This window comes from Corynebacterium sp. MSK310 (genome assembly GCF_030227355.1).
Taxonomy (GTDB): Bacteria; Actinomycetota; Actinomycetes; order Mycobacteriales; family Mycobacteriaceae; genus Corynebacterium; species Corynebacterium rhinophilum.
In genome coordinates this window covers 1-115343 of sequence record NZ_JASPFZ010000006.1, presented here as the reverse complement: position 1 = coordinate 115343, position 115343 = coordinate 1, and the positions used below count along the sequence as shown (strand labels likewise).

Annotated in this window: 98 protein-coding genes, 1 tRNA gene and 1 pseudogene (1 of these 100 running past the window's edge); 42 read left to right on the top strand and 58 right to left on the bottom strand. The window is 60.6% G+C overall.

The window, feature by feature from the left end:
* Nucleotides 1-43: the start of a mycothiol synthase gene (mshD, locus tag QP891_RS06490; RefSeq protein WP_284770395.1), read on the bottom strand. 860 nt of this gene lie to the left of the window's left edge; the window shows 43 of its 903 coding nt (coding positions 1-43); it begins with the start codon at nt 41-43; its stop codon lies off the left edge, out of view.
* A 33-nt stretch (nt 44-76) separates the two neighbouring features.
* Between mshD and QP891_RS06485 the strand changes: the two genes are divergently transcribed.
* The gene (locus QP891_RS06485; protein ID WP_284770382.1) at nt 77-901 is read left to right on the top strand and encodes an LmeA family phospholipid-binding protein; all 825 of its coding nucleotides are present in this window, start codon (nt 77-79) and stop codon (nt 899-901) included.
* Here QP891_RS06485 and QP891_RS06480 read toward each other — a convergent pair.
* A complete protein-coding gene (locus tag QP891_RS06480) occupies nt 898-1923 on the bottom strand; it encodes a diacylglycerol/lipid kinase family protein (protein WP_410762446.1) in 1026 nt (341 codons plus the stop codon). The two genes, QP891_RS06485 and QP891_RS06480, sit on opposite strands and share 4 nt — an antisense overlap.
* 93 nt (nt 1924-2016) lie before the next feature.
* On the opposite strand from QP891_RS06480, the gene QP891_RS06475 reads away from it, so the two are divergent.
* Complete coding sequence (locus QP891_RS06475; RefSeq protein WP_023017914.1) at nt 2017-2712, top strand: heme-binding beta-barrel domain-containing protein; 696 nt, start codon at nt 2017-2019, stop codon at nt 2710-2712.
* Nucleotides 2713-2720: 8 nt separating this feature from the next.
* On the opposite strand, the gene QP891_RS06470 is transcribed toward QP891_RS06475, so the two are convergent.
* Nucleotides 2721-3590 (bottom strand): aminodeoxychorismate lyase, encoded by an 870-nt coding sequence (locus QP891_RS06470; protein WP_284770380.1) that lies wholly within the window; start codon nt 3588-3590, stop codon nt 2721-2723.
* Between the two features lie 30 nt (nt 3591-3620).
* Between QP891_RS06470 and ygfZ the strand changes: the two genes are divergently transcribed.
* Nucleotides 3621-4685, top strand: coding sequence for a CAF17-like 4Fe-4S cluster assembly/insertion protein YgfZ (ygfZ, locus tag QP891_RS06465; RefSeq protein ID WP_284770379.1), 1065 nt, complete (start codon nt 3621-3623; stop codon nt 4683-4685).
* A gap of 141 nt (nt 4686-4826) precedes the next feature.
* Nucleotides 4827-5024 (top strand): DUF3073 domain-containing protein, encoded by a 198-nt coding sequence (locus QP891_RS06460; RefSeq protein WP_023023830.1) that lies wholly within the window; start codon nt 4827-4829, stop codon nt 5022-5024.
* Nucleotides 5025-5089: 65 nt separating this feature from the next.
* Here QP891_RS06460 and purM read toward each other — a convergent pair whose 3' ends face one another.
* Genes purM through QP891_RS06445 form a run of 3 tightly spaced genes read right to left on the bottom strand, consistent with a single transcriptional unit; the run spans nt 5090 to nt 8080 of the window.
* On the bottom strand, nt 5090-6142 hold the full coding sequence (gene purM, locus QP891_RS06455) for a phosphoribosylformylglycinamidine cyclo-ligase (protein ID WP_284770378.1): 1053 nt from the start codon (nt 6140-6142) through the stop codon (nt 5090-5092).
* 26 nt (nt 6143-6168) lie between these two features.
* Nucleotides 6169-7665, bottom strand: a complete 1497-nt coding sequence (gene purF, locus QP891_RS06450; RefSeq protein ID WP_284770377.1) for an amidophosphoribosyltransferase — start codon at nt 7663-7665, stop codon at nt 6169-6171.
* A gap of 10 nt (nt 7666-7675) precedes the next feature.
* Entirely contained in the window at nt 7676-8080 is a 405-nt protein-coding gene (locus QP891_RS06445; RefSeq protein ID WP_284770376.1) for a sterol carrier family protein, read from the bottom strand.
* Between the two features lie 33 nt (nt 8081-8113).
* Here QP891_RS06445 and QP891_RS06440 point away from each other — a divergent pair, with 33 nt between their 5' ends.
* From QP891_RS06440 to QP891_RS06430, 3 genes are all read left to right on the top strand, one after another.
* Nucleotides 8114-9124, top strand: a complete 1011-nt coding sequence (locus QP891_RS06440; protein WP_284770375.1) for an acyl-CoA thioesterase — start codon at nt 8114-8116, stop codon at nt 9122-9124.
* 89 nt (nt 9125-9213) lie between these two features.
* Complete coding sequence (locus QP891_RS06435; RefSeq protein WP_284770374.1) at nt 9214-10443, top strand: asparaginase; 1230 nt, start codon at nt 9214-9216, stop codon at nt 10441-10443.
* A gap of 38 nt (nt 10444-10481) precedes the next feature.
* Nucleotides 10482-11030, top strand: a complete 549-nt coding sequence (locus QP891_RS06430; protein ID WP_284770373.1) for a Panacea domain-containing protein — start codon at nt 10482-10484, stop codon at nt 11028-11030.
* Between the two features lie 72 nt (nt 11031-11102).
* On the opposite strand, the gene trhA is transcribed toward QP891_RS06430, so the two are convergent.
* From trhA to QP891_RS06405, 5 genes are all read right to left on the bottom strand, one after another.
* Nucleotides 11103-11762: a PAQR family membrane homeostasis protein TrhA gene (trhA, locus tag QP891_RS06425; RefSeq protein ID WP_284770394.1), complete on the bottom strand. Its 660-nt coding sequence runs from the start codon at nt 11760-11762 to the stop codon at nt 11103-11105.
* A 213-nt stretch (nt 11763-11975) separates the two neighbouring features.
* Nucleotides 11976-15164 carry a Z1 domain-containing protein gene (locus tag QP891_RS06420; RefSeq protein ID WP_284770372.1) on the bottom strand — a complete coding sequence of 1063 codons (3189 nt, stop codon included), beginning with the start codon at nt 15162-15164 and terminating at the stop codon, nt 11976-11978.
* Nucleotides 15165-15313: 149 nt separating this feature from the next.
* Nucleotides 15314-16828, bottom strand: coding sequence for an ATP-binding protein (locus tag QP891_RS06415; protein WP_284770371.1), 1515 nt, complete (start codon nt 16826-16828; stop codon nt 15314-15316).
* A gap of 13 nt (nt 16829-16841) precedes the next feature.
* On the bottom strand, nt 16842-21809 hold the full coding sequence (locus tag QP891_RS06410; protein ID WP_284770370.1) for a DEAD/DEAH box helicase: 4968 nt from the start codon (nt 21807-21809) through the stop codon (nt 16842-16844).
* A 154-nt stretch (nt 21810-21963) separates the two neighbouring features.
* Nucleotides 21964-22869 carry a LysR family transcriptional regulator gene (locus QP891_RS06405; RefSeq protein ID WP_410762422.1) on the bottom strand — a complete coding sequence of 302 codons (906 nt, stop codon included), beginning with the start codon at nt 22867-22869 and terminating at the stop codon, nt 21964-21966.
* Nucleotides 22870-23050: 181 nt separating this feature from the next.
* Here QP891_RS06405 and QP891_RS06400 point away from each other — a divergent pair, with 181 nt between their 5' ends.
* Nucleotides 23051-24058, top strand: a complete 1008-nt coding sequence (locus QP891_RS06400) for a TDT family transporter (protein ID WP_284770368.1) — start codon at nt 23051-23053, stop codon at nt 24056-24058.
* Nucleotides 24059-24077: 19 nt separating this feature from the next.
* On the opposite strand, the gene QP891_RS06395 is transcribed toward QP891_RS06400, so the two are convergent.
* From QP891_RS06395 to purS, 7 genes are all read right to left on the bottom strand, one after another.
* Nucleotides 24078-25256, bottom strand: a complete 1179-nt coding sequence (locus QP891_RS06395; RefSeq protein ID WP_284770367.1) for an alpha/beta hydrolase family protein — start codon at nt 25254-25256, stop codon at nt 24078-24080.
* Nucleotides 25257-25546: 290 nt separating this feature from the next.
* On the bottom strand, nt 25547-26032 hold the full coding sequence (locus QP891_RS06390; RefSeq protein ID WP_284770366.1) for a DUF4411 family protein: 486 nt from the start codon (nt 26030-26032) through the stop codon (nt 25547-25549).
* 3 nt (nt 26033-26035) lie between these two features.
* Nucleotides 26036-27190 carry an ImmA/IrrE family metallo-endopeptidase gene (locus tag QP891_RS06385; protein ID WP_284770365.1) on the bottom strand — a complete coding sequence of 385 codons (1155 nt, stop codon included), beginning with the start codon at nt 27188-27190 and terminating at the stop codon, nt 26036-26038.
* Between the two features lie 233 nt (nt 27191-27423).
* Entirely contained in the window at nt 27424-28707 is a 1284-nt protein-coding gene (locus QP891_RS06380) for a glycosyltransferase family 87 protein (protein ID WP_284770364.1), read from the bottom strand.
* A gap of 145 nt (nt 28708-28852) precedes the next feature.
* Nucleotides 28853-31162 (bottom strand): phosphoribosylformylglycinamidine synthase subunit PurL, encoded by a 2310-nt coding sequence (gene purL / locus QP891_RS06375; RefSeq protein ID WP_284770363.1) that lies wholly within the window; start codon nt 31160-31162, stop codon nt 28853-28855.
* A 13-nt stretch (nt 31163-31175) separates the two neighbouring features.
* Nucleotides 31176-31859, bottom strand: coding sequence for a phosphoribosylformylglycinamidine synthase subunit PurQ (gene purQ / locus QP891_RS06370; RefSeq protein WP_023029203.1), 684 nt, complete (start codon nt 31857-31859; stop codon nt 31176-31178).
* Complete coding sequence (gene purS, locus QP891_RS06365) at nt 31860-32102, bottom strand: phosphoribosylformylglycinamidine synthase subunit PurS (RefSeq protein ID WP_005279580.1); 243 nt, start codon at nt 32100-32102, stop codon at nt 31860-31862.
* Nucleotides 32103-32381: 279 nt separating this feature from the next.
* On the opposite strand from purS, the gene QP891_RS06360 reads away from it, so the two are divergent.
* Nucleotides 32382-35120 (top strand): ExeM/NucH family extracellular endonuclease, encoded by a 2739-nt coding sequence (locus tag QP891_RS06360; RefSeq protein ID WP_284770362.1) that lies wholly within the window; start codon nt 32382-32384, stop codon nt 35118-35120.
* A 92-nt stretch (nt 35121-35212) separates the two neighbouring features.
* Here the strand turns inward: QP891_RS06360 and QP891_RS06355 are convergent, their stop codons facing one another.
* From QP891_RS06355 to purD, 7 genes are all read right to left on the bottom strand, one after another.
* Nucleotides 35213-35767: a PIN domain-containing protein gene (locus tag QP891_RS06355; RefSeq protein WP_284770361.1), complete on the bottom strand. Its 555-nt coding sequence runs from the start codon at nt 35765-35767 to the stop codon at nt 35213-35215.
* Nucleotides 35764-36213 carry an excisionase family DNA-binding protein gene (locus QP891_RS06350; RefSeq protein WP_284770360.1) on the bottom strand — a complete coding sequence of 150 codons (450 nt, stop codon included), beginning with the start codon at nt 36211-36213 and terminating at the stop codon, nt 35764-35766. Before QP891_RS06350 ends, QP891_RS06355 begins: the two co-directional genes overlap by 4 nt.
* Before the next feature lie 92 nt (nt 36214-36305).
* Nucleotides 36306-36989: a DUF2334 domain-containing protein gene (locus QP891_RS06345; protein ID WP_005279578.1), complete on the bottom strand. Its 684-nt coding sequence runs from the start codon at nt 36987-36989 to the stop codon at nt 36306-36308.
* Between the two features lie 89 nt (nt 36990-37078).
* Nucleotides 37079-39202: a S9 family peptidase gene (locus QP891_RS06340; RefSeq protein ID WP_284770358.1), complete on the bottom strand. Its 2124-nt coding sequence runs from the start codon at nt 39200-39202 to the stop codon at nt 37079-37081.
* 63 nt (nt 39203-39265) lie between these two features.
* Nucleotides 39266-40156, bottom strand: coding sequence for a phosphoribosylaminoimidazolesuccinocarboxamide synthase (locus QP891_RS06335; protein WP_284770357.1), 891 nt, complete (start codon nt 40154-40156; stop codon nt 39266-39268).
* A gap of 53 nt (nt 40157-40209) precedes the next feature.
* Entirely contained in the window at nt 40210-41649 is a 1440-nt protein-coding gene (gene purB, locus QP891_RS06330; RefSeq protein WP_284770393.1) for an adenylosuccinate lyase, read from the bottom strand.
* A 33-nt stretch (nt 41650-41682) separates the two neighbouring features.
* Nucleotides 41683-42957 carry a phosphoribosylamine--glycine ligase gene (purD, locus tag QP891_RS06325; RefSeq protein ID WP_284770356.1) on the bottom strand — a complete coding sequence of 425 codons (1275 nt, stop codon included), beginning with the start codon at nt 42955-42957 and terminating at the stop codon, nt 41683-41685.
* Between the two features lie 34 nt (nt 42958-42991).
* On the opposite strand from purD, the gene QP891_RS06320 reads away from it, so the two are divergent.
* Nucleotides 42992-43420: an HIT family protein gene (locus QP891_RS06320; RefSeq protein ID WP_284770355.1), complete on the top strand. Its 429-nt coding sequence runs from the start codon at nt 42992-42994 to the stop codon at nt 43418-43420.
* Here QP891_RS06320 and QP891_RS06315 read toward each other — a convergent pair.
* The 3 genes from QP891_RS06315 to QP891_RS06305 all read right to left on the bottom strand — a co-directional run bounded on the left by QP891_RS06315 (nt 43417) and on the right by QP891_RS06305 (nt 47608).
* Nucleotides 43417-44931, bottom strand: a complete 1515-nt coding sequence (locus QP891_RS06315; protein WP_284770354.1) for a sensor histidine kinase — start codon at nt 44929-44931, stop codon at nt 43417-43419. The genes QP891_RS06320 and QP891_RS06315 overlap by 4 nt on opposite strands.
* Before the next feature lie 14 nt (nt 44932-44945).
* Nucleotides 44946-45650, bottom strand: a complete 705-nt coding sequence (locus QP891_RS06310) for a response regulator transcription factor (RefSeq protein ID WP_005279568.1) — start codon at nt 45648-45650, stop codon at nt 44946-44948.
* A 212-nt stretch (nt 45651-45862) separates the two neighbouring features.
* On the bottom strand, nt 45863-47608 hold the full coding sequence (locus QP891_RS06305; RefSeq protein ID WP_284770353.1) for a pyruvate dehydrogenase: 1746 nt from the start codon (nt 47606-47608) through the stop codon (nt 45863-45865).
* Between the two features lie 159 nt (nt 47609-47767).
* Here QP891_RS06305 and QP891_RS06300 point away from each other — a divergent pair, with 159 nt between their 5' ends.
* Nucleotides 47768-49294: an MFS transporter gene (locus QP891_RS06300; protein WP_284770352.1), complete on the top strand. Its 1527-nt coding sequence runs from the start codon at nt 47768-47770 to the stop codon at nt 49292-49294.
* Between the two features lie 68 nt (nt 49295-49362).
* On the opposite strand, the gene QP891_RS06295 is transcribed toward QP891_RS06300, so the two are convergent.
* Nucleotides 49363-49435, bottom strand: a tRNA-Thr gene (locus QP891_RS06295).
* A gap of 152 nt (nt 49436-49587) precedes the next feature.
* Here QP891_RS06295 and thrE point away from each other — a divergent pair.
* The 5 genes from thrE to otsB all read left to right on the top strand — a co-directional run bounded on the left by thrE (nt 49588) and on the right by otsB (nt 54566).
* Nucleotides 49588-51318, top strand: a complete 1731-nt coding sequence (thrE, locus tag QP891_RS06290; RefSeq protein ID WP_284770351.1) for a threonine/serine exporter ThrE — start codon at nt 49588-49590, stop codon at nt 51316-51318.
* A 62-nt stretch (nt 51319-51380) separates the two neighbouring features.
* Nucleotides 51381-51737, top strand: a complete 357-nt coding sequence (locus QP891_RS06285) for a hypothetical protein (RefSeq protein WP_284770350.1) — start codon at nt 51381-51383, stop codon at nt 51735-51737.
* A gap of 14 nt (nt 51738-51751) precedes the next feature.
* Complete coding sequence (locus QP891_RS06280; protein ID WP_284770349.1) at nt 51752-53221, top strand: alpha,alpha-trehalose-phosphate synthase (UDP-forming); 1470 nt, start codon at nt 51752-51754, stop codon at nt 53219-53221.
* Nucleotides 53221-53796: an META domain-containing protein gene (locus QP891_RS06275; RefSeq protein WP_284770348.1), complete on the top strand. Its 576-nt coding sequence runs from the start codon at nt 53221-53223 to the stop codon at nt 53794-53796. The genes QP891_RS06280 and QP891_RS06275 overlap by 1 nt, the downstream gene beginning before the upstream one ends.
* 11 nt (nt 53797-53807) lie before the next feature.
* Nucleotides 53808-54566: a trehalose-phosphatase gene (gene otsB / locus QP891_RS06270; RefSeq protein ID WP_284770347.1), complete on the top strand. Its 759-nt coding sequence runs from the start codon at nt 53808-53810 to the stop codon at nt 54564-54566.
* Here otsB and QP891_RS06265 read toward each other — a convergent pair.
* Complete coding sequence (locus tag QP891_RS06265; protein WP_284770346.1) at nt 54538-55692, bottom strand: LacI family DNA-binding transcriptional regulator; 1155 nt, start codon at nt 55690-55692, stop codon at nt 54538-54540. The genes otsB and QP891_RS06265 overlap by 29 nt on opposite strands.
* 39 nt (nt 55693-55731) lie before the next feature.
* Here QP891_RS06265 and QP891_RS06260 point away from each other — a divergent pair, with 39 nt between their 5' ends.
* The 5 genes from QP891_RS06260 (at nt 55732) to QP891_RS06240 (ending at nt 60437) form a co-directional block, all read left to right on the top strand.
* Nucleotides 55732-56742 (top strand): metal ABC transporter solute-binding protein, Zn/Mn family, encoded by a 1011-nt coding sequence (locus QP891_RS06260; RefSeq protein WP_502869498.1) that lies wholly within the window; start codon nt 55732-55734, stop codon nt 56740-56742.
* Entirely contained in the window at nt 56742-57443 is a 702-nt protein-coding gene (locus QP891_RS06255; protein WP_284770344.1) for a metal ABC transporter ATP-binding protein, read from the top strand. Before QP891_RS06260 ends, QP891_RS06255 begins: the two co-directional genes overlap by 1 nt.
* Nucleotides 57436-58335 (top strand): metal ABC transporter permease, encoded by a 900-nt coding sequence (locus QP891_RS06250; RefSeq protein ID WP_284624692.1) that lies wholly within the window; start codon nt 57436-57438, stop codon nt 58333-58335. The genes QP891_RS06255 and QP891_RS06250 overlap by 8 nt, the downstream gene beginning before the upstream one ends.
* 11 nt (nt 58336-58346) lie before the next feature.
* Nucleotides 58347-59177, top strand: coding sequence for a CE1 family esterase (locus QP891_RS06245; RefSeq protein WP_284770343.1), 831 nt, complete (start codon nt 58347-58349; stop codon nt 59175-59177).
* A gap of 69 nt (nt 59178-59246) precedes the next feature.
* A complete protein-coding gene (locus QP891_RS06240) occupies nt 59247-60437 on the top strand; it encodes an HNH endonuclease signature motif containing protein (protein ID WP_284770342.1) in 1191 nt (396 codons plus the stop codon).
* Between the two features lie 169 nt (nt 60438-60606).
* Here the strand turns inward: QP891_RS06240 and rlmB are convergent, their stop codons facing one another.
* Genes rlmB through QP891_RS06215 form a run of 5 tightly spaced genes read right to left on the bottom strand, consistent with a single transcriptional unit; the run spans nt 60607 to nt 64860 of the window.
* The gene (rlmB, locus tag QP891_RS06235; protein ID WP_023023899.1) at nt 60607-61557 is read right to left on the bottom strand and encodes a 23S rRNA (guanosine(2251)-2'-O)-methyltransferase RlmB; all 951 of its coding nucleotides are present in this window, start codon (nt 61555-61557) and stop codon (nt 60607-60609) included.
* Between the two features lie 60 nt (nt 61558-61617).
* Nucleotides 61618-63066 carry a cysteine--tRNA ligase gene (cysS, locus tag QP891_RS06230; RefSeq protein ID WP_284770341.1) on the bottom strand — a complete coding sequence of 483 codons (1449 nt, stop codon included), beginning with the start codon at nt 63064-63066 and terminating at the stop codon, nt 61618-61620.
* Nucleotides 63067-63097: 31 nt separating this feature from the next.
* Nucleotides 63098-63586: a 2-C-methyl-D-erythritol 2,4-cyclodiphosphate synthase gene (gene ispF / locus QP891_RS06225; RefSeq protein ID WP_126319785.1), complete on the bottom strand. Its 489-nt coding sequence runs from the start codon at nt 63584-63586 to the stop codon at nt 63098-63100.
* Nucleotides 63579-64304 (bottom strand): 2-C-methyl-D-erythritol 4-phosphate cytidylyltransferase, encoded by a 726-nt coding sequence (gene ispD, locus QP891_RS06220; protein WP_284770340.1) that lies wholly within the window; start codon nt 64302-64304, stop codon nt 63579-63581. Before ispD ends, ispF begins: the two co-directional genes overlap by 8 nt.
* The gene (locus tag QP891_RS06215; RefSeq protein ID WP_005279544.1) at nt 64276-64860 is read right to left on the bottom strand and encodes a CarD family transcriptional regulator; all 585 of its coding nucleotides are present in this window, start codon (nt 64858-64860) and stop codon (nt 64276-64278) included. Before QP891_RS06215 ends, ispD begins: the two co-directional genes overlap by 29 nt.
* A gap of 192 nt (nt 64861-65052) precedes the next feature.
* On the opposite strand from QP891_RS06215, the gene QP891_RS06210 reads away from it, so the two are divergent.
* Both QP891_RS06210 and radA read left to right on the top strand, forming a co-directional pair.
* Entirely contained in the window at nt 65053-65652 is a 600-nt protein-coding gene (locus QP891_RS06210; RefSeq protein ID WP_284770339.1) for a hypothetical protein, read from the top strand.
* An 84-nt stretch (nt 65653-65736) separates the two neighbouring features.
* A complete protein-coding gene (gene radA, locus QP891_RS06205; protein ID WP_284770338.1) occupies nt 65737-67101 on the top strand; it encodes a DNA repair protein RadA in 1365 nt (454 codons plus the stop codon).
* Between the two features lie 147 nt (nt 67102-67248).
* Here radA and QP891_RS06200 read toward each other — a convergent pair whose 3' ends face one another.
* Nucleotides 67249-67956 carry a hypothetical protein gene (locus QP891_RS06200; RefSeq protein WP_284770337.1) on the bottom strand — a complete coding sequence of 236 codons (708 nt, stop codon included), beginning with the start codon at nt 67954-67956 and terminating at the stop codon, nt 67249-67251.
* A 10-nt stretch (nt 67957-67966) separates the two neighbouring features.
* Nucleotides 67967-68626, bottom strand: a complete 660-nt coding sequence (locus QP891_RS06195; RefSeq protein ID WP_284770336.1) for a carbonic anhydrase — start codon at nt 68624-68626, stop codon at nt 67967-67969.
* Nucleotides 68627-68661: 35 nt separating this feature from the next.
* Between QP891_RS06195 and QP891_RS06190 the strand changes: the two genes are divergently transcribed.
* Nucleotides 68662-69516, top strand: coding sequence for an HhH-GPD family protein (locus QP891_RS06190; protein ID WP_284770335.1), 855 nt, complete (start codon nt 68662-68664; stop codon nt 69514-69516).
* Nucleotides 69517-69588: 72 nt separating this feature from the next.
* Here the strand turns inward: QP891_RS06190 and QP891_RS06185 are convergent, their stop codons facing one another.
* Nucleotides 69589-69759 (bottom strand): DUF4236 domain-containing protein, encoded by a 171-nt coding sequence (locus QP891_RS06185; RefSeq protein WP_081443674.1) that lies wholly within the window; start codon nt 69757-69759, stop codon nt 69589-69591.
* 132 nt (nt 69760-69891) lie between these two features.
* The gene (locus QP891_RS06180) at nt 69892-72726 is read right to left on the bottom strand and encodes an ATP-dependent Clp protease ATP-binding subunit (RefSeq protein WP_284770334.1); all 2835 of its coding nucleotides are present in this window, start codon (nt 72724-72726) and stop codon (nt 69892-69894) included.
* 216 nt (nt 72727-72942) lie between these two features.
* Between QP891_RS06180 and QP891_RS06175 the strand changes: the two genes are divergently transcribed.
* Nucleotides 72943-74268, top strand: a complete 1326-nt coding sequence (locus tag QP891_RS06175) for a serine/threonine protein kinase (RefSeq protein WP_284770333.1) — start codon at nt 72943-72945, stop codon at nt 74266-74268.
* Nucleotides 74269-74350: 82 nt separating this feature from the next.
* Here the strand turns inward: QP891_RS06175 and QP891_RS06170 are convergent, their stop codons facing one another.
* A complete protein-coding gene (locus QP891_RS06170; protein WP_284770332.1) occupies nt 74351-75772 on the bottom strand; it encodes an MDR family MFS transporter in 1422 nt (473 codons plus the stop codon).
* A gap of 97 nt (nt 75773-75869) precedes the next feature.
* Between QP891_RS06170 and QP891_RS06165 the strand changes: the two genes are divergently transcribed.
* The 3 genes from QP891_RS06165 to crtI are packed head-to-tail and all read left to right on the top strand — an operon-like array spanning nt 75870 to nt 79789.
* Entirely contained in the window at nt 75870-77306 is a 1437-nt protein-coding gene (locus QP891_RS06165) for a GuaB1 family IMP dehydrogenase-related protein (protein ID WP_284770331.1), read from the top strand.
* 31 nt (nt 77307-77337) lie between these two features.
* Nucleotides 77338-78180, top strand: coding sequence for a phytoene/squalene synthase family protein (locus QP891_RS06160; RefSeq protein WP_284770330.1), 843 nt, complete (start codon nt 77338-77340; stop codon nt 78178-78180).
* Between the two features lie 25 nt (nt 78181-78205).
* The gene (gene crtI, locus QP891_RS06155) at nt 78206-79789 is read left to right on the top strand and encodes a phytoene desaturase family protein (protein WP_284817000.1); all 1584 of its coding nucleotides are present in this window, start codon (nt 78206-78208) and stop codon (nt 79787-79789) included.
* A 387-nt stretch (nt 79790-80176) separates the two neighbouring features.
* Here crtI and lysS read toward each other — a convergent pair whose 3' ends face one another.
* Complete coding sequence (gene lysS, locus QP891_RS06150; protein ID WP_284770328.1) at nt 80177-81754, bottom strand: lysine--tRNA ligase; 1578 nt, start codon at nt 81752-81754, stop codon at nt 80177-80179.
* Nucleotides 81755-81944: 190 nt separating this feature from the next.
* On the opposite strand from lysS, the gene QP891_RS06145 reads away from it, so the two are divergent.
* The 6 genes from QP891_RS06145 to QP891_RS06120 all read left to right on the top strand — a co-directional run bounded on the left by QP891_RS06145 (nt 81945) and on the right by QP891_RS06120 (nt 89873).
* Nucleotides 81945-84047 carry a PhoX family protein gene (locus QP891_RS06145; RefSeq protein ID WP_284770327.1) on the top strand — a complete coding sequence of 701 codons (2103 nt, stop codon included), beginning with the start codon at nt 81945-81947 and terminating at the stop codon, nt 84045-84047.
* A 227-nt stretch (nt 84048-84274) separates the two neighbouring features.
* The gene (locus QP891_RS06140; RefSeq protein ID WP_284770326.1) at nt 84275-85987 is read left to right on the top strand and encodes a carbon starvation CstA family protein; all 1713 of its coding nucleotides are present in this window, start codon (nt 84275-84277) and stop codon (nt 85985-85987) included.
* Entirely contained in the window at nt 85971-86228 is a 258-nt protein-coding gene (locus QP891_RS06135; protein ID WP_023029243.1) for a cory-CC-star protein, read from the top strand. Before QP891_RS06140 ends, QP891_RS06135 begins: the two co-directional genes overlap by 17 nt.
* Nucleotides 86219-87160 (top strand): ArsA family ATPase, encoded by a 942-nt coding sequence (locus QP891_RS06130; RefSeq protein WP_284770325.1) that lies wholly within the window; start codon nt 86219-86221, stop codon nt 87158-87160. The genes QP891_RS06135 and QP891_RS06130 overlap by 10 nt, the downstream gene beginning before the upstream one ends.
* 78 nt (nt 87161-87238) lie before the next feature.
* The gene (locus QP891_RS06125) at nt 87239-88558 is read left to right on the top strand and encodes a C1 family peptidase (RefSeq protein ID WP_284770324.1); all 1320 of its coding nucleotides are present in this window, start codon (nt 87239-87241) and stop codon (nt 88556-88558) included.
* Between the two features lie 13 nt (nt 88559-88571).
* Nucleotides 88572-89873: a C1 family peptidase gene (locus QP891_RS06120; protein WP_284805858.1), complete on the top strand. Its 1302-nt coding sequence runs from the start codon at nt 88572-88574 to the stop codon at nt 89871-89873.
* Between the two features lie 101 nt (nt 89874-89974).
* Here the strand turns inward: QP891_RS06120 and QP891_RS06115 are convergent, their stop codons facing one another.
* The 13 genes and pseudogenes from QP891_RS06115 to dacB all read right to left on the bottom strand — a co-directional run bounded on the left by QP891_RS06115 (nt 89975) and on the right by dacB (nt 101534).
* Nucleotides 89975-90586: a GNAT family N-acetyltransferase gene (locus QP891_RS06115; protein WP_284816998.1), complete on the bottom strand. Its 612-nt coding sequence runs from the start codon at nt 90584-90586 to the stop codon at nt 89975-89977.
* On the bottom strand, nt 90586-91473 hold the full coding sequence (locus QP891_RS06110) for a pantoate--beta-alanine ligase (protein WP_284770321.1): 888 nt from the start codon (nt 91471-91473) through the stop codon (nt 90586-90588). Before QP891_RS06110 ends, QP891_RS06115 begins: the two co-directional genes overlap by 1 nt.
* On the bottom strand, nt 91470-92144 hold the full coding sequence (locus tag QP891_RS06105) for a Rossmann-fold NAD(P)-binding domain-containing protein (RefSeq protein ID WP_284770320.1): 675 nt from the start codon (nt 92142-92144) through the stop codon (nt 91470-91472). The genes QP891_RS06110 and QP891_RS06105 overlap by 4 nt, the downstream gene beginning before the upstream one ends.
* Nucleotides 92145-93230 (bottom strand): DUF6779 domain-containing protein, encoded by a 1086-nt coding sequence (locus QP891_RS06100; RefSeq protein WP_284770319.1) that lies wholly within the window; start codon nt 93228-93230, stop codon nt 92145-92147.
* Between the two features lie 5 nt (nt 93231-93235).
* Nucleotides 93236-93709, bottom strand: coding sequence for a DUF3180 domain-containing protein (locus QP891_RS06095; RefSeq protein ID WP_284770318.1), 474 nt, complete (start codon nt 93707-93709; stop codon nt 93236-93238).
* The gene (gene folK / locus QP891_RS06090; protein ID WP_284770317.1) at nt 93709-94191 is read right to left on the bottom strand and encodes a 2-amino-4-hydroxy-6-hydroxymethyldihydropteridine diphosphokinase; all 483 of its coding nucleotides are present in this window, start codon (nt 94189-94191) and stop codon (nt 93709-93711) included. The genes QP891_RS06095 and folK overlap by 1 nt, the downstream gene beginning before the upstream one ends.
* Before the next feature lie 83 nt (nt 94192-94274).
* Nucleotides 94275-94649, bottom strand: a pseudogene (gene folB, locus QP891_RS06085) (dihydroneopterin aldolase); the annotation flags it as partial.
* A gap of 2 nt (nt 94650-94651) precedes the next feature.
* Nucleotides 94652-95611, bottom strand: coding sequence for a dihydropteroate synthase (folP, locus tag QP891_RS06080; protein WP_284770315.1), 960 nt, complete (start codon nt 95609-95611; stop codon nt 94652-94654).
* 41 nt (nt 95612-95652) lie between these two features.
* Nucleotides 95653-96261, bottom strand: coding sequence for a GTP cyclohydrolase I FolE (gene folE / locus QP891_RS06075; RefSeq protein ID WP_284770314.1), 609 nt, complete (start codon nt 96259-96261; stop codon nt 95653-95655).
* A gap of 11 nt (nt 96262-96272) precedes the next feature.
* Entirely contained in the window at nt 96273-98672 is a 2400-nt protein-coding gene (gene ftsH, locus QP891_RS06070; protein ID WP_284770313.1) for an ATP-dependent zinc metalloprotease FtsH, read from the bottom strand.
* A gap of 12 nt (nt 98673-98684) precedes the next feature.
* The gene (gene hpt / locus QP891_RS06065) at nt 98685-99272 is read right to left on the bottom strand and encodes a hypoxanthine phosphoribosyltransferase (RefSeq protein WP_005279498.1); all 588 of its coding nucleotides are present in this window, start codon (nt 99270-99272) and stop codon (nt 98685-98687) included.
* A 12-nt stretch (nt 99273-99284) separates the two neighbouring features.
* Nucleotides 99285-100247 carry a tRNA lysidine(34) synthetase TilS gene (gene tilS / locus QP891_RS06060; RefSeq protein WP_284770312.1) on the bottom strand — a complete coding sequence of 321 codons (963 nt, stop codon included), beginning with the start codon at nt 100245-100247 and terminating at the stop codon, nt 99285-99287.
* Nucleotides 100248-101534, bottom strand: coding sequence for a D-alanyl-D-alanine carboxypeptidase/D-alanyl-D-alanine endopeptidase (dacB, locus tag QP891_RS06055; protein WP_284770311.1), 1287 nt, complete (start codon nt 101532-101534; stop codon nt 100248-100250).
* A gap of 82 nt (nt 101535-101616) precedes the next feature.
* Here dacB and QP891_RS06050 point away from each other — a divergent pair, with 82 nt between their 5' ends.
* Entirely contained in the window at nt 101617-102090 is a 474-nt protein-coding gene (locus QP891_RS06050) for an inorganic diphosphatase (RefSeq protein ID WP_035108560.1), read from the top strand.
* Between the two features lie 379 nt (nt 102091-102469).
* Complete coding sequence (locus tag QP891_RS06045) at nt 102470-103183, top strand: putative endonuclease domain-containing protein (RefSeq protein ID WP_350309201.1); 714 nt, start codon at nt 102470-102472, stop codon at nt 103181-103183.
* 43 nt (nt 103184-103226) lie between these two features.
* Here the strand turns inward: QP891_RS06045 and QP891_RS06040 are convergent, their stop codons facing one another.
* Both QP891_RS06040 and QP891_RS06035 read right to left on the bottom strand, forming a co-directional pair.
* Nucleotides 103227-104627 carry an FtsX-like permease family protein gene (locus tag QP891_RS06040; protein ID WP_284770309.1) on the bottom strand — a complete coding sequence of 467 codons (1401 nt, stop codon included), beginning with the start codon at nt 104625-104627 and terminating at the stop codon, nt 103227-103229.
* Entirely contained in the window at nt 104624-105310 is a 687-nt protein-coding gene (locus QP891_RS06035) for an ABC transporter ATP-binding protein (protein WP_284770308.1), read from the bottom strand. The genes QP891_RS06040 and QP891_RS06035 overlap by 4 nt, the downstream gene beginning before the upstream one ends.
* Here QP891_RS06035 and QP891_RS06030 point away from each other — a divergent pair.
* The 6 genes from QP891_RS06030 (at nt 105309) to QP891_RS06005 (ending at nt 112517) form a co-directional block, all read left to right on the top strand.
* Nucleotides 105309-106118, top strand: coding sequence for a sensor histidine kinase (locus QP891_RS06030; RefSeq protein WP_284770307.1), 810 nt, complete (start codon nt 105309-105311; stop codon nt 106116-106118). The genes QP891_RS06035 and QP891_RS06030 overlap by 2 nt on opposite strands.
* Nucleotides 106115-106783, top strand: a complete 669-nt coding sequence (locus QP891_RS06025; protein WP_126319831.1) for a response regulator transcription factor — start codon at nt 106115-106117, stop codon at nt 106781-106783. The genes QP891_RS06030 and QP891_RS06025 overlap by 4 nt, the downstream gene beginning before the upstream one ends.
* 24 nt (nt 106784-106807) lie before the next feature.
* Nucleotides 106808-107104: a rhodanese-like domain-containing protein gene (locus tag QP891_RS06020; RefSeq protein ID WP_284770305.1), complete on the top strand. Its 297-nt coding sequence runs from the start codon at nt 106808-106810 to the stop codon at nt 107102-107104.
* A gap of 37 nt (nt 107105-107141) precedes the next feature.
* The gene (locus QP891_RS06015) at nt 107142-107600 is read left to right on the top strand and encodes a MarR family winged helix-turn-helix transcriptional regulator (RefSeq protein ID WP_284770304.1); all 459 of its coding nucleotides are present in this window, start codon (nt 107142-107144) and stop codon (nt 107598-107600) included.
* A 2-nt stretch (nt 107601-107602) separates the two neighbouring features.
* On the top strand, nt 107603-111526 hold the full coding sequence (locus tag QP891_RS06010) for a Pls/PosA family non-ribosomal peptide synthetase (RefSeq protein WP_284770303.1): 3924 nt from the start codon (nt 107603-107605) through the stop codon (nt 111524-111526).
* 199 nt (nt 111527-111725) lie between these two features.
* Complete coding sequence (locus QP891_RS06005; RefSeq protein ID WP_284771350.1) at nt 111726-112517, top strand: Abi family protein; 792 nt, start codon at nt 111726-111728, stop codon at nt 112515-112517.
* Nucleotides 112518-112620: 103 nt separating this feature from the next.
* Here the strand turns inward: QP891_RS06005 and QP891_RS06000 are convergent, their stop codons facing one another.
* Both QP891_RS06000 and ppk2 read right to left on the bottom strand, forming a co-directional pair.
* Nucleotides 112621-113769, bottom strand: a complete 1149-nt coding sequence (locus QP891_RS06000) for an alpha/beta hydrolase (RefSeq protein ID WP_284771351.1) — start codon at nt 113767-113769, stop codon at nt 112621-112623.
* A gap of 265 nt (nt 113770-114034) precedes the next feature.
* Nucleotides 114035-114934 (bottom strand): polyphosphate kinase 2, encoded by a 900-nt coding sequence (gene ppk2, locus QP891_RS05995; protein ID WP_023023989.1) that lies wholly within the window; start codon nt 114932-114934, stop codon nt 114035-114037.
* Between the last annotated feature and the right edge of the window lie 409 nt (nt 114935-115343).

Below are 115343 nucleotides of genomic sequence, written 5' to 3'. Positions count from 1 at the left end.
CCAACTCTGGGGAGGCGGGGAGGTTTTCTTCGGTGATATTCATGGTGTCCATGATACGTAGGCTAAATTTGAAGGTGTGAGTGTAGTCAAAGTCGACCGGCGCATTGTGCACGTCCTCATCCTGGTGGGCGTGGTCTTTGCTGGATGGGTGGCCGATGCCTGCGTGGCCATGCATTCTGAGCACAAGATTGCCCAGGAGGTAAAGGAGAACTCCCGGCTGGAAAACTCCCCTCAGGTGTATATCGGCGGCACCCCGTACCTGTTGGCGGCAGGCTCTAAAGAAATCCCCTATTTGCAGGTCAAGGCCCTCGACGTGGAGGTTCCCAAGCTGGGCATGGTCAATGCCTCGACCGTGCTGCGCGATATCACCGTTACCCCTGAGCAGGTAGTAAACGGCGATATTGAAGGCGCACCAGTATCCACGTATTCGCGCGGGATCTCCCTGGACGGCGTTGCGCTGGGACGCCTTTTGGGCATTACCGATCTCTCCATTGCCAACCCGGATGATATTTCGCCCTCCGGCGGCGTTTCTGCCGAGGCGGAGCTTACCGGCACTCTGCCCGGCGATAAGGAAAAATCCACCGCCATGGTCACGCTGCGGCTAGTGGGCCCGGAGTTTCGCATGGAGGTCTACGGCACCGATGATCCGCGCCTCAAGGAGGCGTTTTCCCTCAACTTCGATACGCGCGAGCTCCCCCTGCCGGCGCAGGCCACGATGGTAAGGCTGCAGGGCGGCACCATTTACTTTGAGGTCCAGCGCCGCAATATCAAGGTCCAGATGGCCCAGCTTTCCCCGCTGGAAATCGAGGGTTCGGAGCAACGGGCCGTGGAAGAGGCCGAAAAGAAGGCGGCCGATACCGCCAATAAGGTAGGTCCTGCCCCAGATGAGGACGAATCCTAACGAAGGCGAATAAAGTCCCGCAGCACTTCCTGCACGGAGCGCTGGGCCACCTGCCGCCTGTCTTGCGGCGCGTAGACCTCAATGGCATCGGCCACAGAGGTCAGCGTGACATGGCGGAAGGTCCCCTCGGATTCGCCATCGGCCTGGAAGCGCTGCGGGGTATGGCAATCGAGCTCGACGCGCTTGGCATCATCAAAGCCCAAGGTCTTTTCCTTCACCAGGCGTTTGAGCCAGCCGTGCTTATCGGCTCCAAAGAGGTGCAGCAGGCCAATGACCCCACGCACGCCGCTGAGCTTCTCCAGCCCAAAAAGGGCTAGGCCCTCATCGAAGGAATTGCGCGGGTTGGTCACCACCGGCAAGGGGCCCAAGAAAGTCCAGGGGTTGGTATTAGAGGTAAATAAGAGTGGGAAGTCCTTCTTATGGAGCGTCTGCCCCAAACGGGATTCTGCGTACACCGTGATCTGCGGCGGGTTGCGGCGCGCGCGCAGCCAAGCCCGAATAGCCACGTTGAGGTAGCGCAGCGGGGTGGCGGAAAAGCCTTGTTCGCGGGCGCGGTCCACGCGTGCGAGGACGTCCGCGTCCATGCCAAAACCGGCGTTGACGGCAAACCAGCGTTCGTTCCAGGTGCCCAGGTAAATGGTGCGGCGCAGATCGCGCTCTAGCATGCGGGCCAAGACGTGGGTGGTCTCAACCGGCGTATTGGGAAAGCCGAGGGCGCGGACGAAGACGTTCGCGGAGCCGGTGGGAATGACGGCGAGCGCCGGGACCTCGTGCGGGCTGGGGAGATCTTCACCGGCCGACCCCAGCAGGCCATTGACGATCTCATTGACGGTGCCATCGCCACCCACGGCAATGATGACATCATAATCATCCCTGGTCAGCCCCCGGACGATGTCTTCTGCATGCCCTGGGTAATGGGTGAATTTCACCAATAGGTGCATGCCTTCTACGGCCCGCAGGGCGGGTACGATTTGGCGAAAGAGCCCGTTGGATTGCGAGGTCGAATTGGGATTGGAAATCATCAGCGCATGCACAACTGACTAGTCTAGTAGTTAAAGCACCCCCAGCACGACTAGGTAGTTAAAGCACCCCCAGCACGACTAGGCTGGACGCCCATGAGCGAAAATACCGAGAACACCAATACCCCGAACGTCGAGACCGCCGCCGCGTCCCACCCGGAAAACACCTCCGGCGCGCTCAATGGCAATGACGCGGTCAACCAGGCCGCCGAGCAGTGGAAGGATGCGGCCAGCCACAATATCCCCGCCATCGAGCTTGGCGATGTCCCCGTTCCCGCAGATACCGCCAATCTGCGCCAGGGCCCGTCGCTGCACGATGGCCTGCTAGGCCTCCTTCCCCTCGTTGGCGTCTGGCAGGGCGAGGGACAGGCCCACGACACCGATGGCAGCGAATACACCTTTGGCCAGCAGTTAGTCGTTGCCCACGACGGCGAAAATTACCTGACCTTTAGCTCGCGCACCTGGAAGATCGATACCGAGGGCAAGCCACAAGGCCCATCTACCCGCGAGACCGGTTTCTGGCGCATCTCCGCCAAGGATGAAATCGAGGTCACCTACACCTCTTCTACCGGCATCGTGGAAATCTTCTACGGCGAGCCCTTCAACGAGCGCGCTTGGCAGCTCGAATCCGCCTCCACCATGGTCACGGAGACCGGCCCGAAGAACCTCGGCCCCGGCAAGCGCATGTACGGCCTCATGCCCAATAACAACCTGGGCTGGGTAGATGAGCGCATGGTCGATGGTGAAATGCGCCCCTACATGTCCGCCGAGCTCACCCGCATCGCAGGCTAAGCAGCTGGCTAAGCCCCTAGCGCGGCATCGATAAGGCCTCGGATTTCTTCCTCGTTATCCGGGGCTTTTAACGTTTTTTCATTCAGCTTGGTCACCCGCACCGCCACGCGCACGGAAGAGACCAACCACACCGAATCGGATTTTTCTAAGTACTCCACCGTCAGCGGCTTGGCCTTGCAGCGGTAACCGCGGTCCTGGGCGTAATCAAAGAGCGCTGCCTGCGTGGTGCCGGGCAAAATGCCGCGGCCGGCGGCGGTGCGCAGTTTCTTTCCCCGCACCGCCACCACGGTGGAGGTAGCGCCCTCTAAGATTTCGCCGGTATCTGGATCCGTCAAGATGAGATCGTCGTAGCCCTTGTCCTTGGCCATGCGCAGCATCGCCATCGTCGCGGCGTAGTTGAGCGTCTTGGCCGGTAGCTCTTCGGCCACGTGCCACAGGCGCGGGCTCGTCATGACGGTGACGCCGGTGGCGCGTTGGCGCAGCGGGACATCGCCAAGCGGCTGCACCGTCACCCACGCGGTGGGCACGCCGGTCGAGGCCCGGCCGCGGGTATAGGTCCAGGTGCATTTGGCATCGGCAAGCTCGGTATCGGCGCCGCAATAATCCGCAATTGCCAGCCGGGTCGCCTCTTCCCACTTATTCATCGGCGGCTCCGGCAGGTCGAGCGCCCGCGCCGAATCGCGGAAGCGCTGCGCGTGACGAGCAAGGTTGGCCGCCTTCCCGTCCCGGACCAACAGCGATTCAAAGATGCCATCGCCGCGGGTCACGGCGGCATCATCGGCATAGACCAGCGGCAGGGAGGGCGAATGCTTGCGCACCGACCCACCAAAAGGTTCCACGACGTAGATGACCGGCTCTTTTCGCGGGGAAGGTTTCATACGCTCGATTATGCCCTACCATCGGTAGATGTGAGTTATTCTTCGCCACTTCTTCAACGCGCCGGTGCCGCCGAGCACCAGGACGCGACTGTACTCGATGCCCAAGGTGTGGCCTGGCACTATGGCAATCCCCTCGGGGAACAGCGTGCGGCCGAGACCAGGACCATCGCCATCGACCGCTCGCAGCGCCGCGTGCTGCGTGTAAGCGGGGCTGATGCGCCGGGATTTCTTAATAACCTGCTTTCGCAGAAGCTTGACGATGCCCCCTCCGGCTTCTCCGCCGGCGCCCTCGACCTGGATATCCAAGGCCACATTTTGCACCACATGGATATCACCCGCGAGGGCGAGGACTTCTACCTCGATCTGCCCGCCGCGCAGTTCGAATCCGCCCAGGACTTTTTTACCAAGATGGTCTTTTGGTCTGAGGTCACGGTCGAGGAAGCAGACATCGCCATCGTGACTTTGCTGGGTGAGACCGATATTCCTACCCCACCCACCGTGGCTTTTTCCCGCGAGGTGCTATGGCCGGGAATCAAACGCATTGACCTGGGTATTCCGCGCGAAAAATTGGTGGAATCCATGGCTGACCTAGAGGCAGAGGGCGCGCGCTTGGCTGGGCTCATGGCCTTTACTGCCGAGCGCGTGCGCGCCCGCGAGCCGGAGCTGGCCGCCGACTTGGATAAGAAATCCATCCCGCACGAGGTTCCGCAGTGGATTAGCCGCAGCGATGCCGACCCCGCCCACGTGCACCTGAATAAGGGCTGCTACCGCGGCCAAGAAACCGTGGCGCGCGTGGAGAACCTGGGCCGCTCTCCCCGCCTCTTGGTGCTCCTCCACTTGGACGGTTCCGCGCCGGAGAGGCCAAATGTGGGCGATGACATTACATTCAATGGACGTAAGGTAGGTCGCATCGGCACCATCGTGGATGACTGCGATTTCGGCCCCATCGCCTTAGGCTTGGTCAAGCGTTCTGCGCTGGATGCAGGCACATTGGATATCGGCGATACCGCGGCGTCCATTGATGCCTCCTCCATCCCCGAAGATGAGGGCCCTAAGGCCGGGCGCGAGGCGGTAAACCGGCTGCGCGGGCGGTAGATTTTCCACTCATCGGGGGGCCGGTGCGGAATTTTTTCGTCACACGCGCTATTGTGTCTTACAGGAAGATACACAATTGACAAGCCGATGGGGCGCCCAAGAATCCCTGGAGCGCCCTACTAGCCCAAGGGGGTCATGCACATGGGACGCGGACGCGCTAAGGCAAAGCAGACCAAAGTTGCACGCCAGCTCAAGTACAACTCACCCGAGATGGATATCGAGTCCCTTCAGCGGGAACTCGCTGCTCAGCAGGAGGGTGACTCCCACGACTACGAAGAGGATGATCCCTACGCCGAGTATGTCGACGAATGGGATGAGGACAACGACGACGAGCGCTAATCTTCCGCTCGCCGGATAAATCCACAAAAGGCCTTAGGTTTTAACCTAAGGCCTTCCTCTTGTACCTAGAAGTTGGAGTGTTCGCCGTGCATGATAACGCGCGGTTCTTCGCCGTCTGCTTCGCGGACGCTGCCCAGCTCCCACGCATCGATGTGACGGGCAGTGAGCATGGCCAAGGCGCGGTCGCGGTCCTCAGGATTGACCACCGCAATCATGCCTACGCCCATGTTGAAGGTCTTTTCCATCTCCGCCAGTTCGACCTTGCCCATGGAAGAAATGAGCTTAAAGATCTGACCCGGATTCCACGTGGAGCGGTTGACCTCAGCGCTCAGGCCCTCTGGAATAACGCGCTCTAGGTTGCCGGCCAACCCGCCGCCAGTGACGTGGCAGAAGGTGGATACGGAGCATTCCTGCGCCAGTGCTAGGCATTCCTTGGCGTAGATGCGGGTGGGTTCCAAAAGCTCCTCGCCTAGCGGGCGGCCGAGCTCTTCCACATAACCATCTAGCGGCATGCCCGCCTGCTCCAGCAGGACGTGGCGCGCGAGCGAATAGCCGTTGGAGTGAAGCCCAGACGAGCCCATGGCGATGAGCACATCGCCCTCGCGCACGTTCTCTGGGCCCAACACGCCATCGGCCTCGACCACGCCGACGGCGGTGGCGGAGACGTCGTATTCGTTCTCCCCCATCATGCCTGGGTGTTCCGCGGTCTCGCCGCCGAGCAGCGCAGCGCCTGCCTGCACGCAGCCCTCTGCGATGCCCTTGACCACCTCGGCCACCTTTTCCGGCACGACTTTGCCCACGGCGATGTAGTCCTGCAGGAATAGCGGCTCGGCACCGCAGACGACTAAGTCATCGACGCACATGGCCACCAGATCGATGCCGATGGTGTCGTGCTTATCCATGGCCTGCGCCACGGCGAGCTTGGTACCCACGCCATCGGAGCCAGCCGCGAGAATCGGTTCCTTGTAATCGCCCAGCTTGAATAGCCCCGCAAAGCCGCCGAGGCCGCCCATGACCTCCGGGCGGGTGGCGCGCTTGGCGTGTGGGGCAAATAGGCTTACCGCGCGGTCGCCTTCTTCGATATTGACGCCGGCTGCGGCGTAGGTGTTGTCACTCATGTTTTTTAAAAGTTCCTTAAAAGTTTTTATTGGGTTCCGAGCAGGGTGCGCACGGCATCGGCATTGGGGTTTCCAGCGGGAAGACCAAGGGGATATTCGCCGGAGAAGCAGGCGGTGCACAGCTCGGAGCGGGGCTGCTCGGTGGCGGCGACCATTTCATCGATGGAGACAAAGCCCAAAGAGTCAGCGCCGATGGTCTCGCAGATGGTGGAGCAAATCTCGTCCGGATCATCGGACGGGCTGGCATTGGCAATGAGCTCGCCGGGCGAGGCAAAGTCGATGCCATAAAAGCACGGCCACTTCACCGGCGGGGAGGCGATGCGCACGTGGACCTCGGCGGCGCCGGCCTCGCGCAACATGCGGATAAGCGCGTGCTGGGTATTGCCGCGCACGATGGAATCATCCACCACGACGAGCTTCTTGCCGTCGATGACCTCGCGCAACGGGTTGAGCTTTAACCGGATGCCCAGCTGGCGCAGGGTCTGCGTGGGCTGAATAAAGGTGCGGCCCACATACGCGTTTTTCACCAAGCCGTGGGCGAAGGTGATGCCAGATTCGCGGGCGTAGCCCACCGCGGCCGGGTTGCCGGATTCCGGTACGGGGATGACCAGGTCTGCATCCTCAACCGGGTATTCGCGGGCCAGGCGGCGGCCGATCTCCACGCGGGAGGCGTTGACGGAGCGCCCCTTGATATCGCTATCCGGGCGGGCCAAGTACACGTACTCGAAAACGCAGCCGCTGCGCTTGGCGGGCGCGAAGTTTTCAGAGCGGATGCCGGCCTCATCGATGGCGACGAGCTCGCCCGGCTCGATTTCGCGAATAAATTGCGCGCCGCAGATATCTAGCGCGCAGGTTTCAGAGGCAACGACCCAGCCCTTGGCCAGTCGGCCCAGCACCAGCGGGCGCACGCCTTGCGGGTCGCGCGCGGCGTACATGGTGTGACCATCAGTAAAGGTCAAGCAGAATGCGCCCTTCACCCGCGGCAGGAGCTCGCGGGCGGAGTCGAAGACGGAGGTGGTGTCATCGACGCCATCGGCAAGCAGCATGGACAAACACATCGAGTCAGAAACCGATTCCTCGTGCGGCTTAATCAGGCCGCGCTCGACGGCCTCTGCACGCAGCTCGAGGTAATTGACTAGGTTGCCGTTGTGGCCCAAGGCAATGTCCACGCCCGTCGAGGAAGTGGAAAACATTGGCTGCACATTGGACCATTCCTTGCCGCCGGCCGTGGAATAGCGCGTGTGGCCCACCGCCACGTTGCCGGTTAAGGCAGAAAGGGTCGATTCATCGAAAATATTGGCCACCAGGCCCATGTCTTTGAAGACGACGATGCGGTCATCATCGCCCACCGCAATGCCGGCGGCTTCTTGGCCGCGGTGCTGGAGAGCAAAAAGGCCAAAGTAGGTAAGTTTGGAGACTTCCTCCCCGGGAGCCCAGACGCCAAAGACGCCACACTCTTCGCGGGGTTCCTCCTCGTTACGATCGTCAAGGTCAGTGATACTAGGAGTATGTACTTCTACCACGGCGTTTATATTAGCGCGTTGGGCCGTCGAAAACTAACGGAATGATGGGAAGCCACTGTGCAATCTCCCCTGAACGCGACCCGGAAGCATCGACGCGACCTGTGTTTTTGACCTCGTCCCAGGCCGTGACACCGGTGGCCAAACGCAGCCAGGTCTCCGCATCCATTTCCACCACATTGGGTGGGGTGCCGCGCGTGTGGCGGGGGCCTTCGATGCACTGCACCGCAACAAATGGGGGTACGCGCAGCTCCACCGAGTGCCCCGGCGCGTCGGCTTCGAGGGTGCGGGCGGTGCGACGGACGGCATCGGCAAGCAGGGCCCTGCCTGGCTTTTGTTGCCCGTCCGGGTCCTGAATCCAGTCCTTGATGGCGATTATGGCCGCGCGCGTGGCGGCGGGATCTACGGGTTTAGGCATAGCCACAGCATAGCTACTGTTATCTTATTGTTTATGTCACCTACTGACGCTGCTGCGGAAACCCAAAAGTCCCCTACCCTGACGCTGCGCTTTATGGCATCGCCAACCGATGTCACCATGGCCGGCGCCCCCGGCATCAATGGCGGGCGCGTGCTGGAGTGGATCGATAAGGCCGCCTACGCCTGCGCCGTGCAGTGGTCCGGGCAGTACTGCGTGACCGCCTATGTGGGCCATATCCACTTCACCCGGCCCATTCCCTCCGGGCACATCGTGGAGGTGCGCTCGCGCATCGCGATGACCGGCCGGTCTTCCATGCACATCATCAACGAGGTGCTGTCTGCTGATCCCCGCGAGGGCATTTTCACCCGCGCCTGCGATTGCCTGGTCATCTTCGTGGCCAAGGACCCCGAAAGCGATAAGACCACCCCGGTGCCCACCTTCGTGCCCGATACCGATGAGCACCTGCGCGTGGCCGAGGCCGCGAAATCCCGCATCGAGCTGCGCAAGGCCATCGAGCTCGAGATGGACAAGCAGAGCTACGATGGGCCTTCCGATGCCCCACGCATGGTCAATCGTTTCCTGGCCAAGCCCACCGACGTCAACTGGGGCGGCAAGGTACACGGCGGCACCGCGATGCAGTGGATCGATGAAGCCGGCACCGCCTGCACCATGGAGTGGTCCGGCGAGCGCACCGTTTCCGTCTATGCCGGTGGCATCCGCTTTTATAAGCCCATTTCCATCGGCGATCTCATTGAGGTCGATGCCCGCATGATGCGCACGGACCGCCGCTCCATGCAGATGTCCATCCACGTCCGCGCCGGCGATCCCCGCGGCGGCCGCGATAACCTCAAGACCGCCATCCACGCCACCGTGGCCTATATTGCCTTGGACCGCGACGGGCAGCCGCTGACCGCGCGCACCTTTACCCCACAGACGGAAGAAGATATCCGCCTAGCCGAGCACGCCAATATCTTGCGCGAGCTGCGCGGCGAATATTCCCCGAAGCCGCTCATCGTGGCGCCGCACTACCAGCACGTGGATTAAATTTTCAGCACAATTTCTTTTGCGCGGCGCCTGCGCACCAGCGTGGTATTAAATTGGTTACTGAGACCACGCTAGAGAAATGAGTTGATATGTCTAACCCACGCCTGCGCCGCAGGGTGCAGTACTCCGCCGCATTAGTTGCCTCCGCAGTGCTACTGGCCTCCTGCCAGAATCCGGCCAACCAGGAGGATAAAGATGAGGCTTCGGCTACACCGACGACTACCTCTTCTTCTACTTCCGCGGAAAAGACCTCAGAAGCATCTTCCACGGCATCGAGTTCTAGCTCCGCTACCAGCTCCAGTAGCGCCAGCAGCTCCGCCACAAGCTCTTCTACCACTTCCGCCAAGTCGAGCGGCTCCCACGCCAAGCAGCGCTCCGAAATCGAGGGACATGTGGTGGTGCTTTCTACCGGCGGCACCATCGCCAGCACCCACGATGACAAGGGCGCGGTGGTGCCCACCGTAAAGGGCTCTGACCTGGTGGACCCGCTGTACTCTGAATTCGACAAATCCAAGCTGGAGCTTGAGGTCAAAGACATTGCCAACCTGGATTCTTCTGCGATGACCTTGGCCGATACCGATAAAATCATCACCGCCGTACAAGAGCAGCTAGAGCGCGATGACGTCGATGGCGTAATCGTCACCCACGGCACCGATTCCATGGAAGAAACCGCCATTGCGCTCGATACTTTCTACGACAGCGATAAGCCCGTCGTACTCACCGGTGCGATGCGCCCGTTCGATGACGATGATCCAGACGGCCCAGAAAACCTCGCTACCGCGGTAGAGACTGTCACCAACCCGGACTATGCCGGCCAGGGCGCATTCATCGCCTTTGGCGGCAAGGTTATCCCCGCCCGCGGCGCGTTCAAATCTGATACGGAAAAGGCCGATGGCTTTGCTACCAACAGCCAGGAGAAATTCCCAGAACGCCCCGATCCGCTGAAGTACGCTCCGCTTGGCGATGTCCGCGTGGACATCGTCGCCGCCTACCCCGGCGCCCCAGCGGATCTCATTGAGCAATCCTTGGCCAAGGGTGCGCAGGCCATCGTCATTGAGGGCATGGGTTCAGGAAATATCGGCCCCGATCTGGCTAATGCCGCCATGGAAGCCGCCAAGTCCGTTCCCGTCGTGCTTACTACCCGCGTGGATCACGGGCCCGTTGAGGGCATCTACGGCGGCGCCGGTGGCGGTGCCACGCTTGCCGATGCCGGAGTTATCCCCTCCGGCAACCTCCGTGCACCCCAGGCCCGCATACTGCTCGCAGCCGCAGTTGCCACGGGAACGGATGCACAGAGGCTCTTTCCCACTGCAGAATGAGGCCGTATACTTTAGCGCGACGCTGAAAGGAGGAGAGCATGGCTGAAATTTTTGACGTTGGGCAGTACATAACTGAGCGCATTCCCAACGTGGACAAGCTCAAGCTGTACAAGCTGTGCTACTTCTCCCAAGGCTGGCATCTAGCGTGGACGGGTCGCCCATTATTCCAGGCGGAGTTTCAAGCGTGGCGACATGGCCCTGTTTCCCGCGAACTGCGCACTCAAACCTGGCAGGTAGCAGGGACCAAAGAGCCCTGGCCGGTCCCCTATGTTCCCGGTGGCCTGTCCGACAATCTCAGCACATACGAACATGCAGTAGTAGATAGCATCATCGCGTTTTACGGCGGAGCTGAATCGACCCGGCTTTCTGACTTAAGTCATGGCCTTGCCTGGAACGAGATCCTCCAAGAGTTCTCCCAGGCGATGATCTCTGGCACTCCCACCCCACGACCTCCGCTACAACCAGCAGAAACTCTCTTGCCTAATGTTGACCTCGACGGAGACGTGGATGAAATCTTATCCTCACCACAGGCCAAGGAAATCGAACAAGACTGGTGGGAGACTTTCCGACTTCTAGCTATTCGTTAACCAGGCGGGTTTACGGAACAGATTAGTCGTCCTAGCTAGTGCAGCCCTGTTCAGTAACACCACAATTGCGGTCTAGGCAGCGCCAACGACCACTTGCCACACCGCCACGAGGTGCACCACCGCCGCCGCAATGGTCGCGGTGTGGAAGTGCTCGTGATAGCCGTAGTAGCGCGCATTGCGCCCAGGCCACTTAAAGCCATAGACCAGCGCGCCTACGGAGTAAACCACACCGCCGGCCAGCAATAGCCAAACCACCGCTGCGCCGGCATCGCTCCACAGCGTGGGCAGCAGTGGCAATACCAACCAGCCCAGCGCTAGGTACACCACGACGTCGAGCCACCGTGGGTGTTCAATCCACACCAAGTTCAAAATCACGCCCAAGATCGCGCCCGCCCACGCAATGGCCAGCATCCACGCGGCCTGAACTGGGGATAACGCAATCAAACACAGCGGGGTGTATGTGGCGGCAATGAATACCGCAATCGTGGCGTGGTCTGCCCGCCGCCACCACTGCACCGCTCGGGGACTAGACCACGGATAGCGGTGGTACAGCGCCGAGACGCCAAAAAGCCCCACCAGCCCTAAGCCATAGACAGTCACGCCCAGACCTTGCCACCAGTGCAGCGTCATCCACGCATATGTGATGAGCACGGTGGAGGCGATCACCGATAGCAACGCCGCCAGCGCATGACCCCATCCACGAGTCAGCGGCCGCTCGCCGCGATCCGCCATCCAATAGGTGCGCTGCACCAAGCCTTCTTTCAAGGGATGCTCCCCCGCCTCTTTTGTTCCTTCAGCATGTATCTGAGCCACAGCGATACTTCTTTCTCCCACCAGAGCTAAGTTACGTTACCGTAAGTGTACTGAGAGGAGTAAAGAGCTTCAAGGGACAGTGGCGTGCATTTTAAGCAATGCACCCCACCGGTCCGACTTTTCTGCAGCCTGCTAGTTCTGAGCATCCATACTTTCGATGACGACGTCCTCGCCATCACCGTCGCCACGCAAGTGCACGCCCCACTCCACAACTTTGCCTGCACCATTTACAGCCTCATGCGGGGAGTTAAAGGCTAGAGCCAACCCTACTTCTCCTTTGTCCCAACGCGGCGGAGTGTAGGTGCCATCACGTTCGCTTTGTGCCACCTCGTCCTGGTTCCGATCATCAAATAAAGTAACGAGAACGGCTCCACGCTTCTTCGCATCAAAAGAGTCTAAATCAAATGGCTCTTTCCCCTTGATCTTTTTAAATTCTCCACGAAGGAATTGTGCGTTTTCTGCCATGTCAATAAACCGGGGTGTAAGAACGGACTTACCGCTAGCCACGCTTTGCATTATGTACGTATTCTTTCGGTCAGTACCGGTAATATCATGGCGTTCTTCACGGCGACTACGCTTTACAAGCGGCATTGGAAACGGCACACCTGGAACTTCAATGGTTTTGGGATTTTGCGACAAGATTGGCAACATAACTGCTACTTCACGAAAATCGGAACCCGAAACACTTGCGTGTTTGCCGTCTCCCATCAATCCGCGAAGATAGCGGACATGCGGGGCAACGATGTTCCCTTTGTAGTTCGATCCTTCGTACCACTGCATGGTCTCCAGAAGATCCACGAAGGCATCGGCCGCGATGGTTCCTACATGGAAGTTTTTGTAGCCCGCGTGTGCAAAAGGATTACCACTTCTCAAACCTTCTAAGCGGAAATATGCCATTTTCGCAATATCTGAGTCGAGGCTCTGCAACAAAGGTATACCGACTTCTTGGAAATTCCATTTCAAGGCCTTTTTCTCTTGACGGTCAGGAATGGAGTTCAACTCCACTACGTTCGGCGCAGCCGCAGTAGAACGAATATAAGCGTTAAACATTTTATTCGAACTTGTGGGCTTTAAGTCTGGCAACGATTGACGAACCAAGGGAGCGATACGGCTCGGGGTCAAACGCTTATCAGGGTCTTGAGGCTCTTCTGCATAAATCTTGATGTTGTCACGGAAAACCTCCTCATCATGCATCGCCGCCTCAAAAAGCTCCACAAGATCATCAGGCGCATAAAGGCGAACTAGGTCTTGATAACCCTTACGGAAGCCAAACCAACGCCCAGTTTGCATCAGCGTATCCGCGCTTCCTGCACGACGGCGGAAATAAGAAATCGTCAGACCCTCAACTGTATAGCCACGAGAAAGCTTTGCCCCTCCGACAAGAATCTTCCACACACGGCCAGATTCAAAGTTTGGGCTTTGCTTGCCTTCAGTATCAACCTGCAAAATTGGTGACTCTCCAGATTGAACCCCTACCATCATTTCTGCATAGGCTTCATTGATATACGGCAGGAGTTCTTCATAGGTCTGTGGGACCGCGAAACCTTCCCTGTAGCGCTCGATATTCATAACATCGAGAAGATCATCTTCAAATAGTCGCTTCATTTCTGGAATTGGTCGCGCAAGATTATATCCGCGCTCTCGCCAAATTTTTTCCAGTATTTTCTTTCCATCTCCGTGGATCGCAGTACCCGTACCCTCGTGCACCAGCATGGTGTGATGCTTAAACGTATGACCTGGATGCTTGGCTTCCCGGAATTTCTTAATCGCACCGGTTAAGACAAACATGTCAAGGGCTTCTTTTAGTTCTTCCGCTCGCTCTTGCTCAAATACATCGTCATCCAACCCCCTAGAATCAACGATGTCCCGAATAAACGCCTTACTCTGGGAGTTTTCACGAGTCGCTTCCTCGGGGGCATCGGCAAAGTCCATGCGGTCGTGAAACCACTTCGCACCGCGATACGCAGGCGGCTCGTTGAGCATCAAAACAAAATTCCGCGGGTAAAGATCTACCGGATCGGAAGGATCGACAAAGACGTTAGCGAAGGGCGTAGCCGTATAACCGACATACTGCGCGCGAGGACAGTTACTGAGCAGTTCAGTAATCTGCTCATTAACCGCAGTACGCTCACGTTCTTCTTTAGGCTCTTCCTTCTTTTGCTTTTTAGTATTGATAGACGCCTGATCGGACTCGTCATCGATAACCAAAACCGGCAAATGCTTCAAGTCCTCATTAAGACGGGCCGCGCGCCGCAAATCAGAATTAAGGTTTTTGAGCACCGAAGAATTCTTTTTGACCACCGCAACCAGACAAGGCATGTTATCCAGGTTGTCGGGATGATGCACAGGCTTCGATTTATCCGGGCGTTCAATTTCAATCGCGCTAGTACCAGTCCTGCGGTAATCACGAACTGAAGTTGTCACGCGTTTAATACGCGGGAATCCTTTGGAGCCATATGCAGGACCATGGCTCAGGAACGCGCCACCGATCTCATCCCAATCACGATCCCATTCTTCGTCACCATTGAAATAGGTCTCATCTTTGCGTTCTTTTGCAGTGAGGTTTTCTTCATCGAGGCCGCTCAGCACCGACTCTTTGCCGCACAACTCTTTATCCAAACGCCGTTGTGTTTGATCACGCAGATTGTCCATCGTGCCGGCAAGAATGATGATAAACCTGTAGCCAGCGTCAATAGCTTTAGCAGTAACAGCGGTAAAGTTTGCAGTCTTACCGCTTTGGACGTAACCAACCACCAGGCCGCGAGAAGACACATAGTGTGGCTTTTTAGGATCTTCTATGCGCCGAATAACCTCGGTAGCCTGCGTACCCACGGTATCGATAGATTCAGCATCCCAGCGGTTTCTGCTCAGTACCTTGCGGTAATCATCCCAGTAGTGAGTATTTTCTTGCTGCCTTTCCGGCGTATACCACTCGGTGAAGTCTTCTTCGACAATGACCGCAGGCTCGGGATCAGGCATACGCTGCTCCAATGCTGGAGCAAAATCAGACAGCCCTAGCTGCTCGATAACCCATTGAAGCCGCTCTTTACTTTCAGAAGGTGTCTGGGTCTCTGGCTTCAGAACAGCTTCATCAGCATCCTTGGCCGCGACAATAAACGTTATTAGGGGCTGGATATCGTTATCGTCGGCTTCCTCGATGTATTTAAGTATCGAAGCAGCATTAACGTCCATCCCTTCCATCAATTTGAGCCTGTCCTGCAACGAGGCATAGAGCTTTAAATCTGATGGATTAAGAACATTGCCTATAGCTTCCTTAAGGGACTGGAAGCCTACTGTCTGACTATCGTGACTGCTAGTCAAGAGATTTTCTCCTCAGGTTCGTGCATCTTTATTAATGCTTGACACAGGAAATAATGTGCCTCACATCAATTGAGATCTACAGTACAGCGTCACACAGACACCCATTGATAAATTCGACCCAAAAGCAAACACCCGTTCCATCGGTAGGGTCAGTCGAGCCCTAGGCGTAGGTTTTCTTGGCGCTCCTGCTCTCTGGCGGCGGTCGTTAGCAGCTCAGCCCACAAGGAAGTGTTTGCCTTGGATTTTCTAGTCTGCTTCGAAGTAGCGACATCATTGAACAGCAGATATAGAAGCGTTTTTAATAATGGTGCATCGTTGAGCGAGCCTCTGCCGGGGTTTACCATCTTTCGATATTTCCGATTGATCTTGATAGTGCTATCCCGCGGAGAAACCTCTACGAACTTATCGCCTTCCAGTTCTGTCCACACAACATTGACTGGGTCGCCCTTTTTTAAATTTGCCTCATCCTCGATCAATTCTTTGATGACCGGAGCAATTCCTTGCCCTGCCTCCGCCAGCACATCCGGGTTGCCAGATTTCTTATTGGACTTTCGGAGGACTGCGATGGCATCGCTACATACCGCATCAAAATTCTTTTCCGGCTCTCCACATACTCTTAGCCCATCGATAAACCGGTGAAATCCCTCACCTAATCTCACGGACCCTTTTTGCGGACTAATAGTGATGTACTCATTGATCACTCGTGGATCGTCAATGACCACCCGGAGCAATTTATAGTCTTTTCGGGGTTCCTGAAATCCACACCACCCGCCCTGGGTAATCAAGCGGTCTGCGATATATATGTAAAAACCCTGATGGCCTAGCTCATCCTTGCCTTCCAAAATAAATTCGTCCGACTTGGACCTGTTATTCCAGATGTGCGCAGTCACCCCAGGACCATCTTCTCGTCCATGTTCAGTTAAACGTAGGGGATATAAGCGGTCACCTGGTTTCCGGTAACCACATGGATCAATGGGTTTGATGGACGGGGCCGGCACTGGATCAAATGCGTCATAAAGCATAAACATTTTTATGCTTACCCGATTGTCCTGGAGGAAACGGTGATAGCGGATCCCTAAGTGGCGACGCAGTTTCTCAATTGTGCCAGACAAAAAGGCATCAGCTTCCCGCGTGTCACTCCCCTCATAAATTCCCGTCAGGTCATTCCAGAGAATAGAGGTACCCCGCTTGAGATCAACGAGCCGGTCTCTTAGGTTCCACGCCGCAGTTGTTGCTTGCTGCTTTAATACATCGGCAGTGAAGCTTTCCTTGTGTAACTGAATGCCTGCTGGAAATTGCCCTTTCACTCGGGACATCACTGTGACGGTATCGGCATTCGCATAAGAACCTTCCTTTAAGCCCATTCCGTAGATACCGATATTGCTGTGTGATTGAGACTCATGCCCTCCCAGCCGTAAAACACGTTCCATGGTTGCCGCATCCATGCCACGACCATCATCATGTACCGCAATTTGGGTCAGCTTGTTTCCATCAACGTGGAAGACAATGCAAATATTTTCTGCCTTTGCGTCAATGGAATTGTCCACTAGCTCATCGATACCCGAGCAAATATCGTGATTGGCTCCCAGCGCATGCTGAATAGATTCAGTCGGAGCTAAATGGATAGTCTTTTCAATCTCAAAAGAACTCTTACTCTGTGTCACTTGTTAACCAGACCTATTCCTCAATCTCCAGCCCATCAACAATTCGCACGGTTTCCATCGCCACGCGTGTGACCTTGCCAATCAAATCGACGATATAGCGTGGGTTGCCCACCTCATCGGCCCAATCGTTTGGGTCATTAATAATTCCAGAGGCTTTGTCCTTCTTCACTTGGTACCGGTCAATCAACCACGCCACCGCCGAGCGTGAGCCCAGCATGTACTGATCCGCTTCCGCCGGAATACCAGAAATGGTCACCTGCTTGTTGTAGATCAGCTTCGTCACATCGTTGACGTTCTTACCCGTTTCCGGATCCTTGCGCTTGGCCCACTTCATCTTGCGTACGCGCCAAGTCTCCCGGTCAGACTCATCACCCTTGACCTGAATATCCAGCGGCCATGGCTCAACGGACTCATAATCCACATGCAGCGCCATCAATTCTTTGCCGGCCGCGGCAAACTTATCGAACTCCGCACGCGAAGATGGCGTTTCAATATGCGGCAACATTTTCTTCAAATCCGCCGCATACTTTGTGCGGTAACCAGGGTCATGCAGCTTGCCATAGACAAAGTGGAAGATGTCATCACCAGAGACATCACTGCCCAGTGCATCTCGGTAGATCTGTTTAATCTCATCCGTGATGTTGTCCACGCGCACATACCCGTCAACGACTTCACCGATCTGACCATAAACACTGGCTTCGCCTTGCTTGACGACGTTCCCTTCACTGAACAGGCCTCCATCTTCGACCTCTACTGGGGACCAAGTGAAGCGGGAGAAGTATTGTCCTGGAACGCCCCAAAAATTAAGGTCGATCACTTGGGCCGATCCGAGAACTGCAAACTTTGCGCGATCGGCTGCCGCAGTGGAAACAATTCCAACATTCTGATGCCCTAGTGAAGGAAACATCGAAGGAAGTTGATACTGCCGGTGCATCAATCGGGGGTCCCGATACAGCTTTTGCTTAAAAAATGGTCGATAAAAACCGGTCGTAACAAAATCTGATCGATAATCGAGTATTTCGTTGTTTGCCACCCTACGCTGCAAAATGTCAGACCATTTTATTCCAGACGTGAACGTGGCGTTTTCACCCAGCCACTCGGTAAAAGACTGGTCTACTTGCCGGTTATTGAAAGCCTTCCTAGCCGCCTCATAAGTTGTAATGAATCGATTCAAGTTCTTTTCCAACTCGGACGGTGAGCTTGAATAAACCCAACTATCGCGGCTCGTTGCAATGCCTGCGGAAAAACGTGAAAAGACCCTTGTGAGATTCTCTTTCTTATCTCCTAGAACCGGCCATGTTTCAAATTCTTCCGAGCGCTGGTTCAACCAGTCACCTTCTTTATTCGGCTCGATAGACTGCCACTCGATCATGTCAAGAGAAGTGGAATCGACGATACCGAGCTTTTCTTCGGCGGTGAGATAGTCACCGATGTCTCGATAATGCAGCTGGAAACCAGACTTTGTTGGATCTTTGATGCCGATAGTGATGGCTACTGTGCTACGGGAACCTGAACCGAAGACTTTCCCGCCTTCTTTGCGGGATTGTTCACCAGCGGTGCGCTGATTACCTCGAAGATTAAAGATATAGATATCAGTGAAATCCTCGGCCATGGAAAGGCGCACGCCGTCGCCAGTATTACCATCGATCCAGCCGCCGTTTGAAACGAACGCGACAATGCCTTGGTCACCGATGCGGTCGGTGGCCCATCGGAAAGCGCGCAGGTAGGAGTCATACAGTGCCCCCTTTCGTTGAGCCGTGGACTTGGCCGCGTAGGTATCCGCAATGCGTTTATCCAGGCTGGGGTACTTCTGGTTGGCGTTGAGATCGTTCGCGGATTTTTGTCCCGCAGAATACGGTGGGTTGCCAATCACGACGTTGATGGGCGCGTTCTTCTGTCGCTCGATGGTGGCGTTGTTTTCGCGGAAAATGTTGAGGTCTGGAATATCGCCTTCTTCGTGGACCTGGAAGGTATCGGCAAGCGCGATATTCGTAAACGGTACATATTCTGGAGCCGGCTCGTCGTTGCGCTGTGCGGCCTCCTCACGCAGGGCGTTGTAGGTGGTCTCGATATTAACGGCGGAGACGTAGTATGCCAGCAGCATGATTTCGGTGGCGAATAGTTCGTTGGCATATTTGCGCGCCAAGTCTTCCGGTTTGATGAGGCCAGACTGCAGCAGGCGCACCATGAATGTCGAGGTACCGGCGAAGGGATCGAGGATGCTCACGCCTTCATCGCTAAGCCCCTTGCCAAAGTGCTTACGGGACACCTCATCAGCAGCGCGCAGGATGAAGTCCACAATTTCCACTGGGGTATAAACAATGCCGAGGGCCTCGGCCTGCTTCTTGAAGGCCTTGCGGAAGAAGCGCTCATACAGCTCCTTAATTACCTGCTGCTTACCGGACGCAGAGGTCACCTCAGAGGCACGAATGCGCACGGATTCGTAGAACTTCTCCAGCGATTCGGTTTCCGTGTCCAGGTTGGCCTTGGATAGTGCCGCCACCATCTTCTCCATGACCTGGGCTACCGGGTTATGGGTAATGAAGTCATGGTTTTCAAAGAGGGCGTTGAACACCGGTGCAGTAATCAGGTGTTGCGACAGCATAGAGATGGCATCATCAGCCGAAATACCATCGTTCAAGTTATTGCGCAGGCCCTCAACAAACTCATCAAATTCTTGGCGCAGGTCCTCATCGGCGTTTTCTACCAGCGCGGTAATGCGGGTGATTTGGTTTTCTGCAATAGTGGCAACATCATCGGCCCAGTCCTCCCAATAGGTGCGGGTGCCGACCTTATCCACCAGCTTGGTGTAGATGGCCTCTTGCCATTGCTCCAAAGAGAACAAGGCAATCTGCTGGGTCATTGCGGAAGAATCCTCAAAAGCCTCAGTGGACTTGGTGCGTTCTGCATCCTCCAGCTTTTCTTTATCGCTTTTCTCCTTGTCACCCGGGACATGGTTGACATCAATGGGTAGTTCTTCTTGTGCGTTGGCTCCATTGAGCGCGATGGAATTGATCTTGGCGTTAAAGCGATCATCGTGTGCACGCAGCGCGTTAAGGATCTGCCAGACCACCTTGAAGCGCTGGTTATCATTGAGCGCCTCCGAGGGCGAGACATCTTGCGCGACGGCAACCGGCAAGATGATGTAGCCATAGTCCTTGCCCGCAGATTTACGCATCACGCGGCCCACGGATTGGACCACATCAACCATGGAATTGCGCGGGTTGAAAAAGATCACCGAGTCCAGCGCCGGTACATCCACGCCTTCCGAAAGGCACCGCGCGTTGGTAAGTATCCGGGCTTCGTTTTCTGCAGCGGGCGATTCAATCCAGGACAGTTTGGTGCCGCGCTCCATGGCGTTCATGCCGCCATCGACGTGCTGGGCAGCAACTTGGAGATCAACGTTGGTCAAGGAGACATCATTCAACGCCGCCTTATCCTTCAGTAGCTCCTGGTGAGTCCTAATCAGGGAAGGAAAGCTTTCCGCAATCTGGGTAGAGGTCTTAATATCCTTAGCAAAGGCCACCGCGCGCTGCATGGGGTTGGCGTTTTCATCGAATCCACCCTTCTTTCCTTGCAGCTCACCGGAGCGCTTGGCCAGGCCATTCCACGCACCAATCATCGCGGAGGCGAGCGAGAGGTTGATCTGATTGTCTTCGCTATGGGCCATGGCGTTGGCAGCCACGGATTCATCGACGGTCATGACCAAGACCTTGTAATCCGTAAGCAGGCCCTTATCCACGGCCTCGCCAAAGCCCAGCCGGTAGAACTCGGGGCCATAAATACCCTCATCGTCCATAGAGGTCAGCTCAGCAGAGTGCTCGGCGGCCTTGCCTTTCACGGCGTCATCGAAAAGCCGCGGCGTTGCAGTCATGTACAAACGCTTGGCAGCCTTGATGTAGTCCGCATCATGCACGCGCACGAAGTTGCTGGAGTCCTCGCCGGCCAGGGTGATGCCGGTGGTGCGGTGGGCCTCATCACAAATGACGAGGTCAAACTCATCTAGGCCGTGCTGCTGTGCCTCGTGCACTGCCGGCAAGGATTGATAGGTGGAAAAGACAATACTGAGCCCCTTGGCGCGTTTTCCAGACTCAAAACGCCGCGCAATATCCGCGCCATCAGTAGAGACGGGAACTTCCAGGTCATAAACCGCAATGTCTTCGGCCTTCTTGGATACCTTCGAGTCCGAGCACACCGCGAAGGCGCGCATATCGAGGCGCCCTTGCGCCGTCCATTCCTTCAGCGTCTGCGAAAGCAGCGAGATAGAAGGAACCAGGAACAGGATGCGCGCCTTGCCTCCCCTATCTTCGGCCACGCGCTCTGCGAGGCGCAGCGCAGTAAACGTCTTGCCGGTACCGCAGGCCATGATGAGCTTGCCGCGGTCATGCGTCTGAAATCCCTCGATGGCCTTGTCGATGGCCGTTTGCTGGTGCGGGCGCGGCTCAAAGGTCTTGCGCTGCGAGAGGTTGATTTGAATGTTTTTATCCTGCACCTCGGAGCCTGGGAAGGCGACGTCCCAGTTAATGGGCGATTCCGCGATGGCAGAAATACCAATGCGGCTGGTGGGGATAATCTGGTTGGCCAATGCTTCCTCGGCGTGCGAGGACCAGTGGTCCGTTGTGGAAATGATCATCCGGCTGCCGAAGTGCTCGCGGCCATGTTCCGTTTCAAAGGAATGTCCCGAGGCCTCAAAGAAGGAATCCAAGTGCGACTTCTGGATGCGCGCGGTGGACGCATAGAACTTGCACTGGATAGCGGTCCACGTCCCGTCATCGCGGCGGCGAGCTACCAAATCAATCCCGGTATCGGCTTTGCCGCCGTTATAGCGCCAGTCAGTCCACCGGCTGACCTCATCAAACTGTGCTTTGAGAGTGGGATCAGTCTGAAAATAGTTGACCATCAGCTTTTCAAAAGCGATGCCATACTTCGCCTTTGGTTGGTTTTCGCGCAGCTGTTCCAGGACCTCAGAGAACTTTGACATAGGAACATTATGCCTGAGGGTGCTTCAGGTTTCCTTCGTTATTGCTGCATTTCGCTAGCTGTAGCCCGATGAAATGGCTTACTCAAGTGGTCAGCCCCGTTTACATAGGGAAATGATTGCCCAGGGTTGGATATATCTTGAGTCTTTACGCGTTTTAGTCCTTGCGCCCGTCCGCATAGTCCACAAGGAAGCGCAAAAAATGTTGGGCCGGATCAGAAAGACGATTCTGCGCACTCCACACCACCCGTAGCGGCCGGTCAAAGCTGATTCCCACCACCGGAACCTCTACGTATTCTCCTGTAGCGAGCTGTGACGCCACCGCTCTCCGCGCGATAACCCCCGGCGCACCCAGAGCTCCTATCGCAGTACGTTGAGCTCCCAGAGACCCGAACTCCCCTGCCGGCGGGGCGAGCACTCCCAGAACATCCGCCACCACCTCTCGTGTGCCGCTTCCCTGTTCACGCAGCACCAAGGGCGTAGATTGCAGCTCCTCCTTCGTCACTGGAGATACCTTCGTTTCCAATGTTGGTGCTGACGTTGATGCTGACGGGGTCACTGGCTGATTGTGGTTGCGCGGCTTCGCCCAGCGATGTTCTGCGGGGACAACAACCACGAGTTCATCGTGCCCGACCACACGCTCGTGCAGTTCGTGGGCCACCCAGTGGCCCTCAATAATCGCTAGTTCTGCCTGTCCTTGAACCACGTGGCGCTGCGCCTCCCGGCTGTTGAGCTGACGCATGTACAGATAAGTATGTGGGTGAGCGCGTTGGTAGGCCGCGGCCCAGCGGGGGTAGTCCACTTCGGCCACAGTATGAGAAACCACCAAGTTAATGTCCTCGGTGACCCCAACCCCAACGGCTGTTTCGAGGCCACGCGCGCATTCGTTCAGGGCGCCTTCTAGTCCCTCGAGTACACGGACGACTTGGCTGCCCACTTCTGTGACGGAACTACCCGCGGCTCCGCGCCAAAAAATGCGATTATTGAGGCGTTTTTCAAACTTGGCGATGCGCGTACTAACCGTTTGTTGGGAGACATTCAGATGTTTCGCAGCCTGGTTCATACCCCCATATCGAGCTACAGCAAGGACGGCATCAACTGTGAAAGCATCGGGAACGTAGCTGCGTCGAACGGGAGAGAATCCATCGTTACCATCTTCTCGTGAGGGGTACATTCATTTATTGTAACCCCGTTCGGATTATACGCTCTCCCGCACACATCAAGCAGTGCCTAGCCTGAAGAATATGTTAAAGATTCGCAATGAGATAGAGCTCCCTCCGCTAGGACCTGGCTGGGCCGGAGCAGTAATGGGACTCGGAATCTCCTCGTCTCTCATCGATGCTCACCTGAGCCCAATCCTGGGCCGCCTTCCAGCAGAAATCATGCTCGGCGTTGCAACGCTTGTCTTCTTGGCGTTCACAGCGGGATTTATTAAGCACCGCACTCCGGGATTCAACTCCAGCGACATGCCTGCATGGGGCATGGTCTCCATGGGCATCCTCGCTTTGGGTAGTGCCTACTCACTTATCTTTGACGCCTGGTTGATTCACACCGTGTGTTGGGCGGTAGGAACAATCCTGAGCGTCATTACCTGTTTAAAATATCTCAAGTTTCTTTTCTCCGACCGCCCTTCTAACCCCGCTTTTACCTGGGGATTACCCCTTGTTGCCCCCATGGTTTCCGCAACCTCGTCGGCGCAATTAGTACCGCATGCTGGTGAATGGGGCTCGGTCATCCACGGCATCGGCGTGTTCTGCTTCGTAGTGGCTTGGGTGACAGGACTGCCGACGTTTGCCGTCGTTTACCTGCGCACCTTTCCCAAGGTTCCCATTAGCTTCGCTGCCACCGCTTGGATCCCGATGGGGTTGGTCGGCCAGTCCACCGCCGCAGCACAGCTACTCGCCGGTGACCAATGGCATTTCCGCGCCATGGTCTATGGTGTAGCGATGCTGGGCTTGGGCGTGCCGCTGAGCATCTACGCTTTGGCCAAGCACTGGGGTACCGCCCTAGGAAATACCCCAATGTCCTATAACCCCAGCTGGTGGGCCAGTACCTTCCCCGTGGGCACGTGCTGCCTCGGCACCCATACCCTATCCACACAGCCCGCGGCGCTCGCGTGGGGTCTGGGCTGGATGGATACCGTGAGCGCCGCTCTGCTGGTTCTGCTCCTCCTTCACGTCACTTGGGCTGCCTTCGGAGCCATCAAAACCGTTTCCGAGCATTTCAAGGTCAGCCAAATGAGCCACGCATAACTTCAGGGTCTTCGGGTACTTAAGAACCTTGCGGATCGTGCTCGGCGAAGAACTGGGGCATCGCCTGGAGCAAGTGCTGGTTCCAGACTCCGTGAGCGCTAAGCGCCGATGCGTGGTCAGCGTGTGGGCGCACGTACTCGCTCAGGTCGATATTCTTTTCATGCGCTATGCGGCGAAAATCGTCATAGCTTTCCGGCGGGACGAGGCGATCGTTATCGCTACGGACAATCTTGATGGGTGGCATGTCCGAAGTAAGGTGCGTCGCCGAGGTAACAAAATCTGCACGGTCGGGATATTCCTCCGGCGTTCCACCCAGGTATTTCTGCACGGTATCGCGGGAGCCTGGCGCGGCATAGGCATCGTCGGAGTCATAGATGTGGCGGACATCGAGGGCCGGTGAATCCGCATACACGGCGCGGGGAACGGCCGGTGTGCCGGGGCAATCGGCGGAAGGTAGGTGGTTGGGGTGCGCGGCGGCATCGGCAGTCGCATTCAGCACCAACTGGCCGCCCGCAGATTCGCCGTACATAAAGAAGCGCTCCGGGTCGCCGTCATAATCCGCCGCGTGGGCATTGACCCAATTCATCGCGCAGCCCACCTGCCCTGCTGCCACCTTCCACGTGGGCTGATCCAAGCTGGACAGCGTGTAATCGATGGATAATACGAGGTAGCCACGCTGCGCCATCTGACGCATATTAAATGCCTGGGAGCGCTTGTTCATCTGATCCCAGCCGCCGCCGTGGACATACATCATCACCGGGTGGATGCCGCCATCATTGGGCTCATAGATATCCATGTCCAGGTCCTCGTCATGGAAGGAATCGTAGGCCACGGTGTGATCAGGGCCCTCGTCGGTGCTTTCCACACCAGCCCAGCTCAACGCGGCGCGAATATCCACGTCGGTCCCCTGCTCCTTCGCAGCATGAATCTGCGTCCCAAAAAGCGTTATGCCTGCAATGAGCGCAACCGCCGCGAACGCGCCTGGCACGTAAAAGCTGCGGGAGGCGAACCTTCCTAGTACCGCTAGGACCAGAAGGATAAGGGAAAAGATAACCACCGGCCCGACATACTGCGGGCCAATAAGCGCACCCGCGCCCCAATACGGAATATGCGGCGTAAACGGCGCCACCGCAAGCCACAACGCTAGGAAAGCTACAAGCGCAAGCGGGGCGGACAGCAGCCGGGCAACGATCTTCATACCGGCAACGGTAGTCCTCGCTTCTGGGAATGCGTGGTGATGATTCTGCTTTTAGTAAGAGGATCGGCGTCACGCCCACAGCCTGGCTAACTTGAACCAGACGAATAAAGTGGGAAAGAAATGAATAATCTCCGATTCAAAAGGGTCAAGTCCCATAAATTGGGACTCGGCCAAATGTGTAAGGGCACGACGATGTTTTCGAAGTACCATAGCGATGCTCTCGCGGACGAGATATTCACCTACATACACACGATTTTAGCTCCACAAAGTTCTATGCCACATGCAGGAGACTAAATACTAATATTAAGTTTTCTTAAGAAATCAATACCCTCCAAACACTCGACGTCAAAGTGCTGTGCTACATCCGGAATCTTCACTCGTGCTTTTCCATTTGGAGCGGGTTTCTCGTTGGTCACAATCTTCGCTTTATGCCGATACGCGGAGGCAACTAACCAAGAATCTGCAGCATCCAAAAATATATTTACTGCGTTTGGTTTGTATTTAGGCTCGCGCTCCGTACTGACCCAACGTGTCATTTCTTCATAAACTAGGATCTCTGCCTCATCAGGAGATAACCGCTGACTGGGACGGACAAGGTTTTCATACCACGCAAAGCGAGGATGCCCCCAGTTCTTCATTTCTTCGTGGACCTCATCATGGAAGTAAATACCCGGAACAAAAAGCTTCATCTCAAGCTCTTTCCACAGGCTGGGGAATATGTCTTCTGGATAAGTAGTCGTTAACTCACCAAGAAAACTCGTATCAATGATGTACATCGCTTATACCGCTTTTCTGCCCGAAGATCGTGCAGACGACACAAGCTTTTCAAAGGAATCATACGTAGTTGTTCCCAGAAGACTTGCAGCTTGTTTTTCAAGTAGGGCTCCTGATTCTGCGGCGCCTAATACTGTCTCAAAAAATCTCTCTCCCACCCTTGCTTTAATTAAAACATGGCGAGGAGGCGCACCTTTAGCATCTCGCGAAGTCTTAATTAGCGCCTGTTCTTTCCGGAACCGTGCCGCAAGTGGAATAGCTTCTTCTTGTGGGACCATTCCAAGTCCTACCAGCCGCCACAACAATGCTTCGCGGCTCATACCGTATATCTTGGATAGCGTTAAGACCTGTTCTTCTAGCTCGTCAGTGGGCTGCAATTTCTCCCGCAGAGAACGCCCTGGGCACAAGAAAGCCGCAGCAAATTGATTACACCATTGCTCGGTTTGTAGGCGCTCCGAGTGGTCAGAAATTCCGGGTTTGCCAAGCACAACGTGCGCCAATTCGTGCGCAAGACTGAAAAGCTGGGCTGTCTTGGCATCACGAGTATTGATGAAAACTAGGCAGTAGCCATCCTCCTCAAGGGTAAATCCACGAAATTCTTCTGTATTAAGTGCCCTGCGGGTGGAGTTTTCAGCAATGGAGTTTCGGGCAACGAGTATCCCAGCATCTTCCATCAAGGAAACCAATTCACGAACTTTGTCACGCCCAGGAAGAGGAGCTTCTTGCTTGAGGCGGAGTGCATCCCGAACGCTACTAGCGGCAACAGCTGCAGACTCAGAAATCGTCGCGCTACGGAAAAGTTCCGGCGGATCAATTCCTATGTCCCGTGCGTATTCGGCGTACCAATCGAGGCGCGTCTGGGAAGCGAACATGACTTCCTGCAGCTCTGGGCTGACCGTATCGAGCTGTTCATTGCGCACGGTTCTAAAGTCCGCGACCTCGACCTCATCGCCTGTAGGAACATCGAGAAGCAGCCTGCCGAAAGGAATGTGAGCTTTTTTCGCTAGGTCTTTCGCTTGTTTTAGAGTGGGACGCTCTTCACCAGTTTCCCATTCATGGATTTTGGGAAAATGCTTGAGTAGCGCGGATTCTGAGAGCCTAGTGCGGGATACCGCCCAAGCCAGCACAGCAGGTTGAATCGTCACTCGTACAGGTGCCATGACGATCCTCCTTCACTATCCGTAGATCTTAAATAGTAGCGTAAACCAAGCAAACGGCCCGGTCGAGGCCGGCGGCACCGGCAAGCGCGTTCAGCACCATATGACCGGCCGTGGGCATACATCATCACTGAGTGGGTACCAGAATCATTGGGTGGATAGCGGCCGAGCAACGATCTTCAAGTCCTCGGTTCCGGAGAGGCGCGGTGGTGGCTTTAGTGGAGAAAAGCCGCTTACTAACTCGCCTTTTTGAAGGAAAGGCGGCGATCCCGCAGAGGCAAGGCGTCCTTTCGGCTTAGCTCCGCGATGCACAGTGCGATTACAAAGCCCACCAAGACAATCAACGAGGACCATGACAACCACATTTCAGAATCTGCCCTGGCCAGCGGTGGGAACAAGAAGAGACCTAAGACCGGCACAACATAAATGATGCGATTCTGCCCGCGTGCCAGAACGCCTAGCAGTGGCAATACGGCGCACAAGACGTAATGATCCCACAAGATATTGCCGGTAGCCGTGAGAACCGTAAAGATGCCGACGGCAGCAATGCGCCACGGCTCCTGTGAGCGTAAAGCGGTAACAATAACCAGCGCAATTAATGCCAGGGTTACAAAAGGCGGAATAAGGCTGGCAGCCAGTGAAGGATCATGAACGATGGTGACAAGAATGCTGTCATCTTCAACGCGATTGGTGCTCAGTTGGGAAGCAATCGACCCGTTGACAGGAGCGACCATTATTGCCGCCTTGATGTCCTGCAGGGTATCCCACCAAGAGGTAAACACGTCCCAGCCAGAAACGACGATTGAGTAGAGCACAGCAACGGCTCCTGTCCCAAGTGCTACCAATCCCGCTTTGCGCGCCCGCGGAAAGACCACACAGATGAGCACGAGGATAATGGGGGTTAGCTTTACTGCAGATACAAGTCCTAGTGCAATTCCTGCGCGTACTGGGTGCACGCGAGCAGCAGCAAGGCCGTATGCAACGCCCGCAAAAATCAGTGGGCTCGTCTGGCCAAGAAATAACGATGATTGAAAAGCTATCGATGCCCAGCCCAAGAGGATTCCGAAAAGCAAGGTAATGGTCGCTATCTCTTCCTCAAACCACAAGAACCAGGCGGAGACTATCAGCACCACCAACGCCCAACCGGAAGCAATCGCGAGCAATATCACGGAGACATCAAAGCTGATGACTCGCACGACCAAGCTCATCACATCCGCGAGAAAGGGGACGTGAACATAAGGGTGCGGGAATTCAGTGACATCAGAGTGGGCGATGGTGTCTAACCACACATCACCACGTGGCAGTGCGAAATCGCGTTCATCGATTCTATATAAATGCTCCCGGTTTCCATCGCGGACGAGCAATCCAGCAATCCATAGCGCACCCCAGTCACCGTAATTCAGTTTTCCGGCGGAAATTACGGCAACCACGAGGCCAAACACCAGCCCAATACCATGGTGGTACCACCGCAGCACTGTTGTTGCGGGCGCGGAGGCTTGATGGCGGGAATGCGCGCTCATGTGACTCCTAATATAAAAATTACGATTCGAGACAGAGAGAAAGGGCGATGCTCATTGGGCAGCGACCCCGATCATCGAAGATAGTCTAAATGCTCCTCAAGCCCGGCCAAAGCCGGGCTTGAGCTAAGCGGTGACAGGGGCTGGCTTACTCCACAACGGAGTTAGCGCCCACGGCGTGACCGAAGAGGTCAGGCAAAGTAGCAGACCATGCCTCAACCAACTGAGAGATGGCCACGGATTCGCCACCCAAGGTAAGCGCACCAGTTTCGGTGGTCTCACCCACGATGACTGCTGGGATGCCAAACTCAGCGGCACGGGCGAGCACCTTATCGGCGCGGTCAGCGGTGGTGGCCACGAGCGCGCGGGAAGCGGACTCGGAGAAGGCCGCGGTGAAGGCGTCCTCGTGCACGGCAGTGAGATCGAGGTCGAGGCCGAGGCCGGCGGCATCGGCAGGCGCACCGGCACGCTTGGCCATCTCAAAGGCGGCAACGGCCAGGCCGCCCTCGGAGACATCGTGCGCGGCGGTGAGCAGATCGTTACCGTCGAAGAAATCCGCGAGGCGCTTCTCATTGGCCATGTCCACCTGCGGCGGCAAGCCGTTGAGGTTGTCCTTATCGGCGCCCTCGGCGCTCACCAGCTGCCAGATGGAACCGCCGAACTCATCCTTGGTCTCACCCAAGGCGATGAGGACTTCCTTCTCATTGACGGTTCCCAGGTTATTGCCAATGGCCTGGTGCACATCGTCGATAACACCGAGCACGCCAACGACCGGGGTGGGCAGGATGGGCTCGGAGCCGGTCTGATTGTAGAAGGAGACGTTGCCGCCGGAGACGGGGATGGAAAGTTCAACGGCGGCATCGGCAAGCCCATGCACGGATTCGCGGAACTGCCACATCACGTCCGGGTTTTCCGGCGAACCGTAGTTCAGGCAGTTGGTAATCGCAACGGGCTTCGCGCCGGTAACCGCGACGTTGCGGTAGGCCTCCGCCAAGGCCAAGCGCGCGCCCATGTTCGGATCCAGCTTGGTGTAGCGGCCGGAGGCATCGGCGGAAACGGCGACGCCGCGACCGGTCTCCTCATCGATGCGCAGCACACCCGCGTCCGCGTGGTGGGACTGGACGGTATTGCCGCGCACGTAGCGGTCATACTGATTCATGATGAAATCGCGCGAGCACAGCGAAGGCGAGGAAATGAGCTTCTGCAGAGATTCCACCAGGCCGCGCTTGTCCGTGCCCTGGTATTTCTGCAGATCATCCTGCCACACGGGGCGTGCGTAAGGGCGCTCGTAGACGGGTGCTTCATCCGCGATGGTGCCAGCCGGCGCATCGACAACGACCTCGCCCTGGTGGCGGATGACCAGGTGATCGCCCTCAGTAACCTCACCGATTTCGGCGCAGGTGACCTCCCAGTGCTCGCAGATTTCGCGGAACTTCTCCACGTTTTCCGGTGCCACGACGGCGCACATGCGCTCCTGGGACTCGGAGGCAAGGATTTCCGCTGCGGTCATGTTTTCCGCGCGCAGCGGTACCGCATCGAGGTTGACCTCCATGCCGCCATCGCCGGAAGCTGCCAGCTCAGAGGTGGCACAGGCCAGGCCAGCGCCGCCCAAGTCCTGGATGCCCACCACAACGCCGGCGTGGTAGAGGTCCAGGCAGCATTCGATGAGCACCTTTTCTGCGAAGGGGTCGCCCACCTGCACGGCCGGCAGCTTGCGCTCCGCGCCGTCCTCAAAGGTATCGGAGGCCAGCACGGATACGCCGCCGATGCCGTCCAGGCCGGTGCGGGAGCCAAAGAGCATGACCTTATTACCCTTGCCGGAGGCGAAGGCGAGTTTCAGGTCATCGACCTTGAGCGTACCCACACACAGGGCGTTGACCAGCGGGTTACCGGCATAGGTTTCATCAAAGACGGTCTCGCCGCCAATATTGGGCAGGCCCAAGGAGTTGCCGTAGCCGCCCACGCCGGATACGACGCCGGGTAGCACGCGCTTGGTATCGGGGGCATCGGCAGGCCCAAAGCGCAGCTGATCCATCACGGCGATGGGGCGCGCCCCCATGGCCATGATGTCGCGGACGATGCCGCCCACGCCGGTCGCCGCGCCCTGGTAGGGCTCCACGTAGGAGGGGTGGTTGTGCGATTCCACGCGGAAGGTCACCGCGTTGCCATCGCCGATGTCCACCACGCCGGCGTTTTCACCAATGCCGGCCAGGATCTTCTCCCCCATCTCCTCCGTCATGGTCTCACCAAAGTAGCGCAGGTGCGTCTTGGAGGACTTATAGGAGCAGTGTTCGGACCACATCACGGAGTACATGGTCAGCTCCGCGTCGGTGGGGCGCCGGCCCAAAATATCGTGGATGCGCTGGTATTCGTCATCCTTCAGGCCGAGCTCAACGTACGGCTGCTGCTCATCCGGGGTGGACTGCGCCTTGTCTACGGTGTCATTAGAAACGGTCATGTAGGTGGCCTCCTTAAACCGCCGGCGCTTCCGCGACGGCCTTGATGGCGGATACGAATAGTCCCAATCCGTCGGTGGATGGGCCGGTCAGCGGGTCAATGGCGTGTTCTGGGTGCGGCATGAGGCCTACGATGCGGCCGGACTCATCGCTTACCCCGGCAATGCCATTGATGGAGCCGTTGTAATTATCGGTATAGCGGAAGACCACGCGGCCTTCGCCCTCGATACGGGCGATATCGTCATCGCCTGCCTGGAAGCGGCCCTCGCCGTGCTTGGCGGGCACCAAAATCTTTTGGCCTTTTTCAAACTCGCTGGTCCAGGCCGTGGTGGAGTGCTCCACCTCCAGGTAAGTATCGGTGCAATGAAAATGCAGGCCCTTATTCCGGGTCAATGCGCCCGGCAAGAGGCCTGCTTCAGTCAAGATTTGGAAACCATTGCAAATGCCGAGTACCGGCATTCCCGCCTTAGCGCGGTCGATGACGCTGCGCATGACGGGGGCGAGCGCCGAAATAGCGCCCGAGCGCAGGTAGTCACCATAGGAAAATCCCCCCGGCACGACTACCGCGTCCACGCCGCGCAGATCAGCATCCGCGTGCCAGAGGTTTATGACCTCGGCGCCGGCGGTGCGGGCGGCGCGGGCGGCATCCACATCATCCAGGGTGCCGGGGAAGGTGATTACTCCGATTTTTGCGGTCACTTACTTGACCTCCAGCTGCGTAACCTCGTAGTCCTCGATGACGGTATTAGCCAGCAGCGTTTCTGCTACCTTATCCAGTTCCTCTGCGGTAACGGAATCATCTACCTCGAGTTCGAAGCGCTTTCCTTGGCGCACATCGCTGACACCGGATACTCCGATGCGACCCAATGCGCGGACGACAGCTTGGCCCTGCGGATCCAGAATTTCCGCCTTGGGCATGACATTGACAACTACACGAGCCATGAAATTTTTGCCTTACTGTATGGGGCTTAGGTCTGCCCGATTCAGTGTAGTCATACCCCCGCCCAATCCCTAGATATACCCCCACTGCAGGGTTTTCACCCCGGTAAAGCAAACTCCGCGTAAATTACCACCAACAGGAAAACGAATTTTGCGCGGCACCCAGGTTTCACTGCCTGCTCGCGCGAAACCCGCCCAAAGCGGTCCCGGGTACACCGATAGTTCAGCGAGTAAAAATAAAAGGCGTCCATGACAACTTTCTCTATGATTAAGGTGACTTCTATGGCTCTTCGCCGCCTTGGCAGGGTAGCCCTCGCTGCCGGTTTCTCCACCCTCTCCCTATCCATTGCGGTGCCTTCCGCCATGGCCGCCCCGGATAATTCCACCGCGGTCATCTCTGAGGTCTACGGCGGTGGCGGAAACAAGGGTGCGAGCTTTTCCAATGATTTCATCGAGCTTTATAACCCCACCGATGCCGCAATCGATCTCACCGGCTGGTCCGTGGAGTACTTTGCTTCCAACGGCAATAGCGGCGGCAAGATCACCCTGTCCGGCACCATCGCTCCCCACGGTTACTACCTGGTACAGGCTGCCGCCGGCAATGGCCAGGCCCAGGCTCTTCCCGCCCCGGATGCAGAAGGCAAGGTCAATATGTCCGGCACGAAGGGCTCGGTGCAGCTTGCCGATGCCACCGGTAATACCATCGACCTCATAGGTTACGGTGCCGCCTCCAAGTCTGAAGGAGCTGCCACCGGCGCGCTATCCAATGACACCTCCGCTTCCCGCAACGCGGCGGGCACCGATACCGATGACAACTCCGCGGACTTCACCGTCGGTAGGCCAAATCCCACCAATTCCGGCAACGAGTCCCCTGCCCCGCAGCCAGGCGGATCGGGTGACTCGGGCAGCTCCGATGATTCCGAGAACCTTCCCGCGCCCGAGGGCATTACCCCGATCGCTGAAATCCAAGGCACCGGCGATGCCTCCCCGCTCGAGGGCAAGAACGTTGCTACCCAGGGCGTTGTCACCGGCGTGTGGAGCGAGGGTGGCCTGAACGGCTTTACCATTCAGACCGGCGGCACCGGCCAAGAGGCCACCGATACCTCCCAGGCGCTTTTTGTCCACATGGGCAAAAAGGGCGCCGATAAATACCCCAGCATCGGCGATTCCGTAGAGGTCACCGGCCAGGTATCCGAGTACTTCGGCGCCACCCAGGTCAGCGCTTCTTCCGTCAAGCAGCTCGATACCGCGTTGGAGGAAGTCACCCCGCTCGCCGTGGACGAGCTGCCCCAAGGCGACGGCGCCCGCGAGCCCTTTGAGCACATGCTCATCCAACCCGGCACGCACACCGTGACCAATAACTACTCGCTCAACCAGTACGGCGAGGTCGGCCTCGCCCCGGGCGATGAAGCTTTCCGCCAGCCTTCCGATGTCCACTCCCCTTCCACCGACCCCAATTCCGAGCTGCAAAAACTGGCCAAGGATAATGCAGAAAAGCTCGTCACCTTGGATGATGGTCGCACCCGCGATTATTTGAGGACCGATAAGGACACCCCGCTGCCTTATATCGCCCAAGATGGCGGCAAGACCATCAAATCCCTGCGTACCACCGATACCGTCGAATTCCAGCACCCGGTCATCGTGGGCTACTCCCACGAGCAGTGGCGCTTCCAGCCCACCGAGCCGGTCACCGGTGAAACCGCCGGCGCCGATCTCCCCATTTCCTGGGAAGAATCCCGGGATGCGGAGCTGCACGCCGTTGATGATGTCAAGGGTGAATACACCATCGGTGCCTTTAACGTGCTGAATTACTTCACCTCCCTGGGCGAGGAATTCGGCGGCAGCGCCTATACCGACCGCGCGGGCAATAAAGTCACCGTCAACCGCGGCAAGACCCGCGGCGCCTATACCGAATCCGCGTTAAAGGACCAAGAGCGCAAGATAGTCGCCGCCATCAATGGCCTGGATGCCAATGTCATTGGTCTTTCCGAAATCGAAGATGGCTACGCGGTTACCGGGGACTTTGACCAGCGCGATAAAGCGTTGAAGCGCCTGACCGAAAAACTCAACGAGGCCGCGGGCTCAGAAAAGTGGGCCTTCGTTCCCTCCCCGTCCAAGGAACAAGTCCCTGAGCGCCCCGATGTTATCCGCACCGCGTTTATCTACCACAAGGGCGTGGTCAAGCCCATCGGCGAATCCCGCATCTTCCAAGATCCCCGCTTTTCCGGCACCGCCCGCGAGCCGCTGGCCCAGGAATTCCAGCCGCTCAATAGCGATGACGAGTCCTTCGTCGCCGTCGCCAACCACTTCAAGTCCAAGGGCTCGGTGGCCAAGGGCGATGAGGATTCCGGCGACGGCCAGGGCAATAACCCCAACGTCCGCAACGCCCAGGCCCAGGCCGTGCTCGATGCCCTGCACAAGCAGGAAAATTGGAAAGATAAGCCGCTTTTCGCCCTGGGTGATTTCAATACCTACACCCACGAAACCGCACTCGATGTCTTCCGCAACGATGGCTTCACCGTGCCTGCGGAAAAGTACGGCGCCGATACCTCTTACCAGTTCGGCGGCCTGCTCGGCACCTTGGACCATGTCCTGGCCAATGAGGTTGCTTCGGGCGCGCTTGCCGATGCCCAAGTGTGGAACATCAACGCCGACGAACCCGTCGCCTTTGAGTACTCCCGCCGCAACTACAACGCCGTGGATTTCTACGATGACTCCCCCTTCCGCGCCTCCGACCACGACCCCGTGAAGGTCGGTTTCACCCTGGGCGAGGATGAATCCACCGTTGCGCCGGGCGGCGACGACCAGGGCAACGATGACAACACCGATGGTCCAGGCTTCGGGTTCGGCTCCAGCTCACTTGGCACCGGCGCCATTATCGGCTTTGCCATCCTGGCCGGCCTTCTCGCCATCCCCGGCTTCATGGCGGCCACCGGCAACCTACAAAAGATCATCCCCGCTGGAATCTGGGGCATGCTCCCGCAGCAGGCGAAGGACTTCATTAACGGCCTGAATAAGTAATAATTAAATCCCAGTTCAAAGCCCTTTCTTTATGAAGGACAAGAACTGGGATTTTACTTTTGTAGGCTATCTCCTTGAAACAGATTCTTAGCCTAACGGCGAAGTAGCTCGGCAGCCTCAGGTGCTCCAGCCTTTGCCAGTGAATTAAGCACATCATTGATGGTTCTTGGCGGATTCTTAAGGGCCGCGGTTGCGTAGGTGATTGCTTGGTGCACCCGCGGGGCGTAGAGATCGATTTGATTACACAAAAACTCATCCGCTGATTGAGCTTCAATGTCGAACGGCATCAGGGCAGTCTTGGGAAAATCGCGCTTATTCTCAGTGACAATAACTTGTGCACCGCACCGAATCGCTGCAGCCAAGACATGCCGATCATCGCGGTCTGGCAGAGAAAGGGATTCAACCAAATCCTCATACCCGGTAACGAGGCAATCATCTACAGCCTGGCACATCAAAGTCCTAGTTCTAGCTAATTTTGTCGGATCAAGGTCCGGACGATTGCTTTTCAAGTTACGGAAGACTTCATCGAGTATCTTATCCGTCCAGCGGGCACGAAAATAGCCACTTCCCGCTAGCCGGACCAGGATATCGCGAAGCGTACTGGGATAAAGTACGTTCGCGTCATAGACCACCGTAAAACCACTCACTCGTACAAGCCCATCTCATCAGAAAGTACTGCGAGCTCATCTGCCGCAGCGCGCTGTTCAAGATCTCTATGACGCTTAAACTCCTGCACGCTGGAGGCATACAGGCGGCGGTGGGTGCCAACTTTATGCCCCTTCAGGATTCCTTCGTCCATGAGCTTGATGACATGCGGCCGAGAGACATTCAGGAGGTCTGCAGCCTGTTGCGTAGTCAGTTCCGCGTTCATGGGGATTACATTTACTGTCTGCCCAGCGGCCGTGTTTACAAGGATTTCACGAAGTAATTCAGCGACATCGCGTGATAACCGAATAGGTTCATCTGATCCTGGAGTTACTATATCGATTTCTCCGTGTTCGGGGCCACTAGCGAGCGTACGGTTAAGCTTTTGAAGGGCATCGCGCGCTGTGGCCTTGGCGCGGTCAATGCTTTTTTCTTGCGGGTTCGTCATAACCTACACATTAGCCCCTAAACGAAATAAACGAAAGGGGTAATTTGCTATACCTAGTTCTAGAGCTCGAAAACTCTATAGGCCCCGTGGATCTAACGCGGCAGGTAAATGCTGTAATCTGCGGGAGTAGCGCCCGCATCGAGGGCGCGGCGGGCTGCCTTGACAAAGTCCTTAATGACCTTGCGGTCATCCAGGTTGCGGGCGGAGATGGAAAGGCGCACGGTATTGCCGCGCTGGGCGGAGCGCTCTGCCGCGCGGATGATGTTCTTGCGCCACCACTTGGCAGAACCAAAGCCCTCACCAAAAGAAAGGTTGCGGGCTTGGTGGAATTTCCCGGTGGGTACCTCCAGGATGCCGCGGGTAGAAGCCGCCGCCTCAAAGGGGAATTTGGGCAGGACCTGCAATGTTCCAGGAGACATGCGCCAGCGCGGGGGCGCGAAGATGGTGGGTTCGAAACCAATTTGCGCCATCTGCCGGGTCGCACCGGCTAGGCGCAGCTTCGCCTCGTGAGAATTGAGGTTGGCAAACTCCGCGCGGCGGCCTTGGACTGCTTGGTCAAAGCCATTGAGGATAAGCGGACGGCCAGCGGCCGCCTGATCCTTGAGCCACTGTTGGGTGTCCTTGTCCTTGGCCAGGTGCCAATTGCCATCGATATGCGGGGCGATGAGCAGGGAGACGGGAATTTCCTCCCGGTCCAGAACCGACAGGAAGCTTGTAGCCTGCTTCCGAGTGTCCTCAAAAATACTGGAGATAGAAACCAGAAGGTGGCTAGTCATAGCTCAAATTATCGCACAGTACCGCCAGATCCGCGCGCTGGCCAGAACGCTGGCCAGGGTGCCGGCCAGCGCGCGACTTCGGTGTGCGGTTACTCCGTCAGGCCGGTGGCCTTATTGATGGTCCAGGCGTATTCGAAGGCGTTTTGGCGCCACTTATCGTAGCGGCCAGATACGCCACCGTGCCCGGCGGCCATTTCCGTCTTGAGCAGGAATTCGCCGCCGGTGGCCGTAGCGCGCAGCTGCGCAATCCACTTTGCCGGTTCCACGTACAGCACGCGGGTATCGTTCAGTGAGGTGATAGCCAAGATATCCGGATAGTCCTTGGCCTCGACATTCTCGTAGGGCGAGTAGGACTTCATGTAGTCGTAGTACTCAGGATCGTGGTACGGATCGCCCCACTCTTCCCACTCGGGAACGGTAAGGGGAAGCTCCGGCATGAGCATCGAGGTCAGCGGATCCACGAAGGGGACGACGGCTTGGATGGCGGTAAAGCGGTCAGGTGCCATATTCGCCACGGCGCCCATGAGCATGCCGCCGGCGGACCCGCCTTCAGCCACCATCTGGTCCGGGGTGGTCACGCGGCGCTCGATGAGGTCATCTGCCACAGCGATGAAATCGGTGAAGGTATTTTTCTTCTGCAGCATCTTGCCATCGTCGTACCACTTACGGCCCATCTCGCCGCCGCCGCGCACGTGGGCAACCGCATAAATCATGCCGCGGTCCATGAGCGATAGCCGGGTCGCGGAGAAGTACGGATCCATGCTGGCCTCGTAGGAGCCGTAGCCATACAACAGCGTCGGGTTGGGCTTGGTGCGGTCTAAGTCGGAACGGTGCACCACGGAGACTGGGATCTTGGTGCCATCGCTGGCAGTCGACCAGATGCGGTAGGCCACGTAATCATCCGGATCATAGCCACCGGGGACTTCTTGTTCCTTCAGTAGCGTGTACTCGCCGGTATCCACGCGGTAATCGAAAAGCTGCGCGGGCTGAATATAAGACACGTAGTTCACGCGCACTACCGGCGCATCCCATTCCGGGTTACCGGCCACGGCGACGGTAAAGAGTTCCTCGTTGAAATTGAGTTCTTCGAATTCTCCGAAGTCATCGCCAACGTGCATGATGGCGGCGCGGCCGATGCCACCGCGGCGGTAGCCCACCACCATGTGGTCACGGTAGGTATCCACGCCCTCGATGCGGGTGGTGTCATCGTGTGCTAGAAGCTCCGGCAGATCGCGCAGAGCGGGAAGTTCCGCATCCACTTTGGCATAGCCCACTGCGAAGTTCGGGCCGGTGGCGTTGTGGGTGACAATCCAGTAGTCCTCGCCGCCCACCACGGCATGGTCTACGTCGTAGTCCACACCGGTCTCGCGCTGCCACAGCGGGCGGAATTCGCCTTCGGGGTTCTCCGTATCCAATACCCAGGCTTCCGAGGTAATCTTCGACCCCACCCCGATGAAGAGGTACTTATCGGAGCGGGCACTGCCGATGCCCACGTTAAAGTGCTCATCTTCCTCGTGGAAGACGCGCACATCCGCGGACTGCTCGGTGCCTACCTTATGGCGCCACACCGCATCCGGGCGCCAGGCATCATCCACCGTAGAGTAGAAGATATAGCCATCGCCCGCCCAGGTAGCGCCGTAGAAAATTCCGGTGAGGTGATCTTCTAGAAGCTCTCCCGTTTCGAGGTCCTTAAGGGACAGCTCAAAGCGCTCGTCGCCGGCAAAGTCCACGGAATAGGCCAGGTAGCGGCCAGAATCTGAGATGGAGGCCGCACCAAGGGCGAAGAAATCCTTGCCCTCTGCCAAGGCATTGGCGTCCAAGATAATCTCTTCGCCCTCTGGGCTGCCTTCTTCTGGAATCACCGGCGCGGTCCAGGGATCGCTGCCTTCTTCTACCGGGATGCGGCAGGAATAGCCGTAGTTCTTCCCCTCTTCGGAGCGGCCGTAGTACCAGTACTTACCGCGGCGGGCTGGCACGGACATATCGGTTTGTTTAATGCGGGATTTAATCTCTTGGAAGATATTTTCCGTCATCGCATCCAAGTGCCCGGTATGCGCCTCGGTGTAATCATTTTCGGCGTTGAGGTAATCCAGGGTTTCCTGCGATTGCTTATCGCGCATCCACTCGTAATTATCCACGAATTCGCGGCCGTGAAATTCGCGTTTTACGGGGTGGACTGGGGCTACCGGTGCGGTCGTCTTTTCATCGCTCATGCCCTACTACTGTACGCGTCACCGCCGGTTCCCTAGCGGCGGGCAACAGCCGCAGGCAACCAGCTAACGCGGCGCAAGGAAGTCCGCGAAGCGCTCACCCGATAGCTTTTCGTAGGCCTCGATATAGCGCAGACGGGTGGCGGAAACGACGTCATCGGGAAGCGCGGGCGGGGTGGTCTCAGAGGACTTATCCCAGCCGGAGGCATCAGAAGTCAGCCAATCGCGCACGTACTGCTTATCAAAGGAGGGCTGTACCTCGCCTTCCACGTAAGAATCTGCGGGCCAGTAGCGGGAGGAATCGGGGGTGAGGACTTCATCGGCAAGCACGAGCGTGCCATCTGCATCGAGGCCGAACTCGAATTTGGTATCGGCCAAGATAATGCCCTTCTCTTCCGCCAGCTGGGCGGCCTTGGAATAAATGCGCAAGGTAGCCGCGCGCAGTTCCTCGGCGCGCTCGCGGCCGAGCTTGTCTGCCACGTGTTCGAAAGACACATTCTCATCGTGATCGCCCTGCTCAGCCTTCGTGGCTGGGGTGAAAATGGGCTCGGGCAAGCGGGAGGCCTCCACCAAGCCGGCGGGCAGCTCGATGCCGCACACGGTGCCGTCTGCCTGGTATTCCTTTAAGCCGGAGCCGGTGAGGAAACCGCGCGCCACGCACTCGAAGGGCAGCATGTCTAGCTTCTTGACCACCATGGCGCGACCCAAGCACTCTTCCGGAATGCGCTCATCATCGAGCGGTCCGGCGAGGTGGTTGGGAAAATCGATGGCATCAAAGAAGAACTTCGAGGTGGCCGTGAGAACCCGGCCCTTGTCCGGGATGGCCGGTTCCAAGGCAAAGTCGTAGGCGGAGATGCGGTCAGAGACCACCATCAGCAGGGTGGTGTCATCCACATCGTAAATATCGCGGACCTTGCCGGAGGCTACATGGGTATAAGAAGAAAGCTCAGGACGCATGGTCCTCATCATAACGCGCGGGTGTGCGCGGGCACGTAAGCCCGCGCGTGAGCTTAGAGAATCTCGCCCGGCGTATAGGCAGCGGCCTTGGGGTGCTCACCCACGAGGGCCTTGATGCGGTGCAGGACCTGAGAGACCTGGGATTCAGCGGCGCCGATGAAGGCGTGCTTATCCTCGAGGACCCTTTCGAGCTCGACCTCGTCCATGGGCAGGCGGTCATCTGCGGCAAGGCGCTGGACCAGGTCTTGGTTGCCACCGTTTTCGCGCATATTCAGCGCCACGGCCACGGCGTTTTCCTTGATGACCTCGTGGGCGGTCTCGCGGCCCACCCCGGCGCGCACCGCGGCCATGAGGATGCGGGTGGTGGCGAGGAAGGGCAGGTAGCGCTCCAGCTCGCGGTCAATCATGGCCGGGAAGGCACCGAATTCATCGAGCACGGTGAGGAAGGTTTCGAATTGGCCGTCGATGGCAAAGAAGGCATCGGGAAGCGCCACGCGTCGCACCACCGAGCAGGAGACATCGCCCTCGTTCCACTGGCTGCCGGCGAGGTCTGCGGCCATGGTGAGGTAGCCGCGCAGGATGACCTGCAGGCCGGTCACGCGTTCGCAGGAGCGGGCGTTCATCTTGTGCGGCATGGCGGACGAGCCGACCTGGCCTTCCTTGAAGCCCTCGGTGACGGTCTCGTTGCCGGCCATCAGGCGGATGGTGGTGGCCAGCGATGCCGGGGCGGTTCCCAGGGAGACGAGGCAGGAGATGGCATCGAAATCCAGCGAGCGCGGGTACACCTGGCCCACGGAGTTGAAGATGCGGCGAAAGCCCAGGTAATCCGCAATATTGGTCTCTAGGGAGGCGAGCTTATCTTCGGAACCGCCCATGAGATCGAGCATGTCCTGCGAGGTACCCATGGGGCCCTTGATGCCGCGCAGCGGGTAGTGCGAAAGCAGGTCTTCCACGCGTTCGATGGCCAGCAGCATTTCATCGCCGGCGGTGGCAAAGCGCTTGCCCAGCGTGGTGGCCTGTGCGGCCACGTTGTGTGAGCGCCCAGCCATGACTAGGGATTGGTACTCGGCGGCGTGACGGCCGATGCGCGAGACCACGGCGATGGCCTTATCCCGGATAATTTCCAGCGAGGTGTGGATCTGCAACTGCTCCACGTTCTCGGTGAGATCGCGGCTGGTCATGCCCTTGTGGATGTGCTCGTAGCCGGCCAGCGCATTGAATTCTTCGATGCGGGCCTTCACATCGTGGCGGGTGACGCGCTCGCGCTCAGCAATGGATTCGAGGTTTACGTCCTCGATAACGGCCTCATACGCGCTAATGGCCTTGGCGGGGATGTCCACGCCCAGGTTCTTCTGGGCGTGCATCACGGCGATCCATAGCTTGCGCTCGAGGATGATTTTATGCTCCGCGCTCCAGATATTGGCAAGCTCTGCGGAAGCATAACGGGAGGACAGGACGTTGGGGATATTCTTCTTCTCAGCCACGTGGCTTATTATTCCATGCCTGCCCTCCCCCGTGGCTACTTGCTAGATAGAAATTTCCCCGGCTGCTGCGCGCTTGCCGATGTCCCTCCGGACAAACCCGCCCGCAAACTCAATGCCCTGGGCGGTGACGTAGGCATTCTCGCGCGCGGCGTCTAGCGTTTCGCCCTTGCCCAGCACGTTGAGCACGCGGCCACCATTGCTCTGGAATACTCCATTGGAGCGTTTCGTGCCGGCGTGCAGCACGCGCTCTGGATCCTCGAGGCCCTCGCCCGTGATGGCATCGCCCTTGCGGGGCGAGGCGGGGTATCCTTCGGCGGCCATGACCACGGTGATGGCATAGCCGTCTTCCCACTGCAGCGGCTCAAGTTCTGCCAGGGTGCCGGTGGCGGTGGCGTTGAGCGCTTGCGCCAGCGGGGACTTTAGGAGTGAGAGCACCGCTTGGGTTTCTGGGTCACCAAAGCGGCAGTTAAATTCCACCACTGCCGGGCCCTCGTCGCCCCAGGCCAGCCCGGCATAGAGCAGGCCGGAATACGGGGTGCCGCGGCGCACCATTTCCTTGGCAACCGGGGTGCATACCTCGTCCACGATGCGCTGCACGTCGTCCTTGCCAAGCCACGGCAGCGGTGTGTACGCGCCCATGCCGCCGGTATTGGGGCCCTCGTCATTGTCGTAGGCGCGCTTGTGATCCTGGGCGGGCAAAAGCGGCACGACGGTCTCGCCATCGACAAGGCAGAATAGCGATACCTCGGGCCCGTCCAGGAAAGATTCCAGCAGCACGGGGTTGCCGGCGCCTAAGACCGCATCCACGTGGGCGCGGGCAGCGGCGCGCTCGCCGGTGACCACGACGCCCTTGCCGCCTGCCAGGCCATCGTCCTTGACCACAAACTGAGGACCAAAATTATCCAGCGCGGCTTCAATATCGGCCTCGCTAGCACCTGGTCGCACCTGCTGCGCGCGGGCGGTCTTCACCCCAGCTGCCTCCATGACTTCCTTGGCAAAGGCCTTGGAGCCTTCAATCTGGGCGGCGTCCTTATTCGGCCCGAAGACGGCGATGCCTTCTGCGCGCAGCGCATCCGCCACGCCGGCGACCAGCGGCACCTCAGGGCCGATGACCACGAGCTCGGCGGCGATCTCACGGGCCAGTTCCACCATGCGTTCTGGATCATCTACCTGGGAGTATTCCGGGTGCAGGGTAGCCAGCGGTTCCATGGCCGCGCTGCCGGGCGCGACGTGGATCTCCGCAGCCTGTGGATCAGCGTGCAGTCCTTTTACGAGGGCGTGTTCACGGCCGCCCGAACCAATTACGAGAATGCGCATGCCCACCATCATAGCTGGGGGTAGCCTGGCAGCTATGGCTTCTGTATTTAGCAAAATCATCACTGGTGACCTACCCGCCCGCTTTGTCTACCGCGATAAGAGCTGCGTGGCATTTTTATCCATCGAGCCGCTGCGCTACGGCCACACTTTGGTCGTTCCCGTCGAGGAAGTAGATAAGTGGACCGACCTGGATCCCCAGACCTGGACGCACCTGAACGAGGTGGCCCTAGAAATCGGTGAGGCCATCAAGAACGCGTACGATACCCCGCGCACCGGCTACGTCATCGCCGGCTTCGATGTGCCGCACACCCACATCCACCTCTTCCCCACCGAGAAGATGGAAGAGTACGACTTTGCCAAGGCCTATGCCGCCGAGGACACCGATGATGCCGCCATGGATGAGGCGGCGGCGCGCATCCGCCAGCACCTAGGCACCAACGAGGACGGCTACCGCGAGGATTAATCCTCCGGTTCCTCCAGCGCGGGCAGGCGCACCGTAAAGGTGGTGCCGTGGCCGAGCGTGGAATCCACGCTGATGCTGCCGCCGTGCTGTTCCACCAAGGAATGCACGATGGCAAGTCCCAAGCCGGATCCGCCGGTATCGCGCGTGCGCGAGGAATCCGCGCGGTAGAAGCGCTCGAAGATGTGGGCGGCGTCCTCAGAGGACATTCCCTTGCCGTCATCGATGACATCCACGAGGATGTCCTTGTTGTCGCGGCGCAACTGCAGGGTGACCGTGGCATCCTCGCCGCCGTGGCGCAGGCCATTGGAAATCAGGTTGAGTAGCACCTGGTGGAGGCGGTCTGCATCGCCATTGACCACGGGGATGGACTGCGCCTTATTGACCACCTTGACCTCGCGCTCGGGGAAGGCTGCGCGCGCAGACGAACCCACCGAGAGGGACAGCTCCAAAAGGTCCACCGGCCGCAGATCCAGGCGCGTTCCTTCCGCGCGGGTCAGCGCCAGCAGGTCCTCTACCAGCAGCGACATACGCTTGGATTCCTTATCGATCTTGGAAAAGACAAGATCCACATCGTTTGTCGCCCCAGAGCGGTAGAGCTCCGTGTAGCCGCGCAGGCTGGTCAGCGGGGTGCGCAGCTCGTGGGAGGCATCGCCGACAAAGCGGCGCATCTGTTCCTCTTTTTCCTGCGCGGTAACCACCGAGCGCTGCAGGTGGCCCAGCATAATGTTAAGCGCGGCAGCCAATTGGCCGACCTCCGTGTGCAGCGGCCACTCGGGCACGCGCTTATCCAGGTCACCGGCCGCGATTTCCGATGCCGTCGATTCCACCACCCGCAGCGGCCGTAACGCCCTGCGGATGAACCAGAAGCCGACGCCGGCCATGGCCGCCAAGGCGATCGCCGCAATGGATACCTGCACCATCGCTAGGCCGTGCAGGATCTCCTTTTCATGGGTCATGTCCTTGGCAATGACGGTGATAATGCCATTTGAATCCGCAAAGGCCAGCGCGCGCCACTTGGTGTTATTTTCAATCGAGCCCACCGTCGTGGGGAACCCGCCCAAGGGAACGCCCTCTACATCCGGGGTCGTAGACGTGGGCCCCGAATAGCGAATCGTGCCATCCGGAAGGTAATTGAGTACCACGTATTCCGTGGGCGGGCGCTTGGTGTGATCACCTAGGAAGAAGTCATTGCCCACATCGCGGGCCCAGGAAGACGACGCAGAGCGCAGTTCGCTGTCGACGTTGTTATAGAGCACGTTGCGCATGATCGAGTTCACGGCAAAGGACGAACCCGTCAACCCGAGGCCGGAGATAACCACGAGGAGAACCACCAGCCAGGTGCGCAGGGGCATCGCCTGCGGAATCTGCTTGATGTAGTCGCGCTTGGAGCGCTTCTTTTTCTTTCCCTGCTCCTGCTGCGGTAGCTGGTCCAGCTGCTCATGCCACTTCTTGGGCGGCTGCTGCGACTGCGCGGGCCTGCCCGAAGCGGGGTTCTCCTGTGAATCTGCCATTACGAAACGTCAGTTTAGGACCGCGGGGTGCGCAGCACATAGCCAACACCGCGCACGGTGTGAATAAGCTGCGTATCGCCGGTATCGATCTTGCGGCGCAGGTAAGAAATATAGGATTCCACGACGTTTCCATCGCCGCCGAAGTCGTAGTGCCAGACGTTATCCAGGATCTTGGACTTAGAGAGCACCACTTCCTTGTTTTGCATGAGGTAGCGCAGGAGGTTGAACTCCGTGGGAGACAGTTCGATGAGCTCACCGCCCTTGGTTACCTCGTGGGTATCGTCATTCAAGGTCAGATCGGCATAGCTCATGGTGGCGTCATTAGAAGACTCCTCGGCGGCACCGCCGCGGCGCATGATCACGCGCAGGCGGGTAATGACCTCTTCGAGGCTAAAGGGCTTGGTGACGTAATCGTCTGCACCGATGGTCAGGCCGTGGATGCGCTGATCCACGCCGTCCTTGGCGGTCAGGTACAGCACTGGGCCGTCTAGGCCTTCCTGGCGCAGCTTGCCCAAGAGCTCGAAGCCGTCCATGCCCGGCATCATGACGTCCAAAATATAGGCATCCGGGTTTACCTCGCGCGCCACGCGCAGCGCCTCGTTACCTGAGTTAGCGCTGTAGACCTCAAAATTTTGGAACTTCAACGATACCGTCAGTAGTTCCACGATATTCGGCTCGTCATCAACGACGAGGACTTTGGCAAGTTTATTGTCTTCCATGCGTCCTGTAGCTCCTATTACTTCCTGTTATCTGCACACCTGCGTGCGTGCAAGCTTCAGTAAGACATCATGGCAAACCCAGTTTCTAGCCTACTGATAAGTTTCTGGATGAAACCTGTGAAAGCAAAAAGCCACGCTCCCCCTCCCCACCCGGAACGAGATCCGGGGTAGGAAAAGAAAGCGTGGCTAGCAAGCCATAAGTAAGTTACGGCTTAAAAGTCCTGCGGGCGCGGGATATTGCGCAGGTTGGACTTGGCCATGGACAGCATGGAGCCCACGCCGCCGCCGAAGACGGTGCGGGTAGCTGCCTTGGAGAAGCCCAGGAGCTGATCGAAGGTCAGCGTCGGTGGCAGGGAAAGGGCGTTGGGGTCAGTGACGACATCGATAAGCGCAGGGCCGTTATAAGCCAAGGCCTTCTTGATCTGCTTAGGAGCCTGCTTCGGATCCTCGATGCGGAAGGTCTTGATGCCAGCGGCTTCTGCGATCTTGGAAAAGTCCACGGACTCGTGGTCGGTCTCGTGCTCCGGGATGCCGCCCACCAGCATCTCCAGCTTGACCATGCCCAGCGAGGAGTTATTGAACACGAACATCTTGACCGGCAGCTGGTGCAGCTTAACCGTCAGCAGCTCGCCCATGAGCATGGACAATCCGCCGTCGCCAGAGAAGGTGATGACCTGGCGGCCCGGGTTGGCCTGCTGCGCGCCGATGGCCTGCGGCAGGGCGTTTGCCATGGTGCCGTGGCGGAAGGAGCCGATCTGCTCGCGCTTGCCATTCGGGGTGATGTAGCGCGCGCCCCAGACGTTGCACATGCCGGTATCGACGGTGAAGATGGCGTCATCGTCGGCTTCTTGGTCAATGAGGTCCGCGATGTACTCAGGGTGGATCGGGGTGTGCTTTTCCACGTTGGAGGTATATGCCTCGACGACGTGCTCCAGCTTGTCGTAGTGCTTCTTGAGCATCTTGTCCAAGAAGGAGCGGTCCTTCTTCTCCTCCACGTGCGGCAAGATGTTGTCGATGGTGGCGGCAACGTCACCGGTCACGGGGTAGGAGATCTTGGTGCGGCGGCCGATGTGGGAACCGTTGATATCCACCTGCGCCACGTTGCCCTTAGGCAAGAAGTCGTTATATGGGAAGTCCGTGCCAAGGAGGATCAGCAGGTCCGCCTCGTGGGTGGCCTCGTGCGCGGCGCCGTAACCCAGTAGGCCGGACATGCCCACGTCAAACGGGTTATCGTACTGGATGTACATCTTGCCGCCGAGCGCGTGGCCAATGGGTGCCTTAACCTTTTCCGCCAGCTGCAGCACCTGCTCACGGGCATTTTTCGCACCGGCGCCCACGAAGAAAGCGACGGACTCGGCCTCATTGATGGCCTGGGTCAGCGCTGCGGCCTCAGCCGGGTCCGGGTAGACCACGGGGCGGCCGGTGGAGATCTTGGATTCTACGAAGGTGTCATCATCAACCTCTTCAGTAGAAACGTCACCGGGGATAACCAGCACGGATACGCCATTGCCGGCCATGGTGGACTGGATGGCGTGGTGGAGTACTACCCCGCCCTGGTCACCGGACATGACCATTTCGCAGTAGCCAGAGCACTCCTGGAAGATCCGCTCCGGGTGGGTTTCCTGGAAGAAGTGGGAGCCAATCTGGCGGGAAGGAATGTGCGATGCCAGGGCCAACACCTTGGCACCATTGCGGTTGGCATCATAAAGGCCCTGGATGAGGTGGGTATTGCCCGGGCCGCAGGAGGCCGCACACACTGCCAGCTTGCCGGTGGTCAGCGAGTCCGCCTCGGCGGCAAAGGCTGCGGCTTCCTCATTGCGCACGTGGATCCACTCGATAGAGGAGCGGCGCACCGCGTCCACGATCGGGTTGAGGGAGTCTCCCACGAGGCCATAAATGTGCTCGACACCCTGCTTTTCTAGCGTTTCAACGAGTTGTTCTGCGTAATTACGTGCCATTAAACATCATCCTTAACTCTTTAACTGTTCTAGTACCACTGTGCTACTAAACGTGCAGGAAAGTCCAGCAATTCCTGCATACTCACACCACCGGCCTATCTGTGAGGAAGGCAATACTAACCTGAAATATCACAGGCTTATTCGCTACGGTTTCTAGCGATGAGCATCGAGACACCTGATACAGCGACACAGCCCCCGCACCAGGCGGCCGCGACATCCTCCTCCACCCCAGCGCAGCGGTGGTCCTTCTTTGCCGTGGTGTCCCTGGGGCTGCTCATGGTGGGCTTGGATAATTCCATCCTATATACGGCACTGCCCCAACTAACGCAGCAGCTGCACGCCACAGATATGCAGCAATTGTGGATCATCAACGCCTATACGCTGGTCCTATCGGGTTTGCTCCTTGGCACCGGCACATTGGGCGACCGCATTGGCCACCGTCTGATGTTCCTCATTGGCTTAGCCACCTTCGGCACCGCCTCGCTCATGGCGGCTTATTCACCCAATGCCTGGCTGCTCATTTCCGGCCGGGCCTTATTGGGCTTAGGCGCTGCCATCATGCTGCCTTCCACCCTGGCGCTTATCCGCCTGACCTTCCCCAACGAAGTAGAGCGCAATAAAGCCATCGGCATCTGGAGTTCCGTCGCCGTCGTGGGCGCTGCCGCCGGGCCCACCGTGGGTGGATTCCTCTTAGAGCATTTTTGGTGGGGCTCGGTCTTTTTGATCAACGTGCCCATCGTGACCCTCGCCATTGTTCTTACCTTCCTCCTTGGCCCGCCCAACCTGCCGAATCCGCATAAGCACTGGGATTTCCCGTCCTCGTTCTATGCGCTTATTACCCTGTCCAGCCTGGTCCTGGCCATTAAAACTGCGGCGGCCACCAAAATCAATGTCATGCTGCTGGTCTGCTCCATTGCCGCTTTCTTGCTCGGCGCCGCAGCCTTTGCACACCGGCAAAGCCGACTTAGTGATCCGCTTTTAACCTTTGACATCTTCCACTCACCCACCTTTACCGGCGGCGTGCTCACCGCCGGCGGCGCCATGTTTGGCCTTACGGGCCTTGAGCTTTTAACCACCCAAAAGCTGCAGCTTGTCGATGCCCTCTCACCCCTCGACGCCGGCCTTTTCATCTCCGCCATGGCGCTTGCGGCCATCCCCACCGCCATTGCGGGCGGCAGCGTCTTGCACCGCGTGGGCTTTTTGCCCATCATCAGCGGCGGTTTCCTCAGCATGTCCGTTGGCATGCTGAGCATCATCTGGGCCGACCGCGCCGATAACCTCGCGGTATTTATTACCGGCCTCATCCTCACCGGCTTGGGCGCCGGCTCGTCGATGTCCGTTTCTTCTACCGCCATCATTAATGCCGCCCCCTCCCACCGGGCGGGCATGGCCTCTGGTGTGGAAGCCGTGTCCTACGAGTTCGGCACGCTGCTCTCCATCGCCATTACCGGCTCCCTCATGCCGCTACTGATGACGCACAAGCTTCCCGATGCCCTCGCCCCACAAGGCACCGACGCACTCTCATCGCCGGCTACGCATGACGCTGCCGCATCCGCCTACGATTCGGCGTATTTCCTCACCGTCGGCGGGCTCGCCTGCCTGGCCCTCATCTTCGCCGCACTGACCGCCTGGTGCTTCCGCGATAACCCGAAGTCTGGGGCGCTTACTGCGCAAAGTAGCGGATAAATAGCCACCTAGCTAAATTGTAAACTTTTACCCCCTAACTGTTTATGCAGCTAGGGGGTAGTTTTTTGAGCTGGAGACGAGACTTGAACTCGCAACCTACGCATTACAAGTGCGTTGCGCTACCAATTGCGCCACTCCAGCACCGCAGATTTTCTTCCGCTCGTTGCATGGTACCCGAGGACCTCGCCCAAGTGGAAAGCCGGTCCCCCTTGTATGCATTTGCGCCCCACAAGGGTTAGAGTTCAGGCTGAAATTATTACTAGTGTCCCACCGCTTTTTCGAGGGTTATTTTCGTGTCACTACTGTCCGCTATGCGGGAGCGCCTGCGCGTATCCGCAGGCCAAGTCGCCATCATTGACGCGGCCAAAGCCGCACCCCCACCATCGCCACTCGCCCCGGTCGATCTGACCGATTCCGCCCAAGTTACGGGCGTGATGGAGATTGCCGCGCGCATCGGCGAGCTGCTCATTAGCGCTGGTTCCGCCAACTCGGATGCCCGCGCGCAGGTGCACCTGGCGGCGTCGTCGTACGGCCTGCACTACTGCCACGTGGATATTTTGATGAATACCATCACCATCCACACCGCGATTGGCACGGGCGATAAGCGCCAGAACCTCCACGTCTTTCGCGTGGTGCCGGATGTGGGCGTGAACTTTTCCAAGCTTTCGGAAGTAGACCGCCTCATCCGCGATATCCACTCCGGTAGGGTGCCGCCCGCGATGGCGGAAAAGCGCCTGGATGACATCGACCGCATGCCAGCGCCGTATAAGCCGTCCACGGTGATGCTCGGCTGGGGCGGCATGGGTGGCCTGATTTCCATGATGCTTGGCGGCGATCTCCTCGTCGGCCTCATTGCCTTCGTGGTTTCCGCGTTGATTATGGGGCTTAATGACTGGTTGGCCAATTACCGCCTGCCACCCTTTTATCAAAACGTCGTCGGCGGCTTCTTGGCAGTCTTTCCAGCCGCGATTTTGTATAACGTTGCCGCCGCCTTTGGCATTAATATGTCCCCGGCGCAGATCATTGCCTCCGGGATCATCGTGCTGGTGGCAGGGCTGACGCTGGTGCAGTCGCTTGTCGATGGCATCACCCGCTCCCCCGTGACCTCTTCCGCGCGTTTTTTCTCCGCGCTGTTATCCACGGGCGCGATCATCGCCGGCGTGGGTGTGGGCATCCAGCTGGCCTCCGCCATGGGCTTTGACCTGCCGCCGATGGGCACGTTGGCGCCGCCGGTCTATCACAAGATTCCGCTTTTGGTGCTGCTCGGCGGCACGGGTTCGGCCGCATTCGCGCTGGCCTGCGGGGCTAATTGGATAGAAATTACCCTTTCAGGCCTCACCGCAGCCGCCGGTATGGTCTTCTACTACTTCGTGGTCGTGCCCTTCGGCGTCGGCCCGGTGATTGCCTCCGGTATATCCGCCATCGTGGTGGGCCTGGCCGGCGGTTTGATGTCGCGCCGGTGGGGCATCCCGCCGCTCATTACGATGATCGTGGGCTATACGCCCATGCTGCCGGGCCTCATGCTGTATCGCGGCATGTACGCCTCCATCAATGAGCAGATGATTACCGGCTTTACCAACCTGGCCACCGCGCTGGCCATCTCCGGCGCGCTGGCAGCCGGCGTCGTCTTTGGTGAGCGCGTCGCGCGCCGCCTGCGCCGCCCGAAGTACTTCCGCCCGTACTCCGCCTTCAAGCGCATCGGCCGGTTCTCCTTCCACAAGGCAACGAACCTGGCGCGCAAGGCCCCGCGCATTCCGCGCGTGCCGATGTCCCCCTTCGCCCCGCGCGTTAACCGCCCCGAATTGCCGCCCACGCTGGGGCCAAAGCCACCGCAACAGGCACAGCCCCAGCAGCACGCGCCAGGAACCACTCCAGCGGAGGAGTTGTGGCCGGCGGGCTCCCAATGGCCGGCCCAGCCGCAGGATACCGAGCGCACCACCTACACGGTGCCCGGCCAGAAATCGCCCGCGCCGAAAGAATCCGGATCCGCCAAGCCCGGCGGGGAGGAACCCGAAGAGCCCTAAACGCCGCCGGTAGCGTACAATATTTAGCCTGATAGCTTTCCCAACATTCAGGAGGACTCGCCGTGCCACCCAAGGTCCAAGACACGCACCCACAGGCAGAACAAGATATTGCCCTGGCAGAGGAAACTGCCCGCGCCGCCCGCCGCGTGGTGGCCACCTACTCCCAAGACTTCTTGGACGGCGTGACCTTGATGTCCATGCTGGGTGTCGAGCCCAAGGGCCTGGTGCACAAGAAGGTATTGGCTGAACAGGCCGATGCCGCGCCGAAGAAATCCACGAAGAAGTCCACCAAGAAGTCGACCTCCAAGGCATCGAAGAAGTCCACTAAGAAGTCGACCAAGAAGACCACCAAGGCGGCCAAAAAGTCCACTAAGAAGTCGACGAAGAAAGCAACAAAGAAGTCGACCAAGAAGTCTTAAGCTAGTCTTGGACTATGAGTGAGCGCGGCAATGACTTCGTAGTAGTGGCAAACCGCCTGCCGGTAGATTTAACCACCGCGTCCGATGGCAGTCAGACGTGGACGGCCTCGCCTGGCGGTCTGGTCACCGCGCTCTCGCCGGTGCTGGAAGCGCACCAGGGCTGCTGGGTGGGGTGGCCCGGCGTCGCCGATGCCGCGCCGGAGCCCTTCCGCACCGAGGCTGGGGTGCTCTTGCACCCGGTCAGGCTTACTGAGGCCGATTTTGAGGCCTTCTACGAGGGCTTTTCCAATGCCACGCTGTGGCCGCTCTACCACGATCTCATCGTCACCCCAACCTATGACCGCGACTGGTGGGATGCCTACCGCGAGGTCAACCTCCGCTTCGCGGACGAGGTAGCCCACGTGGCCGCAGAAGGCGCGACGGTCTGGGTGCAGGACTATCAGCTGCAATTATTGCCGGGCATCCTGCGGCAAATGCGCGCCGATCTCACCATCGGGTTCTTCCTGCACATCCCGTTCCCCTCCCCCGATCTTTTCCGGCAGCTGCCCTGGCGCGAGGAAACGGTGCGCGGCATCCTGGGAGCAGACCTGGTCGGCTTTCACTTGGAGGCCAATGCCCGCAATTTCTTGGAATTAGCCCGCCGCCAGGGCCTCGAGGTGCGCGGGGAGGCCACCACCCGCGATGTCACCGCCCATATCCGCCTCCCCGGCGGCCGCACCGTAGGCGTGGGCGCGTTCCCCATTTCCATCGCCGCGCAGGATTTCGGCCAATTTAGCGACGAGGATAAACGCCACGTGGCTCAATTGCGCAAGGATTTGGGCAGCCCCAAGCGCATCATTTTGGGCGTGGATCGCCTCGATTACACCAAGGGCATCTTACAGCGCCTGACCGCCTTCGAGGAGCTCTTGGAAACCGGCGCCCTGGACCCGGAAGAGGTCACCTTGGTGCAGCTGGCCACACCCTCGCGCGAGCGCCTCGACCACTACAAGGCCACCCGCTCCCAGGTCGAGGAGGCCGTCGGCCGCATCAATGGCCGCTTTTCCCGCATGGGCCACCCCGTGGTGCACTACCAGCACCGCGGCGTGCCCAAGGACGTGCTGCGCTGCTACTACCGCATGGCCGATATCATGCTGGTCACACCCTTTAAGGATGGCATGAACCTCGTGGCCAAGGAGTTCGTGGCCTGTCACGATGACGGTTCCGGCGCCCTGGTGCTCTCGGAATTCGCCGGCGCCGCCGCGGAGCTCGATGAGGCCTACCTGTGCAATCCCTTCGACATCGAGTCCGTCAAACGCGCCCTGCTCAACGCCGTGCGCGCGCTTTCCGATGCCCCCTCCACCATGACCCAGCGCATGCTCACCATGCACAAACAGGTCACCACGCACGATGTGCGGCTGTGGTCGCAGTCCTTTTTGGGCTGCCTGCGCGCCGTTCGGACCGAAACCGCCTCGCAAGCTCCTGACTCACACGGAAAGGACTCCTAATGCCTCCGTCCCTCCCCCGCGTACGCACGGCCGGAGCGGCCGGTGCGGGTACACCCGCTGTGCACAAAGGCATCGGCAAGCATGCCGCCGCCGTGGCCGCGCTGGGTGCCGTCACGCTGCTTGCTGCCTGCGGTTCCGAGGACGATGCCCCGCAGCCCGCGGGCGATGACCGGATTGTGGACAAACACTGGCAGGTCGTCTCCATCAATACCGCGCCGGATGCAGCATCCACCATCCCGGAGTCGATTCCTCACGCGCCGGAATTTAGCTTCGGCGAATCCACCATGGTGGGCACCACCGGCTGCACTCGGCTTGCGGCCCGGCTGACCTACACCGCCGATGACGAGCGTGAGAATATCCGCGATGGCAACAAGCTGCACTTCGATGAGGTCAAATACGACGACACCGATGAGGACTGCGAAGGCAGTTCCGTGTGGGCCGATAACCTGCTGCGCAACCTCATTACCTCGGATAATGATTTTATCTACACCGTAAATAGCAATAACCAGCTCATCCTGGAGCTCGATACCGATGAGGTAGATTCACCCTCCATCAAGCTGGTCTCCCGCGCGTAGCATGGGATACCATGACGCTTTCTACCACCATTAAAGCCTTGGCCGCGGCAGAAGAGCTCGCCGTGGTTTCTGATTTTGACGGCACGCTATCCCCGTTTGCCACAGCCATTTATGACGTGGAAATCAACGCCGATGCGGCCCGCGCCCTCAACAAATTAGCCCACCTGCCGCGTACCACGGCCGCGGTGTTGTCTGGGCGCCACCTCGAGGGCCTGCAGCGCGTGTGCCCCCTGCGCGAGCCCGTCCTCTTCGGCGGGTCCCACGGCGCCGAGTCCTCCTGGCAGCAGACCAAACTCACCGCCGCTATGCGCGAGCACCTTGCGCGCAAGGAGGAAGAAATCCGCGGCATCATAGACCGCTTCCCCGGCGCAGAGCTCGAGGTCAAGCCCTTCCAGCGCGTGCTGCACCTGCGCTCGCTCGAGCTTGAGAATCCGGAGCAGGCTGCGGCCGCCTATGCGGCAGGCTTGGCGCTAGATACCGCTGGTTTCCCGCGCACCGCCGGCAAGTCCGTCATTGAGTTTTCTGCCACCACCGCCACCAAGGGCACGTGGCTTGAAACCCTCCGCGAGCGCACCGGCGCCACCGCCATGGTCTTTCTTGGCGATGACGTCACCGATGAGGACGGATTCCGCGCCCTCCACCAGCCGCCGGACGTGGGCGTCAAGGTGGGCGAGGGCGATTCCATCGCCGCAGTGCAGCTTGCCGATGTCGACGCCGTCGCCCACTTCCTCTCCGAGCTCGCTACCGCCCGCGCGGCCGCGGTGCAGTAACCGATTTCCCCGGCGCGAATCGCGTCTGCAGGACCCGCCGCGGCACTTCCTCCGCCTCTTCAGCGCCTTGTGTCCCCGCACCAGCCTTCGCGCTGCCTGCACCTGCAGAATCACTTGTCGCGCCAGCGATGAGCTTTTCCAACATATGGCCGGCCGCGGCGCCCTTGGCCTTATTGGGCTGGATGACTGTGGCCAGGTCGAGGCGCTGCGCCGCATCGATGCCGTCAAAGCCGGTCACGGATAAATCCTTTGGCACGCTGAGCCCCCGCTCGCGGGCATAGGCCAGCACGCCGAGCGCCATGGAGTCGGTCGTGCACAGCACGGCCGTAAGCTCCGGGTGCGCCTCGAGCAGGAGCTCGGCGGCGGCGCGGGTGGTATGGGCATCGTTAATGTGCTGAGTGACCACGGGCACGGATTCGGGCGCGATACCCGCCTCGGCGAATACGTCGAGCGCGCCCATCACCCGCGAGCGCTGCACGTGCATCTCCGCATCCTGGACTTCCTGCCAGGAAATCGGGCCGTCGTGGCGCTGCAGGCGCAGGCGGATGGCGAGGATGCCGATGTGGCGGTGCCCGGCATCGATAAGCGCACGCGCCGCTGGGGCAATTGCCGCGCGATCATCAATGCCCACGAACGGCAGCTCCGCATCGGTGGGCTGATCGCAGACCACCAGCGGCAGTCCCCGGCCCCGCGCGGCCGCGAGGTAGGCATCGCCCGCGGCGACCGAATAGACCACGAAGCCATCGACCGCGGCCGAACCCACCAGGCTGGTCGCCTCCGCCTCGCCTTCTGGGCCGGCGGGAATCAGCGTCAGCGTGGTTTGCGCGCCTGCCGATGCCTCCGCCATACCCGCCAAGAAATCCACCGACGCCATGTCCTCGAAGGCGTAGGACAGATGCTCGGTTAGCAGCACGCCTACCGACCCGGCGCGGCGGGTGCGCAGGCTGCGGGCCGTGGGATCGGGGCCCGGGTAACCGCGTGCCTTGGCCGCGGCCAAAATGCGCTCCCTTGTCGCCGGGGAGAGCTGGTCAGGGCGGCTATAGGCGTTGGATACGGTTGTGCGCGAAACCCCCAGCTCCGCGGCGAGGGAGGCCAGTGTCTTCCGGGTGGGGCTGCGTTTAACCATGCCTGTTACCTTACCCTGCGCCCCGCCGCTAGATTTTCAATGCATATTCAATTGACAATGATTGCCAGCAAACGCACACTGGAGGGTATGCACACGTCACTACGCGCAACAACAGCCCTACTCGCAGCAAGTGGCCTCCTTTTCACCGCCGCGTGCTCCGCAGATTCTGGATCTGGCTCCGGATCCGACTCCGGCGAAAAGAAGCTTTCCATCGTCGCCTCCACATCCATCTGGGCCGATGTTGCCCAGGCGGTGGCCGATACCGCCTCCGGCATCGACATCGAGGTAAAACCCATCGTGGAAGGCAATGACACCGACCCCCACCACTTCGAGCCCACCGCGGCCGATGTAGCCAAGGCCAATGACGCCGATATGCTCGTGGTCAACGGCGGCGGCTACGATGCCTGGATTTACCAGGCCGTCGCCGATCAGGACAACATCATCTCCGCCCTGCCCCTGACGGACCACGGCAAGCTGGACGAGGACCCCGATGTCATGACCATCGATGCCGCGAAGGCCACCGCCAAGAATGACCCGGACAAGGTCACCAATATCGAGGGCAACGAGCACATCTGGTACGACCCCGCCGCCCTGGAGGAGGTAGCAGGCTCCATCGCGGACCAAATCAACGAGGAATACTCCGACGCCGGCGCCACCACCGAGAAGATCGACTCCCACGTGGATCAGCTGCGCGATAAGCTCAAGGAGCTTCCAGATGGCCTGAATTACGCGCAGACCGAGCCCATCGCCGATTACCTGATGAAGTACTCCGACACCAAGGACGTCACCCCCGAGGGCTTCCGCAAGGCCACCATCTCCGAGGGCGAGCCCGCTACTGCCGATGTCGCCGCCTTCATCAAGGCCATTGACGATGGCGAGGTCGATCTCCTCATCTTCAACCCCCAGACCGAAACCGATACCGCCAACCGCATCAAGTCCGCCGCAGAGGACAATGACGTCGATATCGTAGAAATCGGCGAAACTCCGCCGGACGGTAAGAAGTTCTGGGAATACTACGACGAAGTCACGAGCAAGCTGGGGAAGCACTAGTGCTCGTTGAATTCCATGAGGCCGCAGTAGACCCGCTGTGGTCACAGCTTAACCTCGCCGTGGACCGCGGCGAGTTTATCGCCGTTTTAGGCCCCAATGGCGTGGGCAAGTCCACCCTGCTGGGCACCATCCTCGGCACCCGCACGCTGACCAGCGGCCGCGTCGACGTCAACTGCCGGGTCGGGTTCATCCCCCAGCAGCGCATGTTCCCCGCTGACCTTCCCCTGCGCGCCCGCGACTTGGTCTCGCTCTCCGTGGCGCACGGGGTGTTCCGGCACCGGCACACACCCCGTGGACGGGTGGACGAACTGTTGGAAGAGGTGGGCGCCACGGGGCTGCGGGACCGGCGCGTCGGCCAGCTTTCCGGCGGCCAGCAACAGCTCATCCGCCAGGCCCAGGCCCTGGCTAATGACCCGGACCTCATTCTTGCCGATGAGCCCCTCCTCTCCCTCGACCCCGCCCGGCAAAACGCCACGGTTAACAAACTGGACTCGCTGCGCCGCGAGCGCGGGACCTCCATTATCTTTGTCACCCACGGCATTAACCCCGTGCTCGGGGTGACGGATAAGGTCCTCTACATCGCGCCCAATGGTCACACCTTCGGCCCGGTGGATGAGGTCATGCGCTCCGAGGTGCTTTCGGAGCTGTACGGTTCCAAGGTCAATGTCTTAAACGTCGACGGGAGGCTCATCGTTGTCTAGCTTCTGGGAAGATACCCAATACCTACTCAGCGTGGACTTCGTGCAGTCCTCGCTCATAGCCTCTGCGTTGCTGGGCATCCTGTCTGGCGTGATGACCTCGCTCATCGTGCTGCGCCAGATGTCCTTTTCCGTCCACGCCACCTCTGAGCTCGCACTCATGGGCGCCTCCGCGGCGCTGCTTTTCGGCCTCAACCTGGGCTTCGGTGCGGTTGCCGGCGCCATCGTCGCCGCCATCATCCTGGCCATGCTGGGCTTTAAGGGCCAGCAAGATAGCGCCATCGGCGTGGTCATGAGCTTTGGCCTGGGCCTCTCGGTGCTGTTCTTGCACCTCTACCCCGGCAATTCCAATACGGCGATGACGCTTCTGACCGGCCAAATCGTCGGCGTATCCTCCGCCTCGGTATGGCTGCTGGCCGCCACCACGGTCATCATCGTCGCCGCCGTCGGCTTCCTCTGGCGGCCCATGCTCTTTGCCTCCGCCGATCCTGATATGGCCCGCGCCGCCGGCGTGCCCACCCGCGCCATCTCCGTCGCCTTCGCCGTCCTCGTCGGCCTCGCCGCAGCGCAGTCGGTGCAAATCGTCGGCTCGCTGCTCGTCATGGCGCTGCTTATCACCCCCGGCGCGGCGGCGGTACAGATCACCTCCTCGCCCCTGCGCGCGGTGCTGTGGTCCACCATCTTCGCCGAGGTCTCCGCCGTGGGCGGTTTCATCCTTTCGCTGGCGCCAGGACTACCGGTCTCCGTCTTCGTGACCACCATTTCCTTTGTGATCTACCTGGTGTGCCGGTTCATCGGCTGGCGGCAGGGCAAGCGCGCCATCCGCGATGAGGTAGCGGCCAAGCATTTCCACGCCGATAACCGCAGCGCCGCAGAGGCCCACCACGCCGACTAAACTCGGCGGGCATGCATATTCATCGCCGCACCGCGGATGTGGCTGGCCACACCCGCCGCTTCATCGTCATCGAGCCCGAGCACCTCGAGCCCCAGCCGGACTTACTGCTGTTTTTCCACGGCTCCCACCAGTCCGCCAACGTCATTCGCCGCTTTACCAACGGCACGGTGGACGCGCTTGCCGATGCCACCAATACCCTCGTCGTCTACCCCGACGGCATCGACCACCACTTCAACGACACCCGCGCCGATCTGCCGGTCCGCGCCCGGGAGCTCGGGGTGGACGACGTTTCTTTTAGCACCTTCCTCATCGAGACCATGCAGCGCGAGTACTCCACCGCGCGCACCTTCGCCGCCGGCTATTCCAACGGCGGGCAGATGGTGCTGCGCCTGCTTTACGATGCCCCCTTTACCCTCACCCGTGCCTGCGTCTTCGCCTCCACGCTGGGCGAGGGTTCCAACCACGCGCCCACCCACCCCGATGGCTACCGGCCTACCCCGCTGCTTTTTATCCACGGCACCGAAGACCCGATTGCACCCTATGATGGCGGGCTTGCCGGCATCGATGGGCAGCAAACCCGCGGGTGTGTGCTTTCTGCTCCCGTCACCGCAGAACACTTCGCACTCGCCAATGGCTGCCGCCCGCCCCGCGAAAGCCAGCCCATTCCCGGGATAACGTCCACCTACTACGACGGCGACTTTCCCGTGGAATTGTGGACCATGGAGGGCCTCGGGCACGTGATCCCCTCTAGCAAAGAAACGCCGCCGAGCATAGGACCAAATACGGATTCCTTCAATGCTGTGGATAAAGTCCGTGATTTCTTCGGCTTAGGTGACGCTTAAGGGCAGTTGTCCACAGGGAGGTGGGGCATCGGCTAGCGCGGGCTTGCGAGGCTCTTTAATCTCTGGGGCATGAACGCGCTGCAGACATTTCTCAAGGGCCTGGCACCCGGCATGGATATCATCGCCAACTGCCACGGCATGTCTGTGCGCGCGCTGATTGCGGCCGGGTGCCCCGATACCACCGCCACCCGCCTGCTCACGCTTGCCGAAACCTACTTCGGCACCACCACCTTTCGCCGCCAACAACGCGAGTCCATCGCCGCGAGCCGCGCCAATGGGCACAGCCTCACGGCATTGCTTACCATCGAGCGCCACGCCGCCAAGCTGAAGAAAAAGCGCGATGCGTGGGCGCTGCGGCGCGAATTGTGTGGGATGAAGGGAAAGGTCTCGGATATCGATAAGCGGGGCCGCGCCCGCGTCAAAGAGCTCAAGGGCCCCGTGAAGCGCCAGCCCGGCGTGAAGATTTATCGCCGCGCTGACGGCCCCTGGACAATGTCCATTACCGGCCCGTCCGCCGATATCGCCGATATGCACGCCGCGATTGATAAGGACGCCCCGCTTGCCTCTGTGCAGAATATCTTCCACGGCGAGGCCGCCGCCCGCCCCAGCGTGACGACCAATGTCGTGCTCCGCCTCGACGAGCTCGACCGCATCGTCGATTTCGGCTCCGGCTCCCCTTCCGGTTCAAGCTCCAAGCCTGGCTCGAGCTCCAACGCCCGCGCCGGCTCATCCGCAGGCACAAACTCGAAACCCAGCACCGATTCCGGCTCAGCCGCCGGCTCGGGCTCCAACGCCGCTGCTGACCCTAGCGCGAACCTTGGCGCTGACTCTGCCCATGGTTCTGGCTCTGACGGCGATGTCGTGGTCCAGCTGACCAATGGCGCCACAATGACCGGTGCTGATCTGGTGCGACGGGCGTTTACCGAGCACGGCTACGTCACCCTCATTCATCCAGTGGAAGGTCCGGTAAACCTTTACCGCACCTCGCGCTTTGCCTCTGCAAAGCAACGCCTGATGGCAGCGGCCGAAAACCCGGTCTGCCCGTGGCCGGAGTGCCGCTACCCCGCCGATGAATGCCAGGTTCACCACCTCAATGCCTGGAAAAATGGTGGCGAGACCAACCCGCGAAACTTGACCATCGCCTGTCCGTACCACAATGGCGTGAATGACGACGATCCCAACGCCCCGCCATTGCGCGGGCACTTAGCCCGGGTCAACGGAACCATCCGATGGCTGCCGCCCTGGGCAGATAATGGTTAATCGTTGCGGCCCACAACGTTTCGCACTCAGAAGGTTGTGCCCGCAAAGGACCCAGCGTGCCTTTTGACGCTGGGCTTGCACCCGCGCCGGTGATTCTGAGCGCTCGAAACATGACCAGCATGGCCTCCGGCGATAGTCCAAGGCGGTGAGCCGGCAGGGTAAGAGCGGGTTATTTTGCGGCGGCGCGGCGTTGGCGCGCGAACTCGGATAGCACCGAGCCCGCGGCAACGGAGGCGTTGAGGGATTCAACCCACCCGGTCATGGGAATGGACATAAGGACATCGCAAGTTTCGCTGACCAAGCGCGAAATTCCCTTGCCCTCGGAGCCGATGACGATGACCACGGGGTCCGTGCCGCCTTCATAGGTATCCAACGTGTGATCCCCGCCGGCGTCGAGGCCGACGACTTGGTAGCCGTTTTTCTGGAATTCCTTCACGGTGCGCGTGATATTCGTTGCGCGGGCGACCGGCAAACGGGCAGCGGTACCAGCTGAGGTGCGCCAGGCCACCGCGGTGACAGAAGCCGAACGGCGCTCTGGAATGATCACGCCATCGCCGCCGAAAGCGGCCACGGAACGGATGACGGCACCCAGGTTGCGCGGATCGGTGATGTTATCCAGGATGACGAACATGCCGGGGCGCGGGTTCTCGGCGGCGTTGGCAATCAAATCCTCCACCGCGGCGTACTTGTACGGCGGAATCTGCAAGCCGATGCCCTGGTGCATGCCATTTCCCGTCATGCGGTCCATCTCGTGGCGCTGGACCTCGATGATGGGGATATTGCGGGTATTGCACATGGACACTGCCTCGGAAAGCCGCTTATCATTGCGAGTTCCGGCAGCGATGTAGAGCGTGGTGGCCGGCACCTTGGCGTGCAGACACTCGATGACCGGGTTGCGGCCCACCACCATCTCTGCGGTTTCTTTCTGGTGGCGCCCCGAGTTGCGGCGCTCACGCTCCAGCTTCGCCTTGTGCTTGGCGTGGTAGACGCGGTCCTCGGCCTTCGGGGTGGGGCCCTTGCCTTCTAGGCCCTTGCGGCGCTGGCCGCCGGAGCCTTTGGTAGCGCCCTTCTTATTCGTCTTGCGGATGCCCGCGCCACCGCGGCCATGGGTTCGTGCCATCGTTTCAGTCCTTTCGAGGAAACCGTTCAATAACCAGCGGAAATAACAGCGAAACGCTGCTTAACGCTGGGTCAACGACCACGTGGGGCCGTCTGGGGTATCGGTAATGGTAATGCCGGCGGTAGTGAGGCGGTCACGCACGGCATCGGCAGTAGCGAAGTCTTTTTCTGCGCGGGCCTGCGTGCGCCGTTCCAGTTCTGCCTGGACCAGCGCATCCAGCGCCGCGTCTGCCCCGCTAGCTTCGCCTCCATCTTCCCACTCCAGCGGGTCAAATCCAAGTACGTGCGCCATCCCGCGCACCTGGGCGGCCTTCGCGCGGGCGGCGTCCTCGTCCCCGGCGGCCAGGTCCTTATTACCCGCGCGCACGGTGGTGTGGATAGCGGCCAGCGCCTTGGGCACGGCGATATCGTCATTCATGGCGTCCTCGAAGTCCGGCGTCCACTCGCCGCGTTCGACGCCTGCAAAGCGCTTGACGAAGTCCTCAATCCGCCGGTAGCCCGCCGCCGCCTCCGTCAGGGCGGATTCGGAGTATTCCAGCACGGAGCGGTAACGCGCAGAGCCCAGGTAGTAGCGCAGCTCCACTGGGCGCACGAGCTCTAGCATGTTCGAGATGGAAAGCACGTTGCCGAGCGATTTCGACATCTTCTCGCCGGCCATCGTCACCCAGTGGTTATGCATCCAGTAATTGGCGAACTTATCGCCAGCCGCGTGCGATTGCGCGATCTCGTTTTCGTGGTGCGGGAATTGCAGGTCCAAGCCGCCGCAGTGGATATCGAAATTGGAACCCAGGTAGTACGTCGACATGGCAGAACACTCCAAGTGCCAGCCCGGGCGGCCACGCCCCCACGGGGTGGGCCAGCTCGGCTCGCCCGGCTTCGCGGCCTTCCACAGGGCGAAGTCGAGCGGGCTGCGCTTGCCCGCGTTGTCTGACTCGCCTTGTTCCATCTCCTCAACGCGGTTGCCGGACAGCGCGCCGTAGTCGGATCCTTCCGCCTTGGTCCAGGCCTCGACGTCAAAGTACACCGAGCCGGCCGCATCGGCAGGGGTCGATGCGCCATCGGTCTGCGCGGTGGCTTCGGCGTCTTGGGCGGGAACGGGATAGGCAAAGCCGGCATCGATAAGCCGCTGCATGTACTCGACCATCTGGGTGACAAAGCCCGTCGCGCGCGGCTCCACGGACGGCGGGAGCACGCCGAGCAGGTTATAGGCCTTGGTGAACTCGCGCTCGTAGGTAGACACCCACTCCCACCAGGGGCGATTATTCTCGGCGGCCTTGGTAAGGATCTTGTCATCGATATCGGTGACATTGCGCACGAGCGCGACGTCATAGCCTTGCGCGAGCAGCCAGCGGCGCAGGATGTCGAAAGCCACGCCGGAGCGCAGGTGGCCGATGTGCGGCTGCGCCTGCGGGGTGGCACCACACAAGTAGATGGAGGCATGGCCGGGGCGAATCGGCTCGAAGTCGCGTTGGCTGCGGGTGGCTGTGTCAAAAATGCGCAAAGTACTCACGCCACCCAGTCTAAATCACCCGTGCGCGGGGTTAGTGTTGGCGCCGCCAGACAACGGCCGTTGCTACCGCCGCGCGGCCCTCTTTGCGGCCGGTAAAGCCCAAATGGTCGGTCGTGGTGGCGGAAATAGAAACATCCGCGCCGAGGATTTCCGAAAGCACGGCCTCGGCCTCCTCGCGACGCGGGCCCATCTTCGGCGTCTGGCCAATGAGCTGGGCTGCGGCATTGCCGATGATAAAACCTTCCGATTCCAGCAGCTCGCGGCACTCGCGCAGGAGCTGGGCGCCGGAGACACCATCGTATTCGGGCCGGCCCACCCCCACGAAGGAGCCGAGATCGCCGAGGTGGGAGGCGGAGAGGAGGGCATCGACAAGCGCATGGGCTACGACGTCGCCGTCGGAGTGGCCCTCGCAGCCGGGGGCGTCATCGAAAAGCAGCCCGGCAATCCAGCAGGGCTTACCGGCTTCAATCTGGTGGGCGTCGGTCGCGATGCCGACGCGGGGGATGATGGGCTCAGTCATGCTGCTCCTCTGCAAGGGCGCGGGCCAGGGTCAGGTCCGTGGGGGTGGTGATTTTGAAGGCGAGGATATCGCCCGGCACGGTCTCCACGCGCTGGCCGTGCCATTCCATCAGGCTGGCATCGTCCGTGGCGGTGAAATCCGGCTGCTTGCGCCAATAATCCAGGTTGGCCTGGCGCAGCGCGGCGAGGCGGAACCCCTGCGGGGTCTGCACGGCGCGCAAGCGGGCGCGATCGGGGGTGCCAATGACGGTGTCACCGGCGACTTCCTTGATGGTATCGGTCACGGGAACCACCGGGATAACGGCGGGCGCACCGGCCAAGACGCGCCGCGCCACGCGCTCGACCATCGCGGTGGGGGTGAGCGCGCGGGCGGCATCGTGGATGAGCACCACGGCGTCCTCGTCCGGAATGGCCTGCAGCCCGGCCCAGATGGAATCGGCGCGCTCGCCACGCCCATGCACGAGGCGCACCGGGATATCTGCGCGCACGCGCTTGACGATGCCCCCAGCTTCCCCCTCCATAGCCGGGCTCACCACCGCAATGACCTCGTCCACGAGGCCGGAGTTGGCCATGGTGCGTATGGATCGCTCCAGCAGGGTGCGCCCGTGCAGTTCGACGTAGGCCTTGGGCACCTGCGCGCCGAGGCGGGTGCCTTGCCCGGCCGCGGCGATTAAGGCGATAACGCGGGGTTTAGTCTTCGTCGTCGAAGGAGAGGTCATCGAGATCGATGTCGTTGTCGATATCGGTGGTAATGGACTGATCATCGACCAAGCCGGCGGCGCGGTGGCGCTCGATGGTGGCGTCGATTTCTTCCATCATGGTATCGGCCTTTTTGTCATCGACCGGCTGCGCCAGCGCCAGCTCGCCCACCAGGATGGTGCGGGCCTTGCCCAGCATGCGCTTCTCGCCGGCGGACAGGCCGCGGTCCTGGTCGCGGCGCCAGAGATCACGCACCACTTCTGCCACCTTATTGATATCGCCGGATGCAAGGCGCTCCTGGTTGGCCTTGTAGCGACGGGACCAGTTACCGGCTTCTTCCACGTCTTCATCGCGCAGCACGGAGAAGACCTTTTCCAGGCCCTCCTTGCCCACGACATCGCGCACGCCGACGTTATCCGCATTCTTCTTAGGCACGCGGACGACGAGATCGGATTGGTTGATGTGCAGCACGAGGTATTCCAGCTCTTCGCCGCCCATTTCGCGGGTTTCGATATCCTCGATGACCGCCGCGCCGTGGTGCGGGTAGACGACGACCTCGCCGACCTTATATTCCATTGCCACTCCTTATAATCCCGTGAATATGCCGATAACTAAGGCCGCCATTTTATCACGCGCGCCATGCCCGCCACCGGATACCCCCGATTACCCCCACAGACTACCCGCTAGGTTAGCGAGAAACTGTGTACTTTATATCGAAAGGGACTAGGCTAAAGATTTGATAAGCCCTGAGATCGCAATTGATGGAGGATGCTCAACGTGCAGTCCCTGAAGTCCGCCGCCCGTCGCGGTGCCATTATTTCCGTTACCGCCGTCTCCGCTTTGGCGCTGGCTTCTTGCTCGGCAGGCCACGTCGCCCAGACGGCAGAGAAGGTAGCTGCGGTTGATGGCGCTTCTGCCAGCACCGATGACGAAAAGATTGCCGTCCGTGATGTCACCATCCTGACAGAGCCAGACGGTGGCGCCGCGTTGAAATTCAACGCCGTCAACCAGGGCTATGAAACCGATGTCATCACCTTGAAGTCCGTGAAGGTCGACGGTCAAACCGTCGAGATGAAGCAGACCCAGCCGCTCAAGCGCGATCACTCCATCGTGGCGGACTCCCAGGAGAACCTGGACGCCACTCCGGATCACGATTCCGAAACCGTGCAGTACGTAGCCACCCACCTGGATAACGATGACTTTGGCTACGCCGGCCACCGCCCGGTTACCTTCGAGTTTTCCAACGGCTCCATCGAGGTCGACGCCACCGTCGCCGCCTCCCAGATGGAGGCCGGTAAGTACGACCGCGACGTGGAATCCCCAGAGGGCTACACCACCGACGCGAACACCGGTAACTCCCACCACTAATAGCCCACCGCACGCGCGCCCTACTCTTTCCGCGGAGTACGGGCGCGTTCGTCGTTTTGGCCGCCACGTTCTAGGCTCTACATCATGGCCAAAAAATCTCGCCCCATCCACACCTGCTCCGAATGCGGTTATGTCTCCCCCAAGTGGCTCGGGCGCTGCCCGGATTGCGGTTCGTGGGGGACGATGGAGGAAAAGGCACCGGTGGTGGCGGGGGCATCGGCAAGCGGTGGGCATAAGGGCGTGGCGCCGACGAGCCCGGTGCAGCCCATCACACAGGTGGGCACGCAGGCGACGAAGACGGTGCGCACGGGCATCGGCGAGCTTGACCGCGTGCTGGGTTCCGGCATCGTGCCGGGATCGGTGGTGCTCATGGCCGGCGAGCCCGGCGTGGGCAAATCCACGCTGCTTCTCGAGGTCGCCTCCCGCTGGGCCCAGCTCGGCCGCACCGTCCTCTACGCCACCGCCGAGGAATCCGCCGGCCAGGTCCGCGCCCGCGCCGAGCGCACCGGGGCGCTGCAAGAATCGCTGTACCTCGCGGCCGAATCCAACCTGGACGCCGTCTTTGGGCATGTCGATGCCGTCAAACCCGGCCTCATCATCGTGGACTCCGTGCAAACCATGCATGCAGTGGGGGTAGAAGGCGTGCCCGGCGGCGTCGCGCAATCGCGCGCCGTGACCGCGGCGCTGACCTCCCTGGCGAAATCCACCGGCATCCCCGTGCTGCTGGTGGGGCACGTGACCAAGGACGGAAACGTGGCGGGACCGCGGGTTTTGGAGCATCTTGTCGATGTCGTCTTAAACTTCGAGGGCGACCGCCAGTCCAGCCTACGCATGCTGCGCGGGATGAAAAACCGCTTCGGCGCGACCGATGAGGTAGGTTGTTTCGAGCAAACCGCCGGGGGTATTCGGGAGGTCGCGGACCCGTCGGGGCTCTTCCTCTCCCACCGGGGCACGACGCCGGATGGCTCCGCGGTAACCGTTGCCATGGACGGCGTGCGGCCCATCCTCGCCGAGGTCCAGGCGCTGACTGTGGACCCCGTGGCGAAGAACCCGCGGCGCGTGGTCACGGGACTCGATGCCAACCGCGTGCCCATGGTGCTCGCCGTATTGCAGGCGCGCGCCGGCCAGCGCACGAACGATAAGGATGCTTATGTGGCCACGGTGGGCGGCATGCGGATTACCGAAACCGCAACCGACCTCGCGGTGGCGCTGGCTACCTGGTCCTCGCTGCACGAGCAGCCGCTGCCGGCGAAGACGGTGGTCATCGGCGAGGTGGGCTTGGCCGGCGAGCTGCGGCCGGTGCCCAATGTTGAGCGGCGCCTGCAGGAGGCGGCGCGGCTGGGATACAAGCGGGCGATTGTCCCGCGTGGGGAAATTAACCCCGTGGACGGCATGCAGGTGCGCCAAGTCGCAACGCTTGGCGAGGCCCTCGCCGCGGTCCAGCCGTAGTTCAATCGTAACCGGTGGCGGGTTCTTGCCGAGCTGTTGCCGAGGGGAGGGCGCTCCGGCGGCGCGGACTCCCACGCGGGATGCTTCCGCCCGAGCAGATAACGCGCGGGTTGGTTCCGCGCGGCCGACTGTAAGGAGGCCGCGCGCTTAGCGGAGGGTGAAGTCCTGCGGCGGGGAGGAATTATCGCCGATGACAGTGTGGGCGAAGTAGGCACCCGGCTCGGCGGTCGGGCGGTCGGTGCACTTGCCCGGTTCGGATGCCTGGCGGGACCATTCAGCCTCGAATTTCAGGTCCTTGCCCGCGGGGAAGGTCTGCTCACCGGTCTGCACGGAGGCGTAGCAATCGGTATCAGACCATACGCGCTGGTTATCGGTCATCTTGTAGACCTCGAAGCGCAGCGAGTTCTCATCTAGGTCGATTTTGCAATCCGCGGCGGTGGGGTTGGTGACGGTCATGAAGAACTTCGGCAGCTCGCCGTCCGGCACGGAGTAGTTGAGCATGGAGGTGCGCACCTCCAAGTCCTCAAGCGAGCAGGTGTCCTTCGCAGCGTGCACGGATTCCTCGGGCTCCTTGCTTTCCGATGCCCCCTCTTCCCCATCCTTGGCTTCCGACTCGGAGGCAGATTCGGATTCGCTCGTCGAATCCGTGGACGTGGTTGCGGATTCGCTGGTGGTTTCGGCGGACGTGGTTGCCGCCGAAGACTCTGAGGACGCGGCAACGGAATCGTCGCTATCGCCGCCAAAGGCGGCCACCGCCGCCCAGATCAGCACCACGGCCAGGACGATCACGATGATAAGCGCGGCAACCCGGCGGCGCTTATAGATCTCTTCTGGAAGGGGCTTATTCTGGTTCACGCACTCAATTTTAAGTGGTAGACGCGCCTGGATCCGCTAAGCCGGCACCGCGTGTCAACTCAACGCCGTAGGAGTGCAATGGCTCCACGCGCGATTCTTCGAGGAGGTAGCGGGCACCGACGATGCCGAAGGAGCCATCGTCAAGCTGCTTGCGCACATTAGGGATGCTGGCCACGACCTGGGTGACGGTTTGGAGGGTGTGTTGACGCTCGACATCGGCAAGCGTGGCGTCAGGGCCCGCAGTCCAAGCGGACGTCGCGACCTTCTCGATGATGGGCCGCTGCAGGCCGATGGGCAGCTCGCCGCCGCGGACAAAATCCACCGCGGCCGCCACCGCACCGCAGGACTGGTGACCCAAGACCACCAACAGGTTGGGGTGCAGGTGGTCGAGCGCATAATCCAAGGAAGCCAGCACGGAGGCGTCCAGGATGTGGCCGGCGGTGCGGATGACGAAGGCATCGCCGAAACCGATATTGAAGATGTGCTCGATGGGCGCGCGGGAATCGGAGCAGGCCAGGACCACCACGCGGGGATCCTGGCCCTTGGTGAGCCCGTCGCGCTCATAAATCTTGTTGAGATCCATGATGGTGCCGTCGATGACGCGCTGGTTTCCGGCCTGAAGGGCCTCCCAGACGGCTTGCGGATTATGGGCAACGTTACTTAATGGCATGAACTACATTTTAATGCCCTAGACTGTCCTGCGAGATGGATACGCACGCACTTCTTTCCTGGTTTGACGCCAATGAACGCGATTTGCCCTGGCGGCGCCCCGGTACCTCCGCCTGGGGAGTGCTCCTTTCCGAGGTCATGAGCCAGCAGACCCCCGTCGCCCGCGTCGCCCCCGTGTGGGAGGAATGGATGCGGCGCTGGCCCACCCCCACGGACTTCGCCCAAGCCTCCCGCGCCGAGGTTCTGCGCGCCTGGGGCAAGCTCGGCTACCCGCGGCGCGCGCTGCGGCTCTGGGAGTGCGCGGGGGTAATGGACGAGGTTCCATCAGACGTGGATGAGCTGCTCGCACTGCCTGGAATCGGCGACTACACTGCCCGCGCCGTGGCGTGCTTTCACTTTGGCCAGAACGTGCCGGTGGTCGATACCAACGTGCGCCGCGTCTATGCCCGCGCCGAGGACGGGAATTTCCTCGCCCCGTCGCCCTCCAAGCGCGAGCTCGCCGCTGTGGCCGCCCTCTTGCCCGAGCGCAACGGGCCGCGGTTTTCTGCCGCACTCATGGAGCTCGGCGCGCTGGTGTGTACGGCGAAAAATCCCGATTGTAAGCGCTGTCCCCTGCGCGCGACGTGTGCCTGGCAGCTCGCCGGGTGCCCCGAGCCTTCCGCCGCGGAACAATCCCGCGCAAAAAAGCGCGTGCAAAAATTTGCCGGGACCGACAGGCAGGTGCGCGGCAAGATTCTAGACGTGCTGCGCGCCGCCGATCACCCGGTGCCGCAGTCTGCTATCGACGTGGTTTGGCCCGATGCCGCGCAACGTTCCCGCGCGCTGGCTTCGCTGCTTGACGATGGCCTCGCCGAGCAAAACTCCGCCGGCCTCTTCCACCTGCCGGTTTAACCACCTGACGGTCTAACCACCTGCCGGTTTAACCTCCCGCCGGGCCTATCAGCGTTGAAGCACAGAGAATCGTTAACGCCAACGGCCGCGGAAGTTGAGCCCGCCAGGGAGGTTGACCCACATGCCGCCGCGAGAATTAAAGGTCACCGGGCCAATCTTCGTGGACATGGAAGCACCGGATCCGGAGATGTTAATCCAGCTATTCTTGCCGGTCTTTTTGCGCGAACGATATTGAAGTCCCATAACCGGCCATTTTAGCAATACCCCCGTGCATCACGCTGGGCACATACGAAAAACCACCCAGGGTTCGCGGTGGAACCGTGGGTGGTTATGCAGGCCCGAGCGGGCCGGGGCGGGGCGGGCCGAGCCGATTAGTTACATCGGCTGGCCAGCACCTGCTGGTGGCGGGTTCTTGCCATCGTCGTCGGAGTTACCAGGGCCCGGCTTTTCCGAAGGCACATCCGGGGAAATGACATCCGGCTCGCCGTTGGTGTCGATGCCGTCATTGTCGGAACCGGAACCGCCGTCCTTTGGACCGTTGCCGTCGCCGTTGTCGCCGTCGGAATCGGAATCGGAGTTATCCGAATCGGAACCGTCGGAGGGGTCGTTGTCGCGGACGGAGGCATCGGCAAGCGAAGGCTCATCGATGTCATCCGGCAGCGGCTTCGGGCGCGGGGTGAAGGTGAAGGTAGCGCCGGAGTCGTCCTTGGACTCGCCGTCCCAGCCTTCGACGTCGACCGAGATGATTTCGCCGGCGCCAATCTCGCCGAAGAGGATCTTCTCCGAGAGCTGGTCCTCGATATCGCGCTGAATGGTGCGGCGCAGCGGACGAGCACCAAGAACCGGGTCGAAGCCGCGCTGGGCCAGGAGGTTCTGGGCCTTATCGGTGAGCTCGATGCCCATATCGCGCTCCTCCAGCTGGGTACCCACGCGGTCAATGAGCAGGTTAACCATCTGCACGATCTGCTCGCGGGTGAGCTGGTGGAAGACCACGACGTCATCGATACGGTTCAGGAACTCGGGGCGGAAGTGCTTCTTCAGCTCGTCGTTGACCTTTGCCTTCATCCGCTCGTACTGGGCGTCCGAATCGTTCTCGCTGGCGCCGGTAAAGCCCAAGCCCACCGGCTTCGAGATGTCCTGGGTACCCAGGTTCGAGGTGAAGATGAGGACGGTGTTCTTGAAGTCGACGACGCGACCCTGGCCATCGGTAAGCCGGCCATCTTCCAGCACCTGCAGCAAGGTGTTGTAGATCTCCTTGTGGGCCTTTTCGATCTCATCAAAAAGCACCACGGAGAATGGCTTGCGGCGAACCTTCTCGGTCAGCTGGCCGCCCTCTTCGTAGCCAACGTATCCCGGAGGAGCACCGAAGAGGCGGGAGGCGGTGAAGCGGTCGTGGAACTCGCCCATATCGATCTGGATGAGGTCATCATCCGAACCGAAGAGGAAGTTAGCCAGCGACTTCGACAGCTCAGTCTTACCCACACCGGACGGGCCGGCGAAGATGAAAGAACCGGAAGGACGGCGTGGATCCTTAAGGCCTGCACGGGTGCGGCGGATGGCGCGGGAGACGGACTTGACCGCCTCGTCCTGGCCAATGATGCGCTTGTGCAGCTCTTCTTCCATGTTGAGCAGGCGGGAAGATTCCTTCTCCGTCAGCTTCAGCACGGGGATGCCGGTCCAGTGCGCCAGAACCTCAGCAATTTGGTCCTCGCCCACCTCGGCGATTTCCTCCAGGTCACCGGAGCGCCACTGCTTTTCCTTCTCGGAGCGCTCCTCGCCCAGCTTGCGCTCGTCATCGCGCAGGCCGGCGGCCTTTTCGAAGTCCTGGGCATCGATAGCCGCTTCCTTTTCCCGGCGAACCTCTGCGATGCGGTCATCGACCTCGCGCAGGCCCTTCGGGGCGGTCATGCGCTTGATGCGCATGCGGGCACCGGCCTCATCGAGGAGGTCGACGGCCTTATCCGGCAAGAAGCGGTCATTGATGTAGCGGTCCGCCAGCTGCGCGGCAGCGTGCAGTGCCTCATCGGTGTAGGACACGCGGTGGTGCGCCTCGTACTTATCGCGCAGGCCCTTCAGGATGAGGAAAGTATCATCCAGCGAAGGTTCATCGACCTGCACCGGCTGGAAACGACGCTCCAGCGCGGCATCCTTTTCGATGTGCTTGCGGTACTCATCCAGGGTGGTAGCACCGATGGTCTGTAGCTCACCGCGGGCAAGCTTGGGCTTGAGCAGCGAAGCAGCGTCGATGGCACCTTCGGCGGCACCGGCACCGACGAGGGTGTGAATCTCGTCGATGAATAAGATGATGTCACCGCGCTGGTTAATTTCCTTAAGAACCTTCTTCAGGCGTTCCTCAAAGTCACCGCGGTAGCGGGAACCGGCGACCAAAGAACCCAGGTCAAGCGAGTACAGCTGCTTGTCCTTAAGGGTTTCTGGGACCTTGCCGTTGACGATGTCCAGCGCCAAGCCCTCAACCACAGCGGTCTTACCAACGCCGGGCTCACCGATGAGCACCGGGTTGTTCTTGGTGCGGCGGGAGAGTACCTGCATGATGCGCTCAACCTCAGACTCGCGACCAACGACGGGGTCTAGCTTGCCGTCCTTGGCTGCCTGGGTGAGGTTGCGGCCGAACTGGTCCAGCACGAGCGAGTTGGAGCGCTCGCCCGAGCCGCCGGAACCACCGCGTCCGCCGGCACCGGCGCCGGAACCTGCGCCCGCGCCGATGGGGCCTGGGGCTTGGTTCGAGTCGCCGCCGCCTTCTTGCTGGCCGCCCTCGTAGCCGGACAGCAGCTGGATAACCTGCTGACGCACGCGCGGCAGATCAGCGCCGAGCTTCGTCAGCACCTGTGCGGCAACGCCGTCGCCCTCACGGATAAGTCCGAGCAGGAGGAACTCCGTGCCGATGTACTTGTGACCCATCTGCAGGCCCTCGCGCAAGGACAGCTCAAGGACCTTCTTAGCGCGCGGGGTAAAAGGAATGTGGCCGGTGTGCGGCTGGCTGCCCTGGCCGATGATCTCCTCTACCTCACGGCGCACGTCCTCCAAGGAAATGCCCATGGACTCTAGAGCCTTGGCAGCTACACCTTCTCCCTCGTGGATAAGGCCGAGCAGGATGTGCTCGGTTCCGATGTAGTTGTGGTTAAGCATGCGTGCTTCTTCTTGCGCCAAAACGATGACGCGACGAGCACGGTCTGTAAACCTCTCGAACATGACTCCCCTAAACTTTCGCTTCTAATGTGGTACCCACTGTAACGCCGCACGCCCCAAAGGATTTCCTCTTTTTGGCCCCCATCGCCCTATAAACGGCCCAAACCGCCCATACTCGCAGCTCACATGGGTGTACGCCGGTAGCGAACAGGGCCTTTTTGCCCTAGAATCTTCTTCATTCTCCCTGTCGTCTCGTAGATACAAAGGAATAAAATAGCCGTGCCGCACCTTCCCGAATTCTTTGCTTCCCAGCACAACCTGCACGAAAAGGCAGTGCTGGATGAGGGGCCCAACTCCACCCTTTTTGTCGTGGAGGATGGCTCCACGCACGAGGAATTTACGGTGGAGATCTTTGCGGCGGAGGCAAGGGGCATCGTCAAGGCCTCTACCGCCCTGCACGGCCTGCACCACCCCGCGCTCGCCGCCCTGGTGGGCTCTGGCACGACGGCGGATGGCCAGGAATTCTTAGTCCGCAAGGCCTGCCCGGGTACCGCTTTGCCCACGCTTGCCGATGCCCCCACCAAACCCCACGCCCAAGAAATCCTCACCCCCGTGGCAGGCGCGGTGGATTTCCTGATTAGCCGCAACCGCGCGGATTTCGCCGTCCATGGACTCAAGGCCGAGCGCGTTTTCGTGGATGAGGATAAAGAGGTCGCCGTCCTCGCCGCCGCTGGCCCAGGCGGTGCCAGCTCCGCGGAGACAACGGCGGAGAAGTCTGCACAGGAAACCGCCGAGAAAGATTCGGAAAAGGCGAAGAGCGCGACGGGTGCCGATGCGGTCCGCGCCTTCCAAAAACTCGTTACCGCCACGTGTCCTTCTTTTAGGCCGGACAAGGATTTCTCGAGCGCTAAAGAGGTCGTTAAGGCGCTGCGCCCCGAGCGGGATCTCGATACCTCACAATTCCCGCCGGTGCAGGTCGCAGAGCCCGAGTCCCAGCCGCAACAACAGTTCCCGCCACAACCGCAGCAACAGTTCCCACCGCAGAACCAGGCCGGGCCGCAGTATCAACAGCAATACCAGCAGCAGTACCAGCAACAGCCGGTACCGCCGATGAATGCGGCCCCGCCAAAGAAGAAGGGCAAGGGCGGGCTCATCGCGCTCATTTCTGTTTTGGCCGTCATCGCGGTGGCCGCCGCGGGCGCGTTGTGGTTCTTCCTGTCCTACCCCAGCTGGGATGACAAGGAAAAGAACCTAGCGGATGCTTATCCGAGCCTGATCGGCTCGCGCAGCGGCCAAGACGGCGCGCTCGGTGCAGAGTGTTCCTCCCGTCCTCCAGAAGATGGACAAGAAGCGAAGATCACCTGCTCGGGCGATGGTTTCAACTACACCGCCGCCTACTACCCCAGTGTGGAAGAACGCGATGCCGTCCTCCCAAACACTGACCCAGTAGAGCTGTCTAACGATAGGTGCACCATCCAAAGCTACGAGGCCTCAACGGATCCGCAGACCTACGTTATGGCCGTGGAAGGCACCCAGTCCATCTTCATGGTGTGGGGCGACGATGCCGAATCCGCGCGGCTAAAGCTACCTTTGTGCGCGCAGTAGGCGCCGGAGGAGAGCTGGCGAGGCTGACCGGTCCGCGCTCTCCCGGCAGGGGTTACTCCGCGCGGCGCTAGTCCGCGCGGCGTTAGTCGGCGGCGGGCACGCGCTTGAGCAGCGGCGCTAGCACGAGCACGAAAAGCGAGAGCACGCCGGCGAAAAGGAAGGCCCAGTGCGCGCCTTGGGCGGTGGCGGCGGCCTCGCTCATGCCCTCGGCTTGGCCGGATTTGGTGCCGCTAGTCAAAAAGGCCACGAGGAAGGCGGTGCCCGCCGCGCCGGCGAGCTGCTGCAGCGTATTCAAAATGGCGGAGCCGTGGGAGTAGAGGTCATCGGGAAGCGAGGACAGCGAGACCGTCATCAGCGGGGCCATCATGAGCGCGATGCCCACGGCGAACAGGATATGCATGCCAATAACCATCCACACCTCACTGTTTTCTGTCAGCAGGGTCATCAGCCAAATGCCGGTAGAAAACATGATGGCGCCGGGAATCAACAGGGGCCGGGGGCCAAGGGCGTCATAAATCCGCCCCACAATCGGGGATATCCCGCCCTGCAAGAGGCCGCCCGGCATGACCACGAGGCCGGTGACCAGCGAGGATACCGCCAGCGAGCTCTGCAGATAAATGGGCAGGATATTCACCGTGCCCAGCAGCAGGGCGAACATGAGCAGCATGGCGATAACCGCGAGGGTGAAATTGCGGACCTTGAACGGGCGCAGGTCCAATAGCGCGCGGTTTACCTTGGCCAGCCGGTGTTGGCGCACGGTAAAGGTAATGAGGGCGAGGATGCCGAGGAGGAGTAGGAGGGCATCGGCAAGCGAGCCGCCCTCCACCATCTTCTCGATGGACGATAGGCCATAAATGAGCCCGCCGAAGGCCAGGGCGGATAAGAATACCGACGGAATATCGAGCCGGGTATCCCTGCGCTCACCCACGTTGACCAGTCGGAAGTAGCCAGCGACGCTAATGGCGGCGATGAGCGGGACCATGGCCCAGAAGATGACGTGCCAGGTCGCCATGCTCAAAATGAACCCGCCGACGGTGGGGCCCAGGGCCGGCGCGACGGAGATAACCACGGTGATAATGCCCATGATGGTGCCGCGGCGCTGCGGAGGAACGAGCGTCATGGCCACGGTCATAAGGGTGGGAATCATCAGCGCGGTACCGGCAGCCTGCAGCACGCGGCCGGCCAGCAGTAACCCAAAGGCCGGGGCGAGCGCCGCTAGCACCGTGCCCGTCAGGAAGATGCCGGTGGAGGCGCCAAAAATCTGCCGGGTGGTGAATTTATCCATCAGGAACCCAGTGGTGGGAATGACCACGCCCATGGTGAGCAAGAAGCCGGTCAGCAGCCACTGCGCGGAGGTCGCCGGGATGGAGAAATCCGCCATGATGGTGGGCAGCGCCACCGAAAGCGCGGTTTCATTCAGGATCATCACCATCGCGGAGAGTACCAAGATGGTGAGGTTGGCTATGACCTCTGCGGAGATTTTCGGAGCGGGATTCTGAGACACCAAATCAGGATACTGAGTTGGCTTAACCGGCAAAACTTGGGGCGTATGATTTAGATGTCTTCTACCGCACCCTCGATTCACGTTAGGCAATCCCACAGTGCATTTCCTCAATGATTCCCGCCCGCCCTACGAGCTGACCTACTCGGATGTATTTATGGTGCCGAATCACTCGGATGTTGGCTCGCGACAGGCGGTCGACCTCACCGCAGCCGATGGCACGGGCAATACCATCCCGCTCATCGTGGCGAATATGACCGCAGTGGCCGGCCGCCGCATGGCAGAGACCATCGCCCGGCGCGGCGGCATGGCCATCCTGCCGCAGGATCTCAGCCTGGAGGCCGCGGCGGAGACGATGGCCTCGGTAAAGGCCGCTGACCTGGTCTATGACACCCCAATCACCATCAAGCCGCACCACACGGTGGGCTATGCCAGCAACCTTTTGCACAAGCGCGCCCACGGCGCGGCCATCGTGGTCGACGGCGCGCTGCCGGTGGGCATCATTACGCCAAAGGATCTGCGCGGGCAGGATAATTTCACCGCCGTGGGCGAGCTCATGACCACGGATTTGGTGACCCTGCCGGTGGGCATCGACCCGCAGGAGGCCTTTACCCGCCTGCGCGCAACCTCGCGCAAGCTCGCCCCAGTGGTCAATCCGGATGGCACGCTGGCGGGCATTTTGACGCGCAAGGGTGCGCTGCGGGCGACGATGTATAAGCCGGGCATCGACAAGCAGGGGCGCCTGCGCATCGGTGCCGCGGTGGGCATCAATGGTGACGTTGAGGGCAGGGCGCGGGCGCTTGCCGATGCCGGCGCTGACGTCCTCGTCATCGATACCGCCCACGGGCATCAAGACAGCATGCTGGCGGCGCTGCGCAAGGTCCGGGACCTGGATTTGGGTTTGCCGATTGCCGCCGGAAACGTGGTCACGGCCGCCGGCGTGCGCGAGTTGGCCGCGGCGGGCGCGGATATTATCAAGGTCGGCGTGGGCCCCGGCGCGATGTGCACCACCCGCATGCAAACCGGCGTGGGGCGCCCGCAATTTTCCGCCGTGCTGGAGTGTGCCGCCGCAGCCCGCGAGGTTGGCGCGCACGTATGGGCCGATGGTGGCGTGCGCGATCCCCGCGACGTGGCCCTGGCGCTGGCCGCGGGCGCGTCCAATGTGATGATTGGCTCCTGGTTCGCCGGCACCTTCGAATCCCCCGGTGACCTGCACAAGGATGCCGATGGCTCGTTCTACAAGGAATCGTTCGGCATGGCCTCGCGCCGGGCTGTGCGCGGCCGCAATTCCGCCACCGAGGCCTTTGAGCGCGCCCGCCGCGAGATGTTTGAGGAGGGCATTTCCACCTCCCGCATCTACCTCGATCCGGAACACGGCGGCGTGGAGTACTTGGTGGACCGCATCATCTCCGGCGTGCGCTCGTCCTGCACCTACGCCGGGGCCGATTCGCTGGCTAGCTTCCACGAGCGCGCCACCGTGGGCGTGCAATCGGCCGCCGGCTTTGCCGAGGGCCAGCCGCGGGCCACCAACCGCTAGGGCCCTTTGGGCCCGTGCTACTTTTGCAAGTATGTTGACTCGCTATGACCAGGCGGCCTCGCGCGCGGCCGCGCAGGTTATGGGGCAGTATTCCACCAGTTTTACCCTGGCCACGCGCCTTTTGCGCGGGCGGGTGCGCGAAGACATCCGCCACCTTTATGCCGTAGTGCGCATCGCAGACGAGCTTGTCGATGGCACCGCGCACCAAGCCAGCATCGATGCCGCCGCCGCGCTCGATGCCTACGAGGCCGCTATCCTAGCGGCGCCGGAGAAAAGGTTGCACACCGATCCCGTCGTGCACTCCTATGCCATTACCGCTAGGCGCTGTGGCTTCCAGCGCCAGCACCTCGTGGCCTTTTTCGATTCCATGCGCGCCGACCTTTCCCAGCGGGAGTATTCCGCCGCGGAACTCGCCGAGTATATCTACGGTTCCGCCGAGGTCATCGGCTTATTGTGCGTGCAGGTCTTCCTGGCGGAAGAAACCGTGTCCGCCGCCGACCGCGCCACGATGGACCGCGGCGCACGCCACTTGGGGGCAGCGTTTCAAAAGATTAACTTCCTGCGGGATTTAGGCGAGGACTCCTCGGTCCTGGGCCGGGCCTATTTTCCACAGGCCGCTGGCGGAGAGCTTTCCGAGGCCGCCAAGTCCGCGCTCATCGCCGATATCCGCCACGATCTCGCTGCCGCCGAAGAATCCATTAACCTCTTGCCGCTATCCGCCCGCTTCGGTGTGCGCGCGGCCGCCGATATCTTTGCCGAGCTCACTAACCGGCTCGCCGCTACCCCCGCCGCGGAGTTAAAAACCACCCGCATATCCGTGCCGAATCGCACCAAGGCGTGGCTAGCCGCCCGCGCGGTGCGCGCGGTTCGATAGTGCACGGAGTACTAAGGAGAACATCATGCACGTCGTCGTCATCGGGGCCGGCATCGCCGGCCTTGCCACCGCTGCCCTCCTCGGAAAAGAGGGCTATGAAGTTACCGTCGTAGACTCCCTAGACGAGGTCGGCGGGCGCGCGGGCAGCTATGCGGAGGCTGGGTTCCGCTGGGATACCGGACCGTCCTGGTACCTCATGCCGGATGCCTTCGACCACTTCTTTTCCCTCTGCGGTACCTCGACAGAAAAGGAACTGGATCTAGTGGGACTCTCGCCGGATTACCGCGTCTATACCGGCGGCCCCGCCGAATCCGCTACTGGCACCGGCTCGCGCCCTACCCCCGTGGATGTACATTCCGGGACCGATAATGTGGCCCAACTCTTCGAGTCGCTAGAACCAGGCGCGGGCAGCCAGGTGCGCAGCTATTTGGCAGATGCCAGCGACGCCTACCACGTAGCGCTCGATCACTTTTTGTACACCACATTTTCGGCGCCCTTGAACTTGGTGCATGCAGATATTCGGCATCGGCTAGCGCGGATTGCAGCGCTGCTTACTACTAGCTTGCAAAAGCACGTCAACGGGCAATTTTCGGATACGCGCCTGCGACAGATCCTGAGCTACCCAGCGGTTTTTCTCTCCTCCGAGCCTGCCGCGGCCCCAGCGCTGTATTCCCTTTTAAGCCATACTGACCTGGTGGAAGGTGTGCGCTACCCCCTCGGCGGATTCCACGCGGTGGTGCAGGCCATCTACCGCCAAGCGGAAAAATTCGGCGCCACCTTCCGCTTGGATGAAGAGGTCACCTCCATCACCACCACCGGCGGGTCCTCCTCCCGCGCCACCGGCGTCCGCACAACGAACGGGCATATCGATGCCGATATTGTGGTCTCGGCTGCTGACCTGCACCACACCGAAAATCAGCTGCTGCCCCGGAAGCTGCGCACCTATCCGGAGCGCTACTGGGCCCGCCGCAATCCGGGGCTGGGTACCGTGGTGGTACTCGCCGGTGTGAAGGGAAAGCTCCCGGAGCTAGCTCACCACACCTTTTTGTTCAGCCAGGACTGGGACCCCGATTTCCGCGCAGTCTTTTCCGCGCCGGAAACGGAACGTCCCCTCGGCGCCTCTGAGTCCATCTACATTTCGAAGGTTTCGGCCACCGACGCGGATGTCGCACCAGAAGGCCACGAGAACTTGTTCTTCCTCATCCCCGTACCCGCTGCAGAAGCCTACGGGCACGGCGATGCCTACCATCCCGAGGCTTCCCCGCGCGTTGCTGCTATTGCAGATGCCGCCCTCGACCAGCTTTCCCGCACCGCCGATATTCCTGACCTCCGCGAGCGAATCACCATCACGCGCAGCCTCGGACCAGCCGATTTTGCCGACCGCTATCACTCCTGGTCAGGTGGAGCTTTGGGGCCAGCACATACGCTATTTCAATCTGCGTTCTTCCGCGGGCGCAATGCCTCGCGCAAGGTGGCCGGCCTCTACTACGCCGGTGCGACCACCGTGCCGGGCGTCGGCGTGCCGATGTGCCTGATTTCTGCAGAAAACATCATCAAACGCCTGCGCGGCGATACCTCCGCTGGGCCGCTTCCCACAGATGATGCCTGAGGCCGCTCGCCGGATCGTTCTCCACTTGCCGCCCACTTCTCGCAGCGCGGCCTCCGATGCGCAACGCCTCCCGTTCGGCCTCGATTGTGGAGCCTCTGATGCGCAACCTCCTTTGTGCAACCTCCGATGCAATAGGTCCTCGGTGATAACTGAGCAAACTCGGCCCTGAGATGTAGCATTTTTCGCTCAGATATCACCGAGGAGGTTGCACTTTTGTGAAACCGATAGAACTAGGCAGAAGTAGGCGTGCGACTCGGCCTGCGAGGCACACGCGGCGGGTGCAATGGGTAAACAAAAAGGCTGCAGCCAAAGGAAGGCTGCAGCCGGTTTCGGGGCGCTAACGGGTGCCTGCGTGGGTGGGCACCGAGTGGGCGCGCCGGGTATGGGCTACTTCTGTTCTGGCTTTACCAGCGGGAAGAGCACGGTCTCACGAATGCCGAGGCCGGTCAGGGCCATGAGCAGGCGGTCCATGCCCATGCCGGTACCGGCCGTCGGCGGCATACCCTGTTCCATCGCGGCTAGGAAGTCCTCGTCCAAGACCATGGCTTCCTCATCGCCACCGGCGGCAAGGCGGGCTTGGTCCTCAAAGCGCTCGCGCTGGACGACGGGATCGACAAGCTCCGAGTAGCCGGTAGCCAGCTCGAAGCCGCGCACGTAGAGGTCCCACTTTTCGGTCACGCCGGGCTCGGAACGGTGCTGGCGGGTTAGCGGGGAGGTCTCGACTGGGAAGTTCTTCACAAAGATGGGGCCTTCCAGTTGGTCCTCGCACAGGACCTCCCAGATTTCCTCCACCAGTTTGCCGTGGCCCCAGCCTTCACCCTGCGGCACGTCGAGGCCAATGACCTTGGCAATGCCCTTCAGGGTCTCCACGTCGGTATCGATGGTGACCTCCGGCTGACCGGGGAACTTGCGCTGCAAGGCCTCATTCAGGGAAGGATACATCTCGATTTCGGGCCATTGCTCGCCGCCGAAGTCGAAATCGGTGCCATCGGCAAGCGTGACGGTGGTAGAACCAAAGACCTCGCGGGCCACGGACTGAATGGACTCGCGGGTCATGCGGGCGCAATCATTGTAATCGCCCCAGGCGGCGTAGGTCTCCAGCATGGCGAACTCCGGCGAGTGGGAGCGGTCCACGCCCTCATTGCGGAAGTTGCGGTTGATTTCAAAGACGCGGTCGATGCCACCGACGACGGCGCGCTTCAAGTACAGCTCCGGAGCAATGCGCAGGTAGAGGTCAATATCGAGCGCATTGGAGTGGGTGATAAACGGGCGAGCGGCCGCACCACCGTGCAGGGTCTGCAGCATCGGGGTTTCGATCTCTACAAAGTCCTGGCCTTCCAGGTAATTGCGCAGCGCACGCATGACCTTCACGCGCACCATGGCGTTCTTGCGGGCCTCTTCGCGGATAATGAGGTCGTTATAGCGCTGGCGCACGCGGGTATCTTCAGCCATATCCGCGAAGGACACCGGCAGCGGGCGCAGGGACTTGGCCGCCATGGTCCATTCCTCAGCCATGATGGACAGCTCGCCACGGCGGGACGCAACCACGTGGCCGCTAACGGAAATGAAGTCGCCCAAATCCACATCGGACTTCCAGGCATCGAGGCGCTCCTTGCCCACCTTGGCCTGCGAAAGCATGGCCTGCATCTGGGTGCCATCGCCGTCCTGCAAGGTGGCAAAGCACAGCTTGCCGGTATTGCGCATGAAGATAAGGCGGCCGGCAATAGCGTGGGTGACCTCGGTTTCCTCACCAGCGGCCAGGTAGGTCACGCCCTCTTCATTGCCCGGCTCTTCGCCCTCGGCCACTACGCGGAAATCATGGCGCAATTCCTTGAGGGAGATAGTGCGCTCGACGGATACCGGGTAGGCCTCCACGCCGGATTCGAGCAGGCGATCGCGCTTCTCGCGGCGGATGCGCAGCTGCTCAGGGACATCGTTTACTTCATTATTCTTCTGCTCGCTCACGTTAGCCTAGGGTAGTCGATCCCGCCCGCTACCCGCGATTTGGCCCATAGCGCCCCTACCCCGGGAAAGATTTACGCATAGTTCACTTCGCTGTCACCTCAAGGCCAACGCACTGTTACTGGCATCCCCTTATATATATGGCTGACCCCATGTCTTATCAATATTTTCGACCTTCTTTGGAGCAGTAATAATGGCGCTTAAAGGCCGCAACCTTCTCTCTAGTCTCTTCGCATCCTCTCGTTCCAGCTTGACGTGCACCTACAAGTGCGGCAATGCCTGCTTCGGTGAATGTGAGAACAAGTCTGATAACCCATACTTCGGTGACCAGTTCTCCCGCCGTACCGCTCTGCGCGCGGGCAGCTTGTCCGTAGTAACCGTCGGCGGCGGCGCCGCGTTGGCTGCCTGCTCCAACCCGGATGAAGTCTCCAATGAAGCCTCTTCCTCCGAGGCCAAGGGGGGCAAGACTTCCGAGGCCAATGTAGAACTCACCTCCGCAGAGGGTATGAAGTTTGACCCAGTTGAGCCGAACGAAAAGGACGAAGTAGTCATCCCGGATGGCTATAAGCAGTCCGTTCTCATCGCCTGGGGAGACCCGCTGTTCAAGGATGCGCCAGAGTTTGATGATAAGAACCAGACGGCCGAGGCCGCCGAGAAGCAGTTCGGCTTCAATAACGACTTCGCCGGACTTATCGAGCACCCGGATGATGACAATCGCCTTATCTACGTCTGCTCCCACGAGTACACCACCGAGCCGCAGATGTTCCCCAACTACGATGCGGATAACCCCACCGAAGAGCAGGCCAAGATTGGTTGGGCGGGCCACGGCCACTCCATCGTGGAGGTGTCCAAGGTGGGCAATACCGGTGAACTCAAGCGCGAGTTTGGTCCGCTTAACCGCCGCATCACCGCCACGACCGAGTTCACTCTGGTTGGCCCAGCAGCCGGCTCCGAGTTTGTGAAGACCTCCGCCGATAAGACCGGCAAGCAGGTCAAGGGCACCCTGAATAACTGCTCCGGCGGCATCACTCCGTGGAACACCATGCTCTCCGGCGAGGAGAACTTTGACCAGTACTTCGCTCACGCCAACCTGGATGACAAGAAGGCACAGGAATCCCTTGAGCGCTTCGGCATGGAAGATGGTGAATCCGAGCGCAAGTGGGAGCGCTTTGATAAGCGCTTCGACGTCTCCAAGGAACCGAATGAGCCCAACCGCTTCGGCTGGATCGTAGAAATTAACCCACTGGACCCGGAGTCCACCCCGGTCAAGCACACCGCGCTTGGACGCTTCAAACACGAGGCCGGCAATATTCACATCGCTTCCGATGGCACCGTCGTGTGCTACTCCGGCGATGACTCCCGCTTCGAGTACATCTACAAGTTCATCTCCACCAAGAAGTACGAAGAAGGCAACATCGAGCACAACCTCAGCATCTTGGACCACGGCGCCTTGTACGTGGCCAAGATGGAAGGCAACTCCCCAGAAGATGAGATCGACGGTTCCGGCGTACTGCCAGAGGACGGTGCCTTCGACGGCGAAGGTAAGTGGATCAAGCTGCTGACCTCCGATACGGAGAACAACAAATTCGAGTCCCACGTCGATGGCATGTCCGCCGAAGAGGTTGCCGTCTACACCCGCGAGGCCGCCGATAAGGTGGGCGCTACCAAGATGGACCGCCCTGAAGATATGCAGGTCCACCCAGACTCTGAGAAGGTCTACGTGGCCCTGACCAATAACTCCTACCGCGGTGCTACCGGCGAAAACGCCAAGAAGAACAAGGAAGATCCGATGGAGTGGGCTCCCGTCAAGGAAAATAAGAACGGTCTGGTCATGGAGATTGAAGATGACCACGCTGGTGAAAAGTTCACCTGGAATCTCTTCCTGGTCTGTGGCGATCCGAAGGAGGCCAATACCTACTTCGGTGGCTTTGACAAGGAGAAGGTATCCCCAATTTCCTGCCCGGATAACTTGGCCTTTGATAACCACGGCAATATGTGGATTTCCACCGACGGCAACGCGCTCGAGTCCAACGACGGCCTCTACGCCGTAACCACCGAGGGCGATACCCGCGGTGAGCTCAAGTGCTTCCTGACCGTGCCGGCGGGCGCCGAGACCTGCGGCCCCATCGTCACCGATGAGCGCGTGATGGTCAACGTCCAGCACCCAGGCGAAACCGATGACGCCACCTTTGAAAAGCAAACCTCCCACTGGCCAGAGGGGGGCACGTCCACCCCACGCCCAGCAGTGGTTGTGGTGTGGAAGAAGGACGGAAATATCGGCGTCGATAAGAATTAAACGCCACTCGGTTTAAGCACCCACCGCGCGGCCCTCGTTCCTCTCGGAGCAGGGGCCGTGCTTTTCGTCTATCCACTGCGACTGAACTAAGAGGTGTACTCCGACCCGCCTGCCAAATATAAATCTGCCCACCGGTCTCCCCCACAAGCAAATAGATACGTGAGTTATGGCATACTGTCCGCACGTGTGAGACACGCCACCTTCCCGCCTATGAGGAGACACACACTATGAACTCTCTTGTCCTCGCCATTGTCGGCATCGCGATGATGGCCGCCGGCTACCTGCTCTATTCCAAGTTCCTGGGCAAGAACATCTTCCGGTTATCTGAGAACTACACCACCCCAGCGCACCGCCTCAAAGACGGCGTGGATTATGTTCCCACCAATAAATATGTGCTGTGGGGCCACCACTTCACCTCCGTGGCGGGTGCGGCACCGATTATCGGCCCGGCAGTGGCCGTCATTTGGGGCTGGCTCCCGGCATTCCTGTGGGTCACGTTAGGCACCTTCTTCATTGCCGGCATGCACGACTTGGGTGCGCTGTGGGCCTCGCAGCGACACAAGGGTCAGTCGATTGGTACGTTGTCGGGGCGCTACATCGGCAAGCGCGGGCGCAACCTCTTCCTCATCGTAATCTTCTTGCTGCTGCTCATGGTCAATGCCGCGTTCGCCGTGGTGATTTCGAACCTGCTTATTTCCACCCCCTCGGCGGTCATTCCCACGTGGGGTGCCATTGCCGTCGCGCTGCTGATTGGCCAGGCCATCTACCGCTTGAACTGGAACCTGCCGCTGGTGTCCCTCGTGGGCGTGGTGGCGCTGTACTCGCTGATGGTTTTGGGCGACCGCTTCCCGGTCGTGCTACCGGAGACGGTCCTGGGCATTCCCGCCAACGGCGTGTGGATCATCCTGCTATTTATCTACGCCTTCATCGCTTCGCTGCTGCCTGTGTGGGTGCTGCTCCAGCCGCGCGATTACATCAATGGCCTGCAGCTTTTCGTGGGTCTTATCATCTTGTACGGCTCCTTTCTCATCACCCGTCCGGAGCTCGCCGCCCCTGCCGTGCGCGAAAACGTTCCTGACGGCACCCCGGGGATTTTCCCGCTGCTTTTTGTCACCATCGCCTGCGGTGCCATCTCTGGTTTCCACGGCATTGTGGCCTCGGGTACCTCGTCTAAGCAGATTGATAAGGAAACCGATGTCCGCTTCGTGGGCTACTTCGGTGCTGTGGGCGAGGGTCTGCTGGCGCTCGGCACCATCATCGCCACCACCGCTGGCTTTAAGACCCTGGCAAATTGGGAGGAAATCTACGCCGAGTGGAACGCCGGCGGCGTCAATGCCTTCGTGCAAGGCGGCGGCGCGCTGATGAACGAGGGTCTGGGCATTCCCACCTCGCTGTCTGCCACCATCCTGGCGACGATGGCCGTGCTCTTCGCCGCCACCACCATGGACTCCGGCGTGCGCCTGCAGCGCATCGTGGTCCAGGAAATCGGCGAGATCATGGGTATCCGCATCACGGCCCTAGTCTCTACCATCATCGCGGTGGGCCTGGCCTTCGGCCTGACCTTCTCTGCGGGCGCGGACGGCTCCGGCGGCATGACCATCTGGCCGCTCTTCGGTACCACCAACCAGCTCATGGCCAGCCTGTCCTTGGCCATCGTCGTGGTCATCCTCACCCACCTGCGCCGGCCCACCCTGCCGGTTATCATCCCGCTCATCTTCGTCACCATCATGTCTCTGTGGGCAGCGCTGCTACAGCTCAAGTCCCTGTTCGCGGATCAGAACTGGCTGCTCTTCGGCATGGACGTCGTCATCGTCATCGCCTCCATCTGGGTCATCGTGGAGTCGATCGGCGCTATCTCCAACGCGCGCAAGGAACCGCCGCTGGAGTGGACCGATGATGATACCGACGCTCCCCTTCCCCAGCATGCTCGACAAGCTTAAGGCCTTCGGTGCGGGGCTCAACGAGTTCTACCAAGCCCCGTACCGCGCCGTCTTTGCCAAGGCCCAGCAGCAAGAAGATGACCTTTTTATGATGCTGGTGGCCTCGGAGGCGCTCGGCATCCCCAACCCCGCCAGCTACTACACGCTGGAGCTTTTGCCGCTGGTTTACGAAGATTTCCACGCCTGGCACACGCGCATGGGCATGGATAAATCACCCCTGGAGAATATTCAATGCTGCTAGAAACCGCGCCCATCATGTTCTTTGGTGGCAAGGGCGGCGTGGGCAAGACCACCCTCGCCACGGCCACGGCCCTGTCGCTTTCCCAGGACCACAACGTGCTATTGGTCTCCACGGATCCGGCGCACAACCTGGGACATATCTTTGAAGCCACGCTTTCCGATGCCCCCACTCACCTCACCCCATCCCTCTCCGCCATCGAGCTCGATCCTGCCCGCGCCACCGAGGAACACCTCGCGAACGTGGGCGCCTCGATGCGCCGCTTCATGCCGGAGCACCTGCACGGCGAGGTAAAAAAGCACCTAGACTTGGCCCGCCAATCCCCCGGCACGCAGGAAGCGGCGCTCTTGGAGCGCATGGCCACCTTGGTCGCAAATGCTAACGAGTATGACTACCTCATCTTCGATACCGCCCCGTCCGGTCACACCTCCCGGCTGATGGCCCTGCCAGAAATCATGGCTGCCTATACCGATGGGCTGCTTGCCCGGCGCGAGAAGTCCGATAAATTCGGCTCATTGGTGCGCGGGATGTCCGCGGAATCCGGCGCCGATAATGATCCGGTGGACCGGCGCAATCAGGAAATCCGCGCCACGCTCTTCCAGCGCCGCGAGCGCTTCGAGCACCTGCGCACTGCGCTGACCTCAAAGAAGACCGTGTTCCACATCGTGCTCACCGCCGAGCGCCTGCCCGTCTTGGAATCTTCCGAGTTCCACGCGGATCTCACCGGCAATGGCGTGCGGGTGGGCTCCATGCTGGTCAACCGCCGCACGCCCGCGGACCAAGGCGAGTTCTTGGCCTCCCGGCGCGCCGCCGAAGACGAGGCCCTGGCGCTCTTGCACGATAAGCTTCCCGATACCCCAGTCCACGAGATCCCCTGGCTCCCAGAAGAGGTGGGAAGCCCCGAAGCCGTGGCGCGGCTGGCGGAGCATCTATAGCGATCTGGAACGATCTCTAACGGCCCATCCAGCACCCAGCGACCTCGGGTGAGATCGCAGTCTGCTAAAACGGTGAATATGACTTTGCTCACCAATGACTTCCTGTCCCAATTGCGCGAGGAGGCTGCAGCGGACTCCCAGCTGCGCGTCGCGCGCAATGCCATTACCAGCGTAGGGGTGGCCAAGGCGGCCCTCGACCGCGACCGCATTACCGCGCTCTACCCCACCACCGAGGTAAAACTCGATAGCCTCGGCGTCACCGACCAGATGCGCTCCGGGCGCTGCTGGATGTTTGCCGCGCTCAACGTATTCCGCCACCGCGCGGCCAAGGAGCTCAATATCGATGACTTTGAGTTTTCCTTTACCTACCTGCAGTACTTCGACAAACTAGAGCGCGCCAACTTCGCGCTCAACCAGCTGTTGGATCTCACCGAGGATGGCACCGACTGGGATGACCGCGACGTGGCTACTTCCCTCGAGCTCACAGGCGAAGACGGCGGCTGGTGGTCATTTTTCACCAACCTCGTGGACAAGTACGGCGCCGTCCCGGCCGAGGTCATGCCGGAGGTGCACTCGTCCGGCCACACCGCGCAGATGAACCGCGATATCGCCACCATCATCCGCCGCGCCGCGCACCGTGCGGTGGAAGGTGAGGGGGATCGCGGGGGCATTATCAAGCAAGCCCGCACCGATATACAACGCGTGCTCGCCATTCACCTGGGCGCCCCGCCCGAGGAATTTACGTGGAGCTACCGCACCAAGGACGAGCAATTCTTCCGCGTGCACTCCACCCCGCGCGAGTTTGCGGATAAGTACCTGCCGAAGTTGGACGAGTACGTCGTGCTTGCCGATGACCCCCGTGCCACCAACGACAAGCACCGCTACTACACCAGCGCTGGAGTAAATAACGTCGCTGGTGGAAAAGCCGCCGGTTACCTTAACGTCGATGTGGACGAGCTGCGCGCCGCCGCGCGCGCCAGCATCGAAGCCGGCGAACCGGTGTGGTTTAGCTGCGATGTCTCCCGCCAGTTCTCCTTCCAGAACGCCGTGTGGGACGAAGGCCTCGTTGATACCGATGGCCTCTACGGCATCGATTCCAGCATGAGCAAGGAGGAGCGCTTTACCTCCGGCGAATCTGCACCCACCCACGCGATGGCGCTGACCGGAGTTGATGGTGCACCCCGTGCATGGCGCGTGGAGAACTCCTGGGGCACCAAGCCGCCGCGCAAGGACGACGCCGACGAGGTACCCGGCAAGGGCTTTGCCACGATGTCGGATGAATGGTTCGGCGAAAACGTCTTCCACATCGCCGTGCGCAAGGAATTTCTCACTTCCGAGCAGCAGCAAGCACTAGAGACCGAGCCCGTTGAGCTTCCCTTCTGGGACCGGATGAACTAAGGAGTATCGAAAAATGAATGAGATTAATCCACAGGAAGTTCACACCACCAACGCCACCCTCACCAGCGAGCCGGCCATCAGGGCGGCGCGGAATGCGGTGGCGCAGGAGGGCATCGATAAGCTGAGCGTCGACCGCGACCTCGTGCGCGAGCTCACCACGGCGACCAGCCACAAGCTCGATAAGTGGGGCGCGGCCAACCAGAAGGCTTCTGGCCGCTGCTGGATTTTTGCGGGCCTGAATTCCCTGCGCGGTGACATCATGGACCGCACCAACATCAAGGATTTCGAGCTTTCGCAGACCTACCTGTACTTCTACGACAAGCTGGAAAAGGCCAATTGGTTCCTCACCGCGGTAGACGAGCTCAAGGAGCGCGATATTACGGACCGCACCTTGACCAAGCTCATGGATGACCCCATCGGCGATGGCGGCCAGTGGTCCATGTTCGTCTCGCTGGTGGAAAAGTACGGCGTGGTGCCCAAGTACGCCATGCCGGAGACCGCGTCCTCCGAGTCCAGCGCCATGCTCAACCGCAACCTGCAGACCGTCCTGCGCCGCGCCGCCCACCAGATCCGCGCGGGCAAGTCTGGGGCGCAGGAGCAGGCGCTTGCCGATGTCTACCGCATCCTCACCGCCAACCTCGGCCTCCCGCCCACAGAGTTCCAGTGGCAGTACCGCGATAAGGACGATAACTTCCACCGCGAGGGCACCTATACCCCGCAGGACTTCGCCCGCGAATACCTCCCCAAGGACCTGGGCGAGTATGTCTGCGTGGTCAATGACCCGCGCAATTCCTACGGTGAGCTCTACACCGTGGATTACCTGGGCAACGTCGCCGGTGAAAAGGTCACCTACCTCAACGCCCCGGTTGAGGTATTGCGCGATGCCACCCGCTCTGCCATCGAGGATGGCCAGCCCGTCTGGTTCGGCTGCGATACCAGCCAGCAATCCGATGCCGATAGTGGCATCTGGGCCAAGCGCTTGCACGATTATGAGGGGCTGTATGGGGTGGAAATGGGCATCGAAAAGCCAGACCGCCTCCGCCTGCACGAGTCCCTGATGACGCACGCGATGGTCTTTACTGGCGCAGATATTGCCGAGTCCGGCGAGGTCACCCGCTGGCGCGTGGAGAATTCCTGGGGCACCGAGAAGGGCGATAAGGGCTTTTGGACCATGGCCGATGACTGGTTTGACGAGTACGTCTTCGAAATCGCCGTCCACCCGTCCCGCCTGCCTGAGCAATACCAGGAAGCGCTCAAGTCCACCGAGATCACCACCCTGCCGGCGTGGGATCCGATGGGTGCGTTGGCGAACTAGCGCAGTGGCGCGGGTGGCGCGGGGAGACCCGCGCCACGTGATGTGGCGTTCGTTTGCGTTGCGTGACGCTGCGTTCGTTTGCGTGGGGTGACGCGGTGGCCTCACGCCACGTGGCGGACGTACAGCATGCAGGTAAGGTCGCGGTCCTTATCGATGGAGATTTCCTTCTCCCCCACCCGCTCAAAACCGCGGGAATCGTAGAACTGATAGGTGCAGCCATCGTCGGTGTAGAGGTAAATATCCTTGCCGGGGTGGCGCTCCTCAAAGGCCTCGAGGAGCGCGGTGCCCACGCCCTTCACGCCCGAGTTTGGGTCAGCGACGAGGAAGCCGATTTCACCATCCACGGTGTTTTCGGCCAAGTAGCTTAACAACATGTCCTCGTTCGCGGCATCGTAATCCTCGCGGTGGCCGCCAGGGCGCAGGCTGTTGAAAAGATCCACGGCCTTGACATAGGCCTTGCGCCACCACGGATACGGCAGCGCTGGTTCGCCTTTAATCGATGCCAAAATCACGCCGAGGAAACGCCCATCATCGGCATAGGCTGCCAAGATATCGGTGGCCTGGGCGCGCTCTAAATCCCAAAAATAACGGCCATAGGCTCGCTCGAAACGCGGGTTCTTCACAAACCAGTGCAGGTGCATGCCTTCGATGGCAAACTCAATCGCCTTGGGCTCATCGCGCGGGTCGAGGTCGCGGATGTAGATTTCGGTCATTAGTCCTCCGGGGATTGGTTTTGTTCGCGCTGCTTTTCGCGCTCAAGCTCGGCCTTAGCCTCGTGCTCTTCAATATTAGTGAAACCAATCCCCAACGGCAGGCCAACGTTGTCAATTACTCTGACTCCGCCAATGGTGGCAGCAACCAGCAGGCGGGCATCGCCCTCGGCAGGCGGTTCGCCCAGATCGCGGCCGCGCACTTCTAAGTATTCCGGTTCTACTCCGGCGGCTTCTAGGACACCTGCGGCAACCTCGCGGACCTTTTCCGCGCCTGCCTCGGCAGCGTGTGCACCAGCGGTAAGCGCGGCGGACAGGGCGGCTACGTCCTCGCGCTTATCTTCAGGCACGCGCGTATTGCGCAGGCTCATCACTACGCCATCGGGCATGCGCACGGCGGGAACGCCCTGCACACGAACCCCCAGGTGCAAGTCCTGCACCGCATGATGAATGGCCAAGAGCAGCTCGTAGTCCTTCTCACCGATAAGCACATCGGTGGGCGATAGCGCCATCATCAGCGTGAGGTAAAGGGTGAGTTCGCCGGATAGGTCTGGTTCTAAGCCTGCTGGGAAGTCTGCGGCATCGCGAGGCGAGATTGTAATCCGGCGGCCATGCGGCCAGAGCTTCTCGGGAGTGTAATCCCAAATGACATCCACGCCCTCGGCGCGCAGGAGATCTACGTCCTCGCCGCGAGGCTCTTGGAGAGCCACGACGGTCATCGCGCCACGAATACGGCGGGCCGCTCGCACCAGCGCGATATGCCCTGCATGCACGCCGGTGGTCAGTGGTACGAAGGCCACGGGGCGACCGGTCTTGCGCAGGGCGCTTCCCACCATGCGGATGCGATCGACCTCGCTGACAACGGTGGCTTGTCCCATCTTCAAGCTCATCGGGATTCCTCCTGCAAGGCCCACATTTCTAATTCGGTGCGGTCTTCTACTTCGCCTAAGCGCCGAGCGGTTTCTAAGTAGTGGCGGCGCATTCCGGGATCCGTGGCCCCGCGATAGGCCGCAATGATGTCCTCTGAATCGATGTCGAATTCGGACGGTGGAATCTCATCGAACTCGGCAAAGAAATTGGCTTCAACGGCAGCTGCTAGGTGCAGGCGGCTAAGCATTTCTATGTAGTAGGAGCGGGCGGCGAAGGCGGGACGCTCGGCATCGGAAAGCGGCACTGCGTGCGCCCGGAATTCGCTCAATACGAAGTCAGCAATGCTCTCACCCAGCTCATCCAGCGTGGATACTGCCCAGCGCCCGCCTGCCATGGGCGCTATTGCCGCCACGATGCAACCGTGAGTCTCCAGCGGATCGAGGCCTTGCACACCCCGCGACAGGCAGGTATGGAAAGCGATCAGGCCCTTGTGCACGTGGTCCTCGACAAGCTCTACGGCAGCATCCAACCGTGTCTCACCCACCGCTAGAATCAGCGCCTGGAAGGAGTCAAGCTCGGCCGGATCATCAAGCATCTCCACGGTATGGCCGGCGCGCTCCATGGCATTGGCTAAGGAAATCCCGGCGAGGCTGCGCCCGAAAAGGGCAACGCGCATGCGTGGTGGACGCATTTATTTATCCTTCTTCATCTGTGCCAGAAGCTCCGAGACGGACACGGAACCATCGCGCTGTTCATCGCTGCGGCGGCGACCACGGGTCTGCTGCTGGCGGCGCGTGGCCGCTTGCTTCTGCTCAGCAGCCACGTGGTGTCCCGAGCCCTTGTATTCCTCGCGCGCATCCTTGCCGGTGGTCTGCTGCGGGATGTTTTGGGTCACCGCATCGGAAGCCTGCTCAGCTGCGGTATCAGCCTCTGGCTTGCGGTGGCTACCGCGGGCGCCAGAGTGCGCCGCGCTGCCAGTTCCCGCGGGCTGGGAGCCCTGGCGCTTGATCTCAGAATCTCCGCCCGAATCCCAGCGTACGGCCTGGAAGCTGCCGGTATCGAAGGAAACGTCCTTTGGCTTCTGGTCCGCGCTGGCTGGCGTGGGGGCATCGGCAAGCTGCTCGGAGTGGGCGGGCTTAGCGGTGTTTTCGGCCCGGGAAGAGCTACGCTGCGCGCGGGTGTGTTGGCTGATGATGTCATTGAGCGGGTTCGAGTCCGCATGCGCGCCGGAGGGTTGATTGCCCAAGCGGCCAGCGATGGCATCGGCAGACGGCGCACCGGAAGACGCCTGCTCAAAGTCGACGTTTTCTTCCCTGCGGTGGGACGCCGCGGCGGTCTGTGCCTCCAGCTCCATGATGCGGCGCGCCTCCGCGTGCAAGGCGGCGGGCTCGTAGGTGAACTCGTGGCCGGACAAGTCCTCAATCTGCTTCCGGATAGAGGCCAGCTCGGTGCGAATCTCATCGAGGATCTGCTGATCCGGCAGCTCCTTGCCCTCGGCTGCGCGGGCCTGCTTGAGCTCCGCGCGGTGGGCGCGCTCCTGCAGCTCCAGCTTGGTCACGGATTCCTCGGCCTGGCGGCGGTAGCGCATCACCAAGAAAAAGCCCACTACCGCGGCCCACAGGGCGGCAATCAGCGCAATCTTGAGCGCCGCTGCCGAGCCGGAAATGAGCATGACGATGCTGGCGATAACGGCCAAGATGACGAGGGCGATAATCCCAATTTGTCCCCAATCCGGCGAGGACGACGAGTTTTTGGAAGAAGAGCGCGGCTGAGTCATGTTCCCTAATGTACCGCTTGAAGCCCGTCCGGTGGCGGCGGGGTCTCGCAGTGTCGCTCCAATCGCAGGCCAGCCGCGGACATGACGATGCCACCAATCGCGGATGCGAGCACTCCCACCAGATCATCAGAAGCCGCGACAAGGGTGCCCGCATTCGGGATGACGTAGACCGCCACCCCTGCATAGAGCCCGCCGACGATCGCACCCGTCCACGCCGAGGCCTTGCCCACCAGCATAAACTGCGCGATGGTCATGGGATTAAGCTGCGAATTATCTAGCCCGATGCCGTGATCCTCATCGGTGGCCTTATCCACCTTCCAAGTAAGCCCCAAGCACACCACCACCATGAGCCACAGCGTCGCCGAGACCGTGACTGGGATGGCCATCATGGAGCCATAAAAGCGCGTGGTGAGGATGGCCGCCGCGGCGGCCATGAATACCCCTACGCCGATAAGCGCACCGAACGAGGTTCGTTTCATCACTCCTCCATCAGGCCCAAGCGGTGGATATCGGCGGTCTCCTGCGGGTTCAATGCGGAAACCAGCGTGGAGACATCCTTTCCCTTCAATTTAGCAGCGCCATCGGCGGCTAACCAGGGAATAAGCACGAATGCGCGCTCGTGAGCAAAGGGGTGCGGGACCGTAAGTTCCGGATCGGAGGAGCTGTAGCCCTCAATATCGACGATGTCCACATCCAGGGTGCGCGGGCCCCAGTGGCGCACGCGCACGCGCTCTGCCGCTTCTTCCAGCTTCTGGCCGCGCCGTAAGAGCTCCAGCGGGCTCTCTTGGACGTCCACGATGAGCACCGCATTCAAAAATTCATCCTGGTCCGTTACTCCCCACGGCGGGGTGGCATAGACGGGCGAGGCCGCCACGATGTCCTCACGGAACTCCGTAAACACCGTCCGCAAAAGCTCCACGCGGTCATCCATATTGGAGCCGATGGATAGTACCGCGCGCATTACTTACTCCCGGGGTTCGTGCCGGGGCGCTGCGCGTCGGCTCCCTTCGGAGTCCCCTCCTGCGAGGCGGGCCGTGGGGCACCGGTGCGCGCGTGCTTGCGGGAGCGGCGGGCGACGACGGCGACATCGGCAAAAGTGCGCGGTATCGGCGCCTTGGGCTTGTGCACGGTTACTTCCACCGCGTGCAGGTCTGCAAAAGAAGCCATGATGGTATCGGCCACCTCGCTAGCGACGGTCTCGATGAGGTCGCGGGAGGGGCCTTCGACGATGCTGGCGGCGACATCGGCAAGCTCTGCGTAATTGATGGTTTTGGTCAGATCATCGTGAGCTGCGGCCTCAGCAAACTCGGACCAGCAGGTGATATCGACGATGAAGGGCTGGCCGGTGCGCTTCTCCTCCTCAAAGACGCCGTGGTAGCCAAAGCATTCCAGGCCGGTTAATTCGATGCGATCTGCCATGGTTAATTCCTTTCCGTACCCATCGCGGTAGAGGTCACTGAGCCAGTGCCGGTGGCGGCATTGCGGTAGCTGCCGGTGGCATTGGCGCCGCCCACATAGGACTTGCCGGCGTTCCACGCGGCGGCCACGTCGACGGCATCGCGGGATACGCCCACCTCGTGCACGCGCACGCCCCACGCCCCCATCTGGGCGGAGATGGCGGTCACGGCGGCGGTTGCGGGATCAGCAAGCAGCGGGCTGGCCTCTACCCCGCGGTCTTCCCGGATGGCGGCGAGGAAGCGCTTGCGCGAGGCGCCCACCAAGATGGGGAACTCGCCATCTAGGAACTCGGGAAGGGCATTAAGTAGCGCCCAGTTATCCTGCGGGCTCTTGGCAAAGCCGAGGCCCGGATCCAGCACGATATTTTCCTTTTTCACGCCCGCATCCAGGGCGTTATTGCTCAGGCGGGCGAGGGTCTCGTGCACATCGCGGACCACATCGCCGCCGTGATCCGCCGTGCCCGCCGCGGATCCGAACGCGCCTTCCTGCAGCGTGCGCCAGTGCATGAGGCAGACGGGCACGCCGGCATCGGCCATGGCGGCATACATTTCAGGATCGGCGAGGCCGCCAGAGACATCATTAATCATGTCCACCCCAGCCGCGGCCGCAGCGGTGGCAACCGAGGCGCGCATCGTATCCACCGAGGTGCGAATGCCCTGCTCGTGCAGCGCCTGGATGACCGGGACCACGCGGTCGGCTTCTTCCTGCGCCTCCACGCGCACCGCGCCCGGGCGGGTGGATTCGCCGCCCACATCGATCATGTCCGCGCCCTGTTCCACCAGCTCGCGGGCATGAGTGGTGGCGCCGTCAAAGTCGAGCCACCGCCCGCCATCGGAAAAGGAATCCTTCGTAACATTCACGATGCCCATGACGAGCGTGCGCTTCGCGATGGTCAATTCTCCAACTGAGGAAGCCGGGTGCACTGCGTTCTCCTTTTCGCTCGACAAACTCGACTGCGTACGCGCTACGTACGGATGAAGCTCAACACTTCCGCGCGCGAGGCCGCGTTATTTTTGAACCCGCCGCGCACCGCGGAGGTCGTTGTGGTCGCGCCCGGCTTGCGGATGCCGCGCATGGCCATGCACAAGTGCTCGCACTCGATGACGACGATGACGGATTGGGCCTCGAGGACATCCACGAGGGCATCGGCAATCTGCTGGGTCAGGCGCTCCTGGACCTGCGGGCGCTTGGCGTACATATCCGCCAGGCGAGCCAGCTTGCTCAGCCCGGTGACGTGTCCGTCCTTGCCGGGGATATAACCAATATGCGCCACCCCATAAAACGGCACGAGGTGGTGCTCGCAGGTGGAATAGATGGGAATATCGCGCACCAAGACCAGTTCCTGATGATCCTCGGCGAAGGTCTTGTGCAGCACCTCCGTCGGATCCTCGTGCAGGCCGGCGAATACCTCGCGGTAGGCGCGGGCCACACGTGCCGGGGTTTCGCGCAGGCCTTCGCGGTCAGGGTCCTCGCCCACGGCAAGGAGCAGCTCGCGAACGGCCGCCTCCGCCCGCTCCTGGTCATACGGCGCGTGGGCGGGCACCTGCTGGTTATCAGTGTGATTCTCAGACATGCACGTACTTCTTACTCTTTATCATCGCGCGACTTTTCCGCATCGCGCGCGTAGGGATTATCGCGGTGGGAAGACTCATTCCAGCCTGGGGTGAACCATTGGCTGGTTTCTCCCTCTGGCTTGTGGTGCTTGCCCCTGCTTTCCGATGCCGAATCCGATCGCCCTTCCCCGCCGTCGCGCTCCCCGCGGTCGTTGCGGACGTGGTCGCTCCGGTCGGCGCGGTCGCCGCGCTCGCTCTGGTCCGCGCGGTCGTTCTGGTTGTTTCGGCCGCTGCGGCCATCGCTGCGGCCGCTGCGGTTCTCGGAATCGCTGCCTGCGCCGTGCAGCTCGCGCACTGTTTCGGGGTTCACGTAGTCGCCAGCGTGCTGGCCAAAGTTAAAGCCAACCTCGCCCTTGAGCTCTTCGCCGGCGAGGCGGCGCTCGCGGGCGGCCCGGGAGGCATCGAGAAGCGTCATGCGTTTAGGAAGCTCCTCGCCGCGCTCCTTGGCCAGCTCGACCGGCGTCTTGACCGGTGCGTAACCAATCTGGCGCGGGAAACGATCGTCTTCGCCGGGGAAGACATCATAGGCATCGCGCGGCACGATGCCGTCGAAGATGCTCTCCAGATCCGGCCGGCGCAGGGTCTCCTTCTCAAGGAGAGCCTCGGCCAGCTTGTCCAGGAACTCGCGGTTGGTGCGCAGGATGTCGTAGGCCTGCTCGTGCGCGCGCTCGAGGAGGTAGCGCATCTGCTCGTCGATCTTGGCGGCAACGTCATCCGAGTAATCGATGGAGCCGCCGCCCCCGCCCATCTGGCTGAATGGATCGCCCTGCTCCTGGCCGTACTTGACGGTGCCCAGGTCGGGCGAAAAGCCATATTCGGTCAGCATCGCGCGGGCGATCTTGGTGGCGTTCTCGATATCGGAGGACGCGCCCGTGGTGGGAGCACCGAAGACCAATTCCTCGGCGGCGCGGCCGCCCATGGCAAAGACCAAGCGGGAAAACAGCTCATCGCGGGTGTACATGCCCTTGTCGTCTTCCTGCGAGGTCATGGCGTGGCCACCGGTGCGGCCGCGGGCCAGGATGGTGACCTTGTACACGCGCTCGATGTCCTTGAGCGCCCACGCGGACAGGGTGTGGCCGCCCTCGTGGTACGCGGTGACCTTCTTCTCGTGCTCGGAGATGATCTTGCCCTGGCGCCGTGGCCCGCCCACCACGCGGTCGGTGGCCTCTTCCAGCGCGTCATAGGTAATGACGTTGCCGCCGATGCGGGCGGTGAGAAGCGCGGCCTCGTTAAGCACATTGGCAAGGTCCGCACCGGACATGCCGGCGGTGCGCTTGGCCAGCTGCGCCACATCGACCTCTTCTGCCAAGGGCTTGTCCTTGGCGTGCACGCGCAGGATCTGCTCGCGGCCGGCCAGGTCCGGGTTGGTGACCGGAATCTGGCGGTCGAACCGGCCCGGGCGCAGCAACGCCGGGTCCAAAATATCGGGGCGGTTGGTGGCCGCGATGAGGATAACGCCCTCGCGGTCGCCAAAGCCGTCCATCTCAACCAGCAACTGGTTCAGGGTCTGCTCGCGCTCATCGTGTCCGCCGCCGGTACCGGATCCGCGCTGGCGGCCCACGGCGTCGATCTCGTCCACGAAGATGATGCACGGGCTGTGCTCCTTGGCCTGCTTGAACAGGTCGCGCACGCGGGAGGCACCGACACCGACGAACATCTCCACAAAGTCCGAACCGGAGATGGAATAAAACGGCACACCGGCCTCTCCCGCAACGGCGCGGGCCAACAGCGTCTTACCGGTGCCCGGAGGGCCATAAAGCAGCACGCCGCGCGGAATCTTCGCGCCCAAGTCGTGGTAGCGGGTCGGATCTTCCAGGAAGTCCTTGATTTCCTGCAGCTCATCCACGGCCTCATCCGCGCCGGCAACGTCCTCGAAGGTATTGGTCGGCATATCCTTGGTCAGCTCCTTGGCCTTGGAGCCGCCGATGCCGAACATGCCACCGGCGCCCTGCTGCATGCGGGACATGAGCCAGAACAGCAGGCCGAAGAGGATGACCATCGGCAGCAGGAAGCTGAGCATGGAGCCCAAGAAGGAATCCTGGGTGACGTTGGTCTGATACTTCTCCGCACCCGAATCCTTGACCGCATCAAAGACCTGCTCGGAGGCGCGTGCGGGGTACTGAGACACGATCTCTTCAACGCCCTCGCGCTCTTCTACCGTGATTTCGTCCTTGAGCTTGATGCGCAGGCGCTGCTCGCGGTCATCAATTTCTACTTCGTCAACGTTTTTATCCTGCAGCTGTTTTAGGGCCACGGAGGTATCCGCGTCCACGTATCCGCGGGTCTCGTTGCTAAAGAACGTAAAGGCATACAGCGCTACGAGGATCAGCGCCGCAATGCCGCCGTAGCGAAGGAGTTTATTGTTTTTCATTACTGCGCGATTTTAGTTGGTGGTATAGACATCAGGGTGAAGGGTGCCCACAAAGGGCAGGTCGCGGTAGCGTTCCGCGTAGTCAAGGCCATAGCCAATGACGAACTCATTGGGGATATCAAAGCCCACATCGAGCAGATCGATCTGCGCCTTTACCACTTCCGGCTTGCGCAACAAGGTCACCACATTGAGCGACTTCGGGTTGCGCCCCCGCAGGTTGCGAATGAGCCAGGATAGCGTCAGGCCCGAGTCGATGATGTCCTCCACAATGACCACATCGCGCCCGGCAATATCGCGGTCCAAGTCCTTCAAGATGCGCACCACCCCAGAAGAAGACGTGGAGGCGCCGTACGAGGAGACGGCCATAAACTCCAGCTCCGAGGGGATGGATAGCTTGCGCGCGAAGTCCGTCAGGAAAAAGGCCGCACCCTTTAATACGCAGACCAAAAGCAGGTCTTGCTCAGCGTCGGCATATTTCTCAGACACCGCATCCGCCAGCTGCTGGACGCGGTCTTTGATTTCCTCTTCCGTGATGAGGATTGCTTCTACATCGTCTCCGTAGCGGTTTGCGGGGACGGCGAAGTCTTTCTTGTCGTGCACGTGTGCGCTCCTTTAATGACCAGACAATAGTGCCAGTTTGCCACCTATACGTGCTACTTCCAACCTCTGCCCCGCCTGCCGCGCCGAACTCACAGCCACCGGCCCTTGTCCGTGCCAGTTGGTACACAGCTTGCCGATGCCCCCGATCCCCTCCCTCGTCACCTTCACTCCCCGCTCGATGAGCCAGGCTGCAATAGCGCGTCGGCGCCGCGGCTCCGGCAGCGCGGCCAATTCCGCACAGTCCGCGGTGGCCGGCGTGGCGAGGTATTCTTCATCGCGCGCGGTATCCATCGCCGCCTGCGCCAACGCCGGTACCGCATCACCGCCGATAACCCGCGACAACTCTGGGATGATCTCCCGGCGCAGCGCTACCCGCCGAAAATCCGTATCCGCGTTCTGCGGGTCCTGCCACACGTCCAGCCCCAGCTCCGCGCACGCACCCTCCGTATCGGCACGGCGCACTTGAAGGAATGGCCGCACCACGCGCGCGCCTTCCACTATTGCCCGCTCCGGCATGCCGGCCACCCGCCCGCGCAGAGCGCCAAGAAGGAGCGTTTCCGCCTGGTCATCGGCCGTATGCGCCACGGCAATCTCCAGCGGCCCTTCTCCCCCGCGTGCGGCCGCGGACATCGCTCGGTAGCGCTCTTGCCGAGCCACCGCTTCCAGCGAATTCCCCCCTTTGTCCGGCACTTGCACTGCGAGCACTCGTGCCCGCGCACCCAAACTCTCTGCTTGCCGAGCGGCCTTCTCTGCCTGCTCACGCGAACCGTCTTGCAAGCCGTGATCCACGCATAATGCGATTACGTCGTGGCCCTCCGCGATCATCGCCGCGCACAGCGCTAAAGAATCCGCGCCGCCGGATAGCCCCACCGCCACGGCGTGGCCCATCTTCGCCGCGCGGACCGCTCGCCGGCAGCTCAAAAAGTGCGGCGAGACCCGCGGCCAAAACGGCGTTACTCCAGGCTGTGGACTCATTTAGAACTCGTGCAGCGCCGCGGCAAGGTCATCTTGGGCCGCACGCGCCGCCATAATCTCGCCATCATTGACCAAGAACGCAAAGGAATACACGCGCCCGGATTGGCCCTGCGCGGTGCCCGCCAGCGCGGATACCCCCGTCAACGTGCCGGTCTTCGCGCGGACAAATCCGCGCGCCGCTGACTCCCCGTAGCGCTCGTGCAGCGTTCCGTCTCCTCCTGCGACCGGCAGATACGCCGCCAAGGGGCGCAGCTGCGGATCCTCGACCGCGCCGTTAACAATCTCCGCCAGCACGCTCGCGCTCAACCGGTTATCTACAGAAAGGCCCGAGTTGTCCTTGATATCCACGCCGCTGACATCGAACCCGTGCTCGCGCAGCACGTCCAGCGTGGCTTGGGTACCTGCTTGGAAGCTGGGGTTTTTGCCGCGGGCATCGGCAAGCTCGCGGGCAATAGCCTCCGCCATGACGTTATCGGAATGCCGCACCATCTCCAGCGCGCGCTCGCCTAGGGGATCCGACTCAACGCTGGCCAGCTGCTCTGTGCCTTCCGTCACCGTGCCGGGGGCGAATTTATCCGTGCCCAGGCGTTTGGCCAGCTCGCCCGCAACATCGAGGGCCGGGGTGTGGCTGCGCGGCACATCGCCCTCCGTAGCGCCCATGCGCCCGCCGTACAACATGGCCGGCTCCATGGGCGCGACGAAACCCTCGTCGACGTTTTCCGGATCCCAGCCCGGCGCCTGCGGCTCGCCCGCCCACGCGGAGGTATCGATGTACACGCCCGCCACCTGGGTGCCGGTCTTTTTAATCTGATCCGCCAGGTCATCGAGCTGCTCGTTGGTCATCCAGACATCGCCAGCCGCCTTGATCACCACATTGTTCGGGTCCTTGCCGCGGTAGACCTTGGTAGTAATCCGCTTCGACTCATCCAGGGCCAGCGTTGCCGCGGCGGTGGTCAGCACCTTCGTCGACGAAGCCGGGGTCAGCGCCTTATCCTCATCACTCTCCCAGACCACCGTGCCGGTCTCACTATCGATTACCTGCCCGCCAAAGGTAGCCAAATCCTCGCTCTTGCCCAGCTCATCGAGCTTTGCGCTGAGCGCCGCAAAGTCCACGTCCTGCGCCTTAGCCGGCTGCAGGGGATTTTCCGGGGCCTGCACCGTTTCGGCCTCGCCATGCGAAAGATCGCCGTACTCGCGCTGGATGCTAACCCCCAGCGCAGCCGTACCCCCGACCGCCGCCGTGACCACCAGCGCGGTTACTGACCACCAAACCTTCTTAGCTTTCATCGCCACTAACCCTAGCGCGGATGGGCGACGCGCTAGACTATTGACAGTAATTAATACCCAATCCCACATGGAGGACACCACTGTGAGCGTTGAAGTAACCATTGAAATCCCAAAGGGCTCCCGCAATAAGTACGAGGTGGACCACGAGTCCGGCAAGGTCTACCTAGACCGCTACTTGTTCACCCCAATGGCCTACCCCGCCGACTACGGCTTCATCGACCACACGCTTGGCGAAGACGGCGATCCCCTCGACGCCCTCGTCATCCTCCCCGAGCCCGTTTTCCCCGGTGTCATCGTTGAGGCCCGCATCGTCGGCGTGTTCAAGATGACCGATGAGGCCGGCGGCGACGACAAGCTGCTCGCCGTCATCGATGACCCGCGCTGGGAGCGCTACCAGGACATCGACGATGTGGAACAGCACATCAAGGACGAAATCGAGCACTTCTTCGTGCACTACAAGGACCTCGAGCCCAACAAGGAAGTTTCCGGCTCCGGCTGGGGCGACAAGGCCGAGGCCGAGAAGATTCTGGAAGAGGCCAAGGCTCGCCTGAAGTAGGCCGCGGGGCTTGCGGGGGGCTCGGGGGCTGCCGCTTTAGGGTTCGGCCCCCGCGTTTGTGGGGCCGAGCTTGGCGTTTTAAGGCCAGGTAGCCCGTTTTGGGGCCCAGCTGATGCGTTTTAACAAATAGGCCACGGAAACCGCGGGGTTTGAGGCGGCTATTTGTTAAAACGCATCAAACACCAGCAGCCCGCTGCAAAACACACCAACAAAGCGCTCAACCGCGCCACACAACCTTCGCTTCGGGGCTCGAGGGATACGAATGGAAATTTTTCGGGGGAAAAGTGCCACTCAACAGGCGGTACGCCACGGCGCCGTCCGGATTGCGAACGGCTTCTGCCTGTCAGAGGAACCGACGCCGAACCAACTCGCGCGCATCATGAGCGAGGAGTGGCCGGATTGCGCGCTCGACGGCTACTCGGCCGCGCTCAAGCACGTCGAGAAGCCGCTGCGCTTTCCGCTGGAGTTCCTGCGCAGCTCATCGCTGCCGTCGAGTAAGTACTTCACTTCGCGCCGCGCCCGACCGAAGGGCGCGTTGACCTGGGACGGCGTCACCGTGTGCAATCCGCTACAGGCCGTCGAGGCTATGCCGGAGGATGATGCGGTCGCCTTCCTCGAGGGCTTTTATTCCGGCAAGGACGGGGTCAGTCGCCTGGAGCTGAATAAGCTGGACTACCAGCGGTTTCCGCGGCCGGTAAAGCGTGCGTTGGACAGGGCGATCATCGGCACGGATAGCGTGCCGGAGCGCCAGTTAACGCGCGCCCTCGCGCCACATTTCACGGTGCAGAACAATATAAAAATAGGCCCCTACCACTGGGATCTGGTGATTAAGGAGCACAAGATTGCCATCGAGGTTGATGGCTACGCCTACCACCGGGGCGAAAATCGCCGCCAGTTTGAGTTGGACAGGCACAAGCTTAACGATGCCGTCCATCGCGGCTGGAAGCCCCTCCACTTCACCGCGACGACGATTGACCACTACCTGGATTTCGTGGTGCAGCAAGTAATGGCCACGGCAAAGAATAAGCGGCCCTTTGCGCGGCCGCCGTGGCAGTGGCACCGCTTGTGGAGGCATGAAGGCGCGCGGCGCTAGGACCAAGGCCGGGCCCAGGGTGAGCGCAGCCGCCGGAAACCGGCTATTCCTTGCGGCGGCCGCTGCGGAGAACGTGGCCGCGCAGGGGCTCGACGAGCGCGATGGCGAGGAAGGTCACCGCCCAGCCCACGGCGAGGAAGCTGAAGGAAATGAGGAGCCTCCCGGCGAGGTCGACGCCTTCCCCCCAGACGATGCTCAAGAACATTATGCCGGCGATGCCGGCACCGAAGAGGAAACCGAAGATACTGAGCGCGACGATGGGGCCCATCACGGCGAGGGTGTTCGTGCGGAATTGGAAGCGGCGCGGCACGCCCATCAGGTCGAGGGAGCGGATGAGTTCTTTGTCCTCGAAGGCTGATGATACTTGGCCGAGGAAGATGGACATGCTGGTCAGCGCGAAGCCGAAGAGCAAGGTCAGGACGACCCCGGTGGAGACGTCTCGGAACACGATGCCCGTTTCTTGTTCTTCTTTCATCGCGGTGGCAAGCGCATCGGTGCCATTGGGCGAGCCCATCAGGAAGCCGGCGAGGAAGCCGAAGAAGCCGATGGCCGCGCTTTGCCGCCAGGCGCGGCGGGCGTTGGCGCCCACGCGCTGGCAGGCTACGAGGTGTGCGGTGCCCGGGAGCAAAGCCAAAAGGCGCGCGCCGATTTGCAGGAGGTAGGGCGCGACCAGGTTGATGCTCATGATCACCGCGAAGAGCGGGACGGCCATGGAGATTTCGGGTGGGCCGGATTGGCCTTTGAGCAGGACACCGCCGACGGTGACGATGAGGAGGAAGGCGATGAGGCGCCACCATCGGAAAGCGGCGGGCATCTGGCGTTTAGCCACGCCGAGGGGGCTGACGCGCACGCGCCACATGCCAGCAAGGGCCGCGGCGAGGGCGAGGAGGAAAAGGACTGCGGCCACCGCGAGGTATCCCCACCAGGGCAAGATGATTTCCTCGAAGGCGACGGGGCGGTCCTGGAATTTCACGTGCGCGAAGACGGGGGCGATGAGCACGCTGATGAGCCAGCCCAGCACGATGCCGATGAGGGCTTGGATGCCGGTCTCCACGGCGGCCATGCGCTCGACCTGGTGGGAGCTTAGGCCCAAAAGGCGGAGGGTGGACAGGCGCTGTTCCCGGCCGGAGGCGCCGAGGACGGCGGCCTGCGCGGTCAGGTTGAAGAGTGCGGGAACGATGAAGGCGCAGGCCATGAGCGCGAGGACGAACCAGGGCATGAAGTAGTTTTCCGGGTTTTCGCCGGCGGCGGCGCGCAGGGCGGGCACGGCGTCTTCTGGGTGGTGGGCGCGCTGCCAGAACATCCAGGTGCCGCCGGCGACGAGGAAAGCGATGGCAGCGCCTAGCGTCAAGCTCACGATGGCGAGCACGCTGACGATGCCGGCACCGGAGCGGGCGCGGACGGATTCGCGCTGGAGGCCGAGGACTAGGGTCGCGGTGTTCATGGCTGCACCCCTAGGCGGCGGTCATCGTGAATGATGCCGTCGCGGATTTCCACGCGGCGTTGCATCCAGTCCGCCACCTTGGGGTCATGGGTGACCATGACCAGGCTGGCGCCGGATTGGCGCACGGTGGTGGTCAGCATCTGCATGACCTCGTGGCCGGTTGCCTGGTCGAGGGCGCCGGTGGGTTCATCGGCAAAGATGACGCCGGGGTTGGCCACGAGGGCGCGGGCGATGGTCACGCGCTGGGCCTGTCCGCCGGAGACTTGGGCGGGGCGGCGGTCCGCGAGTTCGCCGAGCCCCAGCTGATCCAGCAGCGACAGCGCCTTCGTGCGGGCCGCGCGCCGGCCCAGCCCGTTGAGCATCGCGGGAAGAGCGACATTGTCCAGGTTGGTCAGTTCCGGGAGCAGCTGTCCGTCTTGGAAGACGAAGCCGAAGTGGCGGAGGCGGGTGCGGGAGCGGGCGGCATCGGAAAGCGTGGAGATGTTTTCGTCACCGAAGCGGACGCTGCCGTCGGTGGGCGTGAGCACGCCGGACATGCAGTGCAGCAGCGTGGATTTGCCGGAGCCGGAGGGCCCCATGATGGCGACGAGCTCGCCTGGGGTGATGTCTAGGGTGATGCCGGCTAGCACGGGGCCGCCGCCAAAATCCTTCGTGATGTCGTGGAGGGAAAGTGTTTGTGTCATGCTGTTCATTTCACCGTGCCGGGCGCGCTATTCCTACAGCGCTAAGGATACTTTCCGGGTAGTGCTAGCTTTACCCCTGCCCGGGGCGCACGCGATTAGGCTTGGGGGCGTGTTTTTCAGCAAGAAGCAGGCCACCAGCAATGAGGAGCGGCAGGCACGGGTCATCGCAGAGCTGACGGCTTCGCGCCGCGCGATTGCGGATGCCTACGAGGTAGAGCGCGCCCGCATCGAGCGAGACCTGCACGATGGCGCGCAGCAATATTTGGTGGCGGCAAGCATGAAGCTCGGTGAGGCCCTGCTGGATGCCACCGGCGCCGAGGCCGAGTTGCTCACCGCCGCCAAGCAGGACGTGGATCGCGGCCTGCGTTCGCTGCGCGCGACGGTGCACGGCATTCACCCGCAGGTCCTCCAGGATCACGGTTTGGTGGCCGCGCTTGCCGATGCCGCCTCCGCCCACGGCCCCCACGTCAGCGTCTACGCCCCACACCCGTTGCCGCGGCTTTCCGCCAGCGTGCTGGCCTGCGGTTATTTCTTCGGCGCCGAGGCGCTGACCAATGCCGCCAAGCACGCGCCAGGCGCGCCGGTCTCGGTGCTCATCACCTCGGATGCGGCGCTGCGTATTTCGGTGGTGGATGAGGGCCCGGGCGGGGCGCGGGTGGAGCCGGGGCGCGGGCTGGCCGGCATGGCCGAGCGGCTGGCGGCCTTTGGCGGGGAGATGTCGCTGTCCTCGCCGGAGGGAGGTCCGACGCGGGTAAGGTGCACGATTCCGCTCCTTTTGGAGCGTGGGCAGACGGGAGTATCAGCATGAGTGGATTGAGGATTGTGATTGCGGATGACTCCGCGATCCTGCGCGAGGGCCTTGCCGGGCTCTTGGAACGCCGCGGCCACGAGATTGTGGGCAGGGCGGGAACGGCGGTGGAGCTGGAGGGGGTCATCGGCAAGCTGAGTGCCCAGTTGCCGGATGTGGTGATTACGGATGTGCGCATGCCGCCGGAGATGGGCGATGATGGACTGAAGGCGGCGGTGGCGCTGCGCCGCGCTTATCCGGGCCTGCCGGTGATGGTGTTATCGCAGTACGTGGCACCGGCGTATGCGGTGGCGCTGTTTGATTCCCCGGATGCGGGCACCGGGTACCTGCTCAAGGATCGCGTCTCTGAGGTGCGCGATTTCCTGGCCAGCCTGGAAGTGGTGGCCCAGGGCGGCACGGTCATCGATCCGACGGTGGCGCAGGCACTCATGCGCTCCGGGCGCAGCGGGTTGGGCGAGCTCAGCCCGCGCGAGCGCGAGGTCCTGGAGCTGATGTCACGCGGGAAATCCAATAAGGACATCGCCGCCGAGCTGGTGCTCTCGAATGCTGCGGTGGCCAAGCACGTCTCCAATATCTTTACCAAGCTGCGCCTGGACCCCAGCGAGGATAACCGCCGCGTAAAGGCGATTTTGCAGTACCTGTCCGCGGCCACCTACGGCGGCTAGCGCGCGGCACGTAGACTGCGGGGTATGAAAAACGTACAACCCACCGAAGTTCCAGCAGGCGCGCAGCTTATCGATGTGCGCGAAAACGACGAATGGGCCACCGTGCACGCGCAGGGTGCGACCCATATTCCGATGAGTGAGATAACGGGTCGCATCCAGGAAATCGACCCGGACCGCGATATTTATGTGATTTGCCACCTAGGCGGGCGCAGCGCGCAGGTGTGCCAATATTTGGAGAACTCCCTGGGCTGGGATGTTATTAACGTCGAGGGCGGCACCAACCAGTGGGAGGCGGATGGCCTGCCCGTCGTCCGCGATTAATTGGCCTTTACCCATCTTTTGAGATTATGATGATGGTATGGCTTCCACTAATAATTCTGGCATACCAACCTCCCTGCTCGAATCCCCATCCTTCCAGCTAGAGCGCCTGCGCCGTCGTACCCGCGATGGCGTCGAGGTAGCTCTGCAGACCAAGCAGACCACCATCCGCGAGTTCTGGGTGCTCACCTGCCTCGTGGAGGCGGATGCCGCCTCCCAGTCCTTCCTGTCTGATACCTTGGCCATCGACGCCTCCGACATGGTGCGGCTTATTGATGCCCTCGAGGAGCGCGGCTGGGCCAAGCGCGAGCGCGATCCCAAGGACCGCCGCCGTCAAATCGTGGCCTGCACCAAGAAGGGCACCAAGACCTACAAGGACTTGGCGGAGCTCGTCGCCAATGCCGAGGATGACGCGCTCGACGTATCCACCAATAAGCAGCTCAAGCACCTGCGCAAGCTGGCTAAGGCCATCATCGCCGCGGACGAGGACGAGGCATAAGGATGGACGAACCCGAAGAGTGTAGTAGTCCTAATTTAGATCTTCCCAGCGTCCCGCAGCAGTATCTCCTGCGCGATCTAGCCCCGCGCCCGCGCACGTTGTGGGACATTATTACCACCACGGCTGAGATCCATCCGGAAGCCGCCGCGCTTGACGATGGCGAGATCATCACCTACGCCGAACTCGTCCACGAGGTCCAACTGTGGGCCGCAGAGCTGCACGTCAATGGCGTGCGCCGGGGCGATCGCATCGGCATCCGGATGACCTCCGGCAAGCGGGATCTTTACCTCGCCATCCTGTCCACCCTGGCCGCCGGTGCGGCCTACGTGCCGGTGGACGCGGACGATCCGGATGAGCGCGCGGAGATGGTCTTTGGTGAGGCCGATATTGATGGCCTGTTTAGTGATGACGGCTTCCGCTTCCTGCGCGAAACCCCGCGCCACGCGGCAGAGGGCGTCGAGGCCCCGCGGCCAGAAGATACCGCGTGGATCATCTTTACCTCCGGTTCCACGGGCAAGCCGAAGGGCGTGGCCGTAAGCCACCGCTCTGCGGCTGCCTTCGTGGACGCGGAGGCCAGCCTCTTCCTCATCGATCACCCCCACGGCCCGCTCGGCCCAGAAGACCGCGTGCTAGCTGGGCTTTCCGTTGCCTTCGACGCATCCTGCGAAGAAATGTGGCTAGCCTGGGGCCACGGCGGCTGCTTGGTCCCGGCTCCGCGTTCCTTGGTTCGCTCTGGCATGGACCTTGGCCCGTGGCTGATTCGCCGCGATATCACCGTCGTCTCCACGGTCCCTACCCTGGCGGGCCTGTGGCCTGCGGAGGCGCTGGATAATATCCGCCTGCTCATCGTCGGCGGCGAGGCCTGCTCCCAGGAGTTGGTGGACCGCCTGGCCACCGAGGACCGCGAGATGTGGAATACGTACGGCCCCACGGAGGCCACGGTAGTCGCTTGTGCGCAACGGATGATTCCGGGGCGCGCGGTTTCGATCGGGTTGCCGCTGAATGGGTGGGATTTGGTGGTCATCGATAAGCAGGGCCAACCTGTTGGCCTGGGTGAGACCGGCGAATTGGTCATCGGTGGCGTGGGCCTGGCCAGCTACCTGGACCCGCAGAAGGATGCGGAGAAATACGCGCCGCTGGAATCCATGGGCTGGCAGCGCGCCTACCGCACCGGCGACCACGTGCGCTTGGAAGAAGACGGCCTGTACTTTGTGGGCCGCGTGGATGACCAGGTAAAGATAGGCGGGCGCCGCATTGAGCTTGGTGAGGTTGACGCAAATGTCGCCGCGCTGGATAACGTCTACAACTCCGCCGTTGCCGTGCAAAAGACCCCCGGCGGTGAATCCGTGCTGGTGGGGTACGTCTCGCTGGAGGATGAGGCGCGCGGTTTTAACCACGGCGTGGCCCACGAACGCCTGGCGGAAACCATGCCCGCGGCGCTGGTACCGCGCATCTGCGTGATGGATAAGCTGCCGGTGCGCACCTCCGGCAAGGTGGATAAGAAGGCACTGCCGTGGCCGCTGCCCGGCGTCGGCGTGGAATCGACCACACTGACGGAAACCGAGAAGTGGCTGGCCGAGCTCTGGGTCGAGACCCTCGGCGTATCCGTGGAGGATGAAAACGCCGATTTCTTTGACCTCGGCGGCACCTCCCTGGCCGCGGCGACGCTGGTGGGCCACATCCGCGATCGCTACCCCACCGTGGCCGTGCGCGATCTCTATGATCACCCACGTCTTGGCTCGCTGGCAGAGCTCATCGCCGGCGCCGAACCGCGCCCAAAGGCGGAGCAACAAGCACCGCTGCGCGAGGTCACCCCGGTGGGCGCGAAGACACGCGCGGCCCAAACCCTGCTGCAGATCCCCGCCATGACGCTGGCGGCGACTACCTGGCTGGCCTGGCTCATGCTGGGCTCGACCGTGGCCTCTGCCTTGGGCGTGGAGTGGGCGCAGTCCTTCCCGTGGTGGCTGGTCATTGCGCTGGTGCTCATCTTTGCCACGCCGCTGGGGCGCATTCCCATCGGTGGCTTTGGCGCACGCCTGATTACCGCCGGCATTACGCCCGGCGATTATCCGCGCGGTGGTTCGACCCACCTGCGCATCTGGGCCGCGGAACGGTGGGCCGATGCCTCCGGATCGCGCTCTATTGCCGGTGCCACCTGGGTCAATAACTACGCCCGGGCCCTGGGCGTGAAGATGAAGCGCGGCGTAGACCTGCACTCGCTGCCACCGGTGACGGGCCTGCTCACCCTGGGCAAGCACGCCGCGGTGGAACCGGAGGTCGATCTCACCGGCTACTGGCTCGACGGCGACGTCCTCCACGTCGGCGCCATCGACATCAAGGAAGGCGCCCGCGTGGGCGCGCGCTCTACCCTGCTGCCTGGCACCGTGGTGGGCAAGTACGCCCACGTGGAGGCGGGTTCCACCGTCACCGGCCGCAAGAAAATCAAGGACGGCCAGCGCTGGTCCGGCTCACCCGCCAAGAAGGTGGGCCGCTCCAAGCACCGCTTCCCCTCCAAGCCGCCGAAGCGCCGCCCCTGGTGGGTGGCCATTTACGGTGCGACCTCTCTCTTCCTGGCCGCGCAGCCGCTCATCGCGCTGCTTATAGGCGCCATCGTGGATTTAGCACTGGTGCATTCCACCTCCGGCAACCGCTTCATCGGCGCGGTGCTTTTCGCTCCCCTTGCGGCGCTTGCAGCCTTTGCCACCTACATGCTGCAGACCTGGCTGGGCGTGCGCATCCTGTCCATCGGCATCTCACCCGGAGTGAATCCGGTGCGCTCTGCCGCCGGCTGGCGCCTGTGGGCCATCGAGCGCCTCATGGATGAGGCCCGTACGCAGCTCTTCCCGCTCTACGCCTCGCAGCTGACCCCGCGATGGCTGCGCGCTTTGGGCGCGCGCATTGGCAAGGACGTGGAGATTTCCACCGCCGTGATGATCCCCGCGCTCACGGATGTCAAAGACGGCGCGTTCCTTGCCGATGACACCATGATCGGCGGCTATGAGCTCGGCGGCGGCTGGATTCACTCCGGCGAGGCCAAGGTGGGCAAGCGCTCCTTCGTGGGCAACTCCGGAATTACCGCACCTGGGCGCAAGCTTTCCAAGAACTCGCTGGTCGCGGTGCTGTCCTCCACGCCGAAGAAGACCAAGTCCGGCGCCAACTGGTGGGGGTCCCCGCCAGAGCGCATGCGGCGCGTTACCGCGCAGATAGATGCCCCCGCTGAGTCCGCCGAGGCCCTGACCTATAACCCGGGGTTCAAGCTCAAGGCCGCCCGCGGCATCGTGGAAACCATGCGCCTGCTCGCGCCGATGTTCTCGGCCATGCTGCTCGCCGCCACCCTGGGGACGCTGTATTACCTGCTTGCCGATGTCGGCTTCCTCACCACCTGGGCCCTTTCCGGCCTCGTGCTCATGGCGATGGGCGCCATCGCCATGGCCGTGACCATCGCCGTGAAGTGGATCTGCGTGGGCAGGCATAGCGCGGCCGACCACCCGCTGTGGAGCGTATTCGTGTGGCTCAATGAGCTACAAGATACCTTCGTGGAGGTCGTCGCCGCCCCGTGGTTCTTCCAGCACACCTACGGCACAGGAGAGATCAACCTGGGCCTGCGGGGGCTGGGTGTGGACATCGGCAAGGGCGCCTGGATCGATTCCTACTGGTTCCCAGAAACCGATCTCTGCCACGTCGGCGCCGGTGCCTCCGTGGGCCCCGGTACCGTGGTGCAAACCCACCTATTCCAGGATCGCGTGATGAGCCTGGATACCGTCACCATCGAGGCCGGCTCCACGCTCGCCTCCCACTCGGTGGCGCTGCCCGCCTCGCTCATTGGTGAATCCAGCACCGTCGGCCCCGGTTCGCTGGTCATGCGCGGTGACCGCGTCCCCGCCAATGCCACCTGGCAGGGCAACCCCATCGAGCCGTGGGGATAACCTACGCAAACACCAAACCCCGGCTTTAGACCGACCACCACAAAGTCAATCTAAAGCCGGGGTTCTGTAAGCAAAAGACCCCTCCTCAGCCAAGCCGCTGAACGGTTGACCACCACGAGAAGGGGAATACTATACCGAGTATAATCGGACGTGCCGCCTCAATCAAAAATATTTTTAAAGAGCCCTTAAGTTGGTAGCCATGAGTAGTAAACGGATTAAAAAAGAGTGGTTATCAGAAAACAGGTTGGAGCCCTACTTAACAAAAACTGGTGGATCCACGGATAAGGCTTTTGAGCTTTACGAACTCGATCGCCACCTTAGTGCTTCCCTTTTTCACGAGATAGCCTTCATCGAAGTAGCATTACGTAACTCAGTTTCTGGATATCTCAGCACCGAATACGGAGATGATTGCTATTGCAAGCTCGAGATGGGGTTCGATAAACGGGTTCGAGACAATATCACAGAAGCATGGAATAGCCTGCCAAAAGACTTCACCAAGAATACCGAACGAAGCAGAAGGCTGGGAGGAAGGGTCATTGCTGCTTCCATGTTTAGAACTTGGACAAATATCCTCGATAAAGGAGGCTCCACGGGCTTACCAGCCCCTTTTAACAATGCTAATCACGACAGAATTTGGTCCCGGCAAGCTTTAATTTCTGTCTTCCCAGGTGCGAATTCAGTAGCTCGGAAGAAAGATCCAGAATATTCCACTCACGGTCTGACCCGTAAGTGGGTTCATTCCAAAATCCTCGAGATAAAGAAAATTAGAAATAGGGTTGCGCATCACGAGTCTGTAGTCCTTCGCGGCATCCCTGTCACGGGCACAGATACTCGATTACGGCCTAGAGAATGCCACGAGGCCTGCCACGATGTAGCAGCGATGTTGGACCGTGATTTAGCCTCTTACCTCACGGAAAACCTGCCCACAACAGCAATTCTCACCGAGTTGGACACCTTCTACGCAGGTCTAAATAATTCAAACAAATCATAAATGACCCACCTTCCCCAGGCCGCTAAAGCCTAAGTACCAACCCAACGGCAGGGAAAGCAGGTCATTGTGTGCCGGGCCTATTGAACCCGAGACACGCTATCTTCTACACGTGGCGGCCCAGCCAGTCCACCACCTTGTCGAGCGCTTGGTCAGCGGCTGGCTCGTTGAAGACCTCGTGCTTCTGGCCCTCCCAGTTGACGTATTCCACGTCATCAGAGGTAATGGAGTTGTACCAGTCCTGGGAGAAGTACGGCGGAACGATGCCGTCCTTGGTCCCGTGCATGATAAGCGTCGGCGCGCTAAACAGGTCCGCGTTCACAGCATCGTAGGTAGCAATAGCACCCAGCTGCAGCGCGGTACCAGCGCTGGTCTTTTGCGCGATGAGCGGGCTCGTAGCGTACTCATCCTTCACGGCCTGGCTGGTGGAAATGCCCTCCGTGAACGGGTTGGACAGCATGATCTTCTTGGTGAACTCCGGCGACTGCGCACCAATGTAGGTGCGGTGGGGAATCAGGTTCTGCACGTAGTTAGCGTTGAAGCTGGTGATATCCGCCAACGGCAGGCGCTCGAACAGGGTGGGGTCGAGCTGCTTTTGCACCTCAGAGATCTCGTCCGGCGTGATGGTCTCGCCCGTTGCCTTCTTACCGGACAGGTTCAACGGTGCACCACCACCATTGGTGATGATGCCGTCCACCTTGCCAGGCTCACGAATGCCGTATGCCTGGACGGTCAGCGCGCCCATGGAGTGGCCCAGAAGGAAAGTCTTTACATCGGGGTGCTCACCCTTGGCCATGTCGACGACGCGGTCGAAGTCATTGAGGATGTACTGGAAGTTATCGATGTGTCCCAGCGGCGTGCTGCCGGAGGCAGACTTGCCGTGTCCACGGTGGTCCAGGCGGTAAACGTTGAAGCCAGCGTCCAACAGGCGCTTGGCCACGTAGTCATAGCGGCCAGAGTGCTCAGAAACGCCGTGTGCCAAAACAACATTGCCACGTGGGTTTTCTACCAGCTGCTTGCGGTAGTAAATCTTCACGCCCTCGCCGTCGTGGCTATCGAAGTAGCCGTCTTCATCGGCGATCTGCTTATCAGAAACGGTGGAGCGACCGAGTACGTCGGTCTTATCTGCCGCCGCCTCTGCTACGGGCTGGCCGCCGCCTGCAAAGGCGGTAGCGGTGAGAGTTCCCGATACTGCGATGGGTGCCATGGATACAGCGGTTGCGGTAGCCAGAACGCACAGTTTCTTCCTTATCATGTACGTACTCCTTACAGTGGTTTGTGTCACGCATATAGATAGGATGACTTTTAGGTCACCTTGATAATAGTTTGCTGAGGAACGTAATTCAAGTATTTTTTATTTATGGCTGCCAACTGTTTAGGAAATAGCTGTGAGAGCTATCAGCCACCCTCACGCTGCCGCCATAAAGATGGTTGAGCCACCTCAGAGGCCTTAGACATAGCAAAGCGGGGAGACCGATCTCCTCGATCTTCCCGCTCAACGGCGCTTGAGATTAACGCTACTAATCACCAATCTGGTCACGGCCGCGCTTGACGATGTTCCCGTCAGGCTCACCCACCACGTCATAATCTTTATTGGTGTATTCAAACTTGGACAAGACATACCGCATCGCGTTAACGCGAGCTCGCTTCTTGTCATTGGACTTGATGGTAATCCACGGTGATTCCTCAGTATCCGTATAACGGAACTGCTCTTCCTTCGCGCGGGTGTAGTCATCCCACTTATCCAGAGAAGCCAGGTCCATTGGCGAAAGTTTCCACTGGCGCACCGGGTCGATCTGGCGGATAGCAAAGCGAGTGCGCTGTTCCTTCCGGGTAACAGAGAACCACAGCTTGGTCAGCGAAATACCCGATCCTAGGATCATATTTTCTAGCATGGGCACCTCGCGCAGGAACTCCGCGTGCTGGGACTCGGTACAAAAGCCCATCACCCGCTCAACGCCAGAGCGGTTGTACCACGAACGGTCAAAGAAGACGATTTCGCCTGCAGCCGGGAAATGCTCGATATAACGCTGGAAATACCAAGAGGTGGACTCACGTGGGGATGGCTTTTCCAACGCGACAGTGCGCGCACCACGCGGGTTCAAGTGCTCATTAAAGCGCTTGATGGTTCCGCCCTTACCGGCAGCATCGCGGCCCTCAAATAAAATGATGTGGCGCTGGCCAGTTTCCTTGGTCCAGTTCTGCCACTTCAATAGCTCAATTTGCAGTGCGCGCTTAATGGACTCGTATTCATTGCGGGTCATACGCTCTTCATAAGGGTAATTCTCGCGCCACGTCTGCACCGGAGAGCCATCCGGCATGATCAGCGACGGATCATCCTCATCCGTTCCATCAACGACGAAGCCGTCGGTTTTTGCAAGATCAATCTCAGGAAGGTCGTCGTCTTTAATATCAGCCATGCACTTAGTGTAACCCGAATGTAGACTTTCAGCGCGGCAACTTTTCCCAGCTATAGCCACTAAATAAAGAAAACGAAGTGTGAGGTAATTTGACTATTGTTCTTAGACGTTTGCCTTGATCCTCGTGCCTGCCCTCGGAAAGTGGACACACTGAGGGTTAGCTGTGCTGCCATCGTCAGTGTAGCTGAAGTCTCGGCTTCAAGGACACTAGGAGCCACAGGATTGCACCAGGAGTGCCGCCGGCACGTGTTATAGCGCATGCTCCACCGGAAGACTTCCTGGCTGAAGTGTCCAGATTTGCTCGGTTTGAGTAGATGGGAAAATCTGGAATAGAGAGTGTCTGATGGTTTGTGTGTGGGAACCCAACCCGCATAAGGAGATGAACCAGAATGACTACTATGGCGAGACG

Excerpts from the sequence above, each read along its gene's own strand:
- QP891_RS06480 (WP_410762446.1), bottom strand. The coding sequence starts at position 1,923 with ATGATTTCCAATCCCAATTCGACCTCGCAATCCAACGGGCTCTTTCGC.
- QP891_RS06475 (WP_023017914.1), top strand. The coding sequence starts at position 2,017 with ATGAGCGAAAATACCGAGAACACCAATACCCCGAACGTCGAGACCGCC.
- QP891_RS06470 (WP_284770380.1), bottom strand. The coding sequence starts at position 3,590 with ATGAAACCTTCCCCGCGAAAAGAGCCGGTCATCTACGTCGTGGAACCT.
- QP891_RS06460 (WP_023023830.1), top strand. The coding sequence starts at position 4,827 with ATGGGACGCGGACGCGCTAAGGCAAAGCAGACCAAAGTTGCACGCCAG.
- purM (WP_284770378.1), bottom strand. The coding sequence starts at position 6,142 with ATGAGTGACAACACCTACGCCGCAGCCGGCGTCAATATCGAAGAAGGC.
- QP891_RS06445 (WP_284770376.1), bottom strand. The coding sequence starts at position 8,080 with ATGCCTAAACCCGTAGATCCCGCCGCCACGCGCGCGGCCATAATCGCC.
- QP891_RS06440 (WP_284770375.1), top strand. The coding sequence starts at position 8,114 with ATGTCACCTACTGACGCTGCTGCGGAAACCCAAAAGTCCCCTACCCTG.
- QP891_RS06435 (WP_284770374.1), top strand. The coding sequence starts at position 9,214 with ATGTCTAACCCACGCCTGCGCCGCAGGGTGCAGTACTCCGCCGCATTA.
- QP891_RS06430 (WP_284770373.1), top strand. The coding sequence starts at position 10,482 with ATGGCTGAAATTTTTGACGTTGGGCAGTACATAACTGAGCGCATTCCC.
- trhA (WP_284770394.1), bottom strand. The coding sequence starts at position 11,762 with ATGGCGGATCGCGGCGAGCGGCCGCTGACTCGTGGATGGGGTCATGCG.
- QP891_RS06410 (WP_284770370.1), bottom strand. The coding sequence starts at position 21,809 with ATGTCAAAGTTCTCTGAGGTCCTGGAACAGCTGCGCGAAAACCAACCA.
- QP891_RS06405 (WP_410762422.1), bottom strand. The coding sequence starts at position 22,869 with ATGAACCAGGCTGCGAAACATCTGAATGTCTCCCAACAAACGGTTAGT.
- QP891_RS06400 (WP_284770368.1), top strand. The coding sequence starts at position 23,051 with ATGTTAAAGATTCGCAATGAGATAGAGCTCCCTCCGCTAGGACCTGGC.
- QP891_RS06395 (WP_284770367.1), bottom strand. The coding sequence starts at position 25,256 with ATGAAGATCGTTGCCCGGCTGCTGTCCGCCCCGCTTGCGCTTGTAGCT.
- QP891_RS06390 (WP_284770366.1), bottom strand. The coding sequence starts at position 26,032 with ATGTACATCATTGATACGAGTTTTCTTGGTGAGTTAACGACTACTTAT.
- QP891_RS06385 (WP_284770365.1), bottom strand. The coding sequence starts at position 27,190 with ATGGCACCTGTACGAGTGACGATTCAACCTGCTGTGCTGGCTTGGGCG.
- QP891_RS06380 (WP_284770364.1), bottom strand. The coding sequence starts at position 28,707 with ATGAGCGCGCATTCCCGCCATCAAGCCTCCGCGCCCGCAACAACAGTG.
- purL (WP_284770363.1), bottom strand. The coding sequence starts at position 31,162 with ATGACCGTTTCTAATGACACCGTAGACAAGGCGCAGTCCACCCCGGAT.
- purS (WP_005279580.1), bottom strand. The coding sequence starts at position 32,102 with ATGGCTCGTGTAGTTGTCAATGTCATGCCCAAGGCGGAAATTCTGGAT.
- QP891_RS06360 (WP_284770362.1), top strand. The coding sequence starts at position 32,382 with ATGGCTCTTCGCCGCCTTGGCAGGGTAGCCCTCGCTGCCGGTTTCTCC.
- QP891_RS06350 (WP_284770360.1), bottom strand. The coding sequence starts at position 36,213 with ATGACGAACCCGCAAGAAAAAAGCATTGACCGCGCCAAGGCCACAGCG.
- QP891_RS06345 (WP_005279578.1), bottom strand. The coding sequence starts at position 36,989 with ATGACTAGCCACCTTCTGGTTTCTATCTCCAGTATTTTTGAGGACACT.
- QP891_RS06340 (WP_284770358.1), bottom strand. The coding sequence starts at position 39,202 with ATGAGCGATGAAAAGACGACCGCACCGGTAGCCCCAGTCCACCCCGTA.
- QP891_RS06335 (WP_284770357.1), bottom strand. The coding sequence starts at position 40,156 with ATGCGTCCTGAGCTTTCTTCTTATACCCATGTAGCCTCCGGCAAGGTC.
- purD (WP_284770356.1), bottom strand. The coding sequence starts at position 42,957 with ATGCGCATTCTCGTAATTGGTTCGGGCGGCCGTGAACACGCCCTCGTA.
- QP891_RS06320 (WP_284770355.1), top strand. The coding sequence starts at position 42,992 with ATGGCTTCTGTATTTAGCAAAATCATCACTGGTGACCTACCCGCCCGC.
- QP891_RS06315 (WP_284770354.1), bottom strand. The coding sequence starts at position 44,931 with ATGGCAGATTCACAGGAGAACCCCGCTTCGGGCAGGCCCGCGCAGTCG.
- QP891_RS06310 (WP_005279568.1), bottom strand. The coding sequence starts at position 45,650 with ATGGAAGACAATAAACTTGCCAAAGTCCTCGTCGTTGATGACGAGCCG.
- QP891_RS06305 (WP_284770353.1), bottom strand. The coding sequence starts at position 47,608 with ATGGCACGTAATTACGCAGAACAACTCGTTGAAACGCTAGAAAAGCAG.
- QP891_RS06300 (WP_284770352.1), top strand. The coding sequence starts at position 47,768 with ATGAGCATCGAGACACCTGATACAGCGACACAGCCCCCGCACCAGGCG.
- QP891_RS06280 (WP_284770349.1), top strand. The coding sequence starts at position 51,752 with ATGAGTGAGCGCGGCAATGACTTCGTAGTAGTGGCAAACCGCCTGCCG.
- QP891_RS06275 (WP_284770348.1), top strand. The coding sequence starts at position 53,221 with ATGCCTCCGTCCCTCCCCCGCGTACGCACGGCCGGAGCGGCCGGTGCG.
- otsB (WP_284770347.1), top strand. The coding sequence starts at position 53,808 with ATGACGCTTTCTACCACCATTAAAGCCTTGGCCGCGGCAGAAGAGCTC.
- QP891_RS06265 (WP_284770346.1), bottom strand. The coding sequence starts at position 55,692 with ATGGTTAAACGCAGCCCCACCCGGAAGACACTGGCCTCCCTCGCCGCG.
- QP891_RS06260 (WP_502869498.1), top strand. The coding sequence starts at position 55,732 with ATGCATATTCAATTGACAATGATTGCCAGCAAACGCACACTGGAGGGT.
- QP891_RS06245 (WP_284770343.1), top strand. The coding sequence starts at position 58,347 with ATGCATATTCATCGCCGCACCGCGGATGTGGCTGGCCACACCCGCCGC.
- QP891_RS06240 (WP_284770342.1), top strand. The coding sequence starts at position 59,247 with ATGAACGCGCTGCAGACATTTCTCAAGGGCCTGGCACCCGGCATGGAT.
- rlmB (WP_023023899.1), bottom strand. The coding sequence starts at position 61,557 with ATGGCACGAACCCATGGCCGCGGTGGCGCGGGCATCCGCAAGACGAAT.
- ispF (WP_126319785.1), bottom strand. The coding sequence starts at position 63,586 with ATGACTGAGCCCATCATCCCCCGCGTCGGCATCGCGACCGACGCCCAC.
- ispD (WP_284770340.1), bottom strand. The coding sequence starts at position 64,304 with ATGACCTCTCCTTCGACGACGAAGACTAAACCCCGCGTTATCGCCTTA.
- QP891_RS06215 (WP_005279544.1), bottom strand. The coding sequence starts at position 64,860 with ATGGAATATAAGGTCGGCGAGGTCGTCGTCTACCCGCACCACGGCGCG.
- QP891_RS06210 (WP_284770339.1), top strand. The coding sequence starts at position 65,053 with ATGCTCAACGTGCAGTCCCTGAAGTCCGCCGCCCGTCGCGGTGCCATT.
- radA (WP_284770338.1), top strand. The coding sequence starts at position 65,737 with ATGGCCAAAAAATCTCGCCCCATCCACACCTGCTCCGAATGCGGTTAT.
- QP891_RS06195 (WP_284770336.1), bottom strand. The coding sequence starts at position 68,626 with ATGCCATTAAGTAACGTTGCCCATAATCCGCAAGCCGTCTGGGAGGCC.
- QP891_RS06190 (WP_284770335.1), top strand. The coding sequence starts at position 68,662 with ATGGATACGCACGCACTTCTTTCCTGGTTTGACGCCAATGAACGCGAT.
- QP891_RS06185 (WP_081443674.1), bottom strand. The coding sequence starts at position 69,759 with ATGGGACTTCAATATCGTTCGCGCAAAAAGACCGGCAAGAATAGCTGG.
- QP891_RS06180 (WP_284770334.1), bottom strand. The coding sequence starts at position 72,726 with ATGTTCGAGAGGTTTACAGACCGTGCTCGTCGCGTCATCGTTTTGGCG.
- QP891_RS06160 (WP_284770330.1), top strand. The coding sequence starts at position 77,338 with ATGTTGACTCGCTATGACCAGGCGGCCTCGCGCGCGGCCGCGCAGGTT.
- crtI (WP_284817000.1), top strand. The coding sequence starts at position 78,206 with ATGCACGTCGTCGTCATCGGGGCCGGCATCGCCGGCCTTGCCACCGCT.
- QP891_RS06145 (WP_284770327.1), top strand. The coding sequence starts at position 81,945 with ATGGCGCTTAAAGGCCGCAACCTTCTCTCTAGTCTCTTCGCATCCTCT.
- QP891_RS06140 (WP_284770326.1), top strand. The coding sequence starts at position 84,275 with ATGAACTCTCTTGTCCTCGCCATTGTCGGCATCGCGATGATGGCCGCC.
- QP891_RS06135 (WP_023029243.1), top strand. The coding sequence starts at position 85,971 with ATGCTCGACAAGCTTAAGGCCTTCGGTGCGGGGCTCAACGAGTTCTAC.
- QP891_RS06130 (WP_284770325.1), top strand. The coding sequence starts at position 86,219 with ATGCTGCTAGAAACCGCGCCCATCATGTTCTTTGGTGGCAAGGGCGGC.
- QP891_RS06125 (WP_284770324.1), top strand. The coding sequence starts at position 87,239 with ATGACTTTGCTCACCAATGACTTCCTGTCCCAATTGCGCGAGGAGGCT.
- QP891_RS06120 (WP_284805858.1), top strand. The coding sequence starts at position 88,572 with ATGAATGAGATTAATCCACAGGAAGTTCACACCACCAACGCCACCCTC.
- QP891_RS06115 (WP_284816998.1), bottom strand. The coding sequence starts at position 90,586 with ATGACCGAAATCTACATCCGCGACCTCGACCCGCGCGATGAGCCCAAG.
- QP891_RS06110 (WP_284770321.1), bottom strand. The coding sequence starts at position 91,473 with ATGAGCTTGAAGATGGGACAAGCCACCGTTGTCAGCGAGGTCGATCGC.
- QP891_RS06105 (WP_284770320.1), bottom strand. The coding sequence starts at position 92,144 with ATGCGTCCACCACGCATGCGCGTTGCCCTTTTCGGGCGCAGCCTCGCC.
- QP891_RS06100 (WP_284770319.1), bottom strand. The coding sequence starts at position 93,230 with ATGACTCAGCCGCGCTCTTCTTCCAAAAACTCGTCGTCCTCGCCGGAT.
- QP891_RS06095 (WP_284770318.1), bottom strand. The coding sequence starts at position 93,709 with ATGAAACGAACCTCGTTCGGTGCGCTTATCGGCGTAGGGGTATTCATG.
- folK (WP_284770317.1), bottom strand. The coding sequence starts at position 94,191 with ATGCGCGCGGTACTATCCATCGGCTCCAATATGGATGACCGCGTGGAG.
- folE (WP_284770314.1), bottom strand. The coding sequence starts at position 96,261 with ATGTCTGAGAATCACACTGATAACCAGCAGGTGCCCGCCCACGCGCCG.
- ftsH (WP_284770313.1), bottom strand. The coding sequence starts at position 98,672 with ATGAAAAACAATAAACTCCTTCGCTACGGCGGCATTGCGGCGCTGATC.
- tilS (WP_284770312.1), bottom strand. The coding sequence starts at position 100,247 with ATGAGTCCACAGCCTGGAGTAACGCCGTTTTGGCCGCGGGTCTCGCCG.
- dacB (WP_284770311.1), bottom strand. The coding sequence starts at position 101,534 with ATGAAAGCTAAGAAGGTTTGGTGGTCAGTAACCGCGCTGGTGGTCACG.
- QP891_RS06045 (WP_350309201.1), top strand. The coding sequence starts at position 102,470 with ATGAGCGAGGAGTGGCCGGATTGCGCGCTCGACGGCTACTCGGCCGCG.
- QP891_RS06040 (WP_284770309.1), bottom strand. The coding sequence starts at position 104,627 with ATGAACACCGCGACCCTAGTCCTCGGCCTCCAGCGCGAATCCGTCCGC.
- QP891_RS06030 (WP_284770307.1), top strand. The coding sequence starts at position 105,309 with ATGCTGTTCATTTCACCGTGCCGGGCGCGCTATTCCTACAGCGCTAAG.
- QP891_RS06035 (WP_284770308.1), bottom strand. The coding sequence starts at position 105,310 with ATGACACAAACACTTTCCCTCCACGACATCACGAAGGATTTTGGCGGC.
- QP891_RS06025 (WP_126319831.1), top strand. The coding sequence starts at position 106,115 with ATGAGTGGATTGAGGATTGTGATTGCGGATGACTCCGCGATCCTGCGC.
- QP891_RS06020 (WP_284770305.1), top strand. The coding sequence starts at position 106,808 with ATGAAAAACGTACAACCCACCGAAGTTCCAGCAGGCGCGCAGCTTATC.
- QP891_RS06015 (WP_284770304.1), top strand. The coding sequence starts at position 107,142 with ATGGCTTCCACTAATAATTCTGGCATACCAACCTCCCTGCTCGAATCC.
- QP891_RS06010 (WP_284770303.1), top strand. The coding sequence starts at position 107,603 with ATGGACGAACCCGAAGAGTGTAGTAGTCCTAATTTAGATCTTCCCAGC.
- QP891_RS06005 (WP_284771350.1), top strand. The coding sequence starts at position 111,726 with ATGAGTAGTAAACGGATTAAAAAAGAGTGGTTATCAGAAAACAGGTTG.
- QP891_RS06000 (WP_284771351.1), bottom strand. The coding sequence starts at position 113,769 with ATGATAAGGAAGAAACTGTGCGTTCTGGCTACCGCAACCGCTGTATCC.
- ppk2 (WP_023023989.1), bottom strand. The coding sequence starts at position 114,934 with ATGGCTGATATTAAAGACGACGACCTTCCTGAGATTGATCTTGCAAAA.